83 protein-coding genes (1 of these 83 running past the window's edge) are annotated in these 115,343 nt (G+C 37.2%); 36 read left to right on the forward strand and 47 right to left on the reverse strand.

What is annotated here, in order from left to right; genetic code table 11:
* The 3 genes from DDF69_RS12870 to DDF69_RS12880 all read right to left on the reverse strand — a co-directional run.
* The coding region (locus DDF69_RS12870) for a DUF6443 domain-containing protein (protein WP_228411988.1) at nt 1–1,655 on the reverse strand (1,655 nt) is incomplete at its 3' end.
* Nucleotides 1,656–1,660: 5 nt separating this feature from the next.
* A complete protein-coding gene (locus tag DDF69_RS12875; RefSeq protein ID WP_114821141.1) occupies nt 1,661–4,972 on the reverse strand; it encodes a hypothetical protein in 3,312 nt (1,103 codons plus the stop codon).
* Between the two features lie 12 nt (nt 4,973–4,984).
* A complete protein-coding gene (locus DDF69_RS12880; RefSeq protein ID WP_114821142.1) occupies nt 4,985–6,619 on the reverse strand; it encodes a T9SS type A sorting domain-containing protein in 1,635 nt (544 codons plus the stop codon).
* 359 nt (nt 6,620–6,978) lie between these two features.
* Between DDF69_RS12880 and DDF69_RS12885 the strand changes: the two genes are divergently transcribed.
* Nucleotides 6,979–8,241 (forward strand): helix-hairpin-helix domain-containing protein, encoded by a 1,263-nt coding sequence (locus tag DDF69_RS12885; RefSeq protein WP_114821143.1) that lies wholly within the window; start codon nt 6,979–6,981, stop codon nt 8,239–8,241.
* Between the two features lie 71 nt (nt 8,242–8,312).
* Here DDF69_RS12885 and DDF69_RS12890 read toward each other — a convergent pair whose 3' ends face one another.
* From DDF69_RS12890 to DDF69_RS12915, 6 genes are all read right to left on the reverse strand, one after another.
* Nucleotides 8,313–9,533 (reverse strand): YncE family protein, encoded by a 1,221-nt coding sequence (locus DDF69_RS12890; RefSeq protein WP_162800929.1) that lies wholly within the window; start codon nt 9,531–9,533, stop codon nt 8,313–8,315.
* 169 nt (nt 9,534–9,702) lie between these two features.
* On the reverse strand, nt 9,703–10,425 hold the full coding sequence (gene rluF / locus DDF69_RS12895; RefSeq protein WP_114821145.1) for a 23S rRNA pseudouridine(2604) synthase RluF: 723 nt from the start codon (nt 10,423–10,425) through the stop codon (nt 9,703–9,705).
* A gap of 274 nt (nt 10,426–10,699) precedes the next feature.
* On the reverse strand, nt 10,700–11,398 hold the full coding sequence (gene truB / locus DDF69_RS12900) for a tRNA pseudouridine(55) synthase TruB (protein ID WP_114821146.1): 699 nt from the start codon (nt 11,396–11,398) through the stop codon (nt 10,700–10,702).
* 20 nt (nt 11,399–11,418) lie between these two features.
* Complete coding sequence (locus tag DDF69_RS12905) at nt 11,419–12,237, reverse strand: undecaprenyl-diphosphate phosphatase (protein WP_034695326.1); 819 nt, start codon at nt 12,235–12,237, stop codon at nt 11,419–11,421.
* Between the two features lie 96 nt (nt 12,238–12,333).
* Entirely contained in the window at nt 12,334–12,630 is a 297-nt protein-coding gene (locus DDF69_RS12910; RefSeq protein ID WP_079241025.1) for a DUF3098 domain-containing protein, read from the reverse strand.
* 2 nt (nt 12,631–12,632) lie between these two features.
* Nucleotides 12,633–13,532, reverse strand: coding sequence for a cell division protein FtsX (locus DDF69_RS12915; protein ID WP_114821147.1), 900 nt, complete (start codon nt 13,530–13,532; stop codon nt 12,633–12,635).
* A 91-nt stretch (nt 13,533–13,623) separates the two neighbouring features.
* On the opposite strand from DDF69_RS12915, the gene rsmA reads away from it, so the two are divergent.
* Nucleotides 13,624–14,394, forward strand: coding sequence for a 16S rRNA (adenine(1518)-N(6)/adenine(1519)-N(6))-dimethyltransferase RsmA (rsmA, locus tag DDF69_RS12920; RefSeq protein ID WP_114821148.1), 771 nt, complete (start codon nt 13,624–13,626; stop codon nt 14,392–14,394).
* Nucleotides 14,395–14,523: 129 nt separating this feature from the next.
* Here the strand turns inward: rsmA and DDF69_RS12925 are convergent, their stop codons facing one another.
* From DDF69_RS12925 to DDF69_RS12960, 8 genes are all read right to left on the reverse strand, one after another.
* Nucleotides 14,524–16,881: a choice-of-anchor L domain-containing protein gene (locus DDF69_RS12925; RefSeq protein WP_114821149.1), complete on the reverse strand. Its 2,358-nt coding sequence runs from the start codon at nt 16,879–16,881 to the stop codon at nt 14,524–14,526.
* Nucleotides 16,882–17,169: 288 nt separating this feature from the next.
* A complete protein-coding gene (locus DDF69_RS12930) occupies nt 17,170–20,754 on the reverse strand; it encodes a choice-of-anchor L domain-containing protein (protein WP_114821150.1) in 3,585 nt (1,194 codons plus the stop codon).
* 168 nt (nt 20,755–20,922) lie between these two features.
* Nucleotides 20,923–23,283, reverse strand: a complete 2,361-nt coding sequence (locus DDF69_RS12935) for a choice-of-anchor L domain-containing protein (RefSeq protein WP_114821151.1) — start codon at nt 23,281–23,283, stop codon at nt 20,923–20,925.
* A gap of 193 nt (nt 23,284–23,476) precedes the next feature.
* Nucleotides 23,477–24,046, reverse strand: coding sequence for a DUF1003 domain-containing protein (locus DDF69_RS12940; protein ID WP_114821152.1), 570 nt, complete (start codon nt 24,044–24,046; stop codon nt 23,477–23,479).
* An 11-nt stretch (nt 24,047–24,057) separates the two neighbouring features.
* A complete protein-coding gene (locus tag DDF69_RS12945; RefSeq protein ID WP_410494288.1) occupies nt 24,058–24,828 on the reverse strand; it encodes a TIGR02757 family protein in 771 nt (256 codons plus the stop codon).
* A gap of 7 nt (nt 24,829–24,835) precedes the next feature.
* Complete coding sequence (locus DDF69_RS12950; protein WP_114821153.1) at nt 24,836–25,750, reverse strand: ribonuclease Z; 915 nt, start codon at nt 25,748–25,750, stop codon at nt 24,836–24,838.
* A gap of 68 nt (nt 25,751–25,818) precedes the next feature.
* Nucleotides 25,819–26,394, reverse strand: coding sequence for an RdgB/HAM1 family non-canonical purine NTP pyrophosphatase (rdgB, locus tag DDF69_RS12955; RefSeq protein WP_373428000.1), 576 nt, complete (start codon nt 26,392–26,394; stop codon nt 25,819–25,821).
* Between the two features lie 41 nt (nt 26,395–26,435).
* Nucleotides 26,436–27,266: a CPBP family intramembrane glutamic endopeptidase gene (locus DDF69_RS12960; protein WP_114821154.1), complete on the reverse strand. Its 831-nt coding sequence runs from the start codon at nt 27,264–27,266 to the stop codon at nt 26,436–26,438.
* A gap of 108 nt (nt 27,267–27,374) precedes the next feature.
* On the opposite strand from DDF69_RS12960, the gene DDF69_RS12965 reads away from it, so the two are divergent.
* The 4 genes from DDF69_RS12965 to DDF69_RS12980 all read left to right on the forward strand — a co-directional run bounded on the left by DDF69_RS12965 (nt 27,375) and on the right by DDF69_RS12980 (nt 31,947).
* A complete protein-coding gene (locus DDF69_RS12965; protein ID WP_114821155.1) occupies nt 27,375–28,067 on the forward strand; it encodes a hypothetical protein in 693 nt (230 codons plus the stop codon).
* Between the two features lie 13 nt (nt 28,068–28,080).
* Nucleotides 28,081–28,791 (forward strand): hypothetical protein, encoded by a 711-nt coding sequence (locus DDF69_RS12970; protein ID WP_114821156.1) that lies wholly within the window; start codon nt 28,081–28,083, stop codon nt 28,789–28,791.
* A 162-nt stretch (nt 28,792–28,953) separates the two neighbouring features.
* Complete coding sequence (locus DDF69_RS12975) at nt 28,954–30,549, forward strand: peptide chain release factor 3 (RefSeq protein ID WP_114821157.1); 1,596 nt, start codon at nt 28,954–28,956, stop codon at nt 30,547–30,549.
* 453 nt (nt 30,550–31,002) lie between these two features.
* Nucleotides 31,003–31,947 carry a DUF4349 domain-containing protein gene (locus tag DDF69_RS12980; protein ID WP_114821158.1) on the forward strand — a complete coding sequence of 315 codons (945 nt, stop codon included), beginning with the start codon at nt 31,003–31,005 and terminating at the stop codon, nt 31,945–31,947.
* A 265-nt stretch (nt 31,948–32,212) separates the two neighbouring features.
* On the opposite strand, the gene DDF69_RS12985 is transcribed toward DDF69_RS12980, so the two are convergent.
* Both DDF69_RS12985 and DDF69_RS12990 read right to left on the reverse strand, forming a co-directional pair.
* The gene (locus DDF69_RS12985; RefSeq protein WP_034695305.1) at nt 32,213–32,578 is read right to left on the reverse strand and encodes a hypothetical protein; all 366 of its coding nucleotides are present in this window, start codon (nt 32,576–32,578) and stop codon (nt 32,213–32,215) included.
* A 22-nt stretch (nt 32,579–32,600) separates the two neighbouring features.
* Nucleotides 32,601–33,740 carry an acyl-CoA dehydrogenase family protein gene (locus DDF69_RS12990; protein ID WP_034695304.1) on the reverse strand — a complete coding sequence of 380 codons (1,140 nt, stop codon included), beginning with the start codon at nt 33,738–33,740 and terminating at the stop codon, nt 32,601–32,603.
* A 345-nt stretch (nt 33,741–34,085) separates the two neighbouring features.
* Between DDF69_RS12990 and DDF69_RS12995 the strand changes: the two genes are divergently transcribed.
* A complete protein-coding gene (locus DDF69_RS12995; RefSeq protein ID WP_114821159.1) occupies nt 34,086–35,864 on the forward strand; it encodes an AMP-dependent synthetase/ligase in 1,779 nt (592 codons plus the stop codon).
* Between the two features lie 64 nt (nt 35,865–35,928).
* On the opposite strand, the gene DDF69_RS13000 is transcribed toward DDF69_RS12995, so the two are convergent.
* The 5 genes from DDF69_RS13000 to DDF69_RS13020 all read right to left on the reverse strand — a co-directional run bounded on the left by DDF69_RS13000 (nt 35,929) and on the right by DDF69_RS13020 (nt 41,622).
* A complete protein-coding gene (locus tag DDF69_RS13000) occupies nt 35,929–36,888 on the reverse strand; it encodes a hypothetical protein (protein WP_162800930.1) in 960 nt (319 codons plus the stop codon).
* 512 nt (nt 36,889–37,400) lie between these two features.
* Nucleotides 37,401–38,360 (reverse strand): hypothetical protein, encoded by a 960-nt coding sequence (locus DDF69_RS13005; RefSeq protein ID WP_114821161.1) that lies wholly within the window; start codon nt 38,358–38,360, stop codon nt 37,401–37,403.
* A 405-nt stretch (nt 38,361–38,765) separates the two neighbouring features.
* A complete protein-coding gene (locus tag DDF69_RS13010; protein ID WP_114821162.1) occupies nt 38,766–39,542 on the reverse strand; it encodes a zinc ribbon domain-containing protein in 777 nt (258 codons plus the stop codon).
* Nucleotides 39,543–39,544: 2 nt separating this feature from the next.
* Nucleotides 39,545–40,642: a Nif3-like dinuclear metal center hexameric protein gene (locus tag DDF69_RS13015; RefSeq protein ID WP_114821163.1), complete on the reverse strand. Its 1,098-nt coding sequence runs from the start codon at nt 40,640–40,642 to the stop codon at nt 39,545–39,547.
* 131 nt (nt 40,643–40,773) lie between these two features.
* On the reverse strand, nt 40,774–41,622 hold the full coding sequence (locus DDF69_RS13020) for a hypothetical protein (RefSeq protein WP_228411989.1): 849 nt from the start codon (nt 41,620–41,622) through the stop codon (nt 40,774–40,776).
* A 249-nt stretch (nt 41,623–41,871) separates the two neighbouring features.
* Between DDF69_RS13020 and DDF69_RS13025 the strand changes: the two genes are divergently transcribed.
* Nucleotides 41,872–42,699, forward strand: a complete 828-nt coding sequence (locus DDF69_RS13025; RefSeq protein WP_114821165.1) for an ion transporter — start codon at nt 41,872–41,874, stop codon at nt 42,697–42,699.
* A 43-nt stretch (nt 42,700–42,742) separates the two neighbouring features.
* Complete coding sequence (locus DDF69_RS22080; RefSeq protein WP_156106430.1) at nt 42,743–42,901, forward strand: hypothetical protein; 159 nt, start codon at nt 42,743–42,745, stop codon at nt 42,899–42,901.
* Nucleotides 42,902–43,084: 183 nt separating this feature from the next.
* On the opposite strand, the gene DDF69_RS13030 is transcribed toward DDF69_RS22080, so the two are convergent.
* The 3 genes from DDF69_RS13030 to dnaE form a co-directional block, all read right to left on the reverse strand.
* A complete protein-coding gene (locus DDF69_RS13030) occupies nt 43,085–45,409 on the reverse strand; it encodes a fibronectin type III domain-containing protein (protein WP_114821166.1) in 2,325 nt (774 codons plus the stop codon).
* A gap of 169 nt (nt 45,410–45,578) precedes the next feature.
* Nucleotides 45,579–48,860: a fibronectin type III domain-containing protein gene (locus DDF69_RS13035; RefSeq protein WP_114821167.1), complete on the reverse strand. Its 3,282-nt coding sequence runs from the start codon at nt 48,858–48,860 to the stop codon at nt 45,579–45,581.
* 344 nt (nt 48,861–49,204) lie between these two features.
* On the reverse strand, nt 49,205–53,872 hold the full coding sequence (gene dnaE, locus DDF69_RS13040) for a DNA polymerase III subunit alpha (protein WP_114821168.1): 4,668 nt from the start codon (nt 53,870–53,872) through the stop codon (nt 49,205–49,207).
* Between the two features lie 420 nt (nt 53,873–54,292).
* Between dnaE and DDF69_RS13045 the strand changes: the two genes are divergently transcribed.
* From DDF69_RS13045 to DDF69_RS13060, 4 genes are all read left to right on the forward strand, one after another.
* Nucleotides 54,293–56,407, forward strand: coding sequence for a S8 family peptidase (locus DDF69_RS13045; RefSeq protein WP_114821169.1), 2,115 nt, complete (start codon nt 54,293–54,295; stop codon nt 56,405–56,407).
* A 75-nt stretch (nt 56,408–56,482) separates the two neighbouring features.
* A complete protein-coding gene (locus DDF69_RS13050; protein ID WP_114821170.1) occupies nt 56,483–58,555 on the forward strand; it encodes a thiamine pyrophosphate-dependent enzyme in 2,073 nt (690 codons plus the stop codon).
* A gap of 207 nt (nt 58,556–58,762) precedes the next feature.
* Complete coding sequence (locus DDF69_RS13055; protein ID WP_114821171.1) at nt 58,763–59,794, forward strand: bestrophin family protein; 1,032 nt, start codon at nt 58,763–58,765, stop codon at nt 59,792–59,794.
* A gap of 187 nt (nt 59,795–59,981) precedes the next feature.
* Nucleotides 59,982–61,067 (forward strand): serine hydrolase domain-containing protein, encoded by a 1,086-nt coding sequence (locus DDF69_RS13060; protein ID WP_114821172.1) that lies wholly within the window; start codon nt 59,982–59,984, stop codon nt 61,065–61,067.
* Between the two features lie 17 nt (nt 61,068–61,084).
* Here the strand turns inward: DDF69_RS13060 and DDF69_RS13065 are convergent, their stop codons facing one another.
* The gene (locus DDF69_RS13065; RefSeq protein ID WP_034695278.1) at nt 61,085–61,543 is read right to left on the reverse strand and encodes an Lrp/AsnC family transcriptional regulator; all 459 of its coding nucleotides are present in this window, start codon (nt 61,541–61,543) and stop codon (nt 61,085–61,087) included.
* Nucleotides 61,544–61,700: 157 nt separating this feature from the next.
* Here DDF69_RS13065 and DDF69_RS13070 point away from each other — a divergent pair, with 157 nt between their 5' ends.
* Entirely contained in the window at nt 61,701–62,930 is a 1,230-nt protein-coding gene (locus DDF69_RS13070; protein ID WP_114821173.1) for an aminotransferase class I/II-fold pyridoxal phosphate-dependent enzyme, read from the forward strand.
* A 193-nt stretch (nt 62,931–63,123) separates the two neighbouring features.
* On the opposite strand, the gene DDF69_RS13075 is transcribed toward DDF69_RS13070, so the two are convergent.
* Entirely contained in the window at nt 63,124–64,128 is a 1,005-nt protein-coding gene (locus tag DDF69_RS13075; protein WP_034695272.1) for a glycosyltransferase, read from the reverse strand.
* Nucleotides 64,129–64,336: 208 nt separating this feature from the next.
* Between DDF69_RS13075 and DDF69_RS13080 the strand changes: the two genes are divergently transcribed.
* Together DDF69_RS13080 and DDF69_RS13085 are read left to right on the forward strand one after the other, a co-directional pair.
* On the forward strand, nt 64,337–65,350 hold the full coding sequence (locus DDF69_RS13080; protein WP_114821174.1) for an SDR family NAD(P)-dependent oxidoreductase: 1,014 nt from the start codon (nt 64,337–64,339) through the stop codon (nt 65,348–65,350).
* A gap of 193 nt (nt 65,351–65,543) precedes the next feature.
* Complete coding sequence (locus DDF69_RS13085) at nt 65,544–66,350, forward strand: helix-turn-helix domain-containing protein (RefSeq protein ID WP_114821175.1); 807 nt, start codon at nt 65,544–65,546, stop codon at nt 66,348–66,350.
* Nucleotides 66,351–67,120: 770 nt separating this feature from the next.
* Here the strand turns inward: DDF69_RS13085 and DDF69_RS13100 are convergent.
* Nucleotides 67,121–68,287 carry a class I SAM-dependent RNA methyltransferase gene (locus DDF69_RS13100; RefSeq protein WP_034695266.1) on the reverse strand — a complete coding sequence of 389 codons (1,167 nt, stop codon included), beginning with the start codon at nt 68,285–68,287 and terminating at the stop codon, nt 67,121–67,123.
* Between the two features lie 137 nt (nt 68,288–68,424).
* On the opposite strand from DDF69_RS13100, the gene DDF69_RS13105 reads away from it, so the two are divergent.
* From DDF69_RS13105 to DDF69_RS13120, 4 genes are all read left to right on the forward strand, one after another.
* Nucleotides 68,425–69,150: a class I SAM-dependent DNA methyltransferase gene (locus tag DDF69_RS13105; protein WP_114821178.1), complete on the forward strand. Its 726-nt coding sequence runs from the start codon at nt 68,425–68,427 to the stop codon at nt 69,148–69,150.
* Nucleotides 69,150–69,878, forward strand: a complete 729-nt coding sequence (locus DDF69_RS13110; protein WP_114821179.1) for a ZIP family metal transporter — start codon at nt 69,150–69,152, stop codon at nt 69,876–69,878. Before DDF69_RS13105 ends, DDF69_RS13110 begins: the two co-directional genes overlap by 1 nt.
* Nucleotides 69,879–70,158: 280 nt before the next feature.
* Nucleotides 70,159–72,897 carry a SusC/RagA family TonB-linked outer membrane protein gene (locus DDF69_RS13115; protein ID WP_114821180.1) on the forward strand — a complete coding sequence of 913 codons (2,739 nt, stop codon included), beginning with the start codon at nt 70,159–70,161 and terminating at the stop codon, nt 72,895–72,897.
* Nucleotides 72,898–72,907: 10 nt separating this feature from the next.
* Complete coding sequence (locus DDF69_RS13120) at nt 72,908–74,560, forward strand: RagB/SusD family nutrient uptake outer membrane protein (protein WP_114821181.1); 1,653 nt, start codon at nt 72,908–72,910, stop codon at nt 74,558–74,560.
* Nucleotides 74,561–74,679: 119 nt separating this feature from the next.
* Here the strand turns inward: DDF69_RS13120 and DDF69_RS13125 are convergent, their stop codons facing one another.
* On the reverse strand, nt 74,680–76,065 hold the full coding sequence (locus DDF69_RS13125; RefSeq protein ID WP_228411990.1) for an OmpP1/FadL family transporter: 1,386 nt from the start codon (nt 76,063–76,065) through the stop codon (nt 74,680–74,682).
* Between the two features lie 54 nt (nt 76,066–76,119).
* Nucleotides 76,120–77,220 carry a prolyl-tRNA synthetase gene (locus DDF69_RS22195; RefSeq protein WP_185144347.1) on the reverse strand — a complete coding sequence of 367 codons (1,101 nt, stop codon included), beginning with the start codon at nt 77,218–77,220 and terminating at the stop codon, nt 76,120–76,122.
* Nucleotides 77,221–77,364: 144 nt separating this feature from the next.
* Here DDF69_RS22195 and proS point away from each other — a divergent pair, with 144 nt between their 5' ends.
* The 5 genes from proS to dnaJ all read left to right on the forward strand — a co-directional run bounded on the left by proS (nt 77,365) and on the right by dnaJ (nt 83,692).
* On the forward strand, nt 77,365–78,840 hold the full coding sequence (gene proS, locus DDF69_RS13140) for a proline--tRNA ligase (RefSeq protein WP_114821184.1): 1,476 nt from the start codon (nt 77,365–77,367) through the stop codon (nt 78,838–78,840).
* Nucleotides 78,841–78,958: 118 nt separating this feature from the next.
* Nucleotides 78,959–80,284 carry an OmpA family protein gene (locus DDF69_RS13145; protein ID WP_114821185.1) on the forward strand — a complete coding sequence of 442 codons (1,326 nt, stop codon included), beginning with the start codon at nt 78,959–78,961 and terminating at the stop codon, nt 80,282–80,284.
* A 113-nt stretch (nt 80,285–80,397) separates the two neighbouring features.
* Entirely contained in the window at nt 80,398–81,732 is a 1,335-nt protein-coding gene (locus DDF69_RS13150) for an Nramp family divalent metal transporter (RefSeq protein ID WP_114821186.1), read from the forward strand.
* 203 nt (nt 81,733–81,935) lie between these two features.
* The gene (locus tag DDF69_RS13155; protein WP_410494289.1) at nt 81,936–82,475 is read left to right on the forward strand and encodes a nucleotide exchange factor GrpE; all 540 of its coding nucleotides are present in this window, start codon (nt 81,936–81,938) and stop codon (nt 82,473–82,475) included.
* Between the two features lie 98 nt (nt 82,476–82,573).
* Nucleotides 82,574–83,692, forward strand: coding sequence for a molecular chaperone DnaJ (gene dnaJ / locus DDF69_RS13160; RefSeq protein WP_114821188.1), 1,119 nt, complete (start codon nt 82,574–82,576; stop codon nt 83,690–83,692).
* 344 nt (nt 83,693–84,036) lie between these two features.
* Here dnaJ and DDF69_RS13165 read toward each other — a convergent pair whose 3' ends face one another.
* A complete protein-coding gene (locus tag DDF69_RS13165; RefSeq protein WP_114821189.1) occupies nt 84,037–84,921 on the reverse strand; it encodes a DUF808 family protein in 885 nt (294 codons plus the stop codon).
* 155 nt (nt 84,922–85,076) lie between these two features.
* Here DDF69_RS13165 and DDF69_RS13170 point away from each other — a divergent pair, with 155 nt between their 5' ends.
* From DDF69_RS13170 to DDF69_RS13180, 3 genes are read left to right on the forward strand one after another with little or no spacing between them, the layout of a single operon-like run.
* Nucleotides 85,077–85,559, forward strand: coding sequence for a tetratricopeptide repeat protein (locus tag DDF69_RS13170; RefSeq protein WP_185144348.1), 483 nt, complete (start codon nt 85,077–85,079; stop codon nt 85,557–85,559).
* 28 nt (nt 85,560–85,587) lie between these two features.
* The gene (locus DDF69_RS13175) at nt 85,588–86,979 is read left to right on the forward strand and encodes a serine hydrolase (RefSeq protein WP_114821190.1); all 1,392 of its coding nucleotides are present in this window, start codon (nt 85,588–85,590) and stop codon (nt 86,977–86,979) included.
* Between the two features lie 50 nt (nt 86,980–87,029).
* Complete coding sequence (locus DDF69_RS13180; protein WP_114821191.1) at nt 87,030–87,899, forward strand: alpha/beta hydrolase; 870 nt, start codon at nt 87,030–87,032, stop codon at nt 87,897–87,899.
* Between the two features lie 338 nt (nt 87,900–88,237).
* Here DDF69_RS13180 and DDF69_RS22300 read toward each other — a convergent pair whose 3' ends face one another.
* The 6 genes from DDF69_RS22300 to DDF69_RS13210 all read right to left on the reverse strand — a co-directional run bounded on the left by DDF69_RS22300 (nt 88,238) and on the right by DDF69_RS13210 (nt 93,731).
* Complete coding sequence (locus DDF69_RS22300) at nt 88,238–88,471, reverse strand: hypothetical protein (RefSeq protein ID WP_228411991.1); 234 nt, start codon at nt 88,469–88,471, stop codon at nt 88,238–88,240.
* A gap of 184 nt (nt 88,472–88,655) precedes the next feature.
* Nucleotides 88,656–89,351: a DedA family protein gene (locus DDF69_RS13190; protein ID WP_110009261.1), complete on the reverse strand. Its 696-nt coding sequence runs from the start codon at nt 89,349–89,351 to the stop codon at nt 88,656–88,658.
* Between the two features lie 87 nt (nt 89,352–89,438).
* Complete coding sequence (gene prfB / locus DDF69_RS13195; protein ID WP_114821192.1) at nt 89,439–90,551, reverse strand: peptide chain release factor 2; 1,113 nt, start codon at nt 90,549–90,551, stop codon at nt 89,439–89,441.
* A gap of 144 nt (nt 90,552–90,695) precedes the next feature.
* Entirely contained in the window at nt 90,696–91,187 is a 492-nt protein-coding gene (locus tag DDF69_RS13200) for a hypothetical protein (protein WP_114821193.1), read from the reverse strand.
* A 17-nt stretch (nt 91,188–91,204) separates the two neighbouring features.
* Nucleotides 91,205–92,308, reverse strand: a complete 1,104-nt coding sequence (locus DDF69_RS13205) for an NAD(P)/FAD-dependent oxidoreductase (RefSeq protein WP_114821194.1) — start codon at nt 92,306–92,308, stop codon at nt 91,205–91,207.
* Between the two features lie 70 nt (nt 92,309–92,378).
* A complete protein-coding gene (locus DDF69_RS13210) occupies nt 92,379–93,731 on the reverse strand; it encodes an AAA family ATPase (protein ID WP_114821195.1) in 1,353 nt (450 codons plus the stop codon).
* A gap of 116 nt (nt 93,732–93,847) precedes the next feature.
* Here DDF69_RS13210 and DDF69_RS13215 point away from each other — a divergent pair, with 116 nt between their 5' ends.
* Nucleotides 93,848–94,750 carry an ABC transporter ATP-binding protein gene (locus DDF69_RS13215; RefSeq protein ID WP_114821196.1) on the forward strand — a complete coding sequence of 301 codons (903 nt, stop codon included), beginning with the start codon at nt 93,848–93,850 and terminating at the stop codon, nt 94,748–94,750.
* Between the two features lie 2 nt (nt 94,751–94,752).
* The gene (locus tag DDF69_RS13220) at nt 94,753–95,598 is read left to right on the forward strand and encodes an ABC transporter permease (RefSeq protein ID WP_114821197.1); all 846 of its coding nucleotides are present in this window, start codon (nt 94,753–94,755) and stop codon (nt 95,596–95,598) included.
* A 168-nt stretch (nt 95,599–95,766) separates the two neighbouring features.
* On the opposite strand, the gene msrB is transcribed toward DDF69_RS13220, so the two are convergent.
* The 4 genes from msrB to DDF69_RS13240 all read right to left on the reverse strand — a co-directional run bounded on the left by msrB (nt 95,767) and on the right by DDF69_RS13240 (nt 98,235).
* Nucleotides 95,767–96,864 carry a peptide-methionine (R)-S-oxide reductase MsrB gene (msrB, locus tag DDF69_RS13225; RefSeq protein ID WP_114821247.1) on the reverse strand — a complete coding sequence of 366 codons (1,098 nt, stop codon included), beginning with the start codon at nt 96,862–96,864 and terminating at the stop codon, nt 95,767–95,769.
* Between the two features lie 17 nt (nt 96,865–96,881).
* The gene (locus DDF69_RS13230) at nt 96,882–97,325 is read right to left on the reverse strand and encodes a DUF417 family protein (protein ID WP_114821198.1); all 444 of its coding nucleotides are present in this window, start codon (nt 97,323–97,325) and stop codon (nt 96,882–96,884) included.
* Nucleotides 97,326–97,405: 80 nt separating this feature from the next.
* Nucleotides 97,406–97,675, reverse strand: coding sequence for a hypothetical protein (locus DDF69_RS13235; RefSeq protein WP_114821199.1), 270 nt, complete (start codon nt 97,673–97,675; stop codon nt 97,406–97,408).
* A 5-nt stretch (nt 97,676–97,680) separates the two neighbouring features.
* Nucleotides 97,681–98,235 carry a sigma-70 family RNA polymerase sigma factor gene (locus tag DDF69_RS13240; protein ID WP_114821248.1) on the reverse strand — a complete coding sequence of 185 codons (555 nt, stop codon included), beginning with the start codon at nt 98,233–98,235 and terminating at the stop codon, nt 97,681–97,683.
* Between the two features lie 271 nt (nt 98,236–98,506).
* Between DDF69_RS13240 and alaS the strand changes: the two genes are divergently transcribed.
* From alaS to DDF69_RS13270, 6 genes are all read left to right on the forward strand, one after another.
* Complete coding sequence (gene alaS, locus DDF69_RS13245) at nt 98,507–101,110, forward strand: alanine--tRNA ligase (RefSeq protein ID WP_114821200.1); 2,604 nt, start codon at nt 98,507–98,509, stop codon at nt 101,108–101,110.
* Between the two features lie 1,299 nt (nt 101,111–102,409).
* Nucleotides 102,410–103,888 carry an alkaline phosphatase PhoX gene (locus DDF69_RS13250; RefSeq protein WP_114821201.1) on the forward strand — a complete coding sequence of 493 codons (1,479 nt, stop codon included), beginning with the start codon at nt 102,410–102,412 and terminating at the stop codon, nt 103,886–103,888.
* A 65-nt stretch (nt 103,889–103,953) separates the two neighbouring features.
* Nucleotides 103,954–105,768, forward strand: coding sequence for a cytochrome-c peroxidase (locus DDF69_RS13255; RefSeq protein WP_114821202.1), 1,815 nt, complete (start codon nt 103,954–103,956; stop codon nt 105,766–105,768).
* A gap of 306 nt (nt 105,769–106,074) precedes the next feature.
* The gene (locus DDF69_RS13260; RefSeq protein ID WP_228411992.1) at nt 106,075–108,402 is read left to right on the forward strand and encodes a hypothetical protein; all 2,328 of its coding nucleotides are present in this window, start codon (nt 106,075–106,077) and stop codon (nt 108,400–108,402) included.
* 75 nt (nt 108,403–108,477) lie between these two features.
* Nucleotides 108,478–108,714 (forward strand): hypothetical protein, encoded by a 237-nt coding sequence (locus DDF69_RS13265; RefSeq protein ID WP_034697514.1) that lies wholly within the window; start codon nt 108,478–108,480, stop codon nt 108,712–108,714.
* A gap of 8 nt (nt 108,715–108,722) precedes the next feature.
* Nucleotides 108,723–110,192, forward strand: coding sequence for a M20/M25/M40 family metallo-hydrolase (locus tag DDF69_RS13270; protein WP_114821204.1), 1,470 nt, complete (start codon nt 108,723–108,725; stop codon nt 110,190–110,192).
* A 1,073-nt stretch (nt 110,193–111,265) separates the two neighbouring features.
* On the opposite strand, the gene ilvA is transcribed toward DDF69_RS13270, so the two are convergent.
* The 4 genes in view from ilvA to ilvB are tightly spaced (at most 40 nt apart) and all read right to left on the reverse strand, a layout consistent with a single transcriptional unit that may run on beyond the window.
* The gene (gene ilvA / locus DDF69_RS13275; RefSeq protein ID WP_114821205.1) at nt 111,266–112,528 is read right to left on the reverse strand and encodes a threonine ammonia-lyase; all 1,263 of its coding nucleotides are present in this window, start codon (nt 112,526–112,528) and stop codon (nt 111,266–111,268) included.
* 11 nt (nt 112,529–112,539) lie between these two features.
* Nucleotides 112,540–113,586: a ketol-acid reductoisomerase gene (gene ilvC / locus DDF69_RS13280; RefSeq protein WP_114821206.1), complete on the reverse strand. Its 1,047-nt coding sequence runs from the start codon at nt 113,584–113,586 to the stop codon at nt 112,540–112,542.
* A gap of 40 nt (nt 113,587–113,626) precedes the next feature.
* Nucleotides 113,627–113,908, reverse strand: coding sequence for a hypothetical protein (locus tag DDF69_RS13285; RefSeq protein ID WP_114821207.1), 282 nt, complete (start codon nt 113,906–113,908; stop codon nt 113,627–113,629).
* An 11-nt stretch (nt 113,909–113,919) separates the two neighbouring features.
* Nucleotides 113,920–115,343 carry the 3' portion of a biosynthetic-type acetolactate synthase large subunit gene (gene ilvB / locus DDF69_RS13290; RefSeq protein ID WP_114821208.1) on the reverse strand. The gene runs 301 nt beyond the window's last position, so 1,424 of the gene's 1,725 nt are visible here — the last part of the coding sequence; its start codon lies beyond the right edge, outside the window; its stop codon occupies nt 113,920–113,922.

The following is a 115,343-nucleotide window of genomic DNA, read 5'->3' on the forward strand; positions in this document are numbered from 1 at the left end:
ATCTGGGTCAGCCACCCACGGATATTATATTGGTAATCTATCTGCTGAAGCGGAGAAGAAGCCGTAACTCCTCCTACTTTTTTATTCGTAACCTGGGAAATTTCATTATAGGTATTCTGAGCCAGGATTTCTTCAGCATTATTATCAATCTTATGTTTATGGGTAACCAAGCGGTTCTGACTGTCATAATCAAAGGTTTCTGTGATGACCCTTTCGGTATCCGTACTCAGTCTCTTATGCCTTGTTACAGTCTGTTTCGTGATTCCTGCAAAATCAAGTTTGGATTCTGTGCGGGTATAGCCTCCCAAATGATTCACAGAATGACTGCCAATAGCTCTTCCTTTCTGATCATAATAGGTATAATTCCTGGTCCAGTTGTCATCCTCAATATTCTTTACAAAACTCATTACAGGTAGTCCTTTGGTACTTCTTCCATCAGCTGTATGAGTGTCTGTCAATACTGGTTCTCCCTGAATTGTTGAAGGAAATGCCGGATTAAAACTGTAGGCAGGATAAGAGTCGTAATAATTAACCGACAAAATACTTTCAGGGGTAAAATAGACAGCGGTATAATAAATATTGATTCCATTCCTTACAAAACCTGTAGAATGGCGCGCATCATAAATAACCAAATCCTTGATCTGATCCTGTATTGTCGCCCTACTGTCATTTGAACTGAATATGCCTGTATAGGCAACTCTTCCCCACTGGTCATACTTGGTCATCAGCCATTTTCCAGATCCTTTCATATTGGCATCCTGGCTAAGCATCAGCCTGTCGGCTTTATCATATACCATAAACTCCCAGCCTTTGCCGGGAAGCTTTTTTTCCACAAGTCTTCCCCTGCCGTCATAACGGTACTGATAGCATAAGGTATTGAGTAGATCATCCGTAATAGACTTATGAACAGCCAGAGGAGGAATAACAAAAGCCAGCTGATCATATTCATTATAAACATAATAGGTATCCACATGTTCTGCAGGGCTCATGACTTTTCTTACTAATACAACCTGTCCTCTACCGTTTTTAAACTCTATGGTTTCATTATCATCCTCATCTTTGACAGAGTTTTTATACAATTGGTTGGGGGCATAAATGGTGGCAGGCGATAAGCTCACTACACTTTTTGTAGCTCCATCTACCCAGCTTGTGCTCGTGGTAAACTGATAGACTTCATTAAATCCGTTGGTGTCATAGCTAAACTTTACAGATTTTCCGTTCCAGTCATTACCTACCTGTTTCTGCTCCAGAATCCGATCCAATGGTGAGCTTTCCAAAACTTTTTCAGAATAGATCTTTTCATTACCGTAGGTTGTAGGATAAACACCCAAAGGTCCTGAATAATAGTTTCCATTGCTTGTGGAAAGTTGGGGAACAGGAAGATAATCTTTGACCTGTCTTCCGAACGCGTCATATTCAATATGAGTAACCACATCCCGTCCCAGTGGTGATGCAGCTATGTTAACAATCTGTTTTGCCCTTCCCAGTCCGTCAAAATACTGTACAGATTCTGAGGATTTTGTAGCTGTGGTACCATTATAATCCAGATACGTTTTGGTCTGAATATAGTTTTCATTGCTTGAAATCGTGGAAAGCTGGGCATAAGTTATATTGGATAAGAGCAACGCTCCTATTGGTATTATCAATTTTTTCATCAGTTTTAGTTTTTATAGTTGTATTTCATTTCCTTCAACACTTTGCCATTCACATCGATCACTTTCTGAAGTCTGTTAGCAGAGTCGTAAACATAGCTTTCCCTGATTCCGGATGGTGGTGTGATGCTTCTTACTCCTACTAAAGGATCATAAGTGTAAGTGGTAATCTGATAACCGGATAATGCAGAGTTAGATCTGAAGGTGTTCAATACTGATAAGAAGGTTGTTTCATCATTGTTAGGAGCTGCTATAGCATCTGTGTTGGAAGCTGTAACAATAGAATCCATTAATGACTGCGAAATATCTGATAATTTAGCTCCCTCAATCTTTGCAATGGGCTGGGTCTGATTGTAACCCCAGACAATCACGGTTGAAAGACCATTTTTTGTGGTATATTGCTGCAAATTCCCTTTAGAATCGTATTGATCGTAAGTCAACTCTGTGGATAGGGTATTATTTTGGATATTTAGCCTAGATACACTCATAGGTAATGCCAATCCTGATGTTTTATTATTGGCCTCTATATCAGAGTTTGGATAAAGAATTGAAAGTTTGGAGATAGTTTTTCCTATATCTGTTGAATTTATTTTTTTAACAACAGTTGTTTCCAAAGGAACACCTATTATATTTTTGTTAATCAAATACAGATTCCCTAGCTCATCGGCATACTTAAAGGTTGTTTCCTCAACAGACTTGTCTGGGAAAGTTATTTTTTTTGAGGTAGGCTGAATATGTAAGGGATTATCATAAAAATATTCAGTTTCTGTTCTCAGCAATTTTCCATTTATATTTTCTTCTATAATTTCCCTGTCTTTATTCACTTGGGCAGATACCAGTTTTTTTCCATAAAAATCAAAATTTGCAGCAGGATTTTTCATGACCATTCCACAGCCAAGGTAATATTCCGGACTTGTGACAAAAAATTGATAGCTCATTTTGTGGAATTCATTGGGTTGTGTTGGAGCCGAAAAATCTAACCCTGATTCTATTTGCTGGGTTGTTGGGGTTTGAATAAATGAATAACTATTTGTTATCGTTTTAATAGGAACTGTATTTCCTCTTTCAAAGATCTCCTGCTTCTTTATAAATCCTCTTTTCCATGAATTATCATTGAATAAAAGATATGGTGTATCATAATATAGCTTTCCATCGTCTTCATCATAAAATGAATAAACCGTTTTTCCGTTATCATTACCATTACTAATAGTACTTTCCGTAGCTTTAGAGTAAAATACCGTACACCCGTTATAGCCTAGTATATCACTAATTGCTGTACTGTAATATTTGGCCAAGGAAAAATATTTATCAAGTACTTTACAGACACTTGGATCATATTTAAAACTATATCCATGCTCTAATTCATAGGCGATGGGATAATCGTAGATCTTTCCTGTTGAAATACCGCTTTCATTATCATAACTAATACTCTTAGAAAAAAGGGTACTGCCATTAGTGTCTTTTGAAATTATTTTCGCAATCCTAATTCCTCCAACTTCCAGATTTTTTCGTCCTGAACCCGTCACTATCGCTTCTTCTGCATACAGCTGAACATAAGGATCAGGAAGCCCCTTGGCAAACATGCTCAGTGAATAGGAACCTTGATCTAGCGTTAACTCAGTTTCTCCCTTTCCGGACATTGGAGGAAATGATACAAGTGTATTTGTCGATGTATTTATCAAATTATAAGAAACTTGTGCATCTGCGGTAGCTCCTCCGGGTTGATAAGGGATATTATAGAACAATTGGAACTTGGTTTTCCTAGTTATTTGAAAGTTTTCCGTTTTATAAAATTCACCATTATTAGACTCTTCATAACTATAATAAATACCAATATTGATAATATTTGTACCATATTCTGTATAATTTGGTTCATCATAAGTATTATTTTCATAAACAAACTCCTCGCTGCCCTTTGTAGGATAAATAATTTCCTTTAGTAATGTTGTTTGAGTATTGGTTAGACTAGGTTTCTTACCTCCCAAATAATAATAGGTCTTAAAATCCTTTACATTATACCTTCCTTCTCCATTCTGGCTGTAATATCCCCAAAAGTCTTTGCTATCAGTATCTTTATTTGGTATTAATGAGTCTTCATAATATTTGAATGAATATTGCTGGTCATTGATTTTAACGGAATTTAGTTTAAGCCAAGCAGTACGATCATTAATATCCCCATTGGCTGGCTGAAAATAAGACTGATCAAATACAGCCGTATAGCTGTTTCCTCCATCCTGAACTTTTATTTTATCAAGTGCTGCAATCTTTCTTGTAAAGTTATTTTTTACATCTGTCCTGGGAGTGCTTTTGTATTCAAAGGAAACTCTTGTTTTTGCATTCACCCTAATCTCGCTCAATAAAGGAAGAGTATGCTTTGTTACCTTGGACAAATATTTAACTTCAAAGGAACTTGAATAGTAGTCCGTTGGAATGTCATATAGATCTTTGGTACTTCCTTTCATATAAGAGTTTGGATTATCATAGGCATAGTCAACGTAATTATACAGAAACTCAATAATATCAGTTTTAGTTTGAATTTTGGATAAATAGTAATTGTTATAGATCAGATTGCCTCCACTATAGGGATAAAACCCGCTCAATAATACCATATCTGACTGTAGGGTAATATCATCCTGAACAGCATATTCATAAATATTACCTTGAATATCAGTTATAGTAAATTTAGTTCCATCAAATTTTATTTTTTCTTTCCCTGCAGGCATCTGCTTTCCATTAAAGTCCTTATCAAGGAAGAACTTACTGCTTTTCCCGGGATATGAAAAATGAAAAATATCAGGTTCTGTATCTATACCACTTACAGGGTTTCGCATAAAGGTGCCTTGTGCTTCTAATCTTGAATTGGAATGATCTCTTAAAAGTGCATATTCAGGATAGTTAACAGCTCCAGGATTTACAAAGTCAACTTTTACAGGGTGATCAACAGGAAATCCATTTGGAAAGACAGAATACTCTTTTAGTGAATGAAGATCATCCAGTCCATTCACTTTATGAGATATCTTTCCACCCACTTCCAAATCCCATCCCAATCCAATATTAGACGCATTTTCGCCAGGTTTAAATCCTGTGGAAGTATAATTCAATGTAATTGGAATTTCAAAACCACTTACTTTTAGGGTATAAATATTCAAAGGATAGTTTATTGCTCCCGATGAATAATTAACTGGAATATCAACCCTTTTTACCAATCCTGACATTTCAGGAGTTGTAGGAACAATATTAGTTAAATTGCCAAATTGAGCAAATATTCTGATACCAAATAATAGTAACAGAAATAAAGGTATTTTATAGTTTTTCTTCATGATTAATGTTTTTTATTTCTTAATCAGCTTTGCATTCGCTGTTTTATTATTATCCGTTTTTATCGTCACCAGATAAGCACCCTGCACCAAAACCTGGGTATTGATCTTAGTAACTTTGTTTTTGGTTTTTATACTTTGTAGCTGTCTTCCACTCATATCATACAAAAGAATATCAGCATCCTTGAAGTCGAAACCGATTTCTATGTAAGTATAATCAGAAACAGGGTTTGGATAGATTTTGATATCGTATTTTTCAATCAGCTGATCAATCTGCTTGTCTCCCAATTTTACAATTTTCCAGTTTTCTTTACCCAATTCTTCAGCACTGGTTCCTGCCAGAATAATTGATCCGTCTCTGTTCAGCTTTAAGTCTGAAAGTCTTTCTTCTTTTTGTCTGGATTCTCCCTTTACGTGTTTTCTCCACTGCTCATTGCCATTTTGATCTAAGTATAACATCCAGAAAGTTTCGTCATCGGTTTCTACTCTTCCTTCTGCCTGCGTATAACCACCCAATAAAATTCCTTTTGAAGATTTGTCATCTGCTGAATGAAGAACACTCATTCCCATCAGGATATCACGGTTTTTAAAATTGTAAGATTTCTGCCATTGTTCATCCCCTCTTTCATTGAGAGCAATCAGCCAAAGATCTGTTCCTTCTTCAATGCCTACCGTTTTGTTTCCTGATCTTTCTGATCTGGATTCTCCACCAATGATAAAACCAGTGGAAGTTAAAGCCAGGGTTCTCAAATGATCATCTCCTTTGCCTCCGAAGTTCTTTTCCCATTCTACTTTTCCGTTTTTGTCTAATTTGACAATCCAGTAATCACCTTCTCCGAAATTTTCAGTTTGTTTCGAGTTTCGGGATACGGGATTCGAGTTTTGAACGTTTAATGCAGAACCCTCACCTCGCATCCCGGAATCTTGTTCAGAACCCGAAACACGAACCTCGGAACTTCTCGAATAAATTCCCAATAATGCTCCTCCATCTTTCGTTGGAATCATTTTCTCCACTTCATCTAAGCCTTTTCCACCTAAAATTAATTGGGTGAGTTCTTTTCCGTCTTTATCCAATTTTATAATTAAAACATCTTTGGAACCATAGCCTTTTGATGAATTTTGTACATTACCTGCAACAAAGAATCCTAAATCTGTAGTTTGAATGACAGCTCTTGCTTCTTCATCAGAAGAGCTACCCAAGGTTTTTTGCCATAGTTCATCACCAAATTCATTGATTCTAACTAACCAAATATCTGAGCCTCCTTTGGAATCCTCTTTTTTGTCTAATCCTTTTCCGGAATAAGATGTTCCAGCCAGGAGAAATCCGCCATCCTGCGTGGTAACAGTAGCAGACAGATAATCATGATTTTGTCCTGCGAAGTATTTTTCCCAGGATTCTTTCCCTTGCTGGTCAAGTTTAATCAAATGAAAATCATAGCCGTTGTTTTGCTTTTGGCTGCTGGCTGCTGGCTGTTGGCTTTTAGACTGTATAGAACTTCCGGTAATAAGGTATTGCTGATCAATGGTTGTAGTGATCTGGCTTAGAAAGTCCTGTGTTCCGGACCTGATATCCTTTTGCCAGAGAGTTTCCTGAGCAGATAGGCCCAAGACCGTGCATAAAGTAAATGCACTGAGATAAAGTTTTCTCATCCTTGTGTTGTTTTTTAGTTATTAATCATTAAAACTGCACGAATGTAATGCTTTTTAACACATGAAAATCAACATATTACAGCTTTACGTAAATAATACTATTAATAATTAATTCTTCTTTACAATGTATTAGAATTGGTTCATTATGATTCAAAAATATCTACACCCAACTACAGATCCTGACATATTAAATACAAACAAGTATAAAAATTGAACTCTCATTTCAATTACGAAATTATATCACCGAAAAGACAATATTACTATAAGCTTATGCGCAATAAAAGGCTTTCTCTATATCATATTTAACCATTTCATTATCAGCTATTGACACGCTGTATTTTTATCAATAAGTTTACTAAATGATGAGAAAAAACTATTACCGGAAATTGGCGTTGATGGTCACCTTGCTGACTGTTTTATTGGCCTATCAGAAATATACCAGCCGTGAAAAAGAACCTTTTCCCAAGGTGACGTTTATTTCAGATGCTTCAATACCAGCAAATCTATCAGATTTTGATCCCAATACACTGGACAAAGAACAATGGCAGAAACTTGGATTTTCAGAGAAACAAACAGCAACCATTCTGAAGTATAAAGATATTGTTGGAGGAAAGTTTACTTCGAAAGAGCAGTTGAAAAAATGTTATGCTATTTCCAGTGAGAAATTCAGTGTACTGTCCTCTTTCATTTTACTTCCTGAAACAGCAGAAAAAGGAGATTCCAAAAGATTCTCTCCGTACGGGAAGAAAGAAATTATGATTTCAGGAAAATTCAATCCTGATCAGTTTTCTGCCAATGACTGGTTTACAATGGGCTTTAGCGAAAAACAGGCAGAAGCCATTATAAAGTATAAAAATTATCTTGGCGGAAGTTTTATCAGTAAAGAAAAATTTAAAGAATGTTTTATCATTTCGTCGGAGAATTACAGCAAACTTGAACCGTATCTTTTGCTTCCGGCAAAAACTCCGGAAAACTTCAGGAATTCCGGAAAAGATAATCCTGTAAGATCAAAAATTCAATATCATCCGTTTGATCCTAATCAGCTTGGCCCAGATGAGTGGATAGCACTGGGGTTTTCAGAAAAGCAAGCAATCACGATCATTAATTACCGGGACAGAAATTTACGGGGAAGCTTTAAAAGCTTAGAAGATCTGCAGAAATGTTTTGTGATTTCTGCTGAGAAGTTTCAGGAGATGAAACCTTATATCAGACTTCAGGAAAAACAACAGGAAAAAACAGATTTTTCAAAAACAGATCTTAATACCATTACTTTCAAACAGCTTATTGAATTCGGACTGGATGAAAGAAGTGCAGGCTCAATCATTGGTTTTAGAAAGAAACTGGGAGGGTTTATGAATAAGCAGCAAATTTTAACCACTTACAACATCGATCAGGATCTGGTTCAGAAACTGATTTCAATAGCCCCCTTAAATACATCAGATGTTCCCCGATACTCATTAGTAAATGCACCAGAGGAATGGCTTAAAAATCATCCTTATTTCAAATATTCAGCAGACAAAATCATATTCTACCGGACCAGTAATCCTGATGATAAAAAAATATGGAAACTTTTAAAACTGAAACCTGAGTATGAAGAAAGAATGAAATTATATGTAAAATAACATGAAACCTGAAACAGGCTAAAACTCTTCCAAAATAACATTCCGGAAGAGTTATATCCTGTAAAATAATTTTAGTGATGCATATAGTTGCTTGGCCCATTAGTCCCTTCAATGGACTCAGGTAATATTCCGTATTTATTACGTAAATCTACTGTACCTATTTTCTTTTCTGTATTAATATCAATGATACTGATCGTACCGGAATTTAAGTTGGGAAGATCCAATAAATTATTCTGTACTGCCACAACATCTTTTCCTGATTTGGTTTTAAAGAAAGCCATATGATGTGCTCCTTTGTCAGCATCAAGAGTCTTCAAAAGCTTTAATTGAGGAAGATTGTTAATATCAAAGACAAGTACTTTTCCAGGTTCTGCAAAACTCACATACAATTTGTTGGTATCATCAATATACATTTCGAGTGCCCAGCCTAAACCTTTTGTACTTCCATCAAAAATCTTGGTAAAGGCATCATATTTTTTGGTTGTAGTATTATAGGGAGCAATCCAGATATCTCCGCCAAGCATCGTTGTAGCAAGTGCATATTGCGGAAACTTTCCGCGCAATAGCAATACTTCTACTGGAGCAGATAAATCAGCTGGAGAGTCTGCAACCTGATAGGTTTCCTTTATTTCGTAAGTATTGAGATCTAGTAAAGTACAGGTATTGCCCATTCCGGTAGTAAGATCAGGATGAATAGTGGATGATACCATCATCAATCCTTTTTCCTCATTGATGGAAATGCCGTGCGGATACATGATGAACTTATTGGGATTAGCTTGAATAGGTGCTTTAATCGTTTTGATAAGCTGATTATTAGCCGCATTAAAAACACCTATACTACCATCTTTTGGGCCTCCTGCCCCACCCATAAAGGTCATAAAATATCTTCCGTCATTGGTAAAAAATAAATTTTCTCCTACCGTATTTTCACCCGTATCTACAGGAGTTGCGTTCAATAATATGGGTTGTCCGTTTTGGTCTTCCCCGGTTTTTACTTCGTAGAGATAGCTGCCACCCAAAGCAGTCGTGAACATTTTATTGGCATTCTGATTGTAATAAATATGATGCGGCAGTACACCAATGCCCAATTCAAGTTTGCTGCTGATATTTCCAAAATTGGGGGCTTCAGGATCGAGTTCAATAACGGCGATTCCGTCTGGTAATCCTTTTAAACTTCTGTAATCAATGTAAAACGAAGAATCATGCGGATGATCCGGATAATGATTATCATTTTGACAACTTACTACTATCAAAGTAATACATAATAGAACTGAACTGAGATTTAATTTCATGATTTTCAGGTTATTATTGTTAGTATTATAAATATAAAGCATTTTCATTGAAAAACAAAACATATTACACCAATACGTGAAAAACAATAAATAACATTAAAAAATAATGCTTCCAATAATTAAAAAAGGAAGCATGAAATTAAAACCCGTTAAAGTATTTTAGATATTTTTAATCAATTGTTTTACTGGAATCTGCCAGCAAGGAGTTGAGCGTATTCAGTTCCTCATCCGTCATATCTCTCCATTTCCCGATAGGCAAATCAAGTTTGATATTCATGATACGGATTCTCTTGAGTTTTTTTACTTCGTATCCAAGATATTCACACATTCTTCGGATCTGTCTGTTGAGCCCCTGAGTAAGAACAATTCTGAAATTCATTTCATCAATCTTTTCTACCTCACATTTTTTAGTCACGGTATCAAGAATTGGAACACCGTTTCGCATTTTTTCCAAAAATCTTGGAGTGATAGGTTTGTCTACACGAACAAGATATTCTTTCTCGTGGTTATTCCGCGCTCTAAGAATTTTATTTACGATATCTCCGTCACTCGTTAAGAAAATAAGTCCTTCACTTGGTTTATCCAATCTTCCGATAGGAAAAATTCTTTTGGGATGGTTGATATAATCAACGATATTATTTTTTTCACGTTTTGTATCCGTAGTACAAACGATTCCTACCGGTTTATTAAAAACGATATACACCGGTTTTTCCTGAGGTTCTCTGATCGCTTTTCCGTCTACTTCTACCAGATCTTCATCAGAAACTTTCGTCCCTAACTCAGGAATTTTCCCGTTTATCTTGATCCTTCCTTCTTCCAAAAGCTTATCTGCTGCTCTCCTAGAACAGTATCCTACTTCTGATAAATATTTATTGATACGCGTTTTTTCCATTTGTCTTTTCCGTAGCCGATATAATTTTTATTGCTGAAATCTGGATTTCCCTAGCTTAAGTCTATGAAAACTCATCATCCCATCTTTCAGTTTATGTGATTCAAAAAACAATTCTTCCTTTTTGGCTTAATCTTTTTGAATAGGAAACTTATATTTTCAGTATTTCCTGATGCAAAGTTAGGAAGAAAATGATATCCTTATGAAAGTAATATCATAATCAATATTTCCTGATAAAGTATTATTTTCAATACCCTGAGAATTGCTGGTTTAATTTTTACAGACCTTCGAATCTGTACTCGTTATTCAGAAACTGATCTGTAGCATCTTCAATGGCATAGTCACCAATTCTGGTACGTCTCAGTTGTGTCAGATAAGCTCCTACTCCCAATTCCTGGCCGATATCATGTGCAAGGCTTCTGATGTAAGTTCCTTTTGAACATCCTACCATAAAACTCACCAAAGGAAAATCGATTTTTACATCCCTGATGTAATGGATCGTTGTTTTTCTTGCTTTCATTTCCACTTCTTCACCAGCTCTGGCAAGGTTGTAAGCTCTTTCACCATCAATTTTAATGGCCGAATAAACAGGTGGTTTCTGTTCAATTTCTCCAACGAATTTTTCCAGCACTTCTTTTACCAGTTCTTCAGTAATATGTGAGATATCCTGTTGAAGAATTTCAGGTTTTTCAGTATCATAGGATTCTGTCTGTACACCGATCTTGATCTCTGTCCAATATTCTTTGGGAGCATCCTGGATCTCAGGAATTTTCTTTGTAAATTTTCCACAACAAACAATAAGAAGCCCAGTTGCCCTGGGATCTAAAGTTCCGGCGTGTCCGATTTTAAATTTCTTAGGAAGATCAAACTCCCTTTTAAGTTTATATTTCATTTTATTGACAGCCTGGAAGGAAGTCCAGTCCAAAGGCTTATCCAATAAAAAAATGTATCCTGATTTCAGTTCTTCAGCAGTCATGAATGGGTATAAAAGATTTCTTATTTAAAGAAATAAAAATAAATCAACAGGGCAACTCCAACAAAAATACGATACCAGCCCCAAGGTTTAAATCCATATTTATTAAGCACTCCAATAAATGCTTTAATGGCAATAAGCGCCACAATAAATGCTACAATATTTCCTACAACGAAGATCATAATGTGATCCTGAGAAGCCATGATCATTTCATATCCTTTCTGAGGATTTGCCGTTTCTTTTCCCCAGGTTTTTACAAAAACAGAATATACAGTTACCGCAAGCATGGTAGGAACTGCAAGGAAGAAAGAAAATTCTGCAGCAGCCTTTCTGGTAAGACCTTGTGCCATTCCCCCAATGATGGAAGCAGCACTACGGCTAGTTCCCGGCATCATTGCAAGACACTGCCAGAAACCAATGGTAACAGCATTTCTTATGGTAATTCCTTTTTCATCATCGATCTTAGGATTCTTAAACCATTTATCGGCAAACAGCAAAACAACACCCCCTAAAACCAATACGGAAGAAATAGCAATCTGATTTCCAAGAACGGCTTCAATTTTATCATCAAACAAATAGCCTAACACCAAAGCCGGAACTACTGCAAATGCAAGTTTAAAATAAAACTGAATATTATTTAAATCAAAAAACTTTTTCCAGTAGGCTACGACCACCGATAAAATAGCTCCAAACTGAATAGAAACCTGAAACATCTTTAAAAATTCTGTTTCTTCCAACCCCATAAGATTTGCGGTAAATCCCATATGTGCTGTAGAGGAAATCGGAAGATATTCCGTCAATCCTTCTACAATGGCAATAATAATTGCTTTGATTAAATCCATATTCCTTTAAAAAATTAAAAGATTAAGAGATCCGGAAACTCAGAATACATGATTCTCAATTTCTTAATCTCTTAATCTCAAAATATAAAAATTTATTTATTTTCTTTTTAAGATCGCGTACACTTCAATGACAAATCCTATAACAACAAACAGAGGTGCTATTCTGATTCTTCGGATAGAAAAGATATCGTCATTCCATGAGTTAGGATCAAATTTCCCATCTACAGTATTGGCATCGGGCCCCATCATCAGTAGAAATCCTACGACAATAAATGCTAGTCCGATCAGCATCCATTTGAAATTCTGCTGTCCGAAATAGAAAGCGTTTTCCTGTGGTACTTCAGCTTCATGTCCAAAGTCTGAAGCGGAAAATTTATTTGTTTTTTTGCTCATTATTAAGAGTAATATAAATCGTCAACGTTTGATTTTAAGAATCTCCATGTAGCGAAAATTGTACTTAAGACAGAAATAAAAATTCCTACTCCAAGTACCAGGATAACCAACCAGAAATATTGGTTGTTGTCCTGTACGAAAGCTGAACCAATCTGGCTTGTGAAATAGTACCAAACTCCACCTAACGCAAGAAGACCTATTACAGAACCAATAGCTCCTAAAATAATAGCTTCCACGATGAATGGTTTAAGGATAAATCTTCTTTTCGCTCCTACAAGCTGCATCGTTTTAATAATAAATCTCTTTGAGAATATTTTCAGACGGATAGAGTTGTTGATTAATACAACTGCCAATATCAGGAACAGTACTGAAAATCCTAAAATCCATTTCAGAATTCTGCTCAGGTTATTGTAGACATCTACCATTAAAGTACTGTCATTTTTAACATCGATAATTCCCGGAACAGATTTGATCTCTTTGATGGCTTCATCAATTTTTGCAGGATCTACGAATTCCGGTTTTAAAGCTACTTCAATAGAGGAAGGGAAAATATTTTCTTCGAACAATGCATCACTGTCGATTCCCATAGTCTTTTTGGCTTCTTTAGCTGCCATATCTCTTGAAATATAAGTCGCTTTTTTTACAGGAGCTAATAACTGTACCTTTTTAAAAGTTTCTTCCTCAAGTTTTGCAATTTTTACAGAATCTTTAGCGTCATAGTTTTCATCAAAGTAGGCGTTCACCACCAACTGTTCTTTGATATAGTCAGAATACTTCTGGGCATTAATCAGAATAAGCCCCATTAATCCTAACAAAAATAACACTAAGGCAATACTTATCACTACTGTAATATTGCTGGACCGAAGCCTTTTCTTATTAAATTCATCTACAGATTTAGCCATTAATATTAAAATTTTTGGCTAAAATAGAAAAAATCTTCCGAAATTTGGGACGAAATAAAGAAAATCACTGTTAATAAAATCATAAAAAACTTTGAGTGTAAAAGCAAAAAAACATCTTGGACAGCACTTCCTGACAGATGAAAACATCGCAAGAAAAATCGTAGAAGGTCTTAGTTTTGAGAACTATACCAACATCATGGAAGTAGGTCCCGGAATGGGAGTTCTTACCAAATATCTTCTTGAAAAGGATCAGAACATTTACCTTGCTGAAATAGATACGGAGTCTATCGAATATCTGAAAAACAATTATTCGAAAGTAACTGAAGAAACTTTTGTAGGAGATTTCCTGAAACAGGATTTCAGTTTTATCAAAGACGATCAGATTGCTATTATTGGTAATTTCCCTTATAATATCTCGTCACAGATTTTGTTTCAGATTGTAGATCATTACCAACTGATCCCGGAAATGGTGGGAATGTTCCAGAAAGAGGTTGCTGAAAGAACGGCTGCTGTTCCACGAACTAAAGATTACGGTATTCTTTCTGTTCTGATACAGGCTTATTATGATGTATCTTATATGTTTACGGTACATGAGAACGTCTTCAATCCTCCGCCAAAAGTAAAATCGGGAGTCATCAGACTTACAAGAAACCCTAAGGAAGGACTTGCAGGCAATGAGGTTCTGTTTAAGCAGATCGTAAAAACAGGGTTCAACCAGAGAAGAAAAAAGCTGTCTAATGCTTTAAAGATGCTAAACATTCCTGAAGCCTTAAAAGGACATGAATTTTTAGACAAGAGAGCCGAAGAACTTAGTGTTGCAGATTTTATACACTTTGCCAATCTCTGGAAAGAAAATCAATAAGACAATTGTTATAAAGCTCCTCTATCAGGAGCTTTTTTGTTGTATAAAGTACAATAACCTTAATCCGTTAAAAGTAGAAAGCCTTTCGAATAAATCCGAAAGGCTTTCTTTTATAGTACATTATCAATTTTAATTTCTGTTTTTCAGCATGATCCATCCTGACCAGTTCATCTGAGCTTTTGATTTTGGATACTCAAAGTTGAACTTATACCAGTATGTTGCTGTAGGAAGTCTCTTACCACCTACTGTTCCGTCCCAGACAGGATTTTCTTTTGAGAACCTGAACATTTCCACTCCATATCTGTCATATATAGAACCGGTAAAGTTTTTAAAGTCTCCAAGAGCTTTAAGATCCAGCACATCGTTAATTCCATCTTCGTTCGGTGTAATGATATTGTTGATCTGCAATGTAAAGAATTCAAGAGATCCCACACAATGTGTTCCTACCCTTCTTACCAAAACAGTATAGTTTGTATTATCTAAAAGATTAGTAAATACATTGGAAGCCTGCCATGTAATGCCGTTGTCTATAGAATATTCCAAAGTACTTGGTGTATTGTTCATTGGCGGATTTTCAGCTGTAACCGTTACTGACTTTTTGATACTTTCATAATTTAAAGCGGTAACAAAAGGAGTTGCAGCGCCCATTACTTTAGCTTCAAAAACTTTCTTACAGATTCCATTATCAATTTCCACTGAGTAAATACCCCATTGGTCTACATTAATTTTCTGCGTTGTAGCCCCTGTACTCCAAAGATATTTGTACCCATCGCCAGCTCCTGCATCAAGCGTTACAATATCGCCTACACACATTTCTACATCTTTTAATGTAGAGGTAATTTCTGGTGTAACTTCAATTCTAATTGTTGCCGGATTCAGAGATTTACATCCTTTTGCTCCAAGCGCATATACTGTAAAAGTTGTGGTTTGATAGAGAGTAACAGTCTGCATATTTCCTGTTCCCATGAAATTACTCCAAAGATAAGTATCTCCACCTTCAGCAGTAAGGGTTACAGATTCTCCCGGACAGATTTTTATTCTGGAAGATTTTAATTTAGCAGTTGGCGTTGCCTCTTTCTGTAATGTCAGTTCAACTGTTTTGCTACAGAATCCTCCATTGGAAACAACAACATACAGAATCTGACCATCATTACCATTATAATTTAAAGGAGTCTGAATATAATTCCCATTCTGTGCAACAGCATCCGCCTGATTTTCGTAGAATTTAAAGATAGCTCCAGGCGTTGGGCTGATGGTAGGCATAATTGTACTTAAATCAAAAGTAGTAATATCCGGTGTGGTACAAAGCAGCAATGTTGCATCCTGAGCCAGAGGGGTAGTTCCTCCGTGAATCTGTATGGAAGCTTTACCCGGACATGGATTACCAGGAACACTTACTTCAATAGTATAGGTACCCGGTTGTATTGCAGTAATTGTATTAGTCGTGGCATTAGGTACTGGTGCACCGTTATAGAACCACTGATATACAAGGTTAGGGTCATTTACAGAAGCTGTAATTACCTGAGGTTCATTATCACATACATTGATATCTGAAGGTAATTTGGTTCCTGCAGGATCTAAAAGATCTACCCCGATATTGAAAGATCCTCCTTCAAGGAATACCGCAGAGTCATAACTATGGTCACTGTAATCGGCAATTACCATTTTGAAGTGATACTGCTGTCCTGCTACTACTGTTGCTGTAGCAGTTAATGGAATCGTTCTCCCGTTAAAATTGGTTTCAACGTTCCCGGTGTTATATCCTGCAAAATATTGTTCGTTTACAGCACCACAGCTACCTGCAATGGCAGGGTGAATATTGGTAATACTTACAGGTCCTGCTCCTCCCGGAAGTACTGCCATATTTACATAAGGCCCACCTGAAGTAGGTCTCAACAAGATGGCAAATGCATCTGCAAAGGTACAAGGGAATGAACCTGTATATTCTTCTGAGGCAATCAGATAATTAAATTTAATCTGAGAAGTTGTTGGAACGAAGTCAAACTCCAAAAGAACGGCATCATTCAATCTACTTTCCACTACTCCAATTACCTGCGCAAGATCAGCATCTGATCCTCCACCGTTGACATCACTAAGGCCACCTTCAAAGGTGTTACCAGCTCTTCTTGCATATCCTGTGGAAAGAATAAGTCCATCTTTAAACGGGAAATTGGTTGCAGCCTTATGAAAATATCCCCATGCTCTGTCTGCCTCACTTGGAGCGTGGTTAGGCGTAATCTTCACATTGGTTACATTGGGAGTAAGACAGGTATTGGTTCCGGAGGAAATCAATACATCTTTAACCATTTTTTCAATGGTATAAGCGGTTTCAGGATACTGCGGAGCGTTTACATCAATAAAAGCACCAGCTCTTCTGGATAGATTGGAAGGAATTTCTTTTGCGTGTTTTCGCGGTGGCAGATCTTGTGAAAATAAAAAAGTCGAGATGACTAAAAAAAATAAACAAAGCGGTAGATATCTTCTCATAATATTTTTGTTTCAACAAATTTAATTTTTTTTTAAATATATCATATACATATTTATATTTTTTACGCTAAAAAAACAAAATAAGAACCTCTTACAGTAAATTTTCATTAATCAATCCCTATTCGAACAAATCATAAATGGTGTGGTAGCATTGTATTACAAAATATTTTACCATATTTCTCTCCTATTTCAAATAATTCACGAAACGCAATACTATTTATTCTTAAAAACAAGAAAATCTTTCATTACTGAAAGATTTCCTTGTTAATTTTTTATTCTGATCAATATTTAGTTTCTATTCTTTAAGAGAATCCAACCAGAGCGCTGTTCCATTTTTTTGCTTGCCGGATTTTCCCATTGTACCCTATACCAATAAGTAGCTGTAGGAAGATTAATTCCTTTTAAAGATCCTGTCCATATAACATTACCTTTGCTTGCTTTGAATACTTCGGCTCCGTATCTGTCGAAAATAGAAGCTGCGAAGTCTTTGTATCCGCTTATTCCGGTAAAGTCGATGGTATCATTTACCCCATCCATATTAGGGGTAATGGCATTGCTGATAATAAATGTAAAGTAATCCAGTGAAGTACCGCATTTGGCACCTTTCACTCTTACCATTACAGAATACATCGTATTATTTAAAATACCTGTAAATACATTAGATGCCTGCCATGTCAGCCCTCCATCTATAGAATATTCCAACGTTCCACCTGTAGGATTACTTGCTGTAAGTGTAAGAATATGGTTATCATAAACAATATTGGTAAACTGCGGTAAATCCGGATTGATAAGCTGTGCAGAGAAAGTTTTGGAACAAACCCCATTGCTGATTATCACAGAATAAGTCCCGGGAATATTAGTCGTTATCGTTTGAGTCGTTGCTCCTGTACTCCATACATAAGTATAGTTAGGCCCTGCCCCTGCATCCAGAGTTCCTTTATCTCCGGCACAGACAAATACATCTTTTAATGTAGAAACGATGGCCGGAACTACTTCAATGGTAACTTTAGCCGGATTCACAGAGCTACATCCGTTTCCTCCCAATGCATATACTGAATATTCTGTTGTTACTGTAGGAGTTACAACCTGTGTGTTTCCGTTTCCGGTAAGACCTACCCAGTTGTACGTAATTCCTCCTGTGGCAGTTAATGTCACAGATTCACCCTCACAGATTTTTAATTTAGATGCGGTAAGGCCTGCAATTGGCGGACCTACCTGAACAGTAACTGATGCCGGCGTTGCAGAAATACATCCATTTGCTCCAACAGCAAATACTGTATACACCGTAGTTGTAGTAGGTGAAACTACCTGAGTATTTCCATTTCCTGTAAGACCATTGCCCCAGTTATAGGTTACCCCTCCGGAAGCAGTCAATGTTACTGATTCTCCAACACAAATACGAGGTTGAGACGAAACTAATGCAGCAACCGGTTGTACTTTATCTTCCTGAACGTTTACTGTGGAAGTAAATGTACAGCTCAGATTTCCTGGTTGTGATACATTGGTAACTGTTAAAGTATATGTTCCACCAGCGCTTACGACAGGAGTAAGTGTATTACCTCCTGAGACAATAGTACCTCCGGTGGTTGTCCATGCAATGGTAGATCCTGCAGGTACAACAGATGTCGAAGCATTAATAGTAACCTGAGGAGTTGTACAGGTAATTGTTGGTGGTGCAGCAATAGTAAGAGTAGTTTGAGCCGTACTTAATAATTGTAGAGACACAACATAGCTACAACCTCCATTGCTTACTAACACATAAATAGTCTGGCTTCCTCCTGGAGGTGTATATGTTGTAGGTGTTGCAATAAAGTTTCCATTAGCAGCGTTAGCATCAGCCTGATTGATATAGTAGGTAAAAGTAACGCCTGTAGTAGTTGTAATCTGAGGCTGAGCTTCCGTAAGATTATAAGTTAATCCTGGCTGATAACATTTATGAAGTATTGCATTTTGCGCTGTGAAAGGCTCTGATACTTCTATCGTTATGGTTGCTGGGTTTTGAGAGACACATCCATTTGCGCCTACTGCTGTTACAGTATAAGTAGTGGTAACAGTTGGAGAAACAACTTGTGTACTTCCATTTCCTGTAAGGCCATTACCCCAGTTATAGGTAGCACCACCTGAAGCAGTAAGGGTTGCAGAATCTCCTTTACATATTTTTATTTTACTTGCTGTAAGCCCGGTAACCGGAGGAGCACTGTTTCCTGTTACAGTTACGGTTCCTACCGCTGTACAACTGATATTTCCAGGCTGATAAACTTTTGTAATGGTTAAAGTGTAGGTTCCTGCCGCATTAATGACAGGATTTAAAGTAGTTCCTCCTGAAACAATATTTCCTCCTGTAGTTGTCCAGTTGAATGTAGCTCCTGCCGGATAAACGGAGGCTGATGCATCCAGCGTAGTCTGGGAGTTGTTACAGGTAAGCACTGCAGGAGGGGCAATGGTAGGCACCATTTGTGGAGCTTTTACCAGTTGGAGTTGTGCCACTTTTGCACAGAAACCATTTGCCACTCTTACATACACCGTTCCTCCTGCACTCTGATGAGCTGTTGGATTAGGAATTGTGTTTGCATTTCCTGCATTGGCATCCGCCAGTGTAGTATAGTAGGTAAACACAGCTCCCGGTGTGGTGCTTATTGAAGCTTGTGCTGATGTTAAATTAAAAGTTGCATTTCCGGCTGCATAACAGGCCGTTAATGTCGCATTCTGCACTGTAGGAGATGTTCCGCCCACTACTGTAATAGTAGCTTCTCCCGGACAGGTATTTCCCTGGATGAAAACCTTAACGGTATATACACCTGGTTGTGTAGCGGTATAACTGGCATTGGTAGCACCCGGAATGGCATTGGTTCCTAAATACCACTGGTAGGTAATATTAGGTCCCTGAACAGAAGCGGTAAAAGTCTGAGGTGTATTATCACACATATTGACAGAGTCAGGAAGCTGCACACCAGCCGGATCAAGGATTTTCACCCCGATATCAAATGATCCTGCTTCCAGAAATACTGCTGAATCAAAGTTGGGATCCTGATAATCCGCAAGCACAATTTTAAAATGATAGGTTTGCCCGGGAACGACGGTTGCTTTTGCAGTAAGAGGAATGGTACGTCCATTAAAATTGGTTTCAATCTGAGCGGTATTGGTTCCTCCGTAATACGCTTCATTTTTAGGCCCGCAGTTTTGATATTGCGGGTGGATATTCGTTACACTTACAGGTCCTGCTCCTCCCGGAAGCACTGCAAGATTGGTATAAGTAGGATCTGTTGATTTTTTTAACAGCAATGCAAAACCATCTGTGATCGTACATGGAAAGTTTTGCTGATATTCTTTAGAAGCAAATAAATACCTGAACGTAATTTCAGTAGAAGCAGCTACAAAGTCAAACTCTATAGATGTTGCATTGGTTAGGTTATTGTTAGCAATCCCTAAAGCATTCGCAAGATCTATATCACCTCCGGTTCCAAGATCATCACTTAAAGTTCCCTGAAGCGTGTTCCCTGCTTTATTGGCATATCCGGTAGAAAGGATAATCCCTTTGCTGAAAGGAAAATTGGTATTTGATTTATTAAAATATCCCCAGCTTCGGTTCTGATTGGTAGCAGCCAGGTTGGGGGAAACAGTTACGTTACTTACTGTTGAGCTGGTACAGGTGGAACCTCCTGATATAAGAACATCATTAATCAGCTGGGTTATAGGATAGCCGGATTCCGGATAACTTGGTGCATTCACATCTATAAAAGCACCTGCTCTCAAAGAAGCAGCAGTAGGTTTTGTTGCTATTTCTACCCTTCCTCTATTTTGAGCCAAAATAAAGTTTCCCATGAAAGCTAAAAATAACGCTAAAAATAAATTTCCTCTCCTCCTATTTAACATTTTATATTATTTTAAACAAAAATACTATTTTTTTTAATTGAAATTCAAGTTAACTCAATTTACATTATTACTAACGCAAATTTATTTATATTAGAATATCAACTCTGTTTATTTTAAAATAATAAAAAAAGACTGACGAAATAGTCAGTCTTTCACTTATCGTTTAAATTATTCTATATTTTTAAGTAATATCCATCCTGTTTTTACAGTAAGCTCCTTACTTGCAGGATCTTCGAAGGTTACCTGGTACCAGTAGGTAGATGTAGGAAGCTTTTTGCCCTGGAAATATCCGTCCCAATATGGATTGATCTTCGCTGCTTTGAACACTTCCCTTCCATATCGGTCGAAAACCTGACCGCTGAAATCTTTGTAATTAACTACCCCGCTGAAATCAATCGTATCATTAATATTATCACCGTTTGGAGTAATCACATTTTTCATCACGAATGTAAAAAATTCAAGGAAGCCTACACAGCTTGTAAATTTAACTCTCACTCTGATTGAAATGATTTTATTTTTAGGGACATTATTAAATACATTGGAAGACTGCCAGGTAACGCCATTGTCTACAGAATATTCCAGGATACCATTACTTGGATTGCTGGTTGTAATGATCATTGTTCCACTCTCATTATAATCCACTTTTATCACTTCAGGGATTACGGCTTTGATAACCTGAGTTTTGAACTCTTTGGAGCAAACTCCGTTACTGATCGTTACCGAATATTCCCCGGGAGTAGCTACGGTAATACTCTGACTTGTTTCACCAGAGCTCCATTGATATGTATATCCGGGACCTGAACCTGCATCCAGAACAATTTTATCACCCTGGCAGATATGGCCGCCTTTTAAATTTGAAACAATAGCAGGTACTACTTCAATGGTAATACGTGCCGGCTGAAGAGATTTACATCCCTGTGCTCCGATAGCATATACGGTATAAGTGGTGGTCTGAGTTGGGCTTACTGTTCTGATTCCTCCGGTAGCGGCTGCTGAATCACTCCATTCATAGGTCACACCCCCGGTAGCTGTAAGCAAAACGGATTCTCCGGCACAGATTTTCAATCTTGGTGCGGTAAGTAAAGCCGTTGGTGTTTCTTCTTTTCTTAAGGTTAATGTTGCAATTTTACTACAGAAAGCTCCATTGGAAACCAGTACATATAATACCTGTCCATCTGTTCCTGTATAATTGGTAAGATTGGTGATGTAGCTGTTATTTTGAGCCTGCGCATCAGCCTGATTGACATAAAAACGGAATACCGCTCCCTGCGTTGTACTGATCAGCGGTTTTGCTGTTTCCAGATTAAAGCTGGTAATTGCAGGGGTTGTACAGAGTTTAAGTTCAGCATTTTGCACAGTAGGACTTGTTCCTCCAATAATGGTAATAGTAGCTTCACCAGGACACTGATTCCCCGGAACCATTACTTTTACAGTATAAACTCCCGGTTGGGTAGCTACATACACAGCACTGGTTGCCCCTGGAATGGCCACTCCGTCTTTGTACCACTGATAAGTCATTCCCGGAATTGCTGCTACCTGTGCTTTTAACTGTTTCGGGGTATTATCACACATGTTGATGGTACCTGGTAACACCACTCCAGCTTCATCAACAATTTTAATTCCCACATCAAAAGAACCTCCTTCCAGGAAGACCGCAGAGTCATGAGAAGGGTCTTTTGCATCAGCCAATACCATTTTGAAATGATAGGTCTGCCCAGGAATTACATCTGCAACAGCTGTCAGAGGTGTTGTTCTTCCATAGTAATTAATGACCAGATGCGGATTGGCCAAAGCCCCGAAATAATTAGCGTTGATAGGCCCGCAGCTAAATCCGTTTCCTGCAGGAACGATGTTGGTTGCGCTTACAGGTCCTGCACCTCCCGGTAGTACAGCCAGATTGGTATAAGTAGGATCTCCTACTTTTTTCAGCAAAAGGGCAAAGGCATCGGAATACCCGTCACAAGGATAGTCGGAAGTATATTCATCCGAAACGAATATATAATTAAATTTCACCTGATTGGAGTTCGGAACGAAATCAAATTCAAGTGCTACGGCATCCGTTAAGCTAACGGTAGCTCCGGTAGCGGCTACAAGATCCGCATCACTTCCTGTTCCTACTGATTGTCCTACAGCTGATACATAGCTATTACCGGCTTCTGAAGCGTATCCTGTAGTAAGGACAATTCCGTCGGTAAAAGGAAAATTGGTTGTTCCTTTATGAAAATAGCCCCAGAATCTGTTGCTGTTGCCTACTTCATGATTAGGAGACACAGTAACGTTGGTCACATTGGCTGTTGTACAGTTGGTACCGCCATTGATCAAAATATTCTTTACCAACTGCTCCGGCGTATAGTTTGAAGGCGTATAAGGAGGTACATTCACATCAATGAATGCTCCGGCTCTGAGAGCTGCAGCAGAAGGTTTTATCTTTTCTGATTTTCTGACAGGCCTCGTTTGAGAAAATGCAGAAACAGAAATCAATAAAAAAGAAAAAAGGAAAAAATAGTTTTTTAGTCTATAGATTAACATTTTGTTTTCATTTGTTCAAATGTAGCAAAAATAATTATACTAAATCAGCCTTTAACATTACTATTTTATAATTAGACAGGTAGATTCACAACATTTTTTTCTTATTATTACATTTTCCGCAAATCATTTACAGGAGAAATTAACTCATAAAAAAACAGACCAATATATTGATCTGTTTATATTTTAATTGTCATTATTCCTCTGGCAGTTTATCATCTTTTTTCAATTGGTCTATTTCATTCTGCAATTGAGAGATAATATCTTTTAACGCTTTAATTTCGTTCTTGTTTGAGCTGACATTACTCTTGAGCATTACATTTTTCGCTCTTTCATTGTGGTCTTCTTCATCTTCGTCTTCATTAATTTCTTCGATATCTTCGCTGATTTCCTCAATGTCTTCCTGGATATCTTCTATATCCTCGTTGATCTCTTCAATGTCTTCGCTGATTTCTTCAATATCCTCGCTGATTTCCTCAATATCTTCCTGAATGTCTTCGATATCTTCCTGGATATCTTCAATTTTCTCGTGGCTTTTATTCACAGACATCTGAATGAAAATTGCCAGATAAATAGCTTCCAGTGAAAGTACCGTCGTCAGAATAAGAAGCATTTTATCAAAATCAACAATATTCAGCATCGGAAGCAAAAACGAGGTAAGAAATAAGAGCGTATGTACAACCAGAGACTGGATAGATCCGATCCATGATGTGATGCTGTCTGCTATTTTCTCGAGAACTTCTGTTTTTTCGTTATATTTTTTCATCCTTTATATTTTTACAACAGTTCCTTTGTCACTCCTAATCCAAACAATGCAAAGTCATATTTTGCAGGATCATTTTCATCAAACTTTCTGATGGCAATATCAAGCTCTTCTACCGTTTTCCAATCGTTCTGTGTTCGGAAAACCAAGCCTAATTTTCTGGAGATATTTCCGGTATGCACATCCAGAGGAATGGAAAGATTTTTCTGATCTATATTCTCCCAGATTCCAAAGTCTACTCCTCTTTTATCTTTACGCACCATCCATCTCAAAAACATAATAATCCTTTTGGCAGAGGAATTCTTATAAGGTGAACTAATGTGTTTATGGCTTCTGTGCTTTTCTGTTTCCAGGAAACGACTTCTGAATCTTTCTATAGCGTGGAGAAAGTTATTCTCTGATTCTTTTACTTTAAATAAACTTTCCAGGCTTTCATTTTCATTATAAATTCTGTTGAACTGTCTGATGAAATAGGAAAAATCCTGTCCGTTGAACGTTCTGTGAATGCTTTTATCCTGAATACTTTCCAGATCTTTTTCTGAATAATTCATAACAAAATCATAGGGTGAATTTCCCATAATACCAAGCATCTTATCTGCAGAATTAATGATCGACTTTCTGTTTCCCCAGGAAATTGTGGCTGCCAGAAATCCTGCAATTTCAATGTCCTGTTTTAAAGAAAAACGATGTGGAATCTGTATCGGGTCATTTTCAATAAAATCAGGATCGTTATACTGATCTGCTTTTTCGTTGAGAAAATCTCTGAGTTCTTCAAATTTCAACATATTCATTCTAAATCTTTACACTCTCCAATGCTTTTGGTAAAAATGTATTGGGAAATATTTCTCTCGCTTCATCAGTAAATACGGTCAGATCTCCATATCTGTTAGAAAAGTGGCCTAAAATCAGTTTTCCAACCTGAGCTTTCTGAGCAATGGTAGCTGCTTCCAAAGCTGTGGTGTGGCCTGTATAATCTGCCATTTCCTTCAAATCATGTAAAAATGTAGATTCATGATACAGAACCGTTACATTCTTAATAATAGGAATCACACTTTCAAGATAACGGGTATCACTGCAAAATGCATAGGATACCGATGGAGCCGGATCAACAGTCAGAATTTCATTTTTAAGGACATACCCATCGCTTAGTACAAAGTCCTTCCCTGCTTTGATATTGTGATAATCGCAGGTTTCAATTTCGCTGTACTTGGCAATCTCTTTCATATTGAGATGCCTGTCTTTCGGTTTTTCTTTAAAAAGATACCCATTACAGTATATCCTGTGATCCAACGGAATAGTGTATACTTCTATCCTGTTGTCCTCGTATATTTTTTCAGAATAATCTTTATCCAGTTCATGATAAACCACTTCAAAACCCCGGTGGGTTTCTGTGATCTGAAAAATGGTTTCCAGCATCTTCTTAATACCTTTAGGACCATAAACATGCAAAGGCATATCTCTTCCTAACAAACGGAAAGAAGCTATAAGCCCCGGAAGTCCGAAGCAATGATCTCCATGAAGATGGGAAATAAAAATATGATTGATTTTTGAAAATCTTGCTTTTGCCTTTCTCAGCTGTACCTGTGTACCTTCTCCACAATCGATCAGAAAGAGTCTTTCTTCCATTTCCAGCAGCTGTGCTGTGGGTGATGTATTGATGGTTGGAATCGCAGAGTTAAAACCTAATATTGTTAAATAAGTACTCAAATCAATAATTTATGATAACAAATGTACAACAGAAAATATAAATGGGGATTTCGCCCTGATATTTAAACTTAATCAGTTACTTTTAAAAAATCCATAAATAGGTCTAATGCCTGTTTACGGTGGCTGATTTTATTCTTGTCTTCAGGATCCATTTCAGCAAAGGTTCTTTCGTATCCTTCAGGAACAAAAATCGGATCATATCCGAAACCTTTGAAGCCTTTATTTTCCGTCAATAAATTTCCATGAACTCTACCTTCAAAATATTGAGCGCCATTTTCATCATAATAACACAGAACCGTCACAAAATAAGCTTTTCTATTTTCAATTCCCTGCATTTCTTCCAATACCTTTTCGATATTTTTTGCGAAATCATGATCTCCGGCATAACGGGCTGAGAAAATCCCAGGTCTTCCATCCAAAGATTCTACGACCAAACCGCTATCATCTCCCAAACTTGGAACACCTGTTTTTTCAAAGCAATATTTGGCCTTGATAAGAGCATTGGCGTGAAAAGAATCACCATCTTCTACAATTTCTTCGTGAATATGATAATCGGTAAGGCTTTTCACCACGCAATCACTTCCCAGGATCTGTTGGATTTCTTCTTTTTTATGTTCGTTGTGTGTAGCTACTAATAATTCCATTTCTATATTCATTTTCAATTTTACTTTTTTAATCAGGTTACTTACATTTCAGCATAATGTACTTTATACTTTTTCATAAAAAGATAATAGAACAAAGAGAAAAGTACAATTCCAACAGCTAGTACAAGCCATTCTGAAACATGAAGAACCTTTGCAAAACTTTCATCTTTACCATAAAGTACCAATAATGACAGGGTTAAATTATTAAACGCATGCAGTAATATCGGCATCAGCAAAGACTTTGTTTTATGATAAACCAATCCCAGTACACAACCCAGCATTACAGCGCTGATAAACTGCCATGGATTTCCATGAACCACCCCAAAAATAATGGAGGCATACAGAATCGCCTTCCATGGTTCTACTCCTTTATTGATCAATCCTTTCTGAATAATTCCTCTGAAAATAATTTCCTCAAAAACCGGTGCCATAATAACGGTCATGATAATCATTACAACAGGATTATCTGTCAATTGGCTCATCAGCTGGGTAAAATATTCATAAAATTTACCAAAAAAAGGTCCTGTGGTTGGGATCTGAGCGGCAATAAATTCGGAAATAAACATCATCCCGGCCATCATTGGAAAAATGAGAAGGTAGGTAGAAAAATTAACCGATGATAAATTGAAATTAAGCCTCTTTTGAGTGGTACGTCTTACAATGAAAAAATCGAAGAAGGCAATAGCTGTAAGGAATCCCACAGAATTCGCTACCATCAGAAACCAGTCTTTTAATTCGATATTTTCCCGGAAAACAACTTTCCATAAAGTGCTGAATAAAGAAACAGCCATTGTTCCCACGAATAATCCAACTACCAAAACGACACCGCCAAACCATGTGAATGTAAACTTCGGATATTTGCTATTTTCCATCCTTTTTCTGTAAAAGTTTATGAGAAACAAAGATAATTTTTTTGACTGCTACAGGCAACTAAAAAAGGAATTTCTTATTTTCGCTTCTTTATCCATGAACATCACAAAATGCATACAGAATTTCCATTCCAAAGAATTGAGTCTACAACCAACAGATTGATGACTGTTGTTCTGAATGCCCTTTTCTTTGTGATCTTTATTCCTTTCACTTTGCTTTTTGTTTTAGGACCTGCTTACGGAATTTACAAAAAAGGATTTGAAGCTATGCTATACCCTGCCCTAGTTGGCTGGGGACTTTCATTGGTAATTCTGATTCCTGTTATCCGCTATTATATGATCAAAAGGGAAAAATTAGCCCGTAGGATTGTGGTGGATGAAACCGGACTTTTATTTTATAATTCAAGAAATGAAATTGTGGATCAGATCCTCTACACAGATCTCCGGCCTTCAAAACAGAATTTTGATATTTATACAGTCAATCCCGTGGGATCAGGTATTGCTCCTTTACTGGAAATAACAATCTTATCTGATAAAAAAGAAGAAACTCCAAGACGTATTGATATGAATCTTCCTTTAAAAGTGGTAAAAAACAAATCTACTTTGTATGCCCGTTTCCTATACGGCATTGTTACTTTCCGTCCTGATTTGAAGATAGACCCTCTCGTTTTCCGAAGCTATTGTATTGATACAGAAACCTGGAAAGTGAACAGCAAAGGGATTTCGTTGGGAGGCTGGCTTTTATTTCTGGCAGCACTTATTATGGCGGCACTTATATGCGGGTTTGTATTTTTGTTAACTTAAGCTAAGAATTAATATGATTGAAAAATTCCAGACCATAGAATCCAAAATCAACACACCCATTACTTATTTTCTCATGGGAATTCTCTGGATTTCTGTTATTCTGATTATGGTGGTAATCGGGGTTGTTTTCAATCTTATTTACCATAATTTCAGTCCATATTTGGAACATGATCCTGGTATCTTTTTCACACTTCTTATTGCCCAACTGCTTCTTATATTTTGTTGTATCGCTTTGATAATGGCTTTAACGTACAGAAAAAAACAAAAGATCCGAAAAGCCGTTGTGGATGAAAAAGGAGTTACTTTCTATAACAACCGGAATGCAATCATTGAAACCATATTATATCACGACCTTCAACCAGCGCAGAACTCATCCACCGATGTACATGTTTTCAACACCCAGACCGTAAAATCTGGCAAAACAACATTGCAGGTCTACCTGAAAAATAAAGCTGGAGAAATCGGACCAACACGTGTTGATTTCAATTTTGAACTGGTAATTGTAGGTAACCGATATGATCTGTACCGTCATTTTCTAAAAGGGATTCAACAGTTTCGTCCGGATCTGAAAATAAGTCAGCAGGCGATTGATCAGTACAATCTTAGTTCAGAACCCCAAAAAACAGAATTGGGGATTTTTGAATATATCATGGCATCCATTGTTATCCTGATTGCTGCCGGACTGCTGTATGTTTTTATGTTGCTACTAAAAATAATAGTCTGATCAACTGCATTAAAAAAAAAGCCAGCTATTAAACGCTTCATCGCTATATTCGTCATTCTGAAACCTGAATATCCTTCTATTCTTCTGTCTAATTGATATTGTCTTCATTTAAATTTGAAAACCTCGTAAAAAATCACGATTTTTGCAACTTCAAAATACGATATGTCAGACTTAATCAAAGAAATACAAAAAAGAAAGACCTTCGGGATCATTTCCCACCCGGATGCCGGAAAAACAACTCTTACAGAAAAGTTACTTCTTTTCGGGGGAGCTATTCAGGAAGCGGGTGCGGTAAAATCCAACAAAATAAAAAAAGGAGCTACTTCCGACTTTATGGAAATTGAAAGACAGAGAGGGATCTCTGTTGCGACTTCCGTATTGGCTTTTGAATATAGAGACCACAAAATCAATATTCTCGATACTCCAGGCCACAAAGACTTTGCTGAGGATACGTACAGAACATTAACTGCTGTAGACTCCGTAATCGTTGTAATTGACGTGGCAAAAGGGGTTGAGGAACAAACTGAAAAACTTGTACAGGTTTGTAGGATGAGAAACATTCCGATGCTGGTTTTCATCAATAAACTGGACCGTGAAGGTAAAGATGCCTTCGATCTTTTGGATGAAGTAGAACAAAAATTAGGATTAACAGTTTGTCCTCTTTCTTTACCGATTGGTATGGGAAGTGATTTCCAGGGAATTTATAACATCTGGGAAGACAATATTCAGTTATTCTTGGAAGAGAAAAAGCAGAAAGTTGGAGATTCTATTAAGTTTGATGATATCAATGATACTGCTATTGACGATGTAATTGGTGAAAAAGCAGCCAAAACTTTAAGAGAAGAGCTTGATCTGATCCAGTCTGTTTATCCTGAGTTTAACCGTGAGGATTATATGAAAGGCGATCTTCAGCCGGTATTCTTCGGATCAGCTTTAAATAACTTTGGAGTACGTGAATTATTGAATGCTTTCATTGATATTGCTCCAATGCCACAGCCTAAGGAAAGTGATACCCGTCTGGTAAAACCTGAGGAAAGCACTTTCACAGGATTTGTTTTCAAAATCCACGCGAATATGGATCCTAAGCACAGAGACAGACTTGCATTCGTGAAGATTGTTTCGGGAACCTTCAAAAGAAACGAAAACTACTTACTGGTAAGAGAAGGTAAAAAAATGAAATTCTCCTCTCCTAACGCATTCTTTGCAGATAAGAAAGAAGTGGTGGAAGAAAGTTTCCCTGGTGATATCGTTGGTTTACATGATACAGGAAGTTTCAGAATCGGAGATACATTGACTGGCGGAGAAAAACTAAGCTTCAAAGGGATTCCAAGCTTCTCTCCTGAACATTTCCGTTATATCAATAACAACGATCCGTTAAAAGCTAAACAATTGGCGAAAGGTATTGATCAGCTGATGGATGAAGGGGTTGCGCAGTTATTTACCCTTGAAATGAACGGAAGAAAGATCATTGGAACGGTTGGAGCCCTTCAATACGAAGTTATCCAATATCGTCTAGAGCATGAATATGGTGCAAAATGTACTTATGAACCGCTATCTATGCACAAAGCATGTTGGGTAGAAGCTGATGAAAAGTCTGAAGAATTCAAAGAATTTGCAAGATTAAAGCAGAGATTCCTGGCAAGAGATAAATACAATCAATTGGTATTCCTTGCAGACTCTTCTTTCACAATTCATATGACTCAGGAGAAATTCCCGAATGTGAAATTACACTTTATCAGTGAGTTCAGAGAAAATTAAGAAGTAAACAGGCAAAATCGCAAAAAGCGAAATTGTTCGAAATATAGATCCGCAGACGTTTTCTGCGGATTTTTTTATAATATATCGTATGAAACCACCCCGTCAAAAATTCTTTGAATTTTTGCCACCCCTCCAAAGGATGGGAATTTCAGTTTTCCGAACTAATATTTGGCGAGACGACAAAATGTATGGATAAATTCAGCGTTCTGTTTGCCATTCCGTAGGAATCCAAATCCATAAATAATAAAATCCTGTTATTAAATGCTGCATTACGAAGTATAAATTCTTTTCTCATCCCATCAAAACTCAGAAAAACATTTTGTAAATCTTTTGTAAAACAAATACAAAATATTGAAAATACAACAGTTATAATTTTACCAGCACAATACATTTCATTTACAATCTTTACAAGAACTTCCCTTCTAATTTTACTTCATCAAAAAAATTAATCTTATGAAAAAGTTCATCTTACTCGCTGCTGCAGCAAGCACTTTCATTATGTGTAAAAAAGCGGAAGCTACACAGGATAAAATACATGAAGCCATCCATTCAGCCGACAGTGCGGCTACAGCTGCTACAGAAACCGTTGAAAATGCCAGTAAAACAGTAAACCAGGTTATGGATTCTGCCAATATTAAAATAAAAGATTTTGAGAATACTAAAAATGACATCCAGGAAAAGATAGAACACACCTCCAAAATGGTAGATTCTTTATCTGATAAAATGGCCAATACAAAACTGGAATCAAAAATTGAGAAAAAAGATTCTATAACAAAGAAATCTGAGAAAGTTGCAGTAAAAACTCCCGCTCCGAAGGTTATTAAAGAAACCAAAATCATTTATAAAGAAAAGCCTAAGAATGACAGTTACGAACTGAATATGCCTAAAGATAAAATGGTAAAATCAGGATATCTTTCTATAACCGCAGAGAATGTGGAAACGGTAAAGGAAATTATCCGGGAAGAAGCAAACAGAAATAACGGGTATATCAAAAGTGAAAATCTGTCTTATGTAGAATCAGCCAGCCCTCATGGAGAGGATCAAAAAATATACAGTCTGGATATCAAAGTTCCTATGCAGCATTTTGATGGGTTAATGGATGCCATCAACAGCAATGTTGGAGATATTGATACAAAAGATATTCAGGTTTCGGGGCGTAACTATACGGACAATGCGATCTGTACGATCAATGTAAATATCAGTGAGAACACCAAAGCAGAAACAGAGCCTAAAACTTTTGGTGGAAAATCACTGGCAGCCATTGAATCCGGCTGGGATGTGATCACTTCCATATTCCTGTTTATTCTTCCATTATGGCCTTTATTCCTGATTGCCGGTATTGGATATTATTTCTATAAAAAGAGAAACAAAAACATTCCAAATAACGATTCTCACTAGGTTTCAATCTTTACTCAGCGCAGATTTTTAATATTTTTTTAATGAGGTTTAGAATTGAAGTTCGATACTAATGTTTAATTTTATCAAACGTTAAAAAAGTGCTTGCTTATTAGAAAAATAACTCTTAACTTTAAGTATAAGCAAAATGTAAAGAATCTTCGTTGTAAGACAGGGTTCAAAAGTAAATTAGGAAATTTTATTTCATATATTAATATTTTGTGATTTGGTGTAAAATAAGGCCCTCAAATTGAGAGCCTTATTTGTTTTATTTCATATTCACTACTTTATCTACAATGAACTTTGTGTTTCCTCTCCAGGGAAGTGCACCATTGTACTCTTTGTAATGCAGGTCAAAAGTTTTACCGCTGTTGGTTTCCAGTTGTTTGAAAACTTCGGGGTCATCTACAGAAAATTCAAACTCATAGCTTGTAATAGTTCCTGTTTTTCCTCTTCCAAAGCCTTCCTGAATCAGCTTGCCTTCATAAGTTTTGAAGACATATCCTTTTTTCATAGCATAGTTCAGGTATCCGGATTTTACTCCTTCTCCGAAAACAAAATAGTACTTATACCAGACAAATACGCCCAGTAACAGCAGTACAACCCCAAGGGTGATCCACAAAGATTTTTTCATAGGTAGTGTGTTTTATAAAATGTTATTTTGCGATGCTTCTGGAGATCACGATTTTCTGAATTTCAGAAGTTCCTTCATAGATCTGAGTGATTTTTGCATCTCTCATTAATCTTTCTACGTGATATTCTTTCACATATCCGTATCCACCGTGGATCTGCACTGCTTCAATAGTAGTATCCATTGCTACCTGAGAAGAGTATAGTTTTGCCATAGCTCCACTTTCAGAAATATCTTTTCCTGCATCTTTTTCACAAGCCGCTTTGAAACACAGCATTCTTGCAGCAGTAATCTGAGTAGCCATATCCGCCAATTTGAATGCAATCGCCTGGTGGTTGATGATTTCAGTTTTGAAAGCTTTTCTTGTTTTAGCATATTTCAATGCCAGTTCGTAAGCACCTGAAGCAATACCTAAAGCCTGAGAAGCAATACCGATTCTTCCTCCGTTCAATACTGCCATAGCAAAGTTGAACCCGAATCCGTCAGCACCGATTCTGTTTTCCTTCGGAACTTTTACGTTATTAAAGATCAAAGAGTGAGTATCACTTCCTCTGATTCCTAATTTGTCCTCTTTTAATCCGATTTCAAATCCTTCCCATCCTCTTTCAACGATGAAAGCATTGATTCCTTTGTGCTTTTTCTCAGGATCTGTCTGTGCAATTACGATATAATAAGTAGCTGTTCCACCATTGGTGATCCAGTTTTTGATACCATTTAAAAGGTAGTAATCTCCTTTGTCTTCGGCAGTAGTTTTCTGAGAAGTTGCATCAGAACCTGCTTCCGGCTCAGATAATGCAAATGCTCCAATTACCTGTCCGCTTGCCAGTGGAGTAAGATATTTTACTTTTTGCTCTTCAGAAGCGAATTTTTCAAGACCGGCACAAACCAATGAGTTGTTTACAGACATCACAACAGCTGCAGAAGCGTCCACTTTTGCAATTTCTTCCATAGCAAGTACGTAAGAAACGCTATCCATACCTGCACCGCCGTATTTTGGATCTACCATCATTCCTAAAAGTCCCATTTCTCCCATTTTCTTCACCTGTTCTGCAGGGAATTTCTGGTCACGGTCTCTTTCAATCACTCCAGGTAAAAGTTCGTTCTGTGCAAAATCTCTTGCTGCCTGCTGAATCATCAGCTGTTCTTCCGATAAATTAAAGTCCATAAAAAAAATAATTAGATAGCCGTAAATTTACACTTTTTAAGCAAATCTGAAAAAATAAATTAAAAGCGGAAAAAAGGGAGGTTTGGGGAGGTTTTATGATAATGGATACGCGTTTGGGGATCCGGGATAATGGGTTGAGAAGGCAATATAAAAAACCTGGAGAAAAATAAACCATTATAAAAGAATCATTGAAAATATAAAATCCCTGCTTCAGGGCTTCCGGCCTTCTTTTTGATTCAAACTGTTATGGCAAGCATTTAACTAATTTCTAATTCTTACCTTCGGATGGTTTCAATTAAAAAAAATGCTTATATTTAAATTTCTTTATAAATTACGTAAAAAATCATGACGATCAAGAGATTATTCGATATTCCACACTATGCTTTAGAAAAATATCCTAAAACGGATATGTTTGTAACCAAATATCATGGGGAGTGGAAAAAAACTTCTACACAGGAGTTTATTAATGAGGGAAATAAGATATCCAGAGGATTATTGAAACTTGGTATAAAACCGGGTGATAAAATTGCTTTGATTACAACCAATTCGCGCACAGAATGGGCTATCATGGATTTTGGACTTTCTCAGATCGGCGTTGTTTCGGTACCGGTTTATCCGAGTATTTCTCCTGAAGATTATGAATTCATCTTCAATAATGCTGAAATTCAGTATTGTTTTGTTTCCGATAAAGAGCTGTTGAATAAAGTAATGAAAGTAAAACACAATATCCCGAGCTTACAGGGTATTTTTACTTTTGACAATATCAGTGGAGCAGCCAACTGGAGAGAAATCCTGGATCTGGGTAAGGATGAATCTACCCAAATTGAAGTAGATGACCTTTCTAATGCGATTAACACAGAAGATCTTGCCACAATTATTTACACTTCCGGAACTACAGGAAGACCGAAAGGAGTAATGTTGACGCATAATAATATTGTTTCAAACGTATTGGGAGCTATCCCAAGAATCCCCAAGAAAAGAAGTCTGGATTATAAGGAAACAAGGGCATTAAGCTTCCTTCCCATCTGTCATATTTTTGAAAGAATGCTGTTCTATCTTTATCAGTACAACGGTTTTTCCCTTTATTTTGCTGAAAGCATCGAGAAAATGGGTGAAAACGTAAAAGAAGTGAAGCCTCATTATATGACTGTAGTACCAAGACTGGTAGAAAAAGTATATGACAAAATCTACAATACAGGATCTTCAGCCGGGGGATTAAAATCTAAAATTTTCTTCTGGGCACTGAATCTGATCACCAAAAAGAAAACCATCTCAAAACCATCCGGACTTCAGGAAATCATTGCCGACAAGCTTGTATTTTCTAAATGGAGAGAAGGTTTAGGCGGTGAAATCGTAACGTTGGTTTCAGGGTCTGCAGCATTATCCACAAGGCTCAACCTGATGTTCCAGAATGCTGGTATTCCGATTCTTGAAGGCTATGGTTTAACAGAGACATCACCTGTAATCTCTGTGAACAGTTTTGATAAGATGAAAGTGGGAACTGTAGGAATTCCATTGGATAATTTAAAGGTTAAAATTCAGGAAGATGGTGAAATTACGGTAAAAGGTCCGTCCGTATTTAAAGGATATTTCCAGAATGAGGAAATGACAAAAGAAGCATTTACAGAGGATGGATTCTTCAAAACCGGAGATATAGGACATATCGACAGTGACGGATTTTTACAGATCACTGACCGTAAAAAAGAGATGTTCAAAACTTCCGGAGGAAAATATATTGCCCCTCAGACGATTGAAAACTTAGCGAAAGCTTCAAAATTCATAGAGCAGATCATGGTGGTAGGTGATGGTGAAAAAATGCCATGTGCCCTGGTACAGCCTGATTTTGAATTTGCAAAAAGCTGGGCGATGAGAAATAACCTGAACATCGGCACTACACCGGAAGAGATTGCAAAAAGCCCTGAATTGAAGCAAAGAATTGAAAAGGAAATCGAAGGTATCAATGAACACCTTGGAAACTGGGAGAAAATCAAAAAAATTGAGCTCACTCCTGAAGTATGGAGCATCGAAAGCGGTCTGCTTACTCCAACGCTAAAACTGAAAAGAAAAGCCGTAAAAGAAAAGTTTATGGCTTTATACAACAGGATGTATGATCATCATGAATAAAAACAGAAACCGCTTCTACAATGAAGCGGTTTTTTTATCTGCACAAATTATTTTCCATTCTCGTTTATAATTTTTTCAGACTGAAATGGCGGGCCTCAGAAACACCGGCAGGTGCCTGTGACTGCACTGTTCCTGTAGCAGAGTCAAAAGCCCCTCTATACATCGTTAAATGAATAACATCACCTGCTATTAAATTTACCAGGCAATGGAATGAAACGGGTGTATTTCCAGCACCAGCAACAGCCTGTCCAATATTTGCACGGGTACCGGCAATAACGTTCGCTGCACCTATTCCATTTTTTGTAATACCCAGATTAACGCCAATGTAACTGCTGGTGCCTGTAGTACCTCCAGCTCCGAAATAGGACAAAGCATCCAGTTCATAGATACCTGTTTCATTTATAACAAAACGGTTGTTTGCAGCATCCCATGAAGCAGTTGAGCCTTGATTAACCTGTACTTCGCCGGCAGTAAAAGGCAGTACTTGTGGAATACCGGAATTAAAATTAGCAGTCGAGGGTAAATTATAAGTAGAGTTTGTTGACATACTGATAATAGTATTAATAGAAGTAGTCGGATTGATAACTATGGCTTCCCAGGTGACTACACCTCCTGCATCTCCGTTACTTATTAGCATGACAAACCATCCCTGTCCTAAACCAATGGATGATACGGGAAGACCTGTCTGATTATCGATCAGCTCACTTCCATTGGCTGTTATGGTAACATTGAAACTGCCTGTGTTTTTAATATAATATGTCCGTCCTTTAATATGGCCTTGTGCGGGGTAAGCCACCGTAGCTGCCGGCAGCGTTATGGTACCGGTAGAGCCTCCGTTATAAGCTACATAATAATCAGTAATACTCATATTGTAATCCGCAGATATCAGACGGTATTGCGCCGAAAGACTTCCGTTGATTTCCAATGTACTTCCGGGATTGACTGTATTAATACCAACATTCCCTAACTGCCCTAGAAGGCAATAACTTAAAAGAGATAAAAACCCCATTAATAATTTTTTCATGATATATAATTTTTTGGTTGTGTATAATTTGAATATCAGAATGCACAAATGATATTATTTTATACAAAATCATTTTTGATTATATGAATGAAACTATAATTAATAGTATTTTATTCTTTTGATGATCTATAAAACTGAGTTGCCTGTTTATCTGCTACTGAAGCTCGTCTATTTATTCTAAAATACACAAAACTTCACATACTTCATTAAAACAAATATACAAATAAATACAATATGTTAAAAATGTTTCAAATATCACCTGCTATACTTTAAAAAAATACAGACACTACGATTAAAAACAAATATGATTTCACCCTGTGTCCAAAAACCACCGAGACACACGACACAAAAAGCGTACTGCTTACTTCAACTCTAAAACTGAAAAGAAAACCCGTAAAAGAAAATTTATTGGTTTGTACAATAAATATGTATGATCATCAGGAATAAAAGCAGAAACCGCTTCTACAATGAAGCGGTTTTTTATTTACAGAAAATATTCTTCCTTCATCTGCTTATAATTTTTTGAGTGTAAAATGACGGGATTCAGATACCCCCGAAGGAGCCTGTGACTGCACTGTTCCCGTAGCAGTATCAAAAGATGCCCTATACATCGTTAAATAAATAACATCACCAGCAGCTAGATTGACCAGACAATGGAATGAAATAGGTGTATTTCCGGCTCCGGCAATAAGCTGCCCTATATTTGCCCGGGTACCGGCAACAACATTGGATGCAGCCGTTCCATTCTTTGTAATACTAAGATTAACTCCGATGTAACTACTTACTCCCACAGTACCACCCGCTCCGAAATAAGACAGAGCATCAAGCTCATAAATTCCCGTTTCATTAATGGCAAAGCGGTTGTTTGCAGCATCCCAGGAAGCAGTTGAGCCTTGATTAATCTGTACTTCACCGGCAGTAAAAGGCAGTACCTGCGGAATACCGGAATTAAAGTTAGCCGTAGAAGGTAAATTATAAATCGAACTTGATGACATGCCGACAATCGTATTAATAGCATTATTTGGATTGATCACTATGGCTTCCCAGGTGACCACAGCCCCTATGTTACCATTACTAATCAATATTGCGGACCATCCCTGCCCCAATCCTATGGATGATACGGCAGTACCTGGCTGGTTGTCTATCAATTCACTCCCGTTGGCTGTTATGGTAACATTAAAACTTCCTGTATTTTTAATATAATACACACGTCCTTTGATATGGCCTTGTGCAGGGTAAGCCACCGTAGCTGCCGGCAGTGTTATAGTACCAGTAGAGCCTCCGTTATACGCTACATAATAATCTGTAATACTCATATTGTAATCTGCAGATATCAAACGGTATTGCGCTGAAAGACTTCCGTTGATTTCCAATGTACTTCCGGGAGTAGCTGTATTAATACCAACATTCCCTACCTGCCCTAAAAGACAACAACTCAAAAGAGATAAAAATCCCATCAATAATTTTTTCATTACATATAATTTTTTTTGGGTTCTACATACATTAATATCAGAATATCCAAATGATATTATTTATAAAAAAATCATTTTTGATGATGTAAATGAAACTATATGAATAGATATTTTACTTTTGTGATAATCTATAAAACTGAGTTGCGTATTTGTCTTCTGCTGAAGATTGCATTATTAAAAAAAACACAATACTTCCATATTTTTTATTACAACAAATATACAAATAAATACAATAAATTGTTTATAATTTAACATTTTAACAATTAATTGAAATAATCAATAACAAAAAGAACAAATAAGTATTATTTTAACTTTTACGGCTAATTTTCAAAACAAAATTCCATAAAACGCAAAAAAAAGCTGTTTCATTTCTGAAACAGCTTTCGTATAAGTCAAAATCAATAATTAGAATTTAATTACAGATTTCATTTTTTCGTTTTCTTCCATTACCAATTCATCATCAACAAGGATTTTTCCAGAGTGCTCATCAATAATGATTTTCTTTCTCTGAGCGATTTCCATTTGCTTTTGAGGAGGGATAGTGAAGAAAGATCCTTTCGGAGCTCCTCTTTCTAATCCTACTACAGCAAGACCGTTGATAGAGTTGGTTCTGATTCTGTTGTAAGAAGCCAATAATCTCTCATCAATTTTCCCTGCGAATTCTTTAGACTGCTCTAAAAGATATTCTTCTTCTTTCTGCGTTTCAGAGATCAGACCATCCAATTCTTCTTTCTTGAATTTCAAGTGGCTTTTCAAATCATCGATCTTAGAGTTCAGTTCGCTTAAAGTTTCGTTTTTGTGAGCAATTTTAGCTCCGAACTCTTTAATTCTTTTTTCAGCAAGCTGAATTTCCAGATCCTGGAATTCCATTTCCTTCCCTAATGCTTCAAACTCTTTATTGTTTCTTACATTATCCTGCTGAGATTTGTATTTCTCAATTAAAGTTTTAGCATGGTTAATCACTTCATGCTTTGTTTTGATCTGATCGTCCTGATCTTTGATATCAGCATGAAATTTTTCAGCTCTTTTTTCAAGACCTTCAATCTCAATTTCAAGATCTTCAACTTCAATTGGCAATTCTCCTCTAGTATTTCGGATTTCATCCAATCTTGAATCAATGATCTGTAAATCGTATAAAGCTCTTAATTTTTCTTCAACTGAAATATCGTTGGTTTTTGCCATATTTAAATGAAATAATTTACTGGGTTTGTTTTTTCAATAGATTTTGAAATTGCAAATGTACTAAATTTTTGTGATAAAATTTCAAATAATTGTTGAGTAACAAATTGTTCTGATTCATAATGTCCTATATCACAGATCAGCATTTTAGACTCAGCCAGAAAATAGTCGTGATATTTAAGATCTCCGGTAAGGTAAGCGTCACATTTCCTGGCAGCTGCAGATCTTATTCCGCTTGCCCCTGAACCTCCCAGAACGCCTACTCTTTTGATTTTTTTATTGTTAAAAGAGGAATGTTTTATCACTTCCAGACCAAATTTTTCTTTTACCCATCCAAGGAAATCTTTTTCATCCATTTCCTCCTCCAGATCCCCGTACATTCCCAATCCGGCATGATGATTTTTATTATCCAGATGATACACCTGATACGCTACTTCTTCATACGGGTGGGCTGTCTTCATTGCTCCTACAATCTGCCCTTGTTTAAAATCTTCAAAAATGACAGAGATCATATCTTCATCTGCATTTTCGCGTACTCCCTGCTGTCCTGAAAACGGATTTGAACCCTCTACAGGTCTGAATGTTCCGTTACCATTTACTGTAAAACTGCATTCATCATAAAATCCGATATTTCCTGCTCCGGCCGAGAACATGGCTTCTTTTACTTTTTCTGAATAGTCTTTAGGAACAAAAACCGTTAATTGTTTTAAATTATTTTCCTTAGGCTGAAGAATCTTCATGTTCTTTAGTCCCAACTGAGTGCATATCCCGTGGTTCACCCCAAAGAAATCATTATCAAATGCAGTATGAACGGCATAAATGGCCACTTTATTTTCAATAGCTTTTAAAACAGCTCTCTCTACATAGTTCTTCCCTGTTAAAGATTTTAATCCCGAAAATATAATAGGATGAAAGCATACTATCAGATTACAATTCCTCTCGACCGCCTCATCTACTACGTTTTCCAGTGCATCATGGCAAACCAGAATTCCCGATACATCACGATCATAAACCCCACAGAGCAATCCTACATTATCAAAATCTTCGGCCTGTCTGATGCTGATTTCTTCTTCAATCTTTGCAATTACAGTTTTTAGCTTCATTAATTCATATTTTACAGTTACAGCGAAGATATTAATTTTACTAAAAATCCGGAAAAAATTTAAACAGCAAAAAAAACCGGCTTTCGTAAACCGGTTTCATTTGACACTAAAAAAGGAATTAGATTAGACTGTTAATCTTTGAAAAGCGATACTCTTGTAAAGGAATCTACTACCACACCACAGTTGATATCGGATTCCATAAAAAGCTGATAACCTCGTCCCGGATCAAGACTCGCAGGGTCCGCAATGGTATAGAAATAAAAGGTAAGAATGTTACCTGTTCCACTGGAGCCGCTTGGAACCAGCTGGATAGAGTTAATTTCAAAACCGGAATCGGGATTTTTAAAAGTAGCTTTTATGGATCCTGAAGAGTTGGAACCCGGAGTAATTGTAGCAATTACTCTCCAAAAATGAACCTGCCCGTTAATTTCATTTTCTCTCCATTTACCGCTAGCTGCAATATAGATATTGCTCGTAACTCCCGGAAATGGAACAGTAGTTTCCGGCCAGCTTGTAGTAGGGCTTGCTGCAAAAACCAGCGGTGTGGCATAAAGCACCTGCTGTCTTGGGCCATAGCCGCTTCCTGAAGCACTTAAACTGAATGAGGGTTTTACATTTGCGTTTCCAGAATTTACTTTAACGACACCGTCGTTACCAGCCTGAGAAGATGTGGGAACAAAAAGCTGTCTCCAGAGGGTACCATCCCAATACTGGAAGTTATTCGTTGTCGTATTAAAAATAAGGGTTCCTGCGGTAAGGTTTGCGTTTACTACACCTGCAGGAGGTACTGTGGAAACGTCATTATCAGCCAGGTTGGTATCCCGGTCAGTATCAGTAAGGCGAGGAATGAGAATTCCTTTCTGGTTGGAAACTATATCCAGTACTGAAGCACTATTTGGTGTAACAGTATTAATCCCAACCTGAGCATACGAAATACTGTTTATTAAAAACAGTAGTAAGAAGGTTAAAATTTTTCTCATGATATAAAGCTTTTGTAGAATAAAATTACAAAGTTGAATCATAAAAATGTTAAAAAAATAATTTTTATATGTCATATTTTATTCGTATTTTACTAATTATAACATATTGTAAATCATTAAATTAATACAAAATAATTCACTTTTACATGATACTTTTTCCATTAACATTTGCAGGATTCTTTTAACAATCATATATTTACTGTATACTTTATGGAAATTATTAACTTCGCTGTGAAATAACCTATATAAATGGAAAGAGAACATAATCTGATTCCCGAGGACACGCTTTGGAAAAGATTCCTTTACCGGATAATTTATCGCTCCGATACGAAGCTTGGAAAACTCTTCGATATTATATTATTGTCTTTAATTCTTGCCAGTACTGCAATTATTATGATGGAAAGTGTACCTAAGCTTGATAAAAGATTCCATTATACCTTTCTGATTCTTGAATGGATTATCTCTATTTTTTTTACCGTGGAATATTCGATGCGGATTGCTGTGGTAAAAAATAAACGGAATTATATATTCAGTTTTTTCGGAATTATTGATTTTCTGGCTCTTGTTCCTTTCTTCCTTAGTTTTTTCTTTCCCATTACCAAGTATTTTCTGATTTTCAGGATGCTGAGAATGCTGAGAATTTTCAGGATTTTCAATTTACTGGATTTTATGAACGATGGATATTTAATTGTAAGGGCTTTAAAAAACAGTTCAAGAAAAATTTACATCTTCCTGTTGTTTCTGATTATTTTTTCGGTTATCGTAGGCTCGCTGATGTTTATGGTGGAAGGCGGAAGACAAGGCTTTGAAACCATACCACAATCAATATACTGGGCGGTTGTTACCGTAACCACAGTGGGCTATGGTGATGTGTCGCCTATTACACCTTTAGGGAAGTTTTTCGCTGTTGTTCTGATGCTTGCCGGTTACTCCATCATCGCAGTTCCTACCGGTATTGTAACAGCAGAAATGAGAAACAAAAGACAAAACCTTGAACTGGTATGTGAACGCTGCGGAAACGATGATATTGACGATGATGCAAGGTACTGTAAGAAATGTGGCAAGAAATTAGCTTAATATTTGGTATAAATAAAATTTATTCACCAAATACCACAAAATCATGGAACCAAAAAAGAAAAACAGACCGAATAGCTTAGTGATTATTCTTTTTGCGCTTATAGTGCTGATGATCATCATCTACTTTATATTAGCAATGTTCTTCCCCACTGTTTTTGACCTTATGAATAAAGGAGAAATACAGCCTGTACCCAATAAATGATAAGTAATGAGGTAAGTATGGAAAATAATTTCTGATCAACAAGAACAATACGAAAAAATAAAAAGATGAGTGAAGTATTTCACTCATCTTTTTTAAAAATTTTTCAAATCAGATTCTATTGATATGGATAAAAAAAGACGGATCATCAATGACCCGTCTCCCTTTTTTATTTAAATGAATGAATTATTTTTTAATGGCTTTGATGGTCTGCTTAGATCCATCTTTCATTTCAAGTGTTACTAAATACACTCCCTGCATTAAATCTCTTAAATGGATCGTGGCTTCAGGGTTGGCGATTGTTTTTACTAATCTTCCTGTAGCATCTGTCACAGATACATTTTTTACATTTTTCACATCAGAGATATTCAATACATCCGTAAATGGATTAGGATACACCTGAATATTATTTTTTGCTACAGTCACTTCAGAGGTTGCCAGGTTAGCATTGTTAATGCTGATATCGTCAATATACAGATTATACTGGTCCGGATCTGAATACGCATTAAATCCAAAGAAATACACTCCGGTTGCAGGAACTGTAAATGTTACAGATTCTGTATGAGCCATTTCATCATTGATTGAAGGGTAATCTGCGATAGAACCCGTCATTGCAGCTGCTTCGGGTGAAGTTCCAAACGCAACTTTCAATTTTTCAACATAGGTTGACGAGTTGTTCCCATATTTATAACTAATGGTATATTGTACTCCCGCTGTCAAATTCAGCCCTTGGGTAAAGAACCATGCATTACCGGAATTGGAAGAATTATACTGGTATTTCAACACATTGGTAGTGAATCCCTGGCTATCGGAAGGAGGATCCGTTGTTTTCCAATCATTTCCTGTTCCTGCATTCACATTCACTGTACAGCCAGGCAGATCCGGAACAGTAACGTTTTCAAAATCTATGGTGTAAGGAAGATTTGCACTTGAACATAATGTTGTAAAGGCAACATGATCACTCCATGCGCTTTTACTTGTTGCACTACATGCAGATCTCACCCATACATAATACATCGTAGAAGGAGCTAAACCAGGAATATTATAAGTAGTTGCAGTAATTCCTGTAAAATTAGGTGTACTTGTTGCTGTAGGTGCTGTATTGGTTGTACTGTAATAAATATCATATCCGTTGGCAGGAACCGGAGTAGCTGCAGCCCACGAAACGGTAGCCCCTGCAGCTGTTATATTGGAGACAGCCAGTGCATTAGGTTCGCTACAAGCCGGAGCGACATCTATATTAATATCATCAACATATAATTGATTCATATTAGCATCAGAATAGGCCTGGAATCCAAAATAATAAATACCTGTAGTGGTTGGTGTGAAGTTCACAAAGGCACTTGTTGCTGTGCTGACAACAATACTCGAATGGTCAGCTAATGTATTGGTCATTCCCGCACTTGTAGCTGAAGTTCCATAGGCAACTTTCAGTTTTTCTTCATATACGGTTCCTTCTGCGTTTGCATATTTATATTTAATTCTGTAGGTTACCCCTGCTGTAAGATTAATACCGTTGGTGAAAAACCATGTATTAGCATTATCAGCATAATCATAAGAATACTGAAGAACATTTCCTGTGAATCCCTGAGCATCCAGATCACCTGTTTCCCAAATATTTCCTGCCCCATCATTAACTACCGAAGTACAAGTTGGCATGTCAGGCGGGGTTATGCTTTCGAAATCCAATGCATACGGCACTCCCACAGCAACACATGATGTCATAAATGTTGCCATTTGAGACCATGCACTCTTATCTGAAGAACTGCAAACAGAACGCACCCACACATGGTAAGTGGTAGCTGGTACCAGTGAAGGCAGATTGGCAGTTAATGCATTGCTTGTCCCGGAAACCACTGTAGTAGCAGTAGGATATGTACTGGAAGTGGAGTAATAATATTCATAGCCGCTTCCCGGTGCAGAAGAAGGTGCCGTCCATCCAACCTGAGCAGAATTGGCAGTAACAGCAGATACCGTTAAAGCAGATGGTGCAAAACATGTTGGAACAGCCCCAATTACTACCGTATAATCATGAGCTTCTCCATACCCATCTGTATTACATGGAACAGGATCCCCGGAAAACCTGTCTCCCACTCTCATTCTGTAAGTACCAGGAGTAACAGTAGAAGGAATTGTTATAAGTCCTGAGGTAATATTGTCAGCCCCTACGGGAGTGCTGCTTGCAGAAGCTACCAGCTCCGGAGCTGCATCATCAAAAGTTCCATCGTTATTAAAATCTATCCAGATGCGAACATTCTGATCACTGTAATCATGCTTGACACTGAAATCATAATTTAAACCTGCACTTAGGTTGATCGTCATAGAAGTATAATCTCCATATGCATTAGCGGAACAACCTGTATTGGAATGATCAAATCCGGCACCCGGAATTGCAAAAGTATCTATCATATCCCCTCCGCTACAGCCACTAGCAAATGCAGGTGTACAGTAGGTCTGCGCAGAGGATAAAAAGCCGGTTATCAAGAAACCAACGAGTAAAAAATTTTTCATATAAATCAATATTAGTTACTCAAATCTAGTGAAAATCAGCAACAAAAAAAATATTTTTTTCATCATATGACAATAAATTCAAATTTTCTTTCAACAAAAGACAATTTGAATTAAAAAAAAGAGACCGCCCAAATTGAGCAGTCTCTTTCTTCTGTTTTTTTTAAACTATTTATTTCTTAATTGCTTTAACGGTTTGTTTAGATCCGTCTTTCATATTAAGAATTACTAAATACAATCCTTCTTTCAGATCTCTCAATTGAAGCTCAGAAGAAGGTTTTTCGATGGTCTTAATCAATCTTCCGGAAACATCAACAATTGAAACAGATTGTACTTTCGATACATCAGAAATTGTTAGCTTGTCAGTAAACGGATTAGGATATACATTAATCTTATTCTCTTTTACTGCAGTTTCAGCAGTTGCCAGGTTAGGATTTTGTTTTACTTCAACGTTATCTAAAAGAACATCATCATAGAAGTATCCGTTACCACTCACGTTTTTATCTACAGTAAACCTCACCTGAATAGTTGCTCCGATATAAGAAGCTGCTAAAGGAACAGCAACTGTTCTCCATTGATTTAAGTTGGTATTATCACTAAAGATCACTACCCAACCGTTTCCATCATTTACCTCTACCGTAAGTTTATTATTATCATAAGTAGAAGGGGAAACTGTAGTACCACTTGACGTAGAATGGTTTTTAAACCAGTCAAAAGAAACAATTGGCGCAGTTAAGCCTGTTAAATTTACGGAAGGAGTAACCAATTGTACAGTATTTGAACCCGCACCTGAATACGGTGAACTTGCATCTACCCACGCATATGTACCTGCCGCTTTTTGGTTATTAGCCGGGCTCGCACCATAATCTGCACTTCCTGCAAATTTCCAGAAAAGAGTTGCATCCGTACCTGTTGCTGTAGGGTTTACATTGTTCCAGCAGTTTGGTGCTGCTCCATTGTCAAAGTTTTGAGTAAAAGGTGCCATAACCGTTCCACAAAGTGTATTGAAAATAGCAACAGTAGAACTCCATGCGCTCTTATCAGAAGCACTACATACCGATCTTACCCATAAATAATAAGTAGTAGAAGGAGAAAGTCCGGATAAAGGAGCTGAAGTTGTAGTACTGGATCCCGAAACCGTAGCAGAGGCTGTAGGAGCTGTACTGCTTGTAGAATAATAGTATTCATATCCACTTCCGGGAGCGGCAGCCGGAGCTGTCCATGAAACACTTGCGCTATTAGTGGTAATCGCTGAAACTGTAACAGCTGATGGCTCTGAACAGGTAGGAGTAACATCTATATTAATATCATCTACATAGATTTGATTCATATCTGCAAGAGAATATGCCTGGAATCCGATATAATAAACTCCTGTTGCGCTTGGCGTAAAGTCTGTAAAAGTATTTGTAACAGTTCCACCGGTAATATTACCATGATCTGCTATGGTATTCGTCATTGCCGAACTTGCGGGAGAAGATCCGTACGCTACTTTTACTTTTTCAGGATATTGTGTTGTACCGGTTGCGTTTGCATATTTATATTTAATTCTATAGCTAACGCCCGCTGTAAGGTTTAAACCTTGGGTAAAGAACCATGTATTGGCAGCATTACTACTGTTGTATGAATAATTAAGCACTTTCCCTGTAAATCCTGTTGGAGCAGTTGCTGTTTTCCATAAATTCCCGGAACCGCTATTAATAACTGTTGTACAAGTCGGTAAAGCCGGAGTAGTAACACTTTCAAAATCTAAAGTATATGGTAAGCCAGTTGAGCTACACACGGTCTGGAATGACCTTACTGTACATGCTGTCGCAGGACCTGCAATATTGGCAGTATATGCAGTAACAGAATAATAATATGTAGTAACAAAGTTGAGAGGTGTAGTGATCGCATAAGAATTATTAGCTCCACCCGCGATATCTATATCTAGAACATCATTTCCTCCTGAAGTGGTTCCGACTTTTAGTTTGTATCCTGCGGCTCCGTTTATGGCATTCCATGTAATGGTAGGAGTTACACTTACTCCTGTAGCGCTGGAAGCCGGAGCTGTTACTGTAGGACAAAGACCTAATGTTGTAAAGTTAGCCGAGCTTGACCATACCCCTTTATCTGTTCCGTTACAGTTTCCTCTCACCCAATAGTAATACTGAGTTGAAGGAGTCAAACCTGATAAGTTAGCTGTTGTTACCCCTGCACCTACAGAACCCGAAGGAGTAACTGTTGAAATCGGAGCAGTTGAATTGGTAGAATAATAATATTCATATCCATTACCCGGAGGTGTTGTTGAAGCCGTCCAGCTTATCGCTGCAGATTCAGGAGTCAGAGCAGCAGAAGAAAGGCCGGTTACTGTACTTGCGCAGTTCGGTGTAGTTGAAAAAGATCCTGCAGACGCATATCCGCTTCCGGATCCGGCTGCATTTGGAATATGAGAATACACGGATTGTACCGCACCATTTAAAGCCTGTACCTGAACCTGATACGTAGTATTCTGAGTAAGACCGGTAATAGTAGCAGTAGCGGCAGAAACCGGATTACCAACGAGGTCGGTCCAGTCACAGTTTCCCACTTCTCTATACTGAACATTGTACGCTGTAGCACCCGTTGGAGCCGTCCAGTTTACGGTAGCAGCGTTATTGGTGATTCCGGTAGCAGCAGCAAAAGTCCTTACCGGTGCTTGTGTACCTGGTGTCCATTTATACTGCAATCCTGCCGGAATTTTAACACTTGCATTTGTTGTACTGGAGAAAATCATTGTACTGCTATTACCGCTGCCGGTAACAGCTTTAGACCAGTCGCAGGCAGTTCCGGACGGTACATTTCCGATCATCAGAGAATTTACATTGGATGTATAAGTAGTACTGTTTCCCCTTATTCCTACCTGTGGTGTACTGCCCGAAGTACTGGTACCCGGATCCGTACAGTTTCCGTAAATAATCTTTATTTCACCGGTAGCATACACCAATCTGATCTGAAAATTTAATTTTTCAGTAGATCTGTTATGGTAATTAGCATGATCCTGCCATTGCACCACAAATTCGGTTCCCAGATCCTCATATCTAACCTCATGGTTACCTGGCGGCTGTGGGGAATCCGTTGATAAAAATCCTCCATCCTGTCCAAAAGCAGAAATTGCTCCTGTTGTAGATCCCAAAGATGACATTGGAGTGTAGTTTGTACCTGACGGCGCTGCTCCAAAAGTTATAAATCCATTGGCACTCACATAACATGTCGTCATGGCAACACCACCGAAATTAAAGGGAGAAGATAAAGGAATCGCTGCGGATACCTCATTGTCATAAGTCGTATTCGTTCCTGTAGGAAATAATTTTGTACCTCCTGTAATCGAGGTGTAAGCTACCCCAGTACTTTTTGAAAAAGTATAGTTGGCAACATTGGTTTGTGCATAGACTCCCATACTCAGGGATGCTAAACACGAAAGTAGTAATTTCTTCATAAAATAGTAATAATAATAGTTTGGGCGGTAAATGTATAAATATTAATTTAAATTTTAAATGAAATATTGAAAAATATCATAAAATATTAAATAAAAACAATTAAAAACCCTCTTAAAATACAACAAATTCAAACGTTTATTTAATTTTAACAATTATATCACAATTCATTGTAAAATTACAAAACAGTGATTAACAGGTAATTAAGTTAGTACATAATTAAAATAGACTTCAGAAAATTTTTCTATTTAACATAAAAACCATTTAAAATTTTTCTTTAATATTGAACATATATAAACAAAAAAAAGAGTGGCTCGAGCCACTCTTTAGTTTATAATATAGTTTTCTAATTTAAATAAAACTCATATTTATTGAGAAGTTGAATTTCTTTAATCAGATCTCCGTTGAGATCTACTGAATGCTTCATAGACTGCACTTCAATATGGGAGTCATCCTCCAGGTTTTTGATAAAGAATTTCAATTTTTGATTTCCTTTGTTTCTATCGAGAACCGTTCTGAAAAAGTCAAGATCTTCAGGTCTTACATCCATCACATCCATTACTAAAGATATGCTTTTTGCAAACCGTTCAAATGCTTCCTGAAGTTCAATAACATCATTTACATTCACGAAGACTCTTCCATCTTTTACCTGAGCAAATTTTATTTTAAAAATAACAAACCTCTGCACTTCCAGTTTCTCTTTCAGCCTCATATAATCCCTGTCTCCCAATCTGAATGAGTATGACCCGGAATAATCTTCCAACGTAACAAAAGCTACTTTCTCTCCACTTCTGAAACCATCCTGAACTCTATATTCAGTAATAAGACCAGCTACCGTATATTCTTTTCCGCCTCCGCCATTTTCTCTTTCTTTCTGAAGCGTTTTCCAGTCTTTCTTTTTTTCTTCAAATAACTCTTCCTGTTTATTGGAGAAAGCCTGCTCTTTGTACGCATCTACCTCATCCAGATTCAGGAATAGGAAATTTCCTTTTGGCTCTGCTTTTTTAGTCACCTCTTCCACTACTTCCTCTTCACCTGCCACTACATCATCTGAGACAATTTCCGTAAGATCTACAGCATCGTCCTGAGCATCCTGTTCCAAAACAGGTGCTTCATCTGTAACCACTTTAGCTTCATCATTTTTCTCAAGAACAGATTTCTTAGAAAGCTGTCCCTGCATAAACTGGAACTGGTATTTAAATTCATCCAGAGGATGCGCAGAAAGATAGAAACCAATGATCTCTTTTTCTTTATTAAGCTTGTGCATATTGGGCCATTCCGGACAAGGTGCCAATTTCGGCTGTTCAATCTGTACTTCTTCTGCAAAATCTGCAAATAAAGAATGTTCCATCTCATTTTTGCTTTCCTGGAAACTTTGCCCATACCTGATTAATCTTTCCAGGTTTGTCTTTCCCGCCATATCAATATCAAAATACTGACCTCTATGGAAAGTATCCAGTTCATCAAAAGCACCGGCAAGCACTAAACTTTCCGCTACCCTTTTGTTCATCTGAGAAGGCATTATTCTTTCAAAGAAATCATAAATGTTTTTAAATCTTCCGTTTTCTCTTTCTCTGGTAATCCCTTCACTCGGTCCTTCCCCAATTCCCTTGATTGCTCCCAATCCGAAACGGATCTGTCCCTTTTCATTTACGGAGAATTTGTATTGAGATTCATTCACATCCGGTCCTAATACATCAACCCCCATACTTTTACAATCTTCCATGAACATGGTAATCGAATCCGTATTGTTAATGTTATTACTCATTACACTCGCCATATATTCTGCCGGGTAATTGGCTTTTAAAAAGGCAGTCTGATAAGCAATGAATGCATAACACGTTGAGTGAGATTTGTTAAAAGCATATTCCGCAAAGGCTTTCCAGTCATTCCATATTTTCTCTAACCTCTCTTCATTCAGGTTATTTTTTCTACCTCCTTCAATGAATTTCGGATACATTTTATTCAGAACATCGATCTGCTTTTTACCCATCGCTTTTCTCAAAGTATCGGCTTCACCTTTGGTAAAGTTGGCCAGTTTCTGGGACAAAAGCATTACCTGCTCCTGATAAACGGTAATCCCGTATGTTTCCTTTAAATATTCTTCTGTTTCCGGTAAGTCGTAGACAATTTCTTCAATTCCGTGCTTTCTGTTGATGAAGTTTGGAATGTATTTAATGGGACCCGGACGGTACAATGCGTTCATGGCAATAAGATCGGCAAAAACCGTTGGTTTAAGCTCCCTCATGTATTTTTGCATTCCGGGACTTTCATACTGGAAAATCCCCACCGTTCTTCCTTCTTTAAACAGCTGATAGGTTTTAGCATCATCAAGCGGAATGAGATCCGGATCGATATCTACATTATACCTTGCTTTCACCAGCTTTAATGCATCCTTAATGATGGTAAGCGTTCTCAGGCCAAGGAAGTCCATTTTCAGAAGTCCTGCACTTTCCGCAACGGAGTTATCAAACTGTGACACCAGGATATCAGCATCTTTTGCTGCGATGGTCACCGGAACCAGATTACTCACATCTTCCGGTGTAATAATAACCCCACAGGCATGAATTCCGGTATTTCTGATACAGCCCTCCATCTTTTTCGCACTAGCCAGCACTCCATGTCGTGCATCATCAGGACTGTCGAGAACATATCTCATTTCATCAACGAGCATCTGTTCTTCCGGTTTCAATTTATCATATTTTGCTAAAGCTTTTGCGATATTCATTCCCGGACTTGGAGGAATCAGCTTAGCAATATTGTTCGTATCAGGAATAGGAACATCAAGAACCCTTCCGGCATCTTTAATAGCAGATTTTCCACCCAACACCGAGTAAGTAATAATCTGTGCTACCTGAGTTTTACCGTATTTTTCAACGACCCATTTGATAATCTTATCTCTTCCTTCATCATCAAAGTCAATATCAATATCGGGCATGGAAATCCTTTCCGGATTCAGGAATCTCTCAAAAAGGAGATCGTATTTAATCGGGTCTACATTGGTAATTCCGATACAATAAGCAACAGCAGATCCTGCGGCCGAGCCCCTTCCCGGACCTACCCAAACTCCCATATTACGGGCTTCGTTACAGAAATCCTGTACAATAAGGAAGTAACCCGGGTAACCGGTATTGGCAATTACTTCAAGCTCAAAGTCAAGACGTTCTTTAATATCGTCCGTTATCCCTGTTTCTGCATATCTTTTCTTAGCTCCTTCATAAGTAAGATAGGTAAGATAAGCCATCTCCCCTCTTTTTCCTCCGTCTACCTCATCTTCAGCGTGAATAAACTCTTCCGGAATATCAAACTTGGGAAGGAGTACGTCTCTTTTTAAGGTATAAGGTTTAAATTTAGCCGTAAATTCTTCATAGGCATCAAAAGCATCAGGATAAGCTAAAAAGGCTTCTTTTATTTCATCAGAATTTTTGATATAATATTCACCTGTAGCCAACCCTCTTCTTTTACCAAAACCTTTTCCAACAGGTGTTGTCAGCTTTTCACCATCTTTGATACAGCTTACAATATCCTGAATATTAGAATCATCCTTATTGGTGTAAAAAGTCTCATTCTGAGCCAGAATTTTAACATCATATTTATCAGCCAGATACAACAGCACTTCATTCAAATGCTCTTCTTCAGGCAGTTTATGATTCTGAATCTGCACATAAAAATCATCTTCAAAGGTATCTTTCCACCATTTGAAAAGTTCTTCCCCTTTCTGTTCACCGGTATTCAAGATCGCATCAGGTATATCTCCCATAATTCCGGAAGTCAAAGCAATGACCCCTTCTTTATACTGGGCGATCAATTCTCTGCTCACCCTTGGAACTCCAAAATAGAATCCTTTCAGAAATCCGATACTGGAGAGTTTTGCCAGATTTTTATATCCATTAAAGTCTTTCGCCAAAAGTACTACCTGCGTTCTCCTGTCCGGATCATCTTTTGTAAACTGCTTTTGTTCATAACGTTCTGAAATATAAAATTCGCAGCCTACCACTGGGATAAGCGGCTCGGAAACAGGCTCAGCTTCAGTAAATTCTGTTCCGTTTTCTTCTGCCTCCTGTTTTTTTGCCAGGTATTCTTTATGCTTTTTTGCTCTGTCACCATTAGCACCCTCCACTGCTGAAACGAACTTGAAAGCTCCCATCATATTCCCGAGATCCACCATACCGACAGCCGGGAAGTTTTCATCGGAAGCTTTTTTAATCAAGTCATTGATGCTTGAAGTAGCGGTAAGTGTAGAGAAAACACTGTGATTGTCAAAATTGAAATATTTACCTAAATCAATTTCATCTATGCTTCCGAAATCCTGCTGCTTTTTCTTATTATGAAAATCAGCAACCTGCCTTCTGATAACAATATTGAAAGGCTTAATGGGATCCGGATAAAGACTTCTGAAATAGGCGAGCTGATCTTCCGAAATCTTTAAGGTATCTGCGGGTACTACTCCAATTCTTACCATTTCAAAGAAAGCTCTGGCAGTAGCATTTACGTCCGCAGCGGCATTATGGGCTTCATCAAATTTATTCCCATAAAGTTTTTCATAAAGTTCTTCAAGCTTCGGAGGTTTGAATCTTCCTCCACGTCCTCCTCCAAGCTGGCAGAAATCCGTTCCCAAAATCATGGTATCTGCTTTGGGCTTTTCCTGAAGGTTATCCTTCATATTTTTTCTGTAAAATTCTGCTCCAACAATATTATAGTCGAATTCTACATTATGTCCGGAAACCACTCTTACCCTTTCCAGGACTTTAGAAAACTCTTCAAGAATCTCCTGCAGATCCCGTCCTTCCTCATTGGCAATTTTGGTTGTAATTCCGTGAATACGTGCTGCATTAAAGGGAATATCATACCCTTCAGGTTTTATGATATAATCCTGGTTTTCAATCAGGTTCCCATCATCATCGTGCACCTGCCATGCAATCTGAACCATTCTTGGCCAGTTATCCGAGTCTGAAAGCGGGGCGTTGAAATTTTTTGGTAAACCGGTTGTTTCTGTGTCAAAAATTAAATACATATAATGTTCTAACTTTTTTATAAAAAGAGAATGTAAAGTTACTTCATTTTTTTCTAATCAGCACTCTTGTTTTACTATATAAATATCCGGCTTTTTTTAATTATAAGGTCTTCATTTCATTTACTGCATCAGGATTTTACTTTTCTAATCAAACACTCTTCCAAGAAAAAATTAAAACTTTGATGGGACAGGTGGCTGGGTCGAGATTTTTTTCAGCTATTTTTTCACAAAATAGTGACATTCTACCTGTAAATGACATAAAATAAAAACTACAACCATAAACAGGAGTATCAAATTATTCATAAAGCAAGACAAAAAAAATTAAAAACATTAATAAAAAAGCACTTTAAATGACTATAATTAAAAATAAAAGCATTTTGTTTATATATTTATTAAAACAAAACCTAAAAAAACATCACAATGAAAAAAATCTTTATTTCGATCAGCATGCTGACAACTATTGTCATAAATGCTCAAAACAGTAATGAAATTTTAAAAAGAGATTTAGAACGTCAAAGAATAGAAAACAACAAAAAATTTGATCTTTATCTCTCAAAATACCTGGCGGCTGGTAAAAACCCCGAGCCTCTTAACGAACTTGAGGAACAGCGAAAAAACCTGGCAGGATTTGATCCGGATGGAAAACCGTATTTCTATCAATCTCATGATCTGGATCAGATAAAAAACTCCAATGCAGACTTTTTACAGGATGGCAACATCACAGGACTAACAGGTTCATTTAACGGCGAAAATATTAAATACACCATCTTCGACGGCGGAAGAGCATTTGAAGGACATATGTTATTCAATAATGCCCCTGGCAGGATAAACAATAAAGAAGCCAGCACCATGAACTACAGTTCGCACTCCACCGGTGTTACCGGATTTATAGGAGCCAAAGACTATCCTTACACTTATACCTTTTCCAATGGCACAACCCGGGTTACGAATTTCAGAGGAATAGCACAAAATTCAACTTTTGACAATTACGCATTTGCCACTACAACATTAGCCGGAGCTTCTGCTCCCAGTACATTGTTCGAAAAAATAGTTCTGGCACAGCCCAAAATATCCAATCATTCATATGGCACTAACCTCGGTTGGGATATGTCAGGATTTTCTTGGATATGGAAAGGGCAATTTACAAGTCCCGGAACCAGCATGGATCTACAGGGAACCTATCTTACCAGTGATCAGACTTACGACAATATCGTGTATAATAATCCTACCTATGTTATCGTTAAATCAGCCGGAAATTCATATGGAATGGGACCCGCGGGAAGCATCTTTCCTAAGTATTATATAAGCAGTGCGGGAAGCTATGTACAATTTGCCAGTACAGACACAGTACCACAAAACAATTGTGCTTTAGGATATGACTGTATCAGCACTGGCTCTTTGGCAAAAAATATTATCGTAGTGGGTGCTTCTGATATTCTGACTGCCAGTGATAAAAGATACTCTTCCCCTTCTGATGTGATAAGATCAAGCTACAGCAGCGCCGGCCCAAGAGATGATGGTGCCATAAAACCGGATATCATCACTACAGGAACGAATGTAGTATATGCATCCACAGCCGAAAATACAACAGGCAGCAGTTTACCCGCCTCAGGCAGTGGAACCTCTTTTTCAGCACCTATTGTTACAGGAATCATAGGAGTATGGATGCAGATTTATAAGCAGCTTTTTCCTGCTCTTGAACTTAACGCAGCATCAGCCAAAACATTAATGGTCCATTCCGCATCTGAAGCAGGAACTGTCGGTCCAGATCCATGGAATGGCTGGGGATACATCAATGCAAAAAAAGGAGCTGAACTTCTTGTAGGAAAATTCAATAATACCGTACTATTTAATGATGAAACCTTAAATAACGGGTCTGTTAATACCCAAACAGTAAAAGCATCCGGATCTGAGCCCTTAAAAGTAACCTTATCCTGGGTTGACCCGGAATATGTGGTCCCCTCAAGCATAACATGGACAGAAGCCTATAATAACAGAACTTCCAGATTGATAAACGATTTAGATGTACGAATTATAGATACCGGGACCGGCATCATTTATCAGCCCTGGAAATTAAATGCACTAGATCCAATGAGTCCTGCTACAAAAGGAGACAACACCGTAGACAATGTAGAACAGGTAGTTATTGATAACCCGACACCAGGAGCTGTTTATAGAATTGAAATTTCTCATAAAGGAACATTAAAAAATAACGCTTCTCCGAGTGTTACTTCTCCTCAAAACTACTCCGTGCTCGTAACAGGATTTACTGAAGTACTGGGTGTTAAAGGAACAGGATCTGCAGCGGATGCTGTAACCGTAGCTCCAACTGTTGTAAAAGACTTTACCAATATACTAAAAGCGCCTAGAAAGTCTACCTTTACGATCTATGATCTTTCCGGTAAAAAATTACAGACCGGAATCATTAACAATGACAAAGAACCAATAGATTTATCCACTTACACCAAGGGAATTTACATCATTGAAATAAAAACAGACAAAGATGTTATTTCTAAAAAAGTGATCAAGGAATAACCTATATACAGAAAGATTCTTCACAAAATACTAACAGTTGTTAGTATTTTGTTTTTTTGTGTATATTTGCTTCCTATGGAAAATGCACTTCACGAAAAAGTTTCTCAGGATATATTACTCAAAGCGTATAATCATATGATGCTGGCCAAAGCCATGGCTGACATTTACGAAGAAAACAGAAATGTATGCAAATACGTTCACAGTACTTCCAGAGGTCACGAAGCTATTCAGCTTGCAACAGCCTATCAGCTAAAGAAGGAAGACTGGGTTTCTCCTTATTACAGAGACGAAAGTATTCTTTTAGGAATAGGTTTTGAACCGTACCAATTGATGCTTCAATTACTGGCTAAAGCTGATGATCCTTTTTCAGGCGGAAGATCTTATTACTCACACCCTTCAAGCAGGGATGAAAACAAACCCAAAATTGTTCACCAGAGTTCTGCGACAGGAATGCAGACTATTCCTACGACAGGAGTGGCACAGGGAATAAAATACATTCAGGATTTCAACCTTCAGCAATTTGAAAACAACCCTGTTGTGGTTTGTAGCCTTGGAGATAATTCTGTTACTGAAGGTGAAGTGAGTGAAGCTTTACAGTTTGCTGCTTTACACCAGCTTCCTATTATTTTCCTGGTTCAGGATAACGAATGGGGAATTTCTGTAACAAAAGACGAAGCAAGAACCTGTGACGCTTATGATTTCGTAGCCGGATTTACCGGGTTGAGCAGAATGAGAGTAGACGGAACTGATTTCGTGGAAAGCTTTGAAGCCATGAAAAAAGCCGTAGACTTTGTAAGAACAGAAAGAAAACCGTTGGTTGTATGTGCAAAAACGGTATTAATTGGACATCACACTTCAGGAGTAAGAAGAGAGTTCTATAGAGATGAAGAAGATTTAACAAAACACAGAGCTAAAGATCCGGGAGAAATCCTTAGAAAATATTTACTGGAAACAGGTGTAGACGAAGATCTTTTAAAGCAAATCACTAAAAAGGCACGTCTTGAAGCAGAAGAAGCTTTCGAAAAGGCTAAAAATGCAGAAGATCCAAAGCCCGAAACCGTAATGCAGCACGTTTTCGCTCCTACTCCCATTACAGAGGAAACAGGAACACGTGAACCTGCCAACGGAGAAAAAATTGTAATGGTAGATGCTGCCATCCACGCAATACAGGAATTGATGTGGAAACATCCGGAAGCTCTTCTTTACGGACAGGATGTAGGAGAAAGAATTGGTGGAGTTTTCCGTGAAACGGTAACATTAGGAAAAAAATTCGGAAGTAAAAGAGTTTTCAATACCGCCATTCAGGAGGCTTATATCATTGGGTCTACAGCGGGAATGAGTGCTGTTGGACTAAAGCCAATTGTTGAGGTTCAGTTTGCAGATTATATTTATCCGGGAATCAACCAGTTAATTACGGAAATTTCAAAATCCAGTTATTTAAGTGGTGGAAAATTCCCTGTAAGCAACATCATCCGTGTCCCTATCGGAGCCTATGGAGGTGGTGGTCCTTACCACAGTGGAAGTGTTGAAAGCATCTTAGCCAATATCAAAGGAATAAAAATAGCATATCCAAGTAACGCTGCCGATTTTAAAGGGTTATTAAAAGCTGCTTATTATGATCCAAACCCAGTTGTAATGCTGGAGCATAAAGGATTATACTGGAGTAAAGTTCCGGGAACTGAAGATGCTAAAACGATAGAACCTGCTGAAGACTATGTTCTTCCATTCGGAAAAGGTAAGGTAATCATTGAAGCTGATAAAGCGGAAACTGAAAAAGGCAGAACTTTATTGGTGGTAACTTATGGTATGGGAGTTTATTGGGCTAAAGAAGCAGCCAAGAATTTCAACGGAAGAGTTGAAGTGATCGACTTAAGAACACTTATCCCTCTGGATGAAGAACTTGTTTTTGAAAGAGTAAAAGCGCATGGAAAGTGTATCGTTCTTACAGAAGAGCAGCTCAACAACTCTTTTGCAGAAGCATTTGCACACCGTATCTCCAAGAACTGCTTCAAGTATCTTGATGCTCCGGTAGAAACGATGGGATCACTGGATGTACCTGCCGTTCCGATCAATCTGGTTCTGGAAAAAGAAATGCTTCCCAATGCTGAGAAGCTCAGCAATAAGATCGAAGAAATGCTGAAATATTAATTTCATATAAACTTAAAACCTCTAAAAATATTTAGAGGTTTTTTTATGCATTTTTTTCACTACTTTTATTTAAGATTATCAATCTCAATTCTAGTCGATTATCAACCAACAAAACACAATTATCCATTATCTGAGAGGTACTACGAAATACTATTAATCCCAGTTTGGTATTTATTTTGTCTCTATACGCAAAACACATCCATCTTTATGATCACAACCAAATACGTCAATTATAAACAGGTTCTCAATCTTGCCGGTGTACATCTCATCCTTATCTCTATCTGGTGTACATTGATTGCTGTTTTATTTTATTTCTTTAACTGGCATTGGATGACCATTCCATGGGTTCCTGTTGCATTAATTGGTACAGCAGAAGCATTCCTTGTGGGTTTTAAAAACAACCAGGCCTATGACAGACTTTGGGAAGCCAGAAAAATATGGGGTGGAATTGTGAATTCCAGCCGTTCGTTCGCTTCTATGGTATATGCTTTCGATACCAAAAATGAAGAAATTGGAGTTTTTGATCTTGAAGACCGCAAAAGAAGGATTGTCTATCGTCATATTGCATGGTTATATACTTTTCGTGAGCAACTTCTGGTGCCTACAGAATGGGAGCACATCAGCACAGAAAATAACAAATTCGGGAATATCAACCTGAGAAGAAACAGATTGATCAAGGCAGGTTTTCCGGATTATGGAAGAGCTCCTATTTTCCTTCACAAATATCTTTCTGAAGAAGAATATGAGCTTAAAAACGATTATAAAAACTTTGCTACCTATCTGGTTGCCCAACAGGCAAAAGATATCAATGAGCTGAAAAACATGAACGCCATTACAGAATTCAACCAGACCCAGCTTCAAAACAGCCTGAATGAATTCTACAATTTTCAGGGACAGGCAGAAAGAATCAAAAAGTTTCCTTCTCCAAGACAGTTTGCCAGCACAGCCTTTGTTTTCAATATTCTCTTTATTATGCTGCTTCCATTAGGATTAGTGAATGAGTTTGCAAAGCTTGGTGATTGGGGAATCTGGACTTCCATTCCTTTCTGCATCATCATCGGATGGATTTATATCATTATGGAACTGGTAGGAGATTATTCTGAAAATCCTTTTGCAGGATTAATGTTTGACGTTCCGATGCTTTCGATCTGCAGAACGATTGAAATAGATCTTCTTCAGATGAGCGGAGAAACAGAGCTTCCTGATCCTATCTCTTCCAAAAACGGAGTTTTGGTTTAATTTCTTAGTTACTTTAAAGGCTTAAACTTTATCAAAATCATTGCAAAAACTTTAAAACGTATTCAAAAAGTTCATTGTTTTTCTTAATTTAGAGGCATTGAAAGCATAAGCTATATTGATTCCCCCGAATTGATTTGGCTTTTACTTTTTTCGTCAACTAATAATTTTATCCTTCCTTTTGTAAACAATGAAATCCAGGCAACTTCTGCAGGCTATCACAATACTATGTCTTACCCTATTCTGCCCTAAAGTGAAGTCGCAGGCAGCTTTCAACAAAGAGCTACCCAAAGATTTTACAGACGGATTCACTAAAGAAATTAATGACAGCATTCCTTCCCTGGGATCTTTCATTGTTTCACAAAACAATAAGGTAATTTATGAGCAGTACTTCCATGGAGCCGATAAAGAGACTATTTTCAGTATAAAATCTGTTACCAAAAGTATCTTATCTGTGCTGGCTGGCATTGCACAGGATAAAAATATACTTCCTAACCTCAACACTCCGGTTTTAAAAATTCTTCCGGAATACAATATATCAAGAAGCAGTTTCAAAAATATTTCCAATATTGAAGGAAAGGTAGCTCATGATTCCATCAGAAATACATTAACATTAAAAAATCTGCTGACCATGCAGGGTGGTTTTGACTGGGTTGAAAATTCAAAAATTTCCACCGCTATGTTGTTTTCCGGTGATCCCGTAAAATTTGTACTGGATCTTCCTTTTGAAGAATATCCGGGGACAGTCTTCAATTATAACAGTGGTGAAACCCATCTTTTCGGCGCAGCATTAGCCAAAATCGTAAAAACTAATCTGAAACAGTTCGCCACAGAAAATCTTTTCAGGCCATTAAAGATGAATACTCCACGATGGGATACAGATTCCATGAACAGGAATATCGCAGGTTCGGAGATGTTTATGAAACCTGAAGACATGCTGAAATTCGGCACTATAATCCTGAACAACGGAAAATTTAGCGGCAAACAGATCGTCTCTTCAAAATGGATTCAGGAATCTACTTCTGAACAGGTAAAACTGGATTCATGGGATGTCATGCCGAATGCCAACGGTTACGGCTATTACTGGTGGCGAAGAAAAACCAACGGGCATCAGGCTTTTGTAGCCACCGGTTATGGCGGACAGCTTATCTGTATCATTCCTGATTTAAAAATGGTCATTGTAACCACGTGCTTTCTGAATGATAAAAATAAAGGCAGAACAGAGATTAAAAGACTTCATTATTTCATTGATAAAATAACCAAAGCAGACCAATAACTGACTGGGAAATTTATCTATAATATGATTGCCGTCGTATTTTTCACTTCGGAAATCATAAAAGAACTGTGTGTACTTGCGATGTGCTGAAGCGTCGTAAGCTTTGTGAGCATAAAACTACGGTAGTCTTCAATATCTTTCACTCCAATTTTAAGGATATAATCATAGTCACCGCTTACGTGGAAGCATTCTGTCACTTCCTGAAGATCCATCACCTCCTTTTCAAACTGTAGTACAAATTCCTTTTTATGCTGACTTAGCTTCACATGACATAAAACGATAAAATTTTTCTTAACTTTACTCTTGTCCAGCAAGGCTACATATTTTGAAATAACCCCAGCATTTTCAAGCTTTTTTACACGCTCATAAATTGCTGTAACCGACAATCCAAGCTTACCGGACAGCTCTTTGGTGGTTTGCTTACAATCTTCCTGTAAAAAAAGTAACAGTTTCTTATCCGTTTCGTCAAGTTCCATAGATATTTTTTTGGTAAAAATTTAATAATACCGAAGATACTAAATATTTTTTCTAAATAAACAATATTTTACAGTTTTATATTCTATAAATTCAATTTTATATTGTAATTATTAGGAAATTAATGCAAATTGGAACGATAAAATAAAAACAATATTTATGGAAAACTTTAACGCAGCCAATGAGATCCAGGATCTTCAGTATTTTGGTGAATTCGGAGGAGTGAATCCTTCTATCTCTGATAGCTCTACCTATACATTCCTTTCTGCAAAGACCATGTTTGATACTTTCGAAGGAAATGCGGAAGGATGTTATCTGTATTCCAGACATTCATCACCGATGAATCTGTATCTGGCCCAGGCTCTTGCCAAGATGGAAAACACAGAATCTGCCAACGTTACAGCATCCGGAATGGGAGCTATTACTTCCGTTTTGATGCAGGTGTGCAAAAGTGGAGACCATATTATTTCCAGCCGAACCATCTACGGAGGAACTTATGCTTTTCTTAAAAACTTTTTCCCTCAATTCAATGTGTCGACTACTTTTGTTGACATCAATAATTTTGAATCTATAGAAAAAGCAATCACTCCCAATACTAAAGTTATTTATTGTGAGAGTGTGAGCAATCCGCTTCTTGAAGTAGCAGATCTTAGAAAACTTTCCGAAATCTGTAAAAAACACAACCTGAAGCTGATTGTAGACAATACCTTCTCTCCTCTTTCAATCTCTCCAACATTATTCGGAGCAGATGTTGTGATTCACAGTTTAACAAAGTTCATCAACGGAAGCAGTGATACGGTAGGAGGAGTATATTGTGCAACTCAGGCATTTATTGATGATACTAAAAATGTCAATTCCGGGGCGTGTATGCTTCTTGGTCCAACGATGGATAGTTTAAGGTCTTCAAGTATCTTAAAAAATCTGAGAACATTACATATCAGAATCAAACAGCATAGCCACAATGCCATGTATCTGGCTGAGAGATTCGAAAAAGACGGTTTAAAAGTATCTTATCCCGGCTTACCATCTCATAAAAACCATGAATTAATGAAAAGTATGATTCATGAAGAATACGGATACGGAGGATTACTAACTCTGGATGCCGGAACAACGGAAAAAGCAAACGAACTGATGGAACTGATGCAGACAGAAAATCTGGGGTATCTTGCCGTGAGTTTAGGATTCTATAAAACCTTATTCTCTTGCTCAGGAAAATCTACCTCATCTGAAATCCCGGAAGAAGAAAGAGCTTCCATAGGGATTTCTGACGGACTGATCAGATTCTCCATTGGTCTGGACCACGATATCAAAAGAACTTATCATAAAATGAAGGAATGTATGCTGAAAGTAGGAGTTCTTAACCACCATGAAAACATTTCAACCATCTAATTTTATTGTAAAAAGGCTGTTTCGTTTGAAACAGCCTTTTTTATCTGTCAATCTATCTGTCTAGATATTGAATTACAAATGTTTCGTATAATCTTTTATAGGCTTGGGCTAAAGCCTTTGGAAGATTTTATTTATTTGATAAATGGGCTAAAGCCCATTCCTATTGAATTTTCTTTTGCAGACAACGATCTTGTTATTTCTTATAATAATGATGCGGAAAAGCATCCTCAGGCTTCATTCTGAAAACATTCAGTAAAATCCAGGATTTCAGGAAACCATACCCGTAAGAAAACATCTGAATATAGGTGGAAATAACCGCCATACCGGCAATGCTGATATTTTTAGTCAACAATAAAGCGTGAAACAGCACCAAAAAGGTATACAATCCGTAGAAAGCAAGGATGATTCCTCTTCCCATTATAAAATACTCCAGAAAGCCCATCAGGTATCCTAGCATAAATAAGGTAGGAAATGCAAAGGAAATCTTCACATAATTGGGGTGTCTCTGATTAAGAATCGGTCTTGCACAGCCAAATTGGTAGACCTGCTTGGAGAATTTCCCAAAATCAACCCTACGTTTATGATATACAGCAATATCATCAAAAAAAGCAGTGGTAAAACCATTTTCCCAAAGCGTCATGGAAAGATCCGGATCCTCACCTATCCTCATCTCTGAAAATCCGCCTACTTTTTCAAAAACAGCCTTTTTCACCCCCATATTAAAACTTCTGGGTTGAAATTTCGAAACAGCTTTCTTGCTCCCTCTGATTCCTCCGGTTGTAAAAACAGAAGTCATAGAATACGAAATAGCCTTCTGCATCAGATTAAATCCTTTATGCGCTTTATCTGCTCCTCCAAAAGCATCACAAGGAATGGTAAGGATATCGTTTTTAATATGTTCGATATAATCTTTTTCAACGATGACATCACTGTCTACAAATACCAGCCATTCATTGGCTGCTCTTGCTGCTCCATAATTTCTTGTCAGTCCGGGACCTGAATTATCCTTTCTGAAATATTTAATATCCAGGATTCCATCAAAATTTTCAATGGTAGGTTTCAGGTCGATTAAGGAACCATCATCTACAATAATAATCTCAAACTCCTTATCTGTCTGCTGAGTAAGAGAGGTCAACAACTCGAAAAGTTCATCTTTTCGGTTGTAAATGGCAACGACAATAGAAATAGTAGGCTTCAAATTGAAAATTTTTCAAAATTACTTATTCGCAGAACAACCTACAAACAGTTTAACAGCTTATTCAGATAAATTAACGATCGGGAATTTTACCTGCCTTACTACATGGAGATTACAAATGAAATTCTGAGCCAAGTCATTTGACATTTTAAACAAAATAAACACGAAAAATCCATCCTAATTTTGCTATAGAAATTTAAACCAATAAAAAATGGAAACAATAATCAGCACATTGCAACAACCTATTCAATCAGGATTTGATGCATCTTCAACAGCTCAGGAAGTTATTAAAGGAATAGATCTTACCGGAAAAACAGTCATCATTACCGGTGGTTATGCAGGAATTGGACTTGAAACCACAAAAGTTCTTGTTTCAGCCGGAGCGCATGTTATTATTCCCGCAAGAGATATCGAAAAAGCAAGGGAAAACCTTACCGGAATTGAAAATTTTGAAATTGAGAAAATGGATCTGATGGATCCGGCATCTATTGACGCTTTTGCAGAAAGATTTATTGCATCTGGTAAAAGTCTGGATCTTTTGATTAATAACGCAGGAATCATGTGGGTTCCCCTTCGTAGAGACAGCAGAGGCTTTGAATCTCAACTGGCAACGAACTACCTTGGACAGTTTCATCTTACCTCAAAATTATGGCCCGCTCTGAAAAAAGCAAATGGCGCAAGAGTTATCAATGTTTCTTCATATGGCCACCAAATGGCACCTTTTGATTTTGAAGATCCCAATTTTGAAAAAAGAGATTACGATACCCTTTCCGGATACGGACAATCCAAAACAGCCTGTAATCTGTTTGCCGTAGAACTTGACAAGAGAGGAAAAGAATTCAATATCAGAGCGTATTCCCTTCACCCTGGTTCTGTCTATGGAACTGATCTGGGTAGAGAAGAACCTATTGAACTTTTTAAACAGTTGGGAACCCACGATGAAAACGGAAATATAAAACCTGAAGTGGAAGCCCGATTAAAAACCATTCCACAAGGAGCTGCCACAACAATCTGGTGCGCTGTAAGCCCTCAACTTAACGAAATAGGAGGAGTTTATTGCGAAAACTGTGATATTGCTGAAATAGACAAAGGACAAATTGAACATAGATTTGATGAACCGGCAACCATTCGGGGAGTACAATCCTACTCTGTCGATAAAAACAATGCTGAACGTTTATGGAAATTAAGCGAAGAAATGCTGGGATTTGAGTTTAAAACCCAATAACTGTTTTTAGGCAATTATATCCCATTTTACAATTCCTGCTTTCTTATTATTATGACGCTGTCATTCTGAATGCAACGCAGTGAAATGAAGAATCTAAGCTTTATATGAGATTCTTCCTTCGTCAGAATGACAAAGCGTAAAATTATATATAGTCGCCGTTTTTAAATACATTTGTAATGAAAAACTTTTGACAATGGAATTCCAGATACAGTACCTCACGCCGGATATCAAAATTTCCAGTTATGACGACAAGCTCTTCAAAACGGAAACAGTTTTTGAATATCATATGCTGGTATGGTTCATATCAGGAGAAACGAAAATTATTCAGGCAGATAAAACCTATCTGTTCAAAGCAGGAGATATTTTTCTGATTCCGAGAAATCATCTTGCCACAATTATCAATTACCCCAAAGACGGACTTCCACATAAAGCCGTAGCAATGCATCTTACCACAGAACGGCTGAAGAATTTTTACAGCTCCATTGATTATAAAAGGAAAGACGGACAGAGAGAGTCTACCATTCACAGTTTTAGCAGCCATCCGCTCCTGAACAGCTGCCTGGCTTCTCTCATTCCTTATTTTGATATTGAAGGTCCGTTTCCTGAAAACATCGCCCATCTGAAAATCACTGAAGCCATCAGTATTTTAAGGGAAATTGATCCGGATATCGATGCTTTACTTGCAGATTTTGATGAGCCGGGAAAAGTAGATCTGATCAATTTTATGGAGAAGAATTATATGTTCAATATGCCATTGGAACAATTCGGATATCTGACAGGAAGGAGTTTATCTACTTTCAACAGAGATTTCAGAAAGATTTTTCAAACGACTCCGCAGCGATGGCTTACGCAAAAGCGTCTTGAACTGGCCTATTATCATTTATCAGAAAAGAACAAAAAGCCTTCTGATGTTTTTCTGGAAGTAGGTTTTGAAGACCTCTCCCATTTTTCACACGCCTTTAAAAAACAGTATGGTTTTGCACCGTCCATGGCACGATAAAAAAAACAGGTTGTACACTCGTTGGTACAACCTATTTTTTTATGATCTTAATAACTCCAGAAGTTATTTTTTCTTTAAAGTATCTAAATCTTTTCGTTCCTTCTTTTGAGATATTATATTATGATTTAAAGCTTTTCTTTCAGGTTTTGAAGGTGATTTTGAACGTGACGATTTTGATTCAGAAGCCAACAGACCGAATAAATCAAAAACTACATCAAATATGTCAAAAAAATTCCAGGACATTTCTAATCTCAGAGGTTATTATTTATTATCTCCCAATTTATAAACTTTCTTCGTTCCTTCACACTATTTTGTCCTATTATATAAAAAATCCCGATCTAAAGTAGATATATAATACTGCCGAAACAAAAAAAGCGATTACGGAACAACTGAAAAGAAGTAGCTTGAACAGCGTTTTAAAATAATAAAGTTCCAAAACGTACAAAATAAAAAACACTATAAGTGAAATACCAGTTCCTATTAAAGAAGCTACCACTAAAGTTTGTGCATAATTTTGTACCGGTAAAGGATCTTTAAAAACAATAAAAAAAGAAAATGTTGCCAATACCAAAGCTAAGGCACTTACTTTCTCTGTGAAGTATTTTGATCTCTTAGATTCTTTCTTTTGAGGTTTTTCATCATAATTCAGGCTCTTTCTATCGGAGCTTAAACGTGATGATGTTGAACCACTCTGAAACAGCCCGGATACACTAAATAGAGTATCTAACAGATCAAAAAAATTCCAGGACATCAGTTTATTATTTTAAGCTCTATTTATTCTCCTCCAATTTATGTACTTTCTTCGTTCCTTCATACATTTCGTACTGCAAGAATCTTGTTTCCAGCTTTCCGTTGAAAAGTTTGATCTTTCTTGAAGGACGTAAGCCGATTTTCTTCACTGCCTCTAAATCTGAAGAAATCAGCCAAGCCAATGTATTCGGGTAATGCGTTTTAAAAGTATCTCCTATTTTCTTGTAAAAATCATCGTCATTGATGGAAATTCTCTCGTCGTATGGAGGATTGAATACCATTAATAAAGGGAAAAGCTCTTTTTTGGAATCAAAGAAGTTCTGTTTTTTAATCTCAATAACATCTTCCATTTCTGCTGCTTCTACATTCATTCTGGCAGCATTCAGCATTCTTGCATCAATGTCATATCCAACAATTTTTCCATCAAATTGTCTCACTCTGTTAATTCTGAATTCTTTGATTTTTGCAAATAAGTCTGCATCATAGTTATTCCAGTTCTGGAACCCGAATCTCTTTCTGAAAATCTGAGCCGGAAGATCCATCGCAATCATTGCTGCTTCAATCAATAATGTTCCGGAACCGCACATCGGATCAAGGAAATTTCCTTTTCCATCCCAGCCTGCCAGCTGAAGCATTCCGCTTGCCAGCACTTCATTGATAGGTGCTTCTCCCTGTTCTCTTCTGTATCCTCTTTTAAACAAAGGATCTCCTGAAGAATCCATTGAAATCATTACCAATTCTCTGTCTATGTGAAGATGGAATTTGATATCCGGGTTTCTCGTTTCTACATTCGGACGTCTTTTGAATTTTTCCTGGAAATAATCCACAATCGCATCCTTCATTTTTAAAGTTACAAACTGAGAGTGCTTGAAGGTTTCAGAATTGACCGTAGCATCAATAGAGAAAGACTGATCAACATCCATAAAGTTCTCCCATTCAAATTTGAACAATCTGTCATAGAACTGGTGCTGATTGAAAGCTTTGAACTCATGAATCGGCACCAGGATTTTCAATGCTGTTCTCGCAGAGTAATTGATTTTATAAAGAAAACCAAGATCCCCTTCACAGTTAACTGCTCTGTTTTTAATTTCAACATTCCTTCCACCCAATTTTTTGATTTCTTCTGCCAGAATCTGCTCCAATCCGAAGAATGTCTTTATCTGTATTTTAATATTTTCTGTATCCATAAGTTTGAATTAAAAGATTTAAAGCTTTAAAAATTAAAAGATTAACCATCCAACTTCTTGTCCAATTGAATTTTTCAATCTCTTAATGTTGTAAAATACTTTGCTTTTAACCGCACAAATTTAGTTATTTTTGCATTATGGAATGGTTTGAATCTTGGTTTGATACCCCTTATTATCATTTGCTTTATAGCAACAGAGACTATACAGAAGCAGAAAACTTCATTACAAAGCTCACAGCGGACCTTCAGCTTCCGCCTCAGTCGAAAATCATAGATCTTGCCTGTGGTAAAGGAAGACACTCTGTTTTCCTTAACAAATTAGGATATGATGTTCTGGGACTTGATCTTTCAAGACAAAGTATTGAATCGGACAAACAGTACGAAAATCAAACGCTGCTTTTTGAAGTTCATGATATGAGAAACCCTATTGATGCCGATCCGATGGATGCTGTATTCAATTTATTTACAAGTTTTGGGTATTTTGACAATGAAAGTGATGATAAGAAAGTATTCCAATCGGTTTACAATGCTTTAAAACCAGGAGGATATTTTGTTCTGGACTATCTGAATGAAGAATTTGTAAGAAATACCTTAGTTCCTGAAACCACAATAACCCGAGGCGATATTGAGTTCAGAATTTTAAAGAAGATCGAAGGCAGACATGTCATCAAAGATATCCGTTTTGAGGCTGACGGTAAGCCGTTTCATTTCTTTGAAAAAGTAAAACTTCATACCTTGGAAGCCATTCATGCCTATGCTTCGGAATGTGGATTTGAAAGAATAAAAATCTGGGGAGATTATCAGCTGAATGAATTTAAGAAAGAAAATTCCCCGCGATGCATCAATTTATTTAAGAAAAAATAATGACAACAATACTTTTACTGATTTTAAGTGTCGTAACAGGAGTATTCCTGGGAAAACACTTTGGTAAAAAAGAAAAACTGGCTAAAAATTTACTGATATTAAGTGCCGGTTTTTTGATTACAATCTGTCTCAACGAAGTCTTCCCTCAGGTCTATACCTCTGCAGGAAGCAATAGTCTAGGGATATTTGTAATTGCAGGAGTTCTTCTCCAGATGATTCTGGAAGCGCTTACCAAAGGTTTTGAGCATGGACACTTCCATCATCATAGTGAACATAATATTCTTCCCGTTGCTTTAATGGTAGGACTATTCATTCATGCTTTTATTGAAGGGATTCCTTTGGCTAATGAGCAGCACGAAATGTCACCCTACCTTTGGGGAATTGTGTTTCACAATCTTCCGATCTCATTTATTCTGGGAGCATTTTTATTTAACAGAAAGGGGGAATCAAAAAGTTCTTCATCTTATCCTTCTATTCTCATTGTAGCCCTATTCGCACTGGCTTCTCCCATGGGAATGTTATTAGGAAATTATTTCAATCCGGACCTTCAGCCTTATTTCCTGGCTATTGTAGGAGGAATTTTCCTTCATATCTCATCCGTGATCATTTTTGAAAGCAATAAAAATCACAATATTGATTGGGTAAAAATCGGATTGGTTGTTTTAGGAGTTTCGCTTGCATTGATGATGCATCTTTTCCATCAACATCCCACTGCTCATTCTCATTAATCATAACAAAGCTCCGGATTTCGGAGCTTTTTCATTTTTAGCCGGTATTAATAATTCATTTTTTTCCCATCATACCCGTTGATCTTTACCCCATAGCATTTTAGATAAATAAGTTAAAATTTGTTTTTTAAAAAATATTTTACGTGAAAAATTAAATAGAAATTAAATATTTACATATTAAATTAAATAAAAATATATTGTTTAACATTTTTTAACACACACGTAACATTAATACATTGTTTTTTGTACATTAGCGACATTACCATCATCTAAAAATTGTATGAAAAAACAAAAAAACTTAACAACATCAGTCTGTTTTTTCTTAATGACGGGTTTTATGGCAGCCCAGACCACAAAGAAAACAGATTCTTTAGAAGAAAAAAAAATTGATGACATTGTAATTATTGGCTACAAAGCACAGAAAAAATCCAGTCTTACAGCCGCTGTCTCTGTTATTTCCGACAAAAAACTTCAGGATTCCAACACTCCAAGCGTATCCGGCCTTCTGCAGGGAAAAGCTGCCGGAGTTCAGGTTATGCCCAATAGCGGGGCTGCCGGTTCCTCAGCCACTGTAAAGATCAGGGGGAATTCTACTATTAATGGTCCCAGTTCTGCCCTTTGGGTAGTGGATGGTGTAGTAATGCCCTATGCGCCCAATCTGGATCCCAATCAGATTGAAAGTATTAATATCTTAAAAGATGCAGCTTCAACAGCCTTATATGGTTCTAAAGCTGCCAATGGTATTGTACAGGTATTTACCAAATCAGGGAATTCAGGAAAAGGGACATTAAGTGCATCTCTTAATAATTCGTTTAATGTATTTAACAATGGACGTTTCAAACTTATGAACGGAACTCAGTTGTATGATTATTTCACCTCATTAAAAGGAGCACCTGAAATCCCTAAAACCCTTAGAAACGATGGCTACAACTGGCTGAAAGGTGGTACACAAACAGGAGTTGTACAAAATTACACTATTGATTTCAGAGGTGGATCAGACCATTCCAAAACCTATATTTCAGGAAATTATTATAATGAAACCGGAACAATAAAAGGAGATGAATACAACAGGCTCTCATTCAGAATCAATCATGAACAGACTATAAAGCCTTGGTTGATATTGAAACCGAAAGTCAGCTTATCATACACCACGGGAAAAGATACTCAGGCTTCCCTTTATCAGATGTACCTTAATATGCCATGGGACAACCCCAGAGATGCCAATGGAAATCTGATCCGGGTGGATGAGGATTACGCAGATTGGTACGGAAGGGATAAAAGCAGTTACCTTTATGACCTTCAATGGAACTATGGCAAAAGTAATCAGCTGGATCTCATAGGAAATCTGGATGCTGAAGTCAGATTTACTGATTATCTTAAATTCATTACCACTAACAATGTTACCTACAAAAACTATGATGATATGTACTATACCGATCCCAGATCGATCAGTGGAACAAGTAATAAAGGGGAATTAACAGAAAACTATCAAAAAGACATCAGCAAATTTTTCAATCAAATGCTGAGATTTGACAAAGATTTTGGAAATCATAACATCAACGCATTAGCTGCATATGAATATACCGACAGATTCTATAAGTCATCAAGAGCAGGTGTTTATGGTGTAGTACCGGGTACAGATATTTTTAATACCGGTGCTTCTACAGGACAAAAGCCAACAGGGAGAAAATTTGACCGCGCTTATAATGCTTTCCTTTTTAACACAGAGTATGTATATGATAAAAAGTATTTTATCCAAGGCTCTTTAAGAAGCGAATCATCTTCTGCATTCGGTGCCAACAACAGAAACGGCTTATTTTATGCGTATAGTGTGGGATGGAATATTCATAAAGAAAATTTCTTCAAAGTAAAACCTGTTAACGAATGGAAATTACGGGCAAGCAGAGGACTTGTAGGAAATACCCCCAGTCCGGATTACGGATGGCAGGACCTATATAGACTGACTGAGAAATATGATGGACAAATAGGAGCAACATGGTACCAGCTCGGAAACCCTGGGTTAACCTGGGAATCAATCTATCAGAATAATATCGGTACCGATATCAAGGCATTTAATAACAGACTTACTTTAAATATTGATTATTTTAATAATAAAACAAAAAACCTGCTGATGCTCGTCCCTCTGCCATCATTGACTGGAGTTGACAGACAGTACGTGAATATCGGTGACGTCAGAAACAAAGGCTGGGAGTTCAATGTAAATTATTCCATTATCCGATCAGAAGATATCAACTGGGATCTGGGGTTTAATATCAGCACCTATAAAAACAATGTCCTTTCAACCCGTAATAACGGCACACAGGTCTTGGACAATTATCATGTAGCTATACAAGGATATGACGTTAACTCTTTCTATATGAGAAAGTGGCTGGGTGTAAATCCGGAAAATGGTGAAGCACAATGGGAGATCATTAATCCGGATGGAAGCAGAAGTGCGACCTCAAAATACAACCTGGCTACCGTACAAGTGGTAGGAGCTGCCACACCAGATTATTACGGCTCTGTAAGTACTAATCTGAACATCAAAAATTTCTATCTTGCCGCAAATCTTTATTTCTCTCAGGGTGGGCAAGTATATAACTCGTACAGAGAATTATTTGATTCAGACGGTGCCTATCCGTATTACAACCAGATGGTTTTAAAAGATGGATGGACAAGGTGGGAAAAGCCAGGAGATATCGCAACCCATCCGGCTGCTGTATACAACAATAATTCACTAACAAATAAGCCTTCATCACGGTATCTTGAGGATGCCAGCTTTGTCAAGTTAAGATCCTTGAGAATAGGATATAATTTACCTGCATCTCTAACAGAAAAGATGAAAATAAAATCAGCGAATATTTATATTATGGGTGAAAATTTATTTACCATCACCAAATTCTCAGGAGTGGATCCTGAAGTTGGTAATGCAGATAGCCAAAGCGTCTATTCTGGTAATGCAGGAGCTATCTACCCTATTCCGAGAAGATTTTCCTTAGGCTTAAACTTTTCTTTTTAAAAAAATAATTATGAAAAAAATACTTATTCCCATTCTCATACTATCATTAACGGCATGTAACATAGACCGTTCACCGTATGATTCAAAGGAGTCTGATGTTATCCTTGCAGATGCAACCGGACTCAAAACCATAACGCTGGGAAATTATGCATTGCTTAAAGGAGATGCGGATGGCGGTGGCTTTTACAACAACCTGTACAGGATCAGTGAATATGGTGGTGATAATATTGATATCAGCGGAACTACCACCGATTCATTTTTTTATTATTATAATTATAAAAGCATTAAAAACAATGCCCGCACCAATACAATCTGGAACTCGGGATACAAAGCTATTATCGGATGTAACAGAGTTATATCAAAGGTTACCGAAGGAAAAGACACAGAAACAGATCAGCTCATAGGCGAAAATTATTTTTTAAGAGCTTATGTATACTTTTCTATGGTCAATGTATTTGGAAGACCCTATAATCAGGGGACAGGTAATCCCGGAGTACCCTTAAAACTATCTGACGATGTCAACGATTTGCCTGCCAGAGCCACCGTAGGAGAGATATACAATCAAGTGGTAAACGACCTTCTGAAAGCAGAAAAACTGATGACCCTGGATAAAAACAATATATATGCATCCAAAGAAGCAGCACAGGCTTTACTTTCCAGAGTCTTCTTATACATGGAAAATAATGATAAAGCGATTGAATATGCAGATAAAGTCATCAATTCCGGGAAGTATACCCTTCTGTCTAAAGCAGAATTGCCTGCTTATGCCACCAAAACTCCGGAAACCAATAAAGAAACCATTTTTGCATTTAAATATAATAAAGATGGAGACTATAGTGATGGCTGGTATACGATAGGCTCTATGTATGCCACCATACAGAATGTGGGCTGGGGTGAAATGTATGCTTCTTCCTCTTATCTGGATCTCATCAACCAGAATCCTCAGGATGCAAGGATTAAGTTTATTTCTCCAAAATATAGCAGTCCGGCGGTTCCGGTAGCTTATTGGGTACAAAAAGGGACCAACTCATCCGGTGCCGCCACCTACAGTTATCAATTCCAAAAGACTTTCCAGCAGAATGGAAATACTTATTTCACCATGGATAATATCAATTATCAGGTACAATCTGAGGCAGCACCCAATAAAACAAACTATTATTTTATAAACGCAACCGGTGGGAAAACTTATGTATACCTGGATAATGACATGGATAAAAGAAACGGATATCCTAAATTTTATGTTTTAAAATGTTCATTACAGGAAGGTGTTCCGCAATTATGGTCTCCGGTTATTATAAGACTGGCAGAAATATATCTGAACAGAGCTGAAGCTTCTGCAAAAGCAGGGAATACTGTTTCAGCACTCGCAGATGTAAATACCATCAGAACAAGAGCCGGAATACCTGTATACAATTCAGTTCCTGCAGGGCAAACTGCTCTGGATGTTGTTCTACAGGAAAGAAGGTTGGAAATGGCTTTTGAAGGACATAGAAGATATGATGTTTTCAGAAACAAACTGGATCTCGACAGGCAATATCCCGGCACCCATTTAAGTGGAAGTAACGTCTTTTATACGGTACCTTATACCCATAACAGAGTAGTAGAATATATTCCGGAACAGCAGATACAGATACAGCCTAATCTGGTACAGAATCCGGATTAAAAAATGGATATTGTATACTTTCCATTGTATATAAATGGGAGACAAAAATCAATAAAAAAGAGGCTGCCCGAATTTTTCGGGCAGCCTTTGTATATTTTGATATTTCTTAAAGCATCAGATTAGAATTTCCATCCTAAAGTAAGGAAGAAATTATTTCTGTTGTTTTTCACATCACTCACAGCATAAGCATCGCTTTCGAAAGTATTTTTAGCAGAATAATAGGACGAATCAAAATTATCGCCCATATATCCTCTCATGAAAGGATTGGTATACTTAGACGAAATATTCTGATAAGACGCATCGATATAAAATGATTTGAAATCATATCCAATACCAAAGGAAAGTGTATTTCTATCACTTAGCATCAAGTTGCTGTAAGACTGGTCTCCAACACTTCCTGCATCATTAAATCTACTGATTGTAAGTGCATCAAAAGGACTTGACTGGTAAGAGTATCCTCCTCTCAATCTGAACTGCTGTACTCTGTACTCAGCTCCCACTCTTACTTCTGAAAGATTCTTGTAGTTGTCTTTGAAGAAATCATTCAACTCTCTTTCTGCACCTCCATATACTTTATAATCAGGTTTTGTAAGTCCAAGAGTATAGTCTACGTTCAACGAGAAGTTTTTACTCGCTACAAAGGCAGCACTTACTGTTGCTTTAAGCGGTGAAGTAAACTTTCTGTTTTCAGCTCCCATATCATCTCCGTAAACGGGATCATTATAGAAGTAATAATTTCTGTCTATCGTCCAGAATGTAGGTGTTTCAAGAGATGCTCCCAATCTGAAATTAGGACTTAGCTTCCCGATTACCCCCAATGAAGCAGAAAAACCTGAAGATCTTTCTGAATACGGAGTATCCTGCTTACTGAATGCTTCTGTAGAGCCATTGGCAATGTTCCGGTAAAATAAAGTATCATACTGATCCAATGAAGCATTGAAAAAATTGAAACCTGCTCCTAAATATAAATTATGATTATAGTTGGCACCTACCCCGAAACTCATCTTTGACAAGTTACCGTATCTTTCATACATATGACCTGCTAATGCCGCATCTTTGGTAATATCATCCTTATCAAAAGCATAAACCACATTATTATTTCCCGGAGATTGAATTACATTATCAAGAGTCTGATTAGAAAAATTAATACCAATATTGATAAACTTCCATCCGGTTTCTGTCATCAAAGGAAAAGCAATTATTCCCCCCGCATTCCCAAGATCTCCTTTGGTTTTGCTGTAATCTATTGTAGATCCTCCTAAAGAAGTGCTGTTTTTATTTCCTAAAATAGATAAAGTTCCTGAAACCTCTCCTGAAATAGCCACTCCCAAACCTGCAGGGTTCGTAAGCAAAGAGTTTGCATCACCACCCAGCGCTCCATTAGCTCCAGCCATCGCATTAAACTTAGCCGATCCCACCATAGGAGTACTTGAATAAACCTCTACTGTATTTCTTATGACAGAAACATCCTGAGCCTGTGCATAAAATGCAGCAGAAATACTCATTAATACTAAAGATTTTTTTAACATTATTTTTTAATAGTTTATTAATTTGAAAAATTATCTGAAGCCTCCTCTGCCTCCGCCGCCGGATCTCATTCCGCCACCGCCTCCTGAAGAACCGCCTCTGAAGCCTCCTCCTCCGGAGTTGAAGCCACCACTCGATCTGAAACCTCCTGAATCATTAGATCTGAAGCCTCCATTATTGTTGTTATATCTTGGCTGTGGTTGCTGATAATTGTAATTAGGTCTTGTTTGTGGCGCAGAGTTACGGAATCCACCATTAGATTGAGTATTTCTGAAGCCTCCGGAATTACCGTTTCTAAAACCTCCGGAATTGCCATCTCTGAAACCGCCATTGCTATTTCTGAAACCTCCGTTTGAATTAGTATCTCTGAAACCACCATTATTATTCGTGTTTCTGAAACCCGAATTGTTTGTATTCGTTCTGTACACTGCGTTGGCTACCCCTGTATTCTGGAATCCACCTCCACTGATACCACTTCTTCTGTAAACAGGTCTGTTGTAGTAGCCGCCACCCCAGTAGCCTCCTCCGTAACCCCAGTAAGGATTTCCGTAGTATCCGCCCCAGAATGGATCATAATATCCGCCATAGCCGTATCCCCAGTATGGACTTCCCCATCCGAAAGAGCCTCCCCAGCCCCATCCGAACGATCCGCCCCAGCCCCAGGACATACTTGCACCCCAGCCCCAGCCGCGGTTCATACCCCAGCCCCAATATGGGCTGTAACCACCATACCATCCCCAAGGAGATCCCCATCCCCATGAGTTGTCATAATAGTTGGTCTGAGAACCTGCATAAAGTCCCCAATCCGAGTCTGTAGCGTTGGAATTCCAGTTGGTATTGGTACCACTCCAGTCATTATATCTGTTTTGCTGCTCTCTGGAATTCGCCTGTGCATTCTGAATGACATTGGAATCCTGATAATAGTCATAATATTCTCCTACTCTGTTTCCGCTATCATTAATGATAACTCCTTCAGGTAGCGTATCCTTATTGGGGTCGTAATACACCCCATCTGTCTCGCTATACCCTCCCATCTGAGCACCACAAGACACAAGTAATAATCCGCCCGATATAGCTAATATCCCTTTGGATCTTAGCAGACCAAGCAAATTTTTATGTATATTTCTTTTCATGATAACGTAAAAATTTTTAATTTAAATTATATTTGCAATCTGTACCAAAAATGTACCAAAATACTGGTAAAAAAATCTATCAAAAATAGATTTTTATTTTTAGATAACAATAATGTACAAAAGTTAAAAAAATTTTAAAAAATAATGGCAAAATTAACCTCAAGAAGCGAAGATTACAGCAAATGGTATAATGAGCTGGTTGTAAAAGCTGATTTAGCTGAAAACTCAGGCGTGCGTGGATGTATGGTGATCAAACCGTATGGCTATGCGATCTGGGAAAAAATGCGTGATGAAATGGATAAAAAATTCAAAGAAACAGGTCACGTTAACGCATACTTCCCGCTTTTTGTGCCCAAGAGCTTGTTTGAGGCTGAGGAAAAAAATGCAGAAGGTTTTGCAAAAGAATGCGCTGTTGTTACTCACTACAGGTTAAAAACCGATCCGGATAATCCATCCAAGCTGATTGTAGACCCGGATGCGAAACTGGAAGAAGAACTTATTGTTCGTCCTACTTCAGAAGCAATTATCTGGAATACCTACAAAAACTGGATTCAGTCTTACAGAGACTTACCGATACTGATCAACCAATGGGCAAATGTTGTTCGTTGGGAAATGAGAACACGTCTTTTCCTGAGAACAGCAGAATTCTTATGGCAGGAAGGGCACACCGCTCACGCTACAAAAGATGAAGCTGTGGAAGAAGCAGAAAAGATGAATAAAGTATATGCAGATTTTGCTGAAAACTTTATGGCTATTCCAGTAATTCAAGGATTAAAAACTCCATCTGAAAGATTTGCAGGAGCTGATGAGACTTATTGTATTGAAGCATTAATGCAGGACGGAAAAGCTTTGCAAGCCGGAACATCTCACTTCTTAGGTCAGAATTTTGCAAAAGCATTTGATGTTAAATTCACCAACAAGGAAGGAAAGATAGAACATGCATGGGCAACATCATGGGGAACTTCTACCCGTCTGATGGGTGCTTTAATTATGACCCACTCTGATGATTTCGGATTGGTATTGCCTCCTACCCTTGCACCAATTCAGGTGGTGATTGTTCCTATCTTTAAAGGAGAAGAGCAACTGGAACAAATCAGTGAAGTGGCTTTAGATATTCAGGCTAAATTGAGAGCAAAAGGAATTTCTGTGAAATTTGACAATGATACCCAGAACAAACCAGGATGGAAATTTGCGGAATATGAATTGAAAGGAGTTCCTGTAAGAATCGCTATGGGACCAAGAGACCTTGAAAATAAATCTGTAGAAATTGCGAGAAGAGATAATCTGACTAAAGAAGTTCGTTCTATTGAAGGACTTGATTCTTATATCGAAGATCTATTGAAAACGATTCAGCAGGACATTTATAACAAAGCATTTGAGTTCAGAAAAAATAATATCACGAAAGTGGATACTTATGAAGAATTCAAAAAAGTTCTGGAAGAGAAAGGTGGATTCATCTATGCACACTGGGATGGAACAGCTGAAGAAGAGGAACAAATCAAGGATGAAACGAAGGCTACGATCAGATGTATTCCTTTGGATAATGACGTAGAAGAAGGAATTTCTTTAATTTCAGGAAAACCATCTAAGAGACGTGTATTATTTGCAAAAGCTTATTAAAAATTTTAATGATTTAGAAAAAAATCATTAATTTTTAAAGAAATATTCAAAAAAAAGTGACATTTGGACGGATTTTTGTTTAAATTTATCTCAACATTAATCAAAAAAATTTATTATTATGTCTTTAAATGTCATTGATTTAATTAAAGGACAATTAGGTCCCGCATTGGTTTCACAGGCTGCATCACAGTTTGGAGAAAGTGAATCCGGTATTTCTAAAGCAATTGGCGGATTATTACCTGCTGTAGTAGGTGGATTAGCCAATAATGCAGATAAGCCTGGCGTTGTGGATGCTATTACACAAGCCTCTTCAAGTGGAATTTTAGGAAACTTATTGGGTGGTTCGTCCAGCAGTCCTATTATTTCAAACTTGTTGTCTTCTATTTTTGGAGATAAAGTAAGTGCATTAGTAAATTCGATTGCCAGTTTTTCAGGAGTCAGCAATACCTCTGCAGGTTCTTTGTTAAACCTGGTGACTGGAGCTACAGTAGGCACTCTTGGAAAATATGCAGCAGACAATAACTTGGGTGCTTCAGGTATTTCCCGCTTACTGCATGATCAGAAAGGCATTATTTCTTCTTTACTGCCGGCAGGTCTTTCTTTGGCTTCCTTTGGATTAGGAGCTGAAAATTGGTTTGGCCAGGCAAAAGAAACAGTTTCTTCAGTAACTTCTACTGCAAAAGATAACATCGCTGAAGGTGTTGCTACAGCAAGAGAAAATGTTTCAGAAGGAGCAAGAGAAGTAAGAGAAAGATTTGAAAATAATAACAATAATAATCAAGGCGGAGGTTCAATCTGGAAATGGTTGCTTCCGCTTTTATTATTGATCGCTGCGGCTTATTTCTTATGGAAGCAGTGTGAGAAAAAACAAACCACTACAACCACTACCACAACATCTGATTCTGCAGCAACCAGCACAACTACGGATACTGCTGCTACAACATTAACACCTGCTCCTGCAACAGCTAAAACAGATGAAGATATTGATCTTAATGGGGTGATGTTAAAAGGTTACAAAGGAGGAATGGAAGATCAGATGATTACATTCCTGAAATCCGGAAACTACAAAAATGCGGCTGATGATGCAGCATTAAAAGACAAGTGGTATGATTTCGATCACGTAAATTTCAAAATGGGAAGTGCTAATGAGCTAGAAGCTGGTTCACAAGGTCAATTGGATAACTTAGTGGCGATCCTTAAGGCTTTCCCTGATGCGAAAATCAAAATCGGAGGCTATACGGATAAAACCGGAAATGAAGCTAACAACGTAAAATTGTCAAAAGCGAGAGCTGAATTCATCAAAGCTGCTTTAGTAAAAGCAGGAGTTGGTGCTCAGGTTCTTGAAGCAGAAGGTTATGGAAGTAAATTTGCTAAAGTTGATGCTACAGCTTCTGATGCTGAAAGAGCTGCCGACAGAAAAATGGCTGTAAGATTTGCAAAATAATCTTTAGATTCAATAAAAATTAGATCCCGGAAAGCAATTTCCGGGATTTTTTTATGCGTTCATTTTTCTGTTTACATTTATTTAATTAAATTTGTTAGTCATTTCTAACATTTATGAATTTCAATATAAAAAGCGCCTGGCGAAAAGATAAAACCAATCATTCCTTATCAGAGGTTTATTCATCAATCAAAGTCCCTAAAAATGCAACTTTCTGGAGGAAGTATCTTGCGTTTGCAGGACCAGGACTGATGATTGCCGTAGGATATATGGATCCAGGAAACTGGGCTACAGATATTGCCGGGGGAGCTCAATTCGGTTATACACTCCTTTCGGTTATCCTTATTTCCAATATTTTCGCAATGGTTTTACAGCACTTGTCTGTAAAACTTGGCGTTGTTGCAGAAAGAGATCTTGCTCAGGCTTGCAGAGACCACTTCAGTCCTACCACTAATTTTATGCTCTGGGTATTCTGTGAAATAGCCATTGCCGCCTGTGACCTCGCTGAAGTCATTGGTTCGGCCATTGCACTAAACCTGTTATTCCATATCCCGCTGACCTGGGGAATTGTCATCACAACAGTAGATGTTTTAATCATCCTTTTACTTCAGGCAAAAGGCTTCCGTTGGATTGAAAGTATTGTTGGAGGACTTATCTTCATTATTCTGGCGTGTTTCGTGTATGAAATTATCATTTCGCAACCTGCTTTTAATGAGATTCTGGGAGGTTTGGTTCCACAAAAGGAAATTATTCAGAACCCTGCCATGCTTTATATTGCCATCGGAATTTTAGGAGCTACCGTAATGCCACATAATCTGTATCTGCACAGCAGTATTGTACAGACTCGGGATTATACCCGCGATACCGAAGGAAAAAAAGAAGCCATAAAGTTTGCCACCATAGACAGTACCGTTTCATTAATGCTGGCATTTTTCATCAATGCAGCAATCCTCATTCTGGCTGCTGCTACATTCCATACTACAGGCAACGAACATGTGGCGGATATTCATGATGCCTATAAAATGTTGACTCCTATTCTGGGAGCTTCTATGGCCAGTATTGCATTTGCTATAGCTTTATTGGCATCCGGACAAAACTCGACATTAACAGGAACTCTTGCCGGACAGATCGTCATGGAAGGCTTCCTTAATATAAGATTAAAACCATGGCTGAGAAGATTGATCACCAGACTTATTGCGGTAATTCCTGCACTTATTGTTGCTATTCTTTACGGAGAACAGGGAACCACTGAATTATTGGTTTTAAGCCAGGTTATTCTTTCCATGCAGCTAAGTTTTGCCGTTGTTCCTCTGGTAATGTTTACGAATGATAAAGCCAAAATGGGTGAATTTGTCAATAAACCATTCCTGAAAGTCTGTGTATGGATTATTTCCATCATCATCATTGTTCTAAATCTGTATCTTTTGTACCAGACGTTTACAGGAGAATAATATACATACTATTATAGTTTTAAAATTGACTATTTGCCTTTATCAAATAAAAGGTCAATAGTCAATTTTTTTTCACAAATTACATTCATCATTCATCATTCATCATTCATCATTTATTATTTACCATTCACAAATTTCTGCCTTAATGTCCAGATTTTAGATTTGGCAGGCTCTTTGTCAAACAATCAGTAAATAAATATTGAATTATGGAAAACCAGGATATTAACGAAGAAAGCATCAATAATCAGGAAGAAAACAATGTTCAGAATGACGCAACGTCTCAGGACAATGTGACAGTTACTCCTTCTCCGGAAGAACTTTTGGCAGAAGAAAAAGACCGTTACATCAGATTGTATGCTGAATTCGAAAATTATAAAAAGAGAACGAGCAAAGAGAAGATGGAATTCTTCCAGTATGCCAATCAGGAAATGATGGTTTCAATGTTAGGAGTTTTGGATGATTTTGAAAGAGCTTTAAAAGAAATCGCTAAAAACGGAAATCCGGCTGACCTGCAAGGTGTAGAGCTTATCTATCAGAAATTCAAGAATAAACTTACCGAAAAAGGACTAAAAACAATGGAAGTAAAGGCTGGTGACAGCTTTGATGTTGATTTCCATGAAGCGATTACTCAGATCCCAGCTCCATCGGAAGATTTGAAAGGAAAAATCGTAGACGTTATTGAAACAGGATATACTTTAAATGATAAAGTGATCCGTTTTGCAAAAGTAGTAACAGGAAATTAAAATTCATAAATGATAAATGGTGAGTGATAATTGAATGTTTCATTTATTAGCTTTAGAATATCTTTTATCATTTATCAACAATCAATTATAAAATTGTCATGTCAAAAAGAGATTATTACGAGGTTCTTGAGATCAGCAAATCTGCATCTGCCGACGAAATAAAGAAAGCATACCGTAAAATGGCCATCAAGTTTCACCCGGATAAAAATCCAGGGGATAAAGAGGCTGAAGAAAAATTTAAAGAAGCTGCTGAAGCTTACGAAGTTCTGAGCGACGATCAGAAACGTGCGAGATACGACCAGTTCGGACATGCCGGAATGGGTGGAAATGGTGGTTTCGGAGGCGGAGGCTTCGGAGGCGGAATGAACATGGAAGATATTTTCAGCCAGTTTGGAGATATTTTCGGTGGTGGTTTCGGAGGATTCGGTGGAGGCGGTGGAGGCCGTCAGCAGGTGAAAGGTTCTAATTTAAGAATCAGAATCAAGCTGAACCTTGAGGAAATGGTAAATGGTACTCAGAAAACCATCAAAGTAAAGAAAATGAAGATGGCGGAAGGTGCCACTTCAAAAACATGTCCTACCTGTAACGGTTCCGGTGTTCAGTTAAAAGTAATGAATACCATGTTTGGTCAAATGCAGACTCAGACAACTTGTAGTACTTGTCAGGGAATTGGAAAAGTTGCCGACAAAATTCCTGCAGGAGCCAATGCGCAGGGTCTTATCAAAGATGAAGAGGAAATCACGATCAATATTCCGGCAGGAGCAAGAGACGGTATCCAGCTTAATGTAAGAGGCAAAGGAAATGACGCTCCATTTGGAGGAGTTCCGGGAGATCTATTGGTAATCATTGAAGAGGAAATAGATCAGGTGATCAAGAGAGAGGGCGATAATCTTCACCAGGAATTATATGTTTCATTTGCTGAAGCTGCTTTAGGAACGAAGAAAGAAATTCCTACCGTAGGCGGAAAAGTAAAAATTACCGTTGATCCGGGAACACAATCCGGAAAGATCCTGAGATTAGCTGGAAAAGGACTTCCAAGCATTGACAGTTATGGTAAAGGAGACATGTTTATCCACATCAATGTATGGACTCCACAGAAGCTTACGAAAGACCAGAAAGAGTTCTTTGAAAAGCAGATGTCCAGCGGAGAAATGGTTGCAGAACCATCCGGAAAGGAAAAAACTTTTTTTGATAAAGTAAAAGATTTATTCAATTAATATAGAAAAGAGACTTGTAAAAAGTCTCTTTTTTGTTTTAAACAAACACCTAGTTTTAGCGCAAAGAAAAACTAGTTCACATGTTTTATAAAGAAGGCAAAGGATAGCGACTTTGTCGCTGAGAAAGTTTTATGGATAAAACCGCCTGCTCATTAAAAATCAATTTATTGATTTCATCTTTGCTCCCTTTTAATAAAAAATAGTAAGATTAAGACTTTGCGTTAAAAACATAGATTTTAATATAGTAAATATCAAATTTCAGTAATATTAAACAGTCCTATAAATAAAAAATCCTGAACTCTTTTCGGGCACAGGACTTTTTGGTTATTTAATTCTAATTCTGTTTATTTTTTTGTCGCTAAAGAATAGATTCCCTTTCCTACAGTAAATACGGCAACCGCCACCAATCCGCCAACAACACCAAGCGTAAGCTCTTTTAAAACATCCGGCCAGGTTGGTAATATACCATGGAAAAATTCAATCCTATGAAGAAAAATTCCACCAGCAACCATTATTAAAGCAATTGTTCCTACCACTCCTAATATTTTAATAACAATAGGTAAAGCCTTCACTAATAGATGTCCAAGCCCCCCGAAAAAGCCTTTATCCTTACTTTTCTTTATTAATTTAAACCCAGCATCATCCATTCTTACGATCAAAGCTACAATTCCGTAAACTCCAACAGTAGCGATAAATGCAACCAGGCTCGTTACTAAAATCTGCGTAATGAAAGGATGACTTTCTTCCAATACGGTTCCCAAAGCAATAATAACGATCTCGATGGATAAAATAAAATCAGTTGTAATTGCCGATTTTACTTTCTCTTTTTCAATTTCTTCAGAACTTTTTTCATCTTCTTCAATTTGTTCTATGACTTCATGCCCCTTTTTGTCACGGTGAAAAAGAAATTCTATCACTTTTTCAACGCCTTCAAAAGCCAGGTAGAATCCTCCAAGGATCAACACATAATTAATAGCCGGAGCATACAACCAATTAAGTAAAAAAACGATAGGAAGAATAATCAGTTTATTGATAAATGATCCTTTGGTAATTGCCCATAAAACGGGAATTTCTCTTGAGGAAAGAAAGCCAGTGGCTTTTTCTGCATTTACAGCCAGGTCGTCTCCTAAAATTCCGGCTGTCTTTTGGGTAGCAACCTTACTGGTAACCGCTACATCATCCATCAATGCTGCAATATCATCCAAAATTGCAAAAAAGCCTGATGCCATATTTTAATAATTTTTTAATCTTTGTTAAGTTCAGCAAAAATAATTATTTAATTCCGTTTTTGGATTCATAATGTAACAATAATTTTGAAAATTATAAGAATCTTTCAACAATCCTTCACTTTCAATATTTTATATCTTTGTTTAAAATCTATTGAATGGATAAAAACTGGGAAAACCAATTACAAAATATATGGCTGAAACTTGGAACCATAAGCAGTGAAGAGTTTATTGAGCAAATTAAAAATCATGTAAAATTACTTACAGAAACGGATTCCCAGGCTATTGCCGATTTTGAAAGAGCCTGCGCTTTCGACTCTACCGGACATGAGCAGGAAGCAGAACCACTGTACAGATCAGCATTAGAAAAAGGATTAACTGGCTTACGAAGAAGAAGAGCAAGAATTCAGCTGGCGAGCACTCTGAGAAATAATGGAAAAATAGAAGAAAGCATTCATATTTTAAGGGAAGAAAAAGCCCGTTATTCTGATGAACTGAATGATGCGGTAGATTCTTTTTTAGCGTTATCCCTTTCTTCAGCAGGGGAATACAAAGAAGCGCTGTCTTTAGCATTGAAAGCCCTTTCCAAACATTTGCCCAGATACAATAATTCTTTGAGCCGCTACGCTGAAAACCTTTAATTTTAACCGTTTTTAAAATCTGATACCTATGCAACGCCAATTTCATATTCTAGCTTTAGGATGTTTGTTTGTTTTCGTCGGCACATTCTGCTCTGCTTTAAAAGCTCAGACAGAAAATCATCTCAGTACGATTAACAAGGATAAGAAGAAAGAAGAAATAGACCGCATTATAAAAGCATTTGCAGCAATTAATAAATTTAATGGAACTGCTTTGATCCATTATCAGAACAAAAACATTTTTGAAAGGTCATACGGCTGGCAGGATGCAGAAAAAAAGATTCCCAATCAGGACAAAAGTGTATATCAGATTGCTTCTTTAACCAAATCTTTCACAGCCCTGGTCATTGTAAAGCTAAGTGAAGAAGGAAAACTTTCTTTTAAAGATCCCGTCTCAAAGTTTATTCCTGATTATCCCAGAGGAAATGAAATTACGGTCGAACATCTCCTTACCCACACTTCCGGAATTTATGAAGTATTGCGCAATAAAGAGTTCTTCAGCATGCTTCCCACGGGAAAATCTATAACCAAAGATCAGGAACTTTCGTTTTTTAAAAATGAACCACTGGATTTTGAACCCGGAGCTCAGTTTTCTTATACCAATTCAGGGTATATTTTATTGGGAGTTATCATTGAAAAAATAACAGGACTTTCTTATGAAGATGCTGTAAGAAAATTCATCCTAAATCCTCTGAAGATGACTCACACCGGTTTTAATTACCTTGCTCTGAAAAGTCCGTACAAGACCGTTCCTTATTCTTATATTTCAAAAACAAAGCAGGAAAAAACAGCAGTCTGGAATTCTACATTAACCGGCCCTGCAGGACAAATCTATAGCACTGTTGAAGACCTGTACCATTACTATATTGGATTGAGGGATTATAAAATTGTTTCCAAAGAAGCATTTAAAAAAGCAACCACTCCATTTTTGAGCGGCTACGGTTATGGCTGGTTCATTGATGATCTTTATGGAAAAAAGCTCATTAATCATGGTGGAAATATAGAGGGTTCCACAAGTTATTTTGCGATGCTTCCGGAAGATGATCTCTGTATTATCCTTCTGAACAATATCACGAGTAAAAAACTGGAGAAAGCAGGTAATACTATTTTAGCGGCCCTCTTAAAACAACCATACACACTTCCAGAACCAAAGAAAGAAGTAGTATTAAGTGCTGATATCCTTAAAAAATATGCAGGTGACTATCAGCTTTCTGATGATAATATTATTCATATTCTGTACGAAAACGGACAGCTTTTTATGCAGAACAATAAAGATCCTAAAGTCAGAATTTTAGCTGAAAAAGAAGATGCATTTTTCCTGCAGGATGATGACTCTGAGATTTCTTTCATTTTCAAAGAAGGTGAAAAAGGGGCTATTACCATCAAAAAAGGACTGTCATCAAAAACAGCGGAAAGGCTTTAATTAAACCTTTTTTGCTTCATAAGCAATAGAATTTTTCGTAAATTTAAGTAATGAAAAAGCTCATTCTCCGGTATCATTTTTTCGTCATGGGATGCATTGGTTTCCTTCTGCAGTCCTGTAATACGAAATTCAGAGTTTGGGTAGGTCCCGGAGGACAACAGAAGATTTACAATCTGAAATATGGAGAACATAAAAGACAGAAAATGGATGTCTTTCTTCCCAAAGATTACGCTGAAGATTCTCCTGTAGTACTTATCGTTCATGGCGGAGCGTGGACTCTAGGTAAAAAAGAACATATGATTCAGGTTCAGAAAATGCTTTTTGAAAACAGAATCCCGAGTATCAATATGAACTATAGATTGGTTTCTGCCAAGGATAAAATCACCTATAAACAACAGCTTGATGATATTGCACTTGCCATCGAAAAATTCAATTCTTTAGTGGACAAAGCAGAACTTCAACCTAACAATTATATTCTTCTGGGAGAAAGTGCCGGTGGGCATCTTGCCTTACTTTACGGATATCAGCATCCTGAGCAGATCAAAAAAATCATTTCTTTAAGCGGACCTACAGATTTTTACAGCTCTCAATATCTTAAATCTTTTTATTCTAAATACACTTCTCCTACTTTTCAAAAAGTAGTTGGAATTAAGTTTGACCGGAAAAATATCTCTGATGCCTTTAAGGAAGCCAGCCCTATTGCGAATATTACCAATGTTCCTACTCTTCTGTTTCAGGGAAATAATGACGTATTGGTCAATCAGCATCAGGGAATTGCAATGGACTCAGCACTTACAAAAATGGACGTTCCACACAAATTCATCTTTATGAAAGGAGCCGGACATGCACCCAGATTTTTCAGTAAAAGAAAAAGAGACAGTATTATTTATCCTAATATCCTGGAATGGATTAAAGAATAGTTACCTATTTAATTCAAAAAACATATAATTAAACTCCTATTTTAAACAATCCGTTCATAGAATTTTTTTTAATATCCAGCATAAAAAATAATTTTTGTCTGGTGGAAATATTTAAAACGCTATGTCCGCAAAGAAATTGTAAGGCTTATATTCTCTCGGTCTCAAAGGCACTTCGTTCAGCGAGGTAAGTTACTTAGCTAAGTGAAACGCCCCTGCGAACGAAAAGTAACAGATCATAATAATAAACCTTGCGAGCTTTGCGTGGTAAAAATACTTATATACACAAAAAAGCCATCTCAACAATGAGACGGCTCTATATCTTTGATTGAATTTCTTATTTATTCAAAGTCCTGATCTTCATATTTTTTTGAAAGGTCTTCTTTTTTCCCGAAAACAAATTTAATGATTACAGGAAGTGTTGTTACCAATACGATTACAATAATGATGTATTCCAGTTTTTCTTTCAGGTTAAAAGTAAAGATGTCTAACAGATTTTTTTGATTATTAAACGCAAAGGATAAATAATTACAACGCTTTATTGTAAGAAAGCAAAGAAGTCGTGACTTTGTCACTGATGAAGTTTACGAATATATATCCATACGCTTAGAAAGAATCAATTTCATTGATTCCCACCTTTGCTCTCTCAAAATAATACTCAATACAAATTAATCTTTGCGTTTAAAAAATTTATTGATAAGCAATAAAAAAGCCATCTCACAATTGAGACGGCTCTATATCTTTGATTGAATCTTTTATCTATTCAAAGTCCTGATCTTCATATTTGGAAAGGTCTTCTTTTTTCCCGAAAACAAATTTGATGATCACCGGAAGTGTAGTTACCAATACGATTACAATAATGATGTATTCCAGTTTTTCTTTCAGGTTGATTCCAAACTGTTCCATGAAAAGTTTATCCAGATAGTGGCCTGCAAAGATCAAAATGAATGACCATAATACAGCTCCAATAATATTATCTCTTAAAAACTCCTTTTTATCCATCTTTACAATACCTGCTACAATAGGCGTAAAAGTTCTTACAACCGGTAAGAATCTTGCCATAATAACAGCTAATGCTCCATGTTTTTCAAAGAAATCGTGTGCCTGATAAAGGTATTTCTTCTTGAAAAGCATTGAATCCGGTCTTTTATATAAAGCTGGACCTGCTTTTCTCCCGAAATAATATCCAACTTCATTTCCTATGATAGCAGCAAGAGCCACTCCGGAAGCTAAAAGTGTAGTATCTAAGAAATCGCTCCCTGTAGAGCCAAAAGTCTCTTTGATGATTTCAACAGCATAAATTCCCGAAACGAACAGTAGTGAGTCCCCAGGTAGAAAAAATCCTACAAAAAGACCTGTTTCAGCAAAAACAATAAACAAAATCAGCCAAAACCCTCCCATTTTAATGTAAAACTCCGGGTTTAATAAATCCTTCCAGCTATTGAAATCTTCCATAAATATCGATGAACAACAAAAATAAGTCTAAAATGTCTGAAACAAAAATTAATTATAAGATTTTAACTAAAAATTCAAATATGATTTTTATAAGTCCATGTCATCATCGGAAACAGCCGTTCCATCTGCCATTAAGAATGCTTTCAGGAATGGAGTGATATTTCCGTTCATTACGGCATCCACATCTGAAGTTTCATGACCGGAACGTACATCTTTTACCAGCTTGTAAGGATGCATGACGTAGTTTCTGATCTGGCTTCCCCACTCGATCTTCATTTTGTTGGCTTCAATCTCATTTCTTGCCTTCATACGTTCTTCCAGTTCCATTTCGTAAAGTCTCGAACGAAGGAGCTGCATTGCCTTTTCTTTATTCTGAAGCTGAGAACGGGATTCTGAGTTTTCAATGATAATTCCTGTTGGTGCGTGGCGAAGACGTACAGCCGTTTCCACCTTGTTTACGTTCTGTCCCCCAGCTCCGGAAGCTCTCATGGTCTCAAAGCTGATATCGGCAGGATTGATATTGATTTCAATCGTATCATCCACCAAAGGATACACATATACGGAAACAAAACTTGTATGACGTTTTGCATTACTATCAAAAGGAGAGATCCTTACCAAACGGTGTACTCCGTTTTCGCCTCGTAAATATCCAAAAGCAAATTCACCTTCAATTTCAAGGGTCACAGTCTTCACACCTGCTACATCACCTTCCTGGAAGTTCAGTTCACGGATTTTATAGCCTTGTTTTTCTGCCCACATGGTATACATTCTCATCAGCATAGCTGCCCAGTCGCAACTTTCTGTTCCACCTGCTCCTGCTGTAATCTGCAGCACTGCGGAAAGCTCATCCCCTTCGTTGGAAAGCATATTTTTGAATTCCAGGTCTTCAATTTTTTCCACCAATTGCGGGAAAGTCTCATCCAGTTCTTTTTCAGAATCCGGATCTTCTTTAGCGAAATCAGCCAAAACCTGTAAATCTTCAAACTGTGTCTGAATTTCGTCATAGCTTTCTACCCATTTTTTCTTGGAACGAAGCTGTTTTAGAAATGCTTCAGCCGTTTTTGGATTGTCCCAAAATTCTGGTGCCGCAGTTTTTTCATCATCATTGGCAATTTCAATCTTCTTTTTTTCAATCTGAAGGTATCTGTGTAAGTCTTCAATTCTGGATTGAACTTCTTTTATCTGGTCGTTGTTAATCACGAATTTTTCTTTTTGCAAAAATAAGGAATTCTTTTAGAGTGGAGAGGTGCGGGTTCTTAGTTTTCGGGGTTCGGGATCCGAGTTTTTGGGATATTGGATTTTTTTGGAAATTTAACAGAGACTCAAAATCTGCTTTAGGAGAAACTATTCCTTTACTATTTCGGCATCAAAGCTTCTTCTAAGATATTCTTTTGCTTGTTTACTTTCCGATTTGAACCCTACCATAGTTAAAGCGTAGACAAACAAGAGCATACCCATAGGAAGAAAAAGGTCTATTGATATTTCTTTTTCCTTTATAGTTTTTATAGAGACACCTATGAAGAAAATCAGGGCAAATGAGCACCAGACTATTAAGAAAAAGAAGACAAATGCATGTAGCGACATGGTCACCTGTATTTGAGTTCCATTATTTTCATTTTGAATTTTACCGTTGATCTGAGGAAGAAATGAGTTTCTGTACTTAATCACTCTGCTTATTTCAAAGCTATTATTATTCACAGTTCCTTCATATTCTTTTATATAATTTTTCCCCAAACCAAATTTTTTGGGTTCTACAAAACCAGAAAGTCTTGTTAAAACTTCCTTTTCAGACAAATTTGTTTTGTAAGTAATACGTTCAAAGGGTAAGTATTTCATGTTTCTCAACGTTGTAATTATATCATTTCTGCCACCATTTCACCTATCTTCGGAGCCAGGGCAACCCCCATTCCTGAAAGTCTTACCGCGCAAAACTGTCTTTCTGAAAGTTGTTTTACAATGGGTGATTTTTCTTCTCCCATAGCCATGATTCCCGACCAGCGAAGGGCAATTTTAAACTCATCGTTGGGAAGTATAACCTCTTTTAAAAAGTTTTCTAAATGATTCTGCAGAAATTCTGTTGTTTCAAAAGCAGTTGTTTCTTCTGTCTTAAAATCCTGATTTCTTCCGCCACCCAGCAATATTCTGTTTCCTACATTTCTGAAATAATAGTATCCTTCATCATAATGAAATGTTCCTTTAAGCTTCAATCCCTCTATAGGTTCTGTCAGAAGAATCTGTCCGCGGGCAGGAATGATATTTTCTTTTTTCAGGAACTTTGAAGTGAATGCATTGGTGCAATAGATGAGCTGGTCTGCTGCCACAGAAAGATCAGTTGAAAGCTGAACCTCAACGTTGTCTGTTTCTTCAATATGCTGAACTTCCGTTCCAAATAAAAACTCAATTTTCAGTTCGTGGCATTTCTCCAGTAGTTTCTGTACTAACTTTCCGGAGTGAAGACCTCCTTCACAGGGATTTTCAATCAGGAATTCAGATTTTCCGAGTCCGAATTCCTTTATTTTATTCTGTTTTAAAGTATAGGTCTGATCCAGCCCGGTTATTGCTTTCAGTTTTTCATTGACAACATCAATATGGGATAAAGGTTCTTCATGATTTACAATTTCGTAACCTCCATTCAATTCAAAATCGATTTCACTATTTTTAAAATAATGCTGAATTCTCTGAAGCCCGTCAAATCTCATTGTAACCAGCTCCAATGTTTTCTCCCAGCCCATTTTCTGCGAATCGGCAATCACTTCGGTAAGACCTCCAAAGCACGCAAACCCAGCATTTCTTGTGGAAGCACCCAATGGAATGGCATTCCGTTCAATAATGAGAACAGATTTTTCAGGATATTTTTCTTTGATAGACAGGGCAGTCCACAGGCCGGAAAATCCTGCACCAATAATAATGATGTCTCTTTTTCTGTAGAATGTATCCAATTCCCAAATACTGTTCATAAATAATGAGTAATAGGTAATGAGTAATTTTTATAAAGCCTTAAACTTTAAACCTTGAACTTTAAACAGTTTATCCTTTATCTCCTTCTTCATTATGCTGGAATCCGATTGCTCTTTGCGGCTCTTCGACAACTCTGTAGGTTTCCAGTTCATTTTTCAGAGCCTGAATCCTAAACCTGAAGTCATCAAAGTTATTAATAATGGCATCCGCAAGAAATCTGGCTACCTGATCCAGATATTCTTCGGTAAGTTTTGACCCGGCATCCCTCAACGCACTCTCTAAAAGTTTCTGATCAATTTTCAGTTTTTCGTTTCTTGTTCTCTGGTAAAGGTTTTTAATTCTTTTCTTTAAACTTTGAGTGAAGTCTATCAGCATCGTGTTACTGAAAGCTTTCATCTTTGAAGAGATTTCATGCCAGAAAGGAACCTTATCAGCTTTGTTATTTTTAAGTATTTTGTAGAGTAAAGAATCTTCTTCCAGCCCTCTGGTCATGGCATAAAGTATAATTTCTGAACGTTCTGAAGCATTGGGTGGAAATATGGGAATCATCACATCAAATCTTCCCGGAGCAAGAATTTCTTCGTCAATTTCTGAAACGGAATTGGCAGAACCCACCATCAGAACGCCTTCTTTTTCAAACTTTCCGATGTAGTGAAGAATCAATTCCTGAGCTTCAAGATTACAGGAAGCAACATCTGTTTCTGCCCTTCTCTGCATCATAATTTCATCGAAATCATCCATGAAAAGCAGCATTTTGTTTTCCTTCATCATACTCAGCAGGAAATCACTGAAATTGATTTCATTTCCGTCAATCAGCGAAGTTCCCAAATAGTGTTTTTTAACTTCTTTAAACTGATATCCGATGATTTCAGCAATTTTATTGGCCCAGAATATCTTTCCGCTTCCCGGAGGTCCGTACAGAATAATTCCTGCAGGTTTGTTGATTCCCCAATCTTTGATCTGCTGCGGATTCAGGAAGGGTTCCAAAACAGTGGAGGTATAAAAAAACAGGTCTCTGTATCCAATAAAATCTCTTTGCTGAAGGCTGGTTTTATGTCCAAAATAATCGTAGACAAACTGATAATTCCCTCCAAGTTTGTTATCAATTCCATAGCTTGATATAGAGGATTTGAAAAAACCATTATCGAAAATATTGAGATTATTGTCTTTGATCACCTTTTCCACCTTATCTTTTGGCTGCTTAATGACTTCGGCAATCTGCTCGAGTGTTTTATTTTTATCAAGATCTTTTTCATATAGTCTTAAAAAATCTACATTCTCACGGGCAAATTTTTCAAAATCTTCTTTTACGTCAAAATTTGTACTGACACAGTCTACCAGTTCAAGATCAAAATCCTGAATAAACTGTTTGATGGCTTCTGCAGATACATTTAATTCTTCTGCCAGTTCAATTAGCTTCATAACTGTTGATTAATTCTACCAAATTTAATGTATTTGTCCATAAATTAATATTGATTTATGATAATTCTGTAACATTCTCTAATTTATATAGACTACTACTATGTAAAACAAATTACATGGAAAAGATTTTATCAGTAAAAAATTTGACGAAGAAATTCAAGAGAGTTGTGGTGAACAATATTTCTTTTGATGTCGAAAGAGGAAATGTTTATGGCCTTTTAGGTCCGAACGGAAGTGGAAAATCCACTACTTTCGGAATGCTGCTTTCAACGATCAATCCTACCAGCGGAGACTGGTTCTGGTTTGGCAAAAAAGGAACTGATCCTGATACCTTGAAAAAGATCGGGGCGATTATCGAGCAGCCTAACTTTTATCCTTATTTAAGTGCAGAAACCAACCTCAAGATTGTTGCTGAAATTAAGCAAGCACCCTATTCAAGGATTGACGAAGTCCTGAAGACTGTTAATCTGTACGAAAGAAAAAAAGATACTTTCAAAACTTTTTCTTTGGGAATGAAACAGCGTCTTGCTATAGCGTCAGCGATGCTCAACAATCCTGAAGTGATGATTTTAGATGAACCTACAAACGGATTAGATCCTGAAGGAATCATTCAGATCAGAGAAATCATCAGCAATATTGCCAAACAGGGAATCACCATTATCATTGCAAGCCATCTTCTGGATGAAATTGAGAAAATCTGCAGCCATGTGATTGTATTAAAAGAAGGAAATTCCATTTATTGCGGAAGAGTGGATGAAATGACCTCCAACAATGGCTATTTTGAATTGAAAGCGGATAATAATACATTGCTGTTAAATGCTCTTAATGAGCTTCAGTGGTTCTCTTCCATCCATCAGGAAGGTGAGCTTATCAAAGCCCAGATCCGCGATGATGCTTCCATTTCAGCTTCAGCGATGAATCAGAAACTGGCAGAGAAAGGAATCTACCTTTCCCACTTGACCAAGAAAAAACTGTCTCTTGAATCTCAATTCCTTGAACTTGTAAAAAACACTAATTAATCATGATCAAATTATTAAAACTGGAATACTACAAAAACCTGAACTACCAACCGTTTAAGGTTTTCACGATACTTTATTTTGCCATTCTTATTGCCTTGCTTTTCATTGGATTGGTCGACTTTGATGTTTTTGGAGGAACCATTAACTTAAAAGAACAAGGGATTTATAATTTCCCCGAAATCTGGAATTTCACCACATGGATTGTTGCATTGCTGAAAATTTTCCTGGGACTGATCATTGTTTTCTCCATTTCTCAGGAGTTCAGCAACCGGATGTTCAAACAGAATACGATTGATGGATTGAGCAGAAAGGAATTCATCACTTCAAAATTATTGACGATAAGCATTTTTACTATTGTTTCGACAGCCATTGTGTTGGGAATTACTTTGTTTCTGGGATATCAATATTCGAATACAACAGAATCTACAAAGGCTTTTGCTGAGATCTTCTTTATTGGAAATTATTTTGTGAAGCTATTTACCTTCTTTTGCTTCTTAATGTTCCTTTCTATTTTACTGAGAAAATCTGTTTTTGTTTTTCTTGCCCTTTTCGTTTTCTGGATTGGCGAAGGAATTTTAACCGCTCTTGAAACGTATTCAAAAGTAAAAGGAATGCAGGGACCACAAAGAAATGAGGTTCTTCAGAATGACTTTTTTATCTCGCATCTTTTACCACTGGAAAGTATGTCCAGCCTGATTCCTAACCCGATGATGAGATTAAATATGGCTAAAATGATGGGCTTAAAATATGAATTCCACTACCCTACAGAAAGCCTTATCGCTTGCCTGGTGTGGTGTGCTATTTTCATCTTCGGTTCGTACTGGATTCTGAGAAAAAGAGATTGGTAGATTTAATTATACTATGAATTCAAAATAAAAAGGCTGCCAGATAGCACAATAATTTGGCTTTTGTCATTCTGACGAAGGAAGAATCTCATTAATCAGTAGACCTATGAGATTCTTCACTTCATTTCATTTCGTTCAGAATGACATTTTTTAGGCAGCCTTCCTTTCACATTACTTTTTATCTAACAACGGAAGATATTTTCCGTATCCTTTACTTTCCATTTCCGCTTTTGGAATAAATTTCAGAGAAGCACTGTTGATACAGTAACGAAGTCCTCCCTTATCCTGCGGTCCGTCTGTGAAAACGTGACCTAAATGAGCATCACCGGTTTTACTTCTTACTTCTACTCTATCCATACCATGGGAACGATCCAGCTTTTCATCAATCAAACCTTTGGTAATCGGTTTTGAGAAACTTGGCCATCCACATCCGGATTCAAATTTATCTGTAGAGACAAACAACGGTTCTCCTGTGGTAATATCTACATAAATTCCTTCACGGGTTTCGTTCCAGTATTCATTCTGGAAAGGTCTTTCTGTTCCGTTTTCCTGGGTAACATTATATTGTTCTGCGGTCAGTTTTTCTTTTAAAACTTTTTTATCCTGCTTTTGATACGTTGGTTTTGGAAATGGATTGGCTTTTTTGGCCATTTCAAAAAGTCCCGGTTCAATATGGCAGTAACCGCCCGGATTTTTATCAAGATAATCCTGATGATAATCTTCCGCTTTGTAGAAATTTTTCAATGGAATAGTTTCTACTAATAAAGGCTTGCTATAGTTTTTTGCCAGTTTCTGAACTTCATCTTTTACCACAGCTTCATCAGTTTTATTGGTAAAATAAATTCCGGTTCTGTACTGGTTTCCTCTGTCATTTCCCTGCTGATCTTTGCTTGTAGGATCAATGGTTTTAAAATATAAATCAATCAACAGTTTCAGATCTACCTGTTCCGGATCATATTTTACTTTTACGGTTTCTGCAAAACCTGTTGTATGACTTACCACCTCTTCATAAGTAGGATTTTGAGTATTTCCGTTGGCATACCCCACTTCTGTTCCTACAACACCACGAATTTGTTGAAAAAAATGTTCTGTTCCCCAGAAACATCCACCTGCAAAATAAATCTCTCTAACGTTTTTGTTATCCATAATTTTCTCATTTTCTTTTTTTATTTCCACTACATCAGGCTTGTTTTTTTTGAAAAGCCCGGACCCCGCAGCAAAGACTGCTATACCCAGAATGATTCCGAGTACGATTAATATATTTTTCATTTTTACTTTTTTATTCATTACTTATTATTTTGAACGATCATGAATCCAAATCCTAAAAGCATAAGGTCTTTTAAAATAAAGAAATCCGTCACAGGCACTCCGTCCACTATTTTCCATATTCCCGGTGTTGTAAACAAATAGCTTAATGTCACCAGAAAAGTTACGATCATTCCTATCCCTGCATACTTTTTCAATACAGCAAATTTCGCACTAAATATCAGGAGTAAGGCAATGATAATTTCTATCACTCCGATAAGATTTGACACTGCCTGGACGCTTATAATTTTATATACGAAAAAAGTTAAGAAATGGTTTTCTACCAAGGGTTTTATTGCAGCAGCTTCTGTGGGAGTGAATTTGAAGATACCAATCCACAGTAAAATAAGTGCTGCTCCGAAAAGCGAGATATAATACCCGATTCGGGTTAATTGATTTTTAGATTCCTGTACTGTTCCGACCATATTTTTAAGATTTTAAATGAATACTTTATTGTTTTCGAAAGTATAGTCGGTGCTATTTTAAAATCCTGACAGAAATTTTCCTAGAAATTTAATTTATCGATCATTTTGTTTTTAAAGTCCTGAATTTCAGAATCATTAATTTCAGTTTTTTGTTCAGAAAAAGTCTTTTTAAAAGCTTTATCCAGAAGAGCCAGCTTTTCATTGTACATCCTGCACCATTTGCAGATCATCAGATGCATGCTCAGCATCCTGTTTTCTCTGGCAGAAATAGATTGGGCATTCCTTTTTTCCATCAGTAAAGTAGCTTCACTGCATGGTAAAAATAATTTATGTAGTATTCTTCTTATCATTTCTCTTATGATTTTGAAAACCAGTTAAACTCCAGACATTCTCTGAGCTGCATTCGGCTTCTTTGCAAAATCTTCCAAAGATTAGTCGTAGAAACTTCCAATTCCTGACTGACTTCCGGTGCTTTTTTTTCTTCGATATAATACATTTTTAGCAGAATCTTCCATCTGGAGGGCAATTCTTCAATACATTCTTCCAATGTTTTATTAAAATCTGCACTGTCTAAAAGTTCATCGCCTTCACCGGAGACATTCCAGTCATTCAAAACATCATTATTTTTCCATGATCCGGTTTCATCAAAAAAATGATCAAGTCGGATATTGGGTTCAGATTTATATTTTTTACGGTAAAAATCTGCAACTTTCCTGTTCAGAATAGCCACCAGCCATGTAAGCGCATTGCTTTTTCCTTCAAAAGAATCATAAGCTGAGTAAGCAGCGAGAAAAACTTCCTGAACCACATCCTGTGCATCTTCTTTATTTGAAAGTACGTACAGTGCCCGCTTCAAAAGCGGCCCTGAGTATTGTTCTATCCAGCTTTTCAGTTCTTCATCTTTTGTCATTGGAAGGATTTTTTGTCTTTTTTCAGATCGCAACGAAGGTAGGAAGTTAAATGGAAAATTGCAAAATGAGATCGATTATTATTGATTACAGTCATTACAAACTTGCCATCTCAAACCTTACAGGTTTTAAAAACCTGTAAGGTTTACCACACCTCCAATAGCCAAACTCGTTATCATTCAAAACATAGCATAAAATTATTACAAATCGCTTAAAAATCTTAAATTTGCATCTTATCAAAAATTTGATATTTAAAAAAGCAAAAGCAATACTATGACATCACAAGAGATACGTCAAAAATTTTTAGATTATTTTAAAAGTAAGGAGCACTTGATCGTTCCTTCAGCTCCTATTGTGCTGAAAGACGACCCTACCCTTATGTTTTCCAACTCTGGAATGACACAGTTCAAGGATTTCTTCCTTGGCTACAAAACCCCTACCGCCCCTAGAATTGCCGATACCCAAAAGTGTCTTAGAGTTTCAGGGAAGCACAATGATCTGGATGATGTAGGTAGAGATACTTACCACCACACCATGTTTGAAATGTTAGGAAACTGGTCTTTCGGGGATTACTTCAAAAAAGAGGCTATTGCTTTTGCCTGGGAATTACTTACTGAAGTATACGGAATTCCAAAAGAAAATTTATACGTAACGATTTTTGAAGGGGATGCTTCAGAAAATCTGGACAGAGACCAGGATGCTTATGACTTCTGGAAGTCTCACATTTCAGAGGACAGAATCATCAACGGAAATAAAAAAGATAACTTCTGGGAAATGGGTGAAAGCGGACCATGCGGACCGTGTTCAGAAATCCATGTTGACTTGAGAACACCGGAAGAGAAAGCTAAGGTTTCCGGACTTGAATTGGTAAATAATGACCATCCTCAGGTTGTTGAAGTATGGAACCTGGTTTTCATGGAATTCAACAGAAAAGCAGATAAATCTTTAGAGAAGCTTCCTGCTCAGCACGTAGATACGGGAATGGGCTTTGAGCGTCTTTGTATGGCGCTTCAAGGGAAGTCTTCCAACTATGATACCGATGTTTTCACTCCGCTTATTTCTAAAGTTGAAGAACTTTCAGGTAAAAAATACACCGGAATTTTAGAAGACGAAAAAGATATTGCCATCCGTGTTGTGGTAGACCACATCAGAGCGGTTTCCTTTGCTATTGCAGACGGACAATTGCCATCCAACGGAGGAGCAGGTTATGTGATCAGAAGAATTTTAAGAAGAGGAATTTCTTATTCTTACCGATTCCTGGATATGAAAGAACCTTTCCTTTACAAGTTGGTTGCTGTGCTGCAGGAGCAAATGGGAGCTTTCTTCCCGGAACTTGAAAAACAAGGAAAACTGGTTGCTGAAGTGATCAAAAGTGAAGAAGATTCATTCTTAAAAACAATTGAAAACGGTCTGATCCGAGTAGAAAAGCTGATCCAGCAGACGATTGCCAATAATCAGAAAGTATTACCTAGCGAGGAAGTTTTTGAACTGTATGATACTTATGGTTTCCCTGATGATTTAACAAGAATTATCGCGGAAGAAAAAGGATTAACGATTGATGAAGCTGGTTTCAAAGCTGAAATGGAGAAACAGAAGCTCCGTTCAAAAGCTGATTCTGCTCAGAAAGTTTATGACTGGGTTACCCTGGAAGAAAGAGATGAAAACTTTGTAGGATACGATCAGATTGAATCCGAAACCTATATCACAAGATACAGAAAGGTAGAAAACAAAGACGGAGAATTTTACCAGGTGGTATTAAGCAGTTCTCCTTTCTATCCTGAAGGTGGTGGACAGGTTGGAGACAAAGGTGTTCTTGAGAATGCTGTTGAAAGCTTTGAAGTGTTGGAAACCAAAAAAGAAAACGGATTAATCATTTCTTTGATCAACGGTCTTCCAAAAGATGCCGGTGCTGTTTTCTATGCTAAAGTAAACGCTTCTGAAAGAAAAAATTCCCAGGCCAACCACTCTGTGACTCACCTTCTGCACGAAGCTTTAAGAGAGGTATTAGGAACTCACGTAGAACAGAAAGGTTCTTATGTAGGCCCTGATTATCTTCGTTTCGACTTCTCTCACTTCAACAAAATGACGGAAGAAGAACTGGCATTAATCGAAGAAAAAGTAAACAAAAAGATCAAGGAAAGTATTGCTTTACAGGAATTCAGAAATATTCCGATTCAGGAAGCTCTGGAGAAAGGAGCAATGGCTTTGTTTGGTGAAAAATATGGTGACAGTGTGAGAATGATCCAGTTCGGAAGTTCAAAAGAACTTTGCGGAGGAACTCACGTAAAAAACACCAGCGAAATTGGTCATTTCAAGATCACTTCTGAAGGTTCTGCTGCGGCGGGAATCAGAAGAATTGAGGCGATTTCTGGAGACAAATCCGAAGAATATTTCAACAATCTTGAAAAACAGATCATTGAACTTTCTCAGTTATTAAAGTCTAAAGATGTGGTAAGATCGATCGAAAAACTGATCGAAGAAAACACTTCACTGAAGGCTGAAGTAGACACTCTTAAGAAGGAAAAGGCAAAAGGAGAAATCGGAGAATGGAAGAATGCTTATGAGCAGAAAGGCAACAAACAACTTTTAGTAAAGAAAACTTCTCTGGATGCAGGTTCTGTAAAGGACATCGTATTCCAGTTGAAAAGAGAAATCCCGACTTCAGTAACGATTATTCTTTCTGATGCAGACGGAAAACCAATGATTACCGTTGGAGTTTCTGATGATCTTGCTGCAGATTACCAGGCTGGAGCTATCGTAAAAGACCTTGCTAAAGAAATCCAAGGTGGTGGTGGTGGAAACCCAGGCTTTGCAACAGCTGGTGGTAAAAACCTTGAAGGTATAGAAAACGCTTACCAAAAAGCATTGAATATCTAAAATAGAAAACTCTATTATAAATTTTAACTCCGGCTGTCTCAAAATTGAGACAGCCGGAGTTGTTTTTACCCCATCTCTCCTATTATATTCTTAACGCAAAGTTTTTCGTATAGCACGTCGTATTGAAGGGAGCAAAGAAGAAAATCAATTTCATTGATTCTGACTAAGCGTGAGTAATAATTATACTTCCATCAGATAAAGCAAATTTCCCATAAACATCTGTGTCATCCGTGAAATCCGTGGGAGATTAAAATAAAATAATTTAGAAAAAGGTTACACAAGCCGGATATATGTTTTATTTAACGCGAAGGATCGCAAAGAAACATTATTTTATCTTAAATATTTTCGATCGCTAAGGCGTTACACTCAGCCATGAAATGATTGCGTTTTTTTGCTGAATGGAATGCCTTTGCGATCGAAAAAAGTAGATGAATAGAAACCTTAGCGTCTCTGCGTTATAACATAACATTCTTTCATTGATTTTTATCAAGCAGATATAATATTATACCTCTCGCTGATCAAACAAATTACGCAGATTCTTCCACAAACATCTGCATAATCTGTGAAATCAGCGGGAGATTAAAATAAATTTAGACGGTTATACAAGCTGGATATATGTTTTATTTAACGCGAAGGATCGCAAAGGAACATTTATTTTATCTTAAGTATTTTCGTTCGCTAAGGCGTTACACTCAGCCATGAAATGATTGCGTTTTTTGCTGAATGGAATGCCTTTGCGATCGAAAAAAGTAGATGAATAGAAACCTTAGCGTCTCTGCGTTATAACATAACATTCTTTCATTGATTTTTATCAAGCAGATATAATATTATACCTCTCGCTGATCAAACAAATTACGCAGATTCTTCCGGAAGAATCTGTGTGATCCGTGAAATCCGTGGGAGATTAAAATAAAATAATTTAGGAAAAGATTACACAAGCCGGATATATATGTTTTATTTAACGCTAAGGATCACAAAGAAACGCTCATGCTACCATCAATATTTACGTTCGCTAAGGCGTTACACTCAGCTATGAAATGATTGCGTTTTTTTGTTGAATGGAATGCCTTTGCGAACAAAAAAAAGTAGATGAATAGAAACTTTGCGTACTCTGCGTTATAATATATTATTCTTATTAAGAACATTTTCATCAAAGTCTCTCTATTTATATCCGTTCTAATTATTGATCTTGTCTTAACAAACCATTACTTAATATTAAACTATTTGTTTTGTCTTCTTAAAACATAATTAACACTAGACCTTTAGTTTTGCCATAATCGAAATTCAAAAAATGTAATTATGAAAATTAACAAAACTATTGGAGCTCTATTCCTTGCTGCTATTGTTTTTCAAAGCTGTAACGATGACAACAACAGTAACTCTGACACTCCTGTCAATGATAAAATCAAACTTGAAAATTTTTCTAAAGAACCCGCTTTCGTTTATGGAATGCAAGGTTTTGAAAATTTAAATATTACCACTCTTATTTCCAGTTCTGACGTTCTTCCAGGTTCTCCAGATTTCGTTTTCGGAGGTCAGCCAGACGGAATGGGTCTTATGAAAGATCCTAACTCGGATGGCTATCTGATGATCACCAATCATGAAATCAAACAATCGGTATCAAGAGTTTATTTAGACAAAACATTTAAGCCTGTAAAAGGAGAATATATCTTAAATGGAACCGGAGGAATGACAAGATTATGCTCGGCTACATTGGCCACTCCTGAAATTCATGGTTTCAGCGCATTTCTTACTGCTGGGGAATCAGGTGAAGAAAGTATGGTTCACTCTCTAAATCCTTTGGCACCAGCCTCTCAGGCATCAGATAAAACAAGGGTAAAACCAGCTTTAGGAAAGGCTTCCATGGAAAATGCAGTTCCACTTCCTAAAGATGTTTCTAACGGAAAAACTTATATCATCATTGGTGAAGACCAGTCTTATTCTTCTTCTCATCAGTCTGCAGGACAATTGATCATGTATGTTGCCGATAATCAGGGAGATCTTGATAACGGTAAGTTGTATTCTTTAAAAAGAACCAACAGCAACTATACGGAAACAGATATGACGAAAGGAAGCAGCTATGATGTAGAATTCGTGGAAATTCCGAACGCTAAAAACCTTACCGGAGCTCAGATCAACCAAAAAAACATCGATAATAACGCCATTCGTTTTTCAAGAGTGGAAGATGTAGATTACAGAAAAGGAGCAGGAAAAGGAAGAGAAATCTACTTTACCGCTACAGGTGAATCTTCTGATGGTGTGAACCCAAAAGCAGGATTAACGATGTGGGGAAGAGTTTACAAACTTGTTCTGAACGCCAATAATATGTTGACAGGAAAACTGGAAGTGGTGGCTGAAGGAGATTCTAACCCAGGAAATAACCTTATCAACCCTGATAACTTATGTGTAACTGAAAACTTTGTATACATCCAGGAAGACGGAGATTCTTATTACAAAAATGCCAACCACGATTCTTATATCTGGCAGCTGAATATTGCTACAAAACAATACAAGCCATGGCTGAACATGAGGCACAACAGAGGTGACTCTGCATGGCAGACTGCTTACAACCAATCCGGAGACCTTCAGAAATTCGGTTCATGGGAATTCGGGGCAATGGTTGACATTTCAGACATTATCGGAATTCCGAATACCTTCTCAGTGAATATCCATTCTCATACATGGCAGCTGGATAAATTCAAAAACCCTGACGGTTCAGGAATCAACACCAACAAAGAAGGTGGGCAGATTGTAATCATCAGAAACGTAGAAAAATAGTTTTAATTCCTTCATATCAAATCAAAGTATCAATAGAATATTTCTGTTGATACTTTTTCATACCTATGAACAAGCTTTCAAAATATCCAATACTCCTTTTCCTGTACTGTGCAGCAGCACTTTTTACTTTATACTACTGTAAAAATGATAAGCAGCAGCCTGTGTATGAAGATCTTGGTTCTGTAAAAAACAGGATTATCAAAACTAATGCTGATTTCGAAAAGCAAATTAACGAACTGAAAAACCTGGTTTCTAAAAATGCTGATGAAAAGCTCCTTCAGGAAAAATTTCAGGATATCCGAAAAACCTACAAAACAATGGAATGGGCTGTAGAATACTTCCTTCCCCACTCCGCAAGGTTTATCAATGGTCCTGCCCTTCCTGAAATAGAAATGGACGAACATACGGAAATAGAACCCGAAGGGCTTCAGGTGTTGGAAGAGATGTTCTATCCATATGATAAAGGAAATAAAGAGGAAGTGATCAGGATGCTCAATAAGCTCATCAATAAAAGCAATACCATAGAAACCAACTTTCAGGTCATTACGATCAGTAAAGATCAGGTTTTTGATGCCTTAAGACAGGAAGCTTTCAGAATTTCCAGCTTAGGGATTTCTGGTTTTGACACACCTGTTTCAGGAACATTTTTACAGGAAATGCCCTCTTCTCTTCAAGGAATAAAAGAAACTTTGGAACAGATTTCCACTGATCGTTCGAAAAATAAAGCCTTAAAAAGTATCGTGGCAGAGATCGGTTCAACTATTAGCGTACTGAAGAAAAATACAGACAAAAACACATTCGATTACGTCAATTTCATTCCGGATCATTTGAACAAAATCACCGCTTTGATGCTTGATTTTAAAAATCAGGAGAAGATTCCGGATGTTGAAGTAATTACTGCTTTAAACAAAAATGCAGCTACTTTTTTTTCTAAAAATGCTTTTAATCCTAATGCTTTCACTCCTGGAAAAGAATATGCCTATTCGGAAGAAAAGGCGGCTCTCGGACATCAGCTTTTTAATGATAAAATTTTATCCAACAGCAATAATCGTAGCTGTGCAACATGCCATATTCCAGAGAAAGCATTTACAGACGGTCTTGCCAAAGCCATGTCCCTTGAAAATTCGGAACTGGCGAGAAATACACCTTCACTCAACTATGCAGGCTATCAGCATGGCCAGTTTTGGGATATGAGAAAGGATGACCTGGAAGGACAGAGCTCGGATGTGATCTCCAATAAAGAAGAAATGCACGGTGATCTGAATGTCATTCTTGCCAAAATCAATCAGGATAAAAACTATCAGGCAGCATTCAAAAAGATTTATCACTCTCAAAAAACAGAGGTTTGGCAGCTGCAGAATGTACTGGCAAGCTATATCCGTTCGCTGGCAAAATTCAATTCAGCTTTTGATGAATATATGAGAGGGAATACATCAGCAATGACAGAAAATCAAAAGCAAGGATTTAATCTTTTTGTTGGAAAAGCCCAGTGTGCAATCTGTCATTTTCTTCCTTTATTCAATGGTACAGTGCCTCCGAATTTCAAAAAAACTGAGCAGGAAATATTGGGTGTGGCAGTGAATGCAGAGAATCAAACATTTGATGCCGATCCGGGAAGAGGAAAATTTCATGAAACAGTAGCTTCTTTGCAGCATTCTTTCAAAACACCAACTCTTCGAAACATTCAAAAAACAGCTCCTTATATGCACAACGGAGGGTACAAAACATTGAGAGAAGTGATGAGTTTTTACAACAAAGGAGGTGGAAAAGCTTTTGGATTTAAAGTAGAAAACCAGACGCTTTCTGATGCTCCACTACAACTTACTGATAAAGAAATAGATAACATTATTGAGTTTATGAAAGCGCTCAATGATCAATAAATACGATTCTAAAACACAAAACAACGAAAAACAATTAAAACTCCTGAATCTTAACTGCTAGGGAGTTTTTTTATTTGAAAAATCCATTAAAATACAGAAAGACTATCTGATCATTTTTTCATTTGGTCTTGTCCTTGCAAAGTCCATGAAAACATTAGATTAAATCAATGTTATACTCTGTTAAAAACTTTTATACAAGAATAAATATCATTATTTTTGACGTAGTTTTTTTACATGAAAAGGGGTTTACTGTTATTATTTTTTATGATCTGCTTTTTGGGGTATTCACAAACAAAAATTAAGGTTGTGGATGACGCCAGTCAAAAACCTGTCTCTAAAGCAAAGGTATCCTGTGACAATACCGTTATTGGATACACCAATGAACAAGGTATTCTGGAATTTAAAACAGGATGTAAAAACATTGATATTGACGCTGATTCTTATCAGAAAGAAACGATCACCGTGGAAAGCAGCATGGAGGTCTCCCTGCTTAAAAAAACATCAAAGACCACCAATATTGAAGCCGTAGTTATTGAAGATAAAAGTGATCCCAGAGCGTTGGAAATTCTTAAGAAAGTCAATAAACTATTTAACGAAAACTCACCCAAAAGCTTAGGATCTTATTCCTACAAATCCTACGAAAAAATTTCTCTGGATATTGATGAAGACAGCCTGTCCCAGTTTAATCAGTATTTTAATGATCTCAATATTTTCAAGAAAAAAAGAGAAAAAGACTCGCTGAATAACATCACTGCAAGAAAGATATTTTCAAAAAGTAAGCTTTTCCTTTGGGAAAGAGCCCAGGAGTTTTTATACTCCAAAAAGTATGGGGAAAAGATCAATATTCTGGACAACAGAATCTCTGGTCTGAAGCAGCCTATCTATGAAATGATCGCTCTTCAGCAAAGTAACAGGGATGTGGTTCCGGAACAGATAAAACCTGAAAACAGAGGATTGTACAGATTCTTCCTTTCAGATACTGTTACTCTGGATGGGAGAAAAAACTTTGTGATCCGTTTTCGTGAGGTGAATTACAAAAAACCGGACAGAAAACGAAAGTACAACGGTACTATTTATATAGATACCGAAACGTACGGACTCAAAAAGATTGAAAATTTCAGTAAAAACAAAAACGACGGAATTATCACCAGTACCTGGGTGTTTTATAATAACAAATGGTTTCTTGCCCACGAAAAGGCCAAGCTTAAAATGGGTAAAATGGCTATGGATGACAAAGTGCATGCTGATGATAAGAAAGACAAAAAAAGCTTTGGAACCTACGCTTTTCTTACCTCAAAATATTTTGATTTCGAGGCTCCTATTGAAGAGAATCCAAAAGATTTCAAAGGCTATACTTTCTCTGTAAAGAATATTGACGGGCATTCTCTGGACCAATACAGAACCGATCCTCTTACTGAAAGAGAAAAAAATACCTATACAACGATCGACAGTTTAGGAAAAAAATATAAAATCGATAGCAAAGCCCAGATTTTATCGGGATTACTGAACGGACAGATCAGAGTAGGTTCTGTAGACTTTGCCGTAGATGAAATTGTAAATTATAACTCATACGAAGGTTTCAGATTAGGTTTAAAAGCCAAGCTGAATGAAAATTTCAACCCTTATTTTTCACCAGACTACTATTTTGCATATGGTATGAAGGACAGAAAATGGAAGTATGGAATGGGTCTTGACATGAAAACCACCCTGGAGAAAAACTCATTTTTCAGATTTGAGGTGTATGATGATGTAACAGCCTCCGGAGAATTCAACCGAAAACTTTGGAATTTCAAGATGAGAATGATGAACTTCGGGAATAATCTGAATAATGACCGGTATTTTCATTTTAAAGGAATGTCATTATCTTATCTGAACGATGTTACCAACGGACTTACCCTGGCCCTTGATGCAAGAAGAAACACGGAAGAGGCTGAATTCGATTATCAGTTCAGAGACAGAGGAACTTCGTACCGGAATTTTAATACTCTTTTCACCTTAAAATATTCCCCGAATTCTACCAATATTATGACTCCGCAGGGAAAATCTCTGATTGATCAGAAATATCCTGAACTCTATTTTAATTATGAACAGAGTTACAAAATACTGCAGGGGGATTTTAATTATTCCCGTTTTGACGCCTTATTTGTTCATAATTTTAAAACACCGATCGGGACTACAGGTTTCAGATTATATGGAGGTCTGGTTCTGGGTGGAGCGCCTATCTGGAAAAACTTTACGATGAACGGGCTTGCGTCTCCGGGCAAAGATTTTAATTTTAACCTTACTTCTTATCTTGGGTTTGCAACACTGGAAGGAGGAAAATACTATAATGACAGATTCGTTGCCTATTACTTTACGCATAAACTTCCATGGTATCTGAAAAGTTTCGGACACAATATTTCCAGCTTTGATTTTGTCTTAAGAGGAACTATAGGAGATATGAAACATCCGGAATACCACCAGTTTAAGTTCAGAAAATTGGATCACCTGTATCAGGAAGTCGGTGTAGAATGGAACAATTTCCTTTCCAGCTATTTCAACCTTGGTGTATTTTACAGAGTGGGTTATTATGCAACACCTCATTTCAAGGAAAACTTCGCTATCCAGTTTAAGCTGAAGTTTCTCGAGTTTTAATACGCTTTACCATACAAAATCTTTATTTTTGAATCAGAATTCAGAAATATTCAACGATACTATATAAAAAAGAACATGCAGAAAATCGAAATCAAAGCAGAACAGTTTTTTGAATTATTAAAATTAAAAGACACTCCGATGTGGGAGATTTTCTCACAGATGATTGATGGAAATGAAAAGGAAATTATCTTTTTAGACAATGAAGACAAAATCCTTTTTAATTATATTTTACCTTCTACACAGGAAAAACTGGAAGAAGACAGAAAAGAGTTTTCAAAACAGTTTTCAGAAAAATTGGCTAACTTCAATTAAGCGTTCTTATGAATAGAAATTATATTTTCTCTCTCCTTGGGCTCTTTTTATTTGCCTTTGGAAATGCTCAGAATTATAAAAAACCTCTTGTTTCTGCCATCAAAGAAGCTGATCTTCGTACCGATATGTATCAGCTGGCTGCGGACCAGTTCTGGGGCCGTGAAGCCGGAACTCTGGATGAATTGAAAGTTTCTATGTGGTTGGCCGACAAAGCCAAAGAAGCAGGAATGAAACCCGCCGGAGATAACGGAACTTTTTTCCAGTTTTTTGATATGTACAGACATCAGGTGATTCCACAAAGCAGCCTGAAAGTCGGAGATACCAGTTTGAAATTATGGAAAGATTTCCTTGTCGCTGAACCTGTAAATGCTTCATTAGATGCTGACATAGTGTATGCCGGAAACGCAGAGCCTGAAGAGCTTGCGAAACTGAATATCAAAGGAAAAGTTCTTGCGGTAAATGCTTCTGACAAGAATATTTCAAAAGACATGACCCTTTTTGTAAGAAGATATCCTGGATTTGTAAGAAATAAATATTACGATAAAGCTTTTCAGCTGGGAGCAAAAGCTATTATTTTCATCACCGATGATATTTCTGAACAAAGCTGGGTGGAAGTTCTGCCTCAAATGACAAGAGGAAGCTACGGAGTGGAAGGATTAAGAGAAAAAATCACAAATAATATTCCTGTTTTGTGGATCAAAAGAGAAAATGCTGACTGGGTAAAAAACAATCCGAAAGCTTCTCTGAATCTGATTACTGAAACTTACAAATATCCTTCAGTGAATATTATCGGAAAAATAGAAGGTACAGATCCTGTTCTTAAGAATGAATATGTTTTGCTGAGCGGACACCAGGATCATGACGGGATCAGACATCCTGTAAAGAATGACACGATCTACAACGGTGCTGATGATAATGCCAGTACTTGTGTTGCCATGTTGGCAATGGCCAGAGCTTACAAAAAACAGCCGGGAAAAAGAAGTATCCTTTTTGTTTTCCATGGTGCTGAAGAAAGAGGACTACTGGGTTCAAGATGGCATGCAGCGCATCCCGTTGTTCCGAAAGAGAACATTGTAGCCGTGCTGAATGGTGATATGATTGGAAGAAATGACAACAATGAAGCTGCTTTATTAGGAGGAAATGCTCCTCACAAAAATTCTGAAGAGCTTGTAAAAATGGCCGAAGACGCCAATAATGAAAGTACAAAATTCAAATACCTGAAAGACTGGGATTCCCCAAGCCATGCTGAGTATTTCTATTTCAGAAGTGATCATCTTCCCTATGCTAAGATTGGAATTCCTGCCATATTCTTCACCAGTGTGCTGCACGATCAGTATCATACTCCACAGGATGAATCAGAAAATATCAATTACAAAAAGCTCTATAAAATGACTGAATGGATGTACAGAACATCCTGGAAAGTGGCTAATGAAGCTGAACGTCCGAAAGTAATTTCGAATTTTTCGCTTGAAAGATAATCTATAAAAAGAATTATATTTCTTTTGTCATTTAACAGTGCCAAAAACAAAAAAGCTTCACAGATTGTGAAGCTTTTTTCATCATTGTGTTTTTAGAATCTGAAATACGAAATAATTTAATATTGAATATGATCTGGAACCGTTAAGAAAAATTCAGGTTGTAAAGAAAGTTAAGATTCAAATTAATTTGAATGAAGCTCCTTACTTAATAAATATCGAAAGATATTATCCTTAACTATTCTTAAAATCTTTATTATCCTTAATGGTTCAAAAAAATATTTTTAATTCATCATATTTCTTTTGTCTTGAAACAAAAGAAACAAAAATTCAAGACTTAGAAACTTCAGCTAAAAATGAAATCTGTTCTCTAAAAACTCTAAACTCGTGCGGAAACGATCTATGTTGAGAATCATATGTTGTCCCGCACTCAAACACCAGAGTTTTTTTAACGTTCACAGAATTCATTTTCTTAACGCTTCAGTTTCTTATGTCGTTTGACAGTGCCAAAAACAAAAAAGCTTCACAGATTGTGAAGCTTTTTTCATCATTGTGTTTTTAGAATCTGAAATACGAAATAATTTAATATTAAATATGATTGGAAACCGTTAATTTTTTTTATTCATTATACTTCTTTTGTCTTGAAACAAAAGAATCAAAAATTCAAGACTTAGAAACTTCAGCTAAAAATGAAATCTGTTCTTTAAAAACTCTAAATTCGCGCGGAAACACTCTATGTTGAGAATCATATGTTGTCCCACACTCAAACACCAGAGTTTTTTTAACGTTCACAGAATTCATTTTCTTAACGCTTCAGTTTCTTATGTCGTTTGACAGTGCCAAAAAACAAAAAAGCTTCACAGAGTGTGAAGCTTTTTTCATCATTGTGTTTTTAGAATCTGAAATACGAAATAATTTAATATTGAATATGATTGCAAACCATTAAGAAGAATTTAGATAGTAAGGAAAGTTAAGTTTCAAATACATTTGAATGAAGCAGCTTACTTAATAAATATCTCAAGATATTCTCCTTCACTATTCTTAAAAACTTTATTATTCTTAATGGTTTAAAAATTTTAAATAAGCAAATTCATCAGAGAAGGATCATTGTTCAGATAGTTAACAAAGAAATCATACTGCTTCATCTTATCGATCAATGGTGTGAAATCTTTGTTTTGCTTCAGGGCAATTCCTACAACTGCAATTCCTTTTTCTTTTGAATTTTTCTGGGTGTATTCAAAGTAGGTAATATCATCATCAGGTCCCAGCACATCCATTACAAAGGTTTTCAATGCTCCGGGACGCTGTGGAAATCTAACCAGGAAATAGTGTTTTAATCCTGCATGAAGCAATGCTTTTTCCTTGATCTCTTCCATACGGGTAATGTCATTATTGCTTCCACTGATAATACACACTACATTTTTACCTTTTATTTCCTCTCTGTACTTTTCCAATACTGCTACCGAAAGTGCTCCTGCCGGTTCTACAACAATAGCATCTTTATTATACAAAGACAATATGGTTTCACAGACAAGTCCTTCATCTACTGTTGCCATATCATACAGGATATCTTTACAGCGTTCAAAAGTAAGATCTCCCACTTGCTGTACGGCTGCACCGTCTACAAAACGGCTTATCTTTTCTAGAAGAACGGGTTCCCCTTTTTCAAGGGCTTTTTTCATGCTTGCTGCTGCGGAGGGTTCTACACCAATAATTTTTGTTTGTGGAGACAGATGCTGAAATACAGTACAGACTCCTGCTGCCAGGCCGCCGCCGCCTATCGGAACAAAAAGATAATCAACCAGACCTTCTGACTGTTCAAGAATTTCCAAAGCCGTTGTAGCCTGTCCTTCAATAATCGCCGGATCATCAAAAGGATGAATAAATACACTGTTATGATCCTTGCAAAACCTCATCGCGGCATCTTTTGCGGCATCAAAAGTATCTCCGAAAAGAATAACGTCTATGTATTCTCCACCAAACATTTTCACCTGTTCAAGCTTTTGTCCGGGAGTTGGCAAAGGCATAAAAATCGTTCCTTTGACCTCCATGGTCTGACATGCAAAAGCAACGCCCTGGGCATGATTTCCGGCACTGGCACAAACAACACCTTTTGAAAGTTCTTCCTCAGACATGGTGGTCATCTTATTATAGGCTCCTCTTATTTTATAGGATCTGACCCTTTGAAGGTCTTCTCTTTTAAAACAAATATTCGACTCATAAATAGCTGACAAATTATTATTCACAGCTAAAGGTGTTTTTACCACTACATCTTTTAATCGTTCCTCCGCTTTATAGACATTCTCTAGAACGGAGGAACTTACTTCCTCTTTCATCATCTGTTTAGTAATTAATTGTTTTCGGGTCTCAGGCTTCGTACCGTCTTACCTGCCTTCCACATTTCGCTTTCTCTCAGTTCTGCAAGTTCGGCTTCCAATTTTTCACGATAATCTGGTTTGCTGTTACTGTCGATAGAACGTTGTGCTTCGTTTCCTTTGGCTACGTTGTCATACAGTTCTTCAAACAAAGGCGAAGTAGCATCTCTGAAACGCTTCCACCAATCCAAAGCTCCCCTCTGAGCGGTTGTGCTGCAGTTGGCATACATCCAGTCCATTCCGTTTTCCGCTACCAAAGGCATTAATGACTGAGTCAATTCTTCCACCGTTTCATTAAAAGCTTCGGAGGGACTGTGGCCATTTTTTCTCAATACATCATACTGAGCGGCAAATATTCCCTGTACAGCACCCATCAAAGTTCCACGTTCTCCGGCTAGGTCGCTGTATACTTCTTTTTTAAAGTCGGTTTCAAAAAGATATCCGCTTCCTATCGCAATACCTAATGCGGTTACTCTTTCTCGGGCTTTTCCTGTAGCATCCTGATAAACGGCAAAACTGCTATTCAGACCTCTGTCCTGTAAAAACATCCTTCTCAATGATGTTCCTGAACCTTTCGGTGCTACCAGAAATACATCTACATCGGCTGGAGGAACAATTCCTGTACGCTCGCTGAATGTAATTCCGAAACCATGAGAAAAGTACAACGCTTTTCCCGGAGTAAGATGCTGTTTTACTTTCGGCCAGTATTCTATCTGTGCGGCATCACTCAGAAGATAGCAGATAACAGTTCCTTTTTCTAATGCTTCTTCGATTTCAAATAAAGTCTCTCCCGGTACAAATCCGTCTGCAACCGCTTTATCCCATGATTTGGAGTTTTTTCTCTGTCCTACAATTACGTTAATTCCGTTATCTTTCTGGTTCAAAGCCTGTCCCGGTCCCTGTACTCCATACCCAATTACTGCCACGACTTCATTTTTTAATACTTCCTGAGCTTTTTCCAATGGAAATTCTTCTCTTGTTACTACGTTCTCCTCTACTCCTCCAAAATTCAATTTTGCCATTTTTTTTGATTTTATTTATTGATGTTTAATTTTTTTGTGCTTAACTAGCATATTCTACTGCGGTCAGATACGGGTTTCTGTGGTAATGTACTTCCAGAACGTCTACCTGTTTTTCCATTTGTCTGCTGATCTTCTGAACAGAATCTTCTGTTTCTCTGATTACGATAACAAACTTTTTTACTTTTTCTATTCCTGAAGGGCCTACATTGAAGGTCACCATAGAAATTCTTCTTCTTGAAAAAATAGCATTGATGCGGCTGATCAATCCTAAATAATCTTCTGTATACGCTGTAATGGTATATTCTTTATGATCTGTTTTCATCTTTTATATTTTTAAACTTTATTATTTAATACAATCTCCGAAACACTTTTTCCCTGGGGAATCATCGGAAATACGTTGTGTTCTTTTCCTGTCATTACTTCAAGGAGGAAAGATCCGTTGTAATCGAGCATTTCACGGAGTGCCCATTTTAAGTCTTCCCTCTCGGATACTTTTTTTCCGGGAATATTGTATCCCTTTGCCACCTGAACAAAATCAGGACTCTGAATATCTACTGAGGAATATCTTTCTTCATGAAACAATTCCTGCCACTGCCTTACCATTCCCAGATAGCAATTGTTAAGAATTAAAATCTTCACTTCCGGATGATACTGCATAATGGTTCCCAGTTCCTGAATATTCATCTGAGCTCCTCCATCACCCATCACGGCAATCACAGGGCGGCCGGTCTCTGCATAAAAGGCTCCAATCGCCGCGGGAAGACAGAATCCCATTGTTCCCAGCCCTCCGCTTGTAACGTTGGTTCGGGAATGTTTGAAATGAGAATAGCGGCATGTTGCCATCTGATGCTGCCCTACATCTGTTACAATAATTGCTTCGCCTGCTGTGATCTCATTCAACTGGCGGATCACTTCTCCCATTGTGATCTCACCTTCTTCCGGATACAGCTCCGTATGAATCAGGTTGATGGTTTCAATTTCATGACATTTTTTAAATCTTTTTTGCCAATGATGATGTTCTCTTTTTACGATCTTTTCTGTAAGAAGAGGAAGCGTATGTTTGCAGTTTCCCAAAACCGGAACATCCACTTTTACATTTTTATTGATCTCTGCGTTATCAATATCCAGGTGAATAATCTTTGCCTGTTTTGCGTACTGATCCAATCTTCCGGTCACGCGGTCATCGAACCTCATTCCGACAGCAATTAAGACATCACATTCGTTGGTTAATATATTCGGGCCATAGTTTCCGTGCATTCCTACCATTCCTACAGCTTGTGGATGATGAGTAGGAATAGCACCCATCCCTAATACGGTCCATGCAACGGGAATTCCTGATTTTTCAGCAAACTCTAAGAACTCTTTCTCAGCCTTTCCCAACATAATCCCCTGCCCCGCGATGATATATGGTTTTACTGCATTATTGATCAGATGTGCTGCTTTTTTGATACTGTCAAAACATGGGTCAGGATCGGGTTTATAGCTTCTTAGCGAAGAACATGGCGAGTATCCTTTATAATCAACAGACTGTAACTGGGCATTTTTGGTCACGTCAACCAATACGGGACCGGGACGGCCTGATTTTGCGATATAGAATGCTTTTGCCAATACTTCAGGAAGCTCATTGGCATCAGTCACCTGATAATTCCATTTGGTAACCGGGCTTGTAATGTTCATTACATCTATTTCCTGAAAGGCATCGGTTCCGAGAAGGTGTTCAAAAACCTGTCCGGTAATACAGACCAAAGGAGTATTAT

Origin of the sequence: Chryseobacterium sp. KLBC 52, from assembly GCF_003347605.1 — a bacterium.
GTDB lineage: Bacteria > Bacteroidota > Bacteroidia > Flavobacteriales > Weeksellaceae > Chryseobacterium.

Excerpts from the sequence above, each read along its gene's own strand:
- DDF69_RS13080 (WP_114821174.1), top strand. The coding sequence starts at position 64,337 with ATGGAAACAATAATCAGCACATTGCAACAACCTATTCAATCAGGATTT.
- DDF69_RS13250 (WP_114821201.1), top strand. The coding sequence starts at position 102,410 with ATGAAAATTAACAAAACTATTGGAGCTCTATTCCTTGCTGCTATTGTT.
- rluF (WP_114821145.1), bottom strand. The coding sequence starts at position 10,425 with ATGGAAAAAACGCGTATCAATAAATATTTATCAGAAGTAGGATACTGT.
- DDF69_RS12940 (WP_114821152.1), bottom strand. The coding sequence starts at position 24,046 with ATGAAAAAATATAACGAAAAAACAGAAGTTCTCGAGAAAATAGCAGAC.
- DDF69_RS13230 (WP_114821198.1), bottom strand. The coding sequence starts at position 97,325 with ATGGTCGGAACAGTACAGGAATCTAAAAATCAATTAACCCGAATCGGG.
- DDF69_RS12975 (WP_114821157.1), top strand. The coding sequence starts at position 28,954 with ATGTCAGACTTAATCAAAGAAATACAAAAAAGAAAGACCTTCGGGATC.
- DDF69_RS13175 (WP_114821190.1), top strand. The coding sequence starts at position 85,588 with ATGCAACGCCAATTTCATATTCTAGCTTTAGGATGTTTGTTTGTTTTC.
- DDF69_RS12990 (WP_034695304.1), bottom strand. The coding sequence starts at position 33,740 with ATGGACTTTAATTTATCGGAAGAACAGCTGATGATTCAGCAGGCAGCA.
- DDF69_RS13000 (WP_162800930.1), bottom strand. The coding sequence starts at position 36,888 with ATGAAAAAATTATTAATGGGGTTTTTATCTCTTTTAAGTTATTGCCTT.
- DDF69_RS12905 (WP_034695326.1), bottom strand. The coding sequence starts at position 12,237 with ATGGATTTAATCAAAGCAATTATTATTGCCATTGTAGAAGGATTGACG.
- DDF69_RS13025 (WP_114821165.1), top strand. The coding sequence starts at position 41,872 with ATGGAAAGAGAACATAATCTGATTCCCGAGGACACGCTTTGGAAAAGA.
- DDF69_RS13120 (WP_114821181.1), top strand. The coding sequence starts at position 72,908 with ATGAAAAAAATACTTATTCCCATTCTCATACTATCATTAACGGCATGT.
- DDF69_RS12985 (WP_034695305.1), bottom strand. The coding sequence starts at position 32,578 with ATGAAAAAATCTTTGTGGATCACCCTTGGGGTTGTACTGCTGTTACTG.
- DDF69_RS22080 (WP_156106430.1), top strand. The coding sequence starts at position 42,743 with ATGGAACCAAAAAAGAAAAACAGACCGAATAGCTTAGTGATTATTCTT.
- DDF69_RS12925 (WP_114821149.1), bottom strand. The coding sequence starts at position 16,881 with ATGAGAAGATATCTACCGCTTTGTTTATTTTTTTTAGTCATCTCGACT.
- DDF69_RS13215 (WP_114821196.1), top strand. The coding sequence starts at position 93,848 with ATGGAAAAGATTTTATCAGTAAAAAATTTGACGAAGAAATTCAAGAGA.
- msrB (WP_114821247.1), bottom strand. The coding sequence starts at position 96,864 with ATGAAAAATATATTAATCGTACTCGGAATCATTCTGGGTATAGCAGTC.
- DDF69_RS13180 (WP_114821191.1), top strand. The coding sequence starts at position 87,030 with ATGAAAAAGCTCATTCTCCGGTATCATTTTTTCGTCATGGGATGCATT.
- DDF69_RS13205 (WP_114821194.1), bottom strand. The coding sequence starts at position 92,308 with ATGAACAGTATTTGGGAATTGGATACATTCTACAGAAAAAGAGACATC.
- DDF69_RS13045 (WP_114821169.1), top strand. The coding sequence starts at position 54,293 with ATGAAAAAAATCTTTATTTCGATCAGCATGCTGACAACTATTGTCATA.
- DDF69_RS13110 (WP_114821179.1), top strand. The coding sequence starts at position 69,150 with ATGACAACAATACTTTTACTGATTTTAAGTGTCGTAACAGGAGTATTC.
- DDF69_RS13190 (WP_110009261.1), bottom strand. The coding sequence starts at position 89,351 with ATGGAAGATTTCAATAGCTGGAAGGATTTATTAAACCCGGAGTTTTAC.
- DDF69_RS13125 (WP_228411990.1), bottom strand. The coding sequence starts at position 76,065 with ATGAGTATTTCTGCTGCATTTTATGCACAGGCTCAGGATGTTTCTGTC.
- ilvA (WP_114821205.1), bottom strand. The coding sequence starts at position 112,528 with ATGATGAAAGAGGAAGTAAGTTCCTCCGTTCTAGAGAATGTCTATAAA.
- DDF69_RS13005 (WP_114821161.1), bottom strand. The coding sequence starts at position 38,360 with ATGAAAAAATTATTGATGGGATTTTTATCTCTTTTGAGTTGTTGTCTT.
- DDF69_RS13085 (WP_114821175.1), top strand. The coding sequence starts at position 65,544 with ATGGAATTCCAGATACAGTACCTCACGCCGGATATCAAAATTTCCAGT.
- DDF69_RS12910 (WP_079241025.1), bottom strand. The coding sequence starts at position 12,630 with ATGAGCAAAAAAACAAATAAATTTTCCGCTTCAGACTTTGGACATGAA.
- DDF69_RS13255 (WP_114821202.1), top strand. The coding sequence starts at position 103,954 with ATGAACAAGCTTTCAAAATATCCAATACTCCTTTTCCTGTACTGTGCA.
- DDF69_RS13165 (WP_114821189.1), bottom strand. The coding sequence starts at position 84,921 with ATGGCATCAGGCTTTTTTGCAATTTTGGATGATATTGCAGCATTGATG.
- ilvC (WP_114821206.1), bottom strand. The coding sequence starts at position 113,586 with ATGGCAAAATTGAATTTTGGAGGAGTAGAGGAGAACGTAGTAACAAGA.
- DDF69_RS12945 (WP_410494288.1), bottom strand. The coding sequence starts at position 24,828 with ATGTTGAAATTTGAAGAACTCAGAGATTTTCTCAACGAAAAAGCAGAT.
- DDF69_RS13050 (WP_114821170.1), top strand. The coding sequence starts at position 56,483 with ATGGAAAATGCACTTCACGAAAAAGTTTCTCAGGATATATTACTCAAA.
- DDF69_RS13200 (WP_114821193.1), bottom strand. The coding sequence starts at position 91,187 with ATGAAATACTTACCCTTTGAACGTATTACTTACAAAACAAATTTGTCT.
- DDF69_RS12930 (WP_114821150.1), bottom strand. The coding sequence starts at position 20,754 with ATGTTAAATAGGAGGAGAGGAAATTTATTTTTAGCGTTATTTTTAGCT.
- DDF69_RS13105 (WP_114821178.1), top strand. The coding sequence starts at position 68,425 with ATGGAATGGTTTGAATCTTGGTTTGATACCCCTTATTATCATTTGCTT.
- DDF69_RS13035 (WP_114821167.1), bottom strand. The coding sequence starts at position 48,860 with ATGAAGAAATTACTACTTTCGTGTTTAGCATCCCTGAGTATGGGAGTC.
- DDF69_RS13150 (WP_114821186.1), top strand. The coding sequence starts at position 80,398 with ATGAATTTCAATATAAAAAGCGCCTGGCGAAAAGATAAAACCAATCAT.
- DDF69_RS12965 (WP_114821155.1), top strand. The coding sequence starts at position 27,375 with ATGCATACAGAATTTCCATTCCAAAGAATTGAGTCTACAACCAACAGA.
- DDF69_RS13030 (WP_114821166.1), bottom strand. The coding sequence starts at position 45,409 with ATGAAAAATTTTTTACTCGTTGGTTTCTTGATAACCGGCTTTTTATCC.
- DDF69_RS13015 (WP_114821163.1), bottom strand. The coding sequence starts at position 40,642 with ATGAAGCTAAAAACTGTAATTGCAAAGATTGAAGAAGAAATCAGCATC.
- DDF69_RS12875 (WP_114821141.1), bottom strand. The coding sequence starts at position 4,972 with ATGAAGAAAAACTATAAAATACCTTTATTTCTGTTACTATTATTTGGT.
- DDF69_RS22195 (WP_185144347.1), bottom strand. The coding sequence starts at position 77,220 with ATGAAAAGAAATATACATAAAAATTTGCTTGGTCTGCTAAGATCCAAA.
- dnaJ (WP_114821188.1), top strand. The coding sequence starts at position 82,574 with ATGTCAAAAAGAGATTATTACGAGGTTCTTGAGATCAGCAAATCTGCA.
- DDF69_RS12915 (WP_114821147.1), bottom strand. The coding sequence starts at position 13,532 with ATGGCTAAATCTGTAGATGAATTTAATAAGAAAAGGCTTCGGTCCAGC.
- DDF69_RS13020 (WP_228411989.1), bottom strand. The coding sequence starts at position 41,622 with ATGAGAAAAATTTTAACCTTCTTACTACTGTTTTTAATAAACAGTATT.
- DDF69_RS13070 (WP_114821173.1), top strand. The coding sequence starts at position 61,701 with ATGGAAAACTTTAACGCAGCCAATGAGATCCAGGATCTTCAGTATTTT.
- DDF69_RS13210 (WP_114821195.1), bottom strand. The coding sequence starts at position 93,731 with ATGAAGCTAATTGAACTGGCAGAAGAATTAAATGTATCTGCAGAAGCC.
- DDF69_RS13100 (WP_034695266.1), bottom strand. The coding sequence starts at position 68,287 with ATGGATACAGAAAATATTAAAATACAGATAAAGACATTCTTCGGATTG.
- DDF69_RS12960 (WP_114821154.1), bottom strand. The coding sequence starts at position 27,266 with ATGGAAAATAGCAAATATCCGAAGTTTACATTCACATGGTTTGGCGGT.
- DDF69_RS13285 (WP_114821207.1), bottom strand. The coding sequence starts at position 113,908 with ATGAAAACAGATCATAAAGAATATACCATTACAGCGTATACAGAAGAT.
- DDF69_RS12995 (WP_114821159.1), top strand. The coding sequence starts at position 34,086 with ATGACGATCAAGAGATTATTCGATATTCCACACTATGCTTTAGAAAAA.
- DDF69_RS12980 (WP_114821158.1), top strand. The coding sequence starts at position 31,003 with ATGAAAAAGTTCATCTTACTCGCTGCTGCAGCAAGCACTTTCATTATG.
- DDF69_RS12935 (WP_114821151.1), bottom strand. The coding sequence starts at position 23,283 with ATGTTAATCTATAGACTAAAAAACTATTTTTTCCTTTTTTCTTTTTTA.
- DDF69_RS13065 (WP_034695278.1), bottom strand. The coding sequence starts at position 61,543 with ATGGAACTTGACGAAACGGATAAGAAACTGTTACTTTTTTTACAGGAA.
- DDF69_RS12970 (WP_114821156.1), top strand. The coding sequence starts at position 28,081 with ATGATTGAAAAATTCCAGACCATAGAATCCAAAATCAACACACCCATT.
- DDF69_RS13055 (WP_114821171.1), top strand. The coding sequence starts at position 58,763 with ATGATCACAACCAAATACGTCAATTATAAACAGGTTCTCAATCTTGCC.
- DDF69_RS13170 (WP_185144348.1), top strand. The coding sequence starts at position 85,077 with ATGGATAAAAACTGGGAAAACCAATTACAAAATATATGGCTGAAACTT.
- DDF69_RS13115 (WP_114821180.1), top strand. The coding sequence starts at position 70,159 with ATGAAAAAACAAAAAAACTTAACAACATCAGTCTGTTTTTTCTTAATG.
- DDF69_RS13240 (WP_114821248.1), bottom strand. The coding sequence starts at position 98,235 with ATGACAAAAGATGAAGAACTGAAAAGCTGGATAGAACAATACTCAGGG.
- DDF69_RS12885 (WP_114821143.1), top strand. The coding sequence starts at position 6,979 with ATGATGAGAAAAAACTATTACCGGAAATTGGCGTTGATGGTCACCTTG.
- DDF69_RS12890 (WP_162800929.1), bottom strand. The coding sequence starts at position 9,533 with ATGAAATTAAATCTCAGTTCAGTTCTATTATGTATTACTTTGATAGTA.
- truB (WP_114821146.1), bottom strand. The coding sequence starts at position 11,398 with ATGACTGCTGAAGAACTGAAATCAGGATACATTTTTTTATTGGATAAG.
- DDF69_RS13145 (WP_114821185.1), top strand. The coding sequence starts at position 78,959 with ATGTCTTTAAATGTCATTGATTTAATTAAAGGACAATTAGGTCCCGCA.
- rdgB (WP_373428000.1), bottom strand. The coding sequence starts at position 26,394 with ATGGAATTATTAGTAGCTACACACAACGAACATAAAAAAGAAGAAATC.
- alaS (WP_114821200.1), top strand. The coding sequence starts at position 98,507 with ATGACATCACAAGAGATACGTCAAAAATTTTTAGATTATTTTAAAAGT.
- DDF69_RS12880 (WP_114821142.1), bottom strand. The coding sequence starts at position 6,619 with ATGAGAAAACTTTATCTCAGTGCATTTACTTTATGCACGGTCTTGGGC.
- DDF69_RS13220 (WP_114821197.1), top strand. The coding sequence starts at position 94,753 with ATGATCAAATTATTAAAACTGGAATACTACAAAAACCTGAACTACCAA.
- DDF69_RS13270 (WP_114821204.1), top strand. The coding sequence starts at position 108,723 with ATGAATAGAAATTATATTTTCTCTCTCCTTGGGCTCTTTTTATTTGCC.
- proS (WP_114821184.1), top strand. The coding sequence starts at position 77,365 with ATGGCAAAATTAACCTCAAGAAGCGAAGATTACAGCAAATGGTATAAT.
- dnaE (WP_114821168.1), bottom strand. The coding sequence starts at position 53,872 with ATGTATTTAATTTTTGACACAGAAACAACCGGTTTACCAAAAAATTTC.
- DDF69_RS13010 (WP_114821162.1), bottom strand. The coding sequence starts at position 39,542 with ATGGCAAAAACCAACGATATTTCAGTTGAAGAAAAATTAAGAGCTTTA.
- DDF69_RS13235 (WP_114821199.1), bottom strand. The coding sequence starts at position 97,675 with ATGATAAGAAGAATACTACATAAATTATTTTTACCATGCAGTGAAGCT.
- DDF69_RS13060 (WP_114821172.1), top strand. The coding sequence starts at position 59,982 with ATGAAATCCAGGCAACTTCTGCAGGCTATCACAATACTATGTCTTACC.
- DDF69_RS13265 (WP_034697514.1), top strand. The coding sequence starts at position 108,478 with ATGCAGAAAATCGAAATCAAAGCAGAACAGTTTTTTGAATTATTAAAA.